Here is an 87,784-nt window from a genome sequence, read left to right as displayed (position 1 = left end):
GACACTAATTTTTACAAAAACAGCTTCATTTGAATCTATATTATCATATTTTCTACTATTTTTTACAGGTGGAATTGTTTCATTAGAGAAACTACCTAAAGTTGTAGTTAATATCTCAGAAATGCTACCATTAACCATAGGGATTAGACTTTCGCAGAATATATTAATAGGTAATAAAATAACAGCAAATGACTTGATAAATTTAATTCTTAATAGTGGTTTTTATGTACTAATAGGATTAATTGTTTTTAAGCTTTGTTATTATTACACAAAACGAGATGGTTTATCAACTGAGTATTAGTTGCTATTTTTAATATAAATTTAATTGTGTAAATCAAATAAATTAATTATAAATTTATTGAAATATTCTTAAATATGCTTCTCTAATTTGTATATTGAAATTTATTATCAATTATGTTATATTAAATAAAAATCATAGTTCTATGTTTGAAAAAAGCTAAAGAAAGCCATTGATTAATTAAATAGAAAGGTTTGGTTAAAATGTATGTAAAAGAAGTTATAATTCAACCGGAAGTGTTAGAATATATGGATAAAAAGAATATTAAAGATTTAAAAATTGAAAACGAGCCTAGATCCTTTTGCTGAGGAGCTGGCAATGTCGCTCAACCTTTCGTGGAAAAGGGAAGGCCATATAAGGAAACAGCTTTTATGTATAAACAATATAATTTTGGAGATAAAAATATTTTTGTAAATAAAAGTATTGAATGTAAATCTGGCGTTATTAGAATATATCTTAAAAATTATTTCTTCTTTAAAAACATTGAAATAGAGTACTGCCCACTTAAGTAATTTAATTTGTATTGATTTGTTGTGTTTTTTTATCGAACTTCTGGAAACTTTTACTTTACCCATGAAGGAGTGGTTTTTTTGAAAAATAAAAGTACAGAAATAGCTAAAGCTTCTATAAAATTAGCTATTTCAACTAGAGAAGAAGAAAAAATAATTATTGAAGAACTTGCTAAGAAAAATATAAAAGCAACTGCTGTCGATATAGGAGGAGACCTTATAAGCTCAATACCTAAAATAATAGAAAGGGCTCTTGTTGCATCTAAAAAAACTGGAATTATTAAAGATTGTCATGTACATGAAGGAGCTGTAGCAGGCGCTACAAAGGAAGCTATAATACAAGTAAGTTCAAAGGCACTAGGTTTTAATTTTGGAGGGAAAATAGGTATAGCAAGATATGATGAACATATAAGTGTATGTCTTTTTGTTAGTGTAGGGCTTCTCCATTTAAACGACTTAGCTATAGGACTTGGACATAGATCTATACCTGTAATCGATTAATTAAATAAATATTTACTATTGACATTTTGTTTAAAATGCATTTATAATTATCTCAACCGTGTTTTTATTTTGTAGGATTAATTTCACATGTAGGTAGCCTATGGGGCTAAGGGTAGCAAGGTAGGAAAGTAGAAAAAATACGAAGAAAAAAATCAAAAATAGGAGGATGGTAGCATGGTAGTAAAATCTATTCTTGCCAGCTTAAGAAAAACTTTAGGCTTTTTTTTAATGCTTATCTTTTCTATATCATTAGGTGCATGTTCATCTAATAATACTTCTTCTGATATTTCCAATGAACTTTTTTCTATTGGTATAAGTCAAATTATTGAGCATCCTGCCCTTGATAGTGCTAGGAATGGATTTATAGAAGCTCTTAAATCAAAGGGTTATGAAGAGGGCAAAAATTTAGAAATAGATATCCAATTTGCTCAAGGCGATATTGCTCTAACATCGACAATAGCTCAAAATTTTGTATCTCAAAATAAAGATTTAATCCTTGCTATTTCCACTCCATCAGCCCAATCAGCCCACAAGGCTACAAGTGAAATTCCTATCATTTTTACAGCTGTAACAGACCCCGTATCAGCCGGTCTAGTTAAAAATTTGAATTCCCCTGAAGGTAATATAACTGGAACTAGTGATATGACTCCAATAAAAAAAGAACTTGAGCTTGGGAAAAAAATCTTTCCTAATGCAAAAAAAGTAGGCGTGATTTTCAATACAAGTGAAATAAATTCACAGGTTCAAGTTGATATTGCAAAGGAAGTTTCCAAGGACTTGAATCTTGAAATAATTGAAATTCCAGTTACAAATACTTCTGAAATTGAACCTTCTCTTAATTCAAAAATTAAAAATATAGATTTTTTGTTTCTCCCATCGGATAATCTTGTTGCATCTAGCTTACCGATAATTGCTAAAATAGCTAGCAATAATAATATAGCAATTATTGGAGTAGATGAGCCTATGGTAAAGGCTGGAGCTTTAGCTTGCGAAGGCTTGGATTATTATAAACTGGGTTTTCAAACGGGGCTTATGGCAGTTGAAATTTTAGAAGGTAAAGAAATAAAGGATTTACCTGTTTCAACACTAAAAGAAACACAACTTATTATAAATGAAGATATAGCAAACAAACTTGGAGTAAAAATCCCCAATGAACTCCTAAAAAGGGCAAAGGTCATAAAGGAGGACAGATAGATGGGTAGCTTTTGGTTAGGCATACTTTTACAAAGTCTTATTTTTTCAATAATGGCAATGGGAGTTTATATCACATATAAGATTCTTAATTTTCCTGATCTTTCAGCCGATGGAACCTTCACTTTGGGTGCAAGCGTATCGGCAATACTTATAACAAAGGGAATTAATCCTTTTTTAAGTCTTATATTTTCTACTTTAGCAGGATTTTTAGCTGGAATATGTACTGGAATCTTGAATGTAAAGCTTAAAATAGCCAATTTATTATCTGGTATTTTAGTCATGATAGGTCTTTACTCTATAAATTTAAGAATAATGACAAAGGCTAATCTTCCTTTATTCAATTATGAAACAATATTTTCAGAAAAAAATTCTTTATTAATAGCCTTTTTGTTTACTTTCTTTGTATCAATAATTTTTACTTTGTTCTTTAAAACAAAATTAGGATATTTAATAAAGGCTACAGGAGCTAATGAAAACATGGTTATATCCCTAGGAGTAAATACAGGTTTAGTAAAGATATTAGGCCTTTCGTTGTCAAATAGTTTAATAGCCTTATCTGGAGGTATTTTAGCCCAATACCAAGGTTTTAGCGATATAAATATGGGAACGGGAATAATCATAATAGGACTAGCTTCAATAATAATAGCCGATTCCATATTTAAAAATATATCTTTCTTTAATCCTAGTTTAATTTGTATAATAGGAGCCATTTTATATAGAACAAGTATATCTTTGAGCCTTAAATTAGGCTTTAATCCAAGTGATTTAAAGCTCATAAGCTGTATAATTGTTATATTAGCCTTAGGAGTTGGAAACTCTGAGCTTAATTTTAAATTTGCCAACTTAAAACTGTTTAAAGAAAAGAAAGTAAATTATGTCTAATTAATTCTTTAAAATAGATGGGTGATATCAATGCTAGAACTAATTAATATATCAAAAACATTTAATCCAAATAATATAAATGAAAATCAAATTTTTAAAAATTTATCTTTGAAGATAGATAAAGGGGATTTCATATGTATAATAGGAAGTAATGGAGCCGGAAAATCAACTCTTTTAAATGTTATTTCTGGAAAAATTCAAATTGATGAAGGTAACATAAATCTTAATGGAAAGGATATAACAAAGGAAACTGAAGTTGTTAGATGTAAAAAAATATCAAGAATTTTTCAAGATCCTTCCATGGGAACTATTCCTTCAATGACAGTTTTTGAAAATCTATCTATGGCAATGAATAAAGGAAAAAAATTTGATTTCTCTTTTTTAGTTAATAAAAAGAACGAGCAATTTTTCAAGAATATTTTAAGAGAACTAGACTTAGAACTTGAAAATAAATTGTATACAAAAGTATGCCATTTATCTGGAGGGCAAAGGCAGTGTCTAAGTCTTATAATGGCATCTTTAACCAAACCTGATCTTTTACTTCTTGATGAACATACAGCAGCTTTAGACCCTAAAACTTCTGAAATAGTAATGAATATTACAGATAAAATTATTAAAGAAAAAAATTTAACTGCTCTTATGGTAACCCATAACATGAATTATGCTTTAAAATATGGGAATAGGCTTATAATGATGCATAGAGGTAAGATAATAATGGATGTTACAGGTGATGAGAAGAAAAATCTTACCAGAGAAAAGCTGCTTTCATTATTTAAAGAAGTAAGTGACCGCAGTTTATTTTCTTAATACATCAAGATAATTAAATTTTGTATAAAATTGTAGCACTTAAATATTTTTATTATCCCTCATTTGTTATTAAGCAAATGGGGGATAATAAATGAGCAATTTATCATCCCAGCATTATTAATCCTTACATTAAACTAGATAAATGATAGGTATTCCATAATTTACATTAAAAGGTGTATTGTTTTTAAATAATCATAACATTAAGCTTTTTCTTTTATTAAAAAAACCTTACATGATGTTTCTAGCAAAATAAAGCATTATTTTTTTTAGCTTTTCATTTAATTTTTCAAGAGTATTACAAGTATTTCAGATGCCTTTCAGTTAGTGTAAAATTACTATAGGGAATTTTTGAGAAAAAAATAAAAGAGATATACTTGCTTATGTAATAATATTAAACGATAAAACTAATATTGAAAAGAGAGCTTTTTATAGAAATCATTATGCATGAAATTGCAGAAAAAATTTAGTAGAAGTATAAAAGGAAAGAGAAAATACAGGAATAAATGTAGACTTTAATAAATTTTGAGTTTTCACACAGTTTGCTGCCTTTTTAAATCGGAAGGGAGAGATGTTTAGTGTATTTAGATGAAAAAGCAGTCATTAAAGTAAGAAAAATACGAATATTAATTATAGTAATATACAGTATCATTATATTACTTAGTAGTTTCATATATCCTTTAATTAAAGGGAATTTCAAAATCAGCATTAATTTTTTTGTCAACTTAGGTATGATGATATTTTTTTTATTTACTTTCTATAAAGGAAATAAATTTAGTGGATATATTTTGATGTATGGATTGATTTTTTCGATAGGGATATTACCTGTAAGGATGCTCCATTATTTTAATATGGATAATATTTTAGGAGGAGCATTGTATATAATAATTCCTGTTTTATGTTGTATATTGACAATAAATACAGATATTTATAATGACTTTATAAATTTTATGGAATTACAGCATAGAAAAAGGAATAAAGGTATTTATTATCTAGAGAATATAATTTTAATAATTATGATAGTTGTAGATAAAATTATTTAAAAGGGGCAACAATATATATCCTAATCCATCAGCATTATACCTATCTGCTATTCGCTGGACTGCATATAATTCATAAATTCCATCTCTTTGAAAATCTATAGGGTATAGTCCACCAAGTGGATTTACCCATCCTTCAATAGGCTTTTTAAGTTTACCTTTGTCATCATATATTTCAGACAGGTATTCTTTACCTTTATATTTAATATCTATAATATATTTTTTTGCATTATTTTCTTCAATTTCTACTTGATAATAATCTTTATATATTACTTTATAGGTATATCTCAGGTTAAATTCTTCTAAAATCTCCTAAAAAGATTGTTGGATTATATCCAGCATTTTCTTTTGGAATGATTTTATAGCAAATATTTGTTCTTCCATCTTGAATTAATAGAGTTATATTATCAACAAAGGGACTTTTCATACCATATGTTTTTTTCCTACTAGATAAACATTATCTATTATTAAATCACCATTAACGTCTCCTTGTTTAAAATCTAGTATAAATATTTTATTCATATTCATTTGATTTAAAGGATAAAATGGACATAAATACATATAATCATCTCCTTAGAGCTACTTACTAACATAATATGACTATTGCGGGATATAGTTACGCAATGGAATGAAAGCAGCTCATATGAAAAACAAATTTTAGGAATGAAAAAGCCGCAAAGAGCGACTTATAATTTTCTATAAATTATAAAAATTATGGACATTTTTATATTTTCATACGTTATATATGTGGAAGCACTAATCGAGGAAGTGATAGAGTGAATATTTATTTAGTTTACCAAAAATATAATAAAGAGTTTATTGCATATGCAAAATCTATAACTCAAAATAGCGATAGGGCTTTTGACCTTGTACAGGAGGCATATGTAAGCGCACTAGAAAGAGAAGAAATGTTTCATGATATGAATGAGCATCAGATAAAAGGATGGTTTTTTACTACAATAAAAAATAAAAATATTGATTTTATACGGAAACAGAACAAGATACTACTGTATGAAAACAGTATACTAAATAATGCATTATCTAATGAAAGTCAAGATTTTGAATCTCAAGTTGCTTTTGATAATTTAATTCAGAAACTACCTCAGAAGAATAAAGAAGTTCTGGTGCTTAGGTACAAGATGCTATTAAATAGTAGAGAAATAGGAAAGATACTCGGAGTATCACCTTCTACTGTGAGATCTCGATTAAGTGCTTCGTTAAAAATGTTAAAAAATAAAATTTAAAATTAAGGGAGGTCATAAAATGTCTATAATTGAGAATATAGGCTTACTTGACACTAGAAATATTAAAGAAGATTTAGCAAAGAATATTACTAAAATATGTAATATAGGGATACTCATTGAAAGTGATGAGTCGCGATTACTGCTTAAAAATTGTGAAAAAGTAAATATAGGCTGTGCTGTAAAAATACCAAAGGATATACAAATGGTTACTCGTTCGGGGGACTTAAAGATAGATAGAAATTATTTAGAAGGGCTTTTAAATCCAGTAGCTATTTTAGTGAACGGGATAGTTATTTTCAAAGAAGATGTTGACAGTAATCTTATAAATGAAAAAATATACTGTATGATAGTAAATGGACGAATAGTATGTCCGAAAAAATTAAGTGGAGTTATACAATCAAAATCTACAATAAATGGGCAAATTTCTAGTTACAAAGATGATTATATATTATTTAATGGTACTATTATATTAAATAATCAATTTTTATATGGGCTGAAGCCACATTCAAAATTAGCTATTGATAAAGTTATTATTATTGAAGATGTTGATATGAAGCTATTTGAAGAAAAAGTATCCAATATTCAAATATTGAACAAATTAGTGATAGCAGATGAATTTGAAAAAGAATTTGCTAAATATATTGATGAGTATTATTTATTAGATAAAACTGTAGTACCAAAGGGCTCAAAGTATATAGAACAAGATATAAACTTGGATGATAATACAATAAAAAAATATAATGATAGCATTTTATTTGTAGATGGAGAAGTGGAAATATATCTTGAGGATGATAGTAAACTCAAAAAACATATTAAATCTCTAATATGCGGCAGTATAGTTTGTAGTGAAAAAAACTATGATGCTGTTAAAAGTATTTTAGGAAATGAAAATATAGAAATAGAAATAATTGAAGGAAAACTAATTAAAAATACAGGGGAAATGGTCTTATCAGGAGTTGTAGAAAATGTTGATGAAGGAGTAACAATAAGAAATATGGGGAAGTTAGTTATTGATGAAAATATTGACCTTGATGTGCTTAATAAAAAAGTAAAATCGATTTTAAATTTTGGCCTTATCGTTGTACCAGAAAAAGCAATTAATATTGTAAGAAGTAAAATAAAAGAAAATTATGGTAATATAAAAATGTCTAGTAGTCAAAAAGATGATATAGAGAAGAAAGAAAATATTTTATATTCTAATACAGGAGAGTTGAGATTATAAGGCAAAACTCGCTACAAAGCGAGTTTTGCTTATTTAAATTTTAAATTTACTTATCAATTCATTTAAACTTTGTGCAATACTATTTAGAGTATCTGCAGATGAAGCTATTTCTTCCATAGATGCTAATTGTTCTTCTGAAACAGCAGCTATATTTTCAAAACTTGCAGCAGAATTTTTAGCTATATCAAATGTTTGTTCTGCTGAAGCAGCTATTCGTTTTGAATTTACAGACATTTGTTCAGAAGCAGTTGAGACTTCTTGGATTTGTTTTGCAACGTTTTGAATTGCTTCTAAAATCTTTATAAATGCTTTACCGGCTTCGTCTGTTATTTTCATTCCTTTTTGAACTTCATCATTTACATTTTCCATTGATTGAACAGAGTAATTAGTATTTTTTTGTATTTCTTTCATTATGTTTGAAATTTCATCTGTTGACTTTTCCGATTGCTCAGCTAATTTTCTTATTTCATCAGCTACAACAGCAAATCCTTTGCCGTGTTCTCCTGCACGTGCAGCTTCTATAGCGGCATTTAATGCAAGCAGATTTATTTGAGAAGTAATATTATTGATGACTTCTAATATCTGATTTATTTCTTGTGAATGTTGATCTAATACTTTTATTGCTGATGATGAATCATGAACGGATCTATTTATGGAATCCATTTGATTTATAACTTTTTGTATAAATTCATTTCCTTGCTCTGCTTCTTTTGATGCTTCAAGAGCAGACTGCTGTACTACAGCAGCAGATTGAGCAATTTTTTGAATATTTATTGCCATCTCTTTCATAGATTTTGAAGTTTCTTCAGCTATTGACATTTGTTTTTGAGTATTGTCTGATACTTCTTGTATAGTTAAAGCAACATGATTAGTCGCATTGACATTTTCATTTGTGATTGTTGCTAATTCTTCTGAAGAATAAGCTAATTGATTTGAAGTTTTGTTTACTTGATTAATTAGTGCTCTTATATCAGTTTGCATTATATTTACGGCTCTAGAAAGGTCACCCATTTCATCTTTCCTATTGAGATATATTTTAGGAACATCTTTTGTAAGGTCTCCTGTTGCAATAAGTTTTAAGTGTTCAATCGTCAAATTAATTGGCAGAGTAATGTTTTTACTAAATATTATTGATAATATTAATGAAAGTATAAATGATGCAATTATAATTATAAAAGTAGTTATTAAAGCATTTTTTTTCAAAGATAATAAAGATGAAACATTATAGCTTATACTTATCATGCCTATAACTTGAGTTTTTATAGGGTTCCATAGAGGATTGTATAATCTTATGTATCCATTATCGTCTATAATTTTTACAGCCTTACCTTTAGAAACTTTTTGAAAGATTGTTGGGTCTTTTAATACTTGTCCGATTTTTTCTTTTTCGGTGTTACTTGAAGTTTTAATTAATTTGTCTTTTACATAAATACTTATATCGCCAGATGTAATATCGCTAATCTCGGTTAAAAAATCATCTTCAAAACCAACTTGTAGAGTTCCAATAATTTTTCCATTATCTTTGATAGGAACAAAAGCTCGAATTGCTAATCCACTTTTTCCAAATTCAAACCCTTTTATTTCCTGTCCCTTTAGTGCTAATTTTATAGATTCATTGTTGCTCTTATCATCTCCGAACTTGGAACTGTGTGCCCTTAGAAAGACAATTCCTTTATCATCTCCAAATTCTAATATTTGTAAGTGGTGTTCTTCCTTTAATCTTTGAAAAATTGGTTTAATTATTTCTTTTAATGCATCACGATCTTTATTTTTAAAAACATCAATAATTTCAGGTTTATTTGAATAGAGTTTCGCTAAAAATAAAGCTTCTTGTGCCTTTTTTTCAAGTTTATAATTGACGATAGAGACATTATGATTTAAATTGTTTTTAATTAAATAATCTAAGTTATTTTTACTTTGATTGTATAAGATTGAAGAAGCGATAGATACGGGAATTATTGCAGTTAAGATTAGCAATAATAGAAGTTTTGTCCTCAATGTTTTGATAGATAATTTCATTAGAAATAGCCTCCTACCTTATTATTTAAGCATGATTACGGATATTCGACACTTTTCTACAAAATCCTTTTTCTAAAAAAATATTAAAAAAGTTTAACATTCCAACAAAAATATTTACATATTTAATATTTTTGCGATATTATATGTAATATAGTAATATTTTACATTTAATTCAATATATTTCTTGTTAAGGATTTAATTGCATCATGCATTTGACAATACTTATAAAAAGAAAGGAGGGATACCATGAAGAAGATTTCCGGATTACTTTTAATAACTTTATTAATATTATCGTTTTGTTCGGTAAGTTATGCTGCATCTGCTCCACCATTGTCTCAAGTAGGTATAGCTGAAATATATTCTTCTCAGGGAGGAACTGAAGAGATTTACTCATCAACAAAACTTTGTACTGATAAGGATCATGGAGGAAATCCGTTCTATATTGTTACTTATGAAATCGGATATAGTAGATATGGTTCACGAATTGCTAAATTAAATGGAGTTAGATTAAAAGAAGTTCAGTCCCAACCAATTGATTTAGATAATGATAGAATAATTGATGGCTGGTTTAGATGGTGGGATGCTAGTGGTTTTACGGGAGGAAATTTTACTTATGAAGCTACTTCAGAAAATTATCCATGGAATACAATGTCTGTTGACATACGTATAAGATAAACAATATGTCATGGCTGTTAGAAATATATATATTTCTAACAGTCTTTTACATAAATGACTATATATTAGATCTTTAATATTAATTGATGATAATTATTACAAAATATAATTTTTTAAATAGGGGGAGAAAAACATGTCAATTTCTAAAATTAATAATAATATTAATTACTATTATACAAAAAATGTTAATGATAAGTCTCTGTATAAAAGCAAGATTAGAGCTAATCGTGCCTGTGTATCAGCTAATACTAATAATATTTGGGATGAACTTAGAAAAAAATATGATATTACCAATGCTACATTTGATGAAGTTAAAAAAATAGCTAAAAAACTTTATAAAGCAGGCGAAATTTCTCTTTTAGAATTATCTATTATATGTTTAGATCCATCAAAAATTCCAGCTTTAAGAAGGGACAGATTACTTTGTGCTCCTCGTGAAGGAGGGAGACATAATTGGATAAAGGTATTTAGAGATATCGCTGATAGGTGTTTATCTAATAATCTTATAGATGCGTATAAAACAAATATTAAAATAGTCGAAATATTTGAGAAACTTAAGCGCTGATAATTAAAGTTATCCTTAAAACTTAAAAAACTATAAAGAACTTGTAAAAATATATAGAAACATTGAAAGAAATAAGGTTGAGTGTTTTAGAGGGCAGTTGAAAAAGTGATGGACTTTTGGAATACATAGATAAGAAATATATAAGTATATGTGTTTAGAATGTATGTAAAGTAAGAAAGTAGATTTTATAGTGAAAGGATGTAATAATATGAAACTAAAGTTAAAATTTTTAATCTTTTTAATTAGCATATCTATATTAATTACTGGATGTACTAAACCTTCAGAAATAGATTATCAATTAGTTTTTAAAGGATTTGTAGCATTAGAAGATGATGGGCGAGAGTTTCCACCAGCTGAAACATTAGTTTTTGAAAATGAGGAACAATGGAATGATTTCACTAGTAATTATTTAGATTCATTACAATATATTTTAGGTAAACTAGATAAATATGTAGATTTTTCAAATGGGGAAATTATTTATGCTTGTAAAATAATTATGCCTGCTAGTGGAAGATTTAATTCTTCGGCCATTTTAGAAAAAGTTACTTTAAATGATAATGTTTTAGATATAAAATGGGCAAAAGACGACATATATATAGTTAATCTCAATGAAAAAACTATATATCCATTTGTATTACTCGTAAAGATTAGAAAGAATAAAAATTTATCCAATTTAAAAAATATTTATAAAAAGGCAGCACAATGATTGTGCTACAATTAAAATATTAAGATAGTCAAAATATTTGAGAAACTTAAATAGCAAGAATAACTATAGTAAATATTGTTGTAAAGGCATGAAAGAAACAAGAGAACCATCTCTTTGAATCAAGATAAAGATAAGACCTTGAAAACCATATTGGTTAGCCAAGGTCTCAAAATGCCCTTCTATGCAGTAAAAAGTTGATTTTTCACTTCAAGTTGTTATCAAATTTTTCTATTAGTTCTTGTAACTTTCTAGCTTGTTGACCTGATTCTTCAGCAAATTTTTTAAATATACTACTAACTTCATTATTATCTACTTGTTTAGAAAACATTTCATAATCACGTACATTTTCTTGAGCATCAAGAAGTTTTTTCATAATTATATCTCTAGTATTTAAATTCATTTAAAACACCTCCTTATTGTCAATATTATTTTGTGCTTATGAAAGTAATTTTATGATTAGATTATTCAACAGCCAGTTTTTAACAATCTAAAAAAAGAGGATATTTATAAATACGACTGAAAAGAGCTATGAAGTTAGTTTTAAAATACATTAAAGTCAAAATTTACTGATAATATGTTATACTTAATTTATAGGGGATATATATTAAATCAATAGGATAAAAATTAAGAGAAAGGAGTTTAATTATGGATAATGTTTTACTTGAAAAATATGCTCGTCTTGTAGTAAAAACGGGGCTTAACATTCAAAAAGGCCAAATTCTTGTTATAACTTCTCCTATAGAATGTGATTCTTTTGCAAGAATGGTAGCAAAGGTTGCTTATCAAGAGGGAGCAAAGGATGTTGTTATAAATTGGGTAGATGAGTTGTTTTCAAAAATTAGGTATATGCATGCTCCAGAAGAAGTTTTTGAAGAGTTTCCTCAATGGAAGAAAGAGTTTTATATGTATTATATGAAGCAAGGAGCGGCTTTCCTAAGAATATCTGCATCTGATCCAGAACTTATGAAGGATGTAAATCCTGAAAGAATAGCAAAAGAACATAAGGCTAGCAGTGCTTCATTAAAAGAATATAGGGAAAGTTTGATGAGTAATAAAAATGTATGGTGTATTGTATCAGTTCCTACAAAGGCTTGGGCAAAGAAAGTTTTCCCTGAACTTTCAGAGGACGATGCGGTTGAAAAACTATGGGATGCTATTTTAAAAGCTGTGAGAGTAGATACAGAAGACCCTATTGCTTCTTGGGAAGAACACAAAAATAATCTTAAAAAGAGTTTGGAATTTTTAAATAGTAATAAGTTTAAATTTCTTCACTTTAAAAATTCTTTGGGAACAGATTTGAAAATTGAACTTCCTGAAAATCATATATGGCTTGGAGGTTCAGATTATACTCCTGAAGGAGTAGAATTCATTGCAAATATGCCTACAGAAGAGGTATTTACTTTACCGAAAAAGACAGGAGTAAATGGTACTGTAGTAAGTTCAAAGCCTTTGAACTATAATGGGAATTTAATTGAGAATTTCACACTAACATTTAAAGATGGAAAGATTATTGATTTTAAAGCTGAAAAAGGTTATGAAAGTTTAAAACAGCTTATTGAAACTGATGAAGGTTCATGCTACCTTGGTGAAGTAGCTTTAGTTCCTTATGATTCTCCTATTTCAAAATCGAACATATTGTTTTACAATACTCTTTTTGATGAAAATGCATCATGCCATCTAGCAATAGGAAAAGCGTATCCGGTATGTATAAAAAATGGTGAAAATATGAGCAAGGAAGAATTGGAAAAACTAGGAGTGAATGATTCTCTTGTGCATGAAGATTTTATGATAGGTACAGAAGATCTTGAAATAATAGGAATTACTGTAGAAGGAAAAGAGATATCTGTATTTAAAAATGGTAATTTTACATATTAAATTTTTATGAGCTAAAGGAATGGTTCCTTTAGCTCTTATTATATAATATAAATTCGTGTATAATAAATTAAAAGAATATTAGAAAATCCTTGAAAAATTATTGAATTAAAGAAAAAAATTACTTAGTATTAAAAATGAAAAACAAATCCTATTTCAATAAAAACGATAAACCTATTTAGTTATAGAAACACGTTTATAAATTTTACTTATATGAGTAGTGGTGAATTAAATCTACTTTATACTCAATTTTTAACTTATTTTTAGTAATTTTTTTATTAATTCTTTATTATCTTCAAATCCGATTATTGTTTTGCCATTTATTAAAATAGTAGGAGTCATGATTCGGTTAAATTTTTTCTTCATCTCCTCTTGAACTTGTGGGTCTTCAATACTCTTAATTTTTACTTTAATATTATGAGTGGCAAAGAAACTCTTTGCTTTTTGGCAATCAATTCATAATGAATCTGAATACATCACAACATTATTGCCAAACAACCTTTTAAATAATCCCATGTTCTCACCTCATTTAATCGTTTATAGATAAGTGTCTCCCAAAATTTACTTTCAATATATTATAAACTACCCAGTTTTAAATAAAAAAATCAAAAATTCTCAACCTACTCTTTAGAGTTTTAACTATTATCAATTGGGTATTTAATTATATGAGGATTAAAAGAAGCAAATGTTAAACAAGCAATAAAAAATATCGTTTCAGGACCTTGATACCAATAGGGGGTGATGGTACTTATGATATAAAGTGTTGAAATAAATAGTTGCTGTAAATATTTGTAATGTTTGTATTGATTGAAAATCAGAAAGATTGCTGAAACTATAATGTCGTTAAGTTCAGTTTAAATATTATTTTAGAATAATTTTAGATTAAAATTATATTTATTGGGAATAAATATAATGTTAATTATAGAACAAAATTTTCGATTTAAATAAATTAAGGTAGATTTTGCCCATATCCATTACGGAAATTATATTTAAAATTATCCACAATTCAATGTAGTTTATAACGACTCTGGCATGTAAACATGCCAGACGAAGTTTCAATAAAATCAACATTAATTTTTTAAAATATAAGATTTTATTATAATTTCCTATGGATTATAAAAAATATTAGGAGGAGGAGAAAGAATGGATTTGAAATATGAAGTAAAGACTAATAAAACCTTTGATGAAGCAATTGACAGCTTAAAAAATAGCTTGAGCAAAGTCAACTTTGGAATTTTATGGGAGTTGAATTTTAAGGATAAGTTAAAAGAAAAAGGTTTTGATTTAGCACATAATTTTAAAATTTTTGAAGTATGTAATCCCAAAAAAGCAAAGGAAGTATTTGAAAGACATTTAGAAGTTGGCTATTTTTTACCATGTAAAGTAGTTGTATATGAAAAAGAAGATTCAATATTTATTGGGATGTTAAAACCCACAATGTTGATGGACATGATAGGTAAAGCGGATTTAACAAATGTAGCCAAGGAAGTCGAAGAAGAGCTTAGAAGAGCTATTGATATGGCAGCTAATTAAAGAATATTATTAATTTGAATTAAAAAATTTCCTAGAATATTCTAGGAAATTTTTTTATAGTCCATAGGAAATTATAAACTTTATTGAATTGTTGATAATTTTAAAATATAATTTCCGTAATGGATTAGGGCAAAATCTTCCTTATAATTTATTTAAATCGAAGATTTTGTTCAAATTTAAGATAAAATTATATTTAGAGTAACAGAACAAATAAAAAGTAGTGTTTTTTGCAAATATAAATTTATTTATTTTTTCAAAGGACAATGAAAAAGGTTTTGACATCAATATTGTATGTAATATTCATTGTTAAAAGATAACTTTATTTAAAAAATATTTAAGTTTATAAATAATAATTTAATATTAAGGCTGAAATGATGAAGATAAATATAAGCTTTGCATTAGGAAATATCCAGGTAAAGCCATTTTTGAAAATCCAGTTAAGAATAAAAATGGATTAATTAAAAGTATTGAAAGTTACAAATGCTTTAAAGTATTTTCAGAACAATATGGATGTAGTATTTGTATGAAAGTTTGTCTTTTTAATCAAGTAGGCTACGAAAAATTATATGAGGCTCATATACTTAAAAAATAGAATAAGTTAATGAGAAAAATTACTCTAATGAACTAACTGTGTAAATTAAAATCTAATTGAAAAATAATAATTTATAAAATTATTTAGAAAACTAAATAACAAATACAAACTATTGGTAAAATTGCTAAGAAGATAAGAAGAATCTTAAAGACAAAAATAGTTAAGTATTATTAAAATACTTAAGGTGACAATAATATATCTATTGTCACTTTTTATAGTGTATAAGAAATTTAAATGATTACATTTGATTTCTACATAAATCAAACGATAAAGGGAGGTTTTAGTAGTATATAGTTCAAAGTACTAAATTTAGGTGTATTGATTAATTTTTCAAAGACAAAAGAGTTAAAAAGGTGATATAATATTTTCGAAAAAAGCGAGGTGGTATAATGAGTAATAAAGAAAACAATAATCGAGAAAATGGTATTGCAGGAAGTGGTTGTGAGATATTAGTTCCTTTTAATGAAAGAAAACCTCTTAGAGAAATAGAACGTAGCATTATTAAAAAATACAGAAAGCATATATGGTCAAAATTTATTAAAGCTATAAGAGAGTTTAATTTGGTTGAAGATGGAGATAAAATTGCTGTTGCAATCTCTGGTGGTAAAGATAGTATGCTTATGGCAAAGCTGTTTCAAGAATTAAAACGTCAAGGTCAAGTTAAAATTGAACTTGAATTTATTGTAATGGATCCAGGGTATCATGAAAGCATAAAAGAGTTGTTGATTGATAACTGTCAATATCTAAATATACCTATCCATATTTTTGAATCAAAAATTTTTGAAATAGTTGATAATATCGCACAGGATTATCCTTGTTATATGTGTGCTAGAATGCGACGTGGAGCATTGTATAATAAAGCTCAAGAGCTTGGATGCAATAAGCTAGCTCTTGGACATCATTTTAATGATGTTATTGAGACTACTTTATTAAATATTTTATATTCTGGATGTTTTAAAACAATGTTACCTAAGTTAAAATCAACAAACTTTAGAGGGATAGAATTAATCAGACCGATGTATTATATACGTGAAAAACATATTGAGAATTTTATTCAAAATAGTGGAATTTGGCCATTAAATTGTGCATGTATGGTTGCTGCAAAGAAGACGTCGAGTAAAAGAAATGAAATTAAAGAGCTTATAAAAGATTTAAAGAAAAATTTTGAAAACGTAGATAAGTCTATTTTCAAAGCAGCACAGAATGTAAACATGGATGCAATATTAGGGTGGCAAAAAGATGGTAAGAAATATTCGTATTTAGATTTTTATGAATAAGAATAGACATGAGAGGGGGGTCTGGAGTTTGGATTATAGAGTAGAAAAGGATTTTTTAGGAGAGTGCAGGATTGAAAATGATAGATATTATGGAATAAATACAAAAAGAGCATTAGAAAATTTTAAATTAGAATCAAAAACAGTAAATTTAAAACTAATAAGAGAAATTGCTCTTATTAAAAAGGCTGCAGCAATAGTAAATAAAAGGTTAAATAGATTACCTGAAGATAAGGCTAATGCCATAATTAAAGCAAGTGAAGAAGTCATTGAAGGTAAATTTGATGATGAGTTTAAATTAAGTGCACTTCAGGGCGGAGCGGGAACATCCACTAACATGAATGTTAATGAAGTTATTGCAAACAGGGCGATAGAGATTTTAGGAGGAAAAAAAGGAGACTACAGTATTATTCATCCACTTAATCATGTGAATATGTCTCAATCTACTAATGATGTGTATCCTACTGCCCTTAGAATTGCTGCTATTCATATGCTTAGAAAATTGAGCAATTCTCTTGCAGATTTACAAGAGGCACTTCAGATTAAAGAAAATGAATTTAGTGAAATAATTAAACTTGGTAGAACTCAGCTTATGGACGCTCTCCCTATGATGGTAGGCCAGGAATTTGGAGCTTATGCAAAAGCAATTGCCAGAGATAGATGGAGAATTTACAAGGTTGAGGAAAGACTTAGACAAATAAATTTAGGTGGGACTGCAATCGGAACGGGAATGAATGCTCCATTAAAATTTATTTTTATGATAACAGATGTTATTCAGGACCTAACAAAACTAGGACTAGCTAGGTCTGAATTCCCTATAGATATAACCCAAAATACTGATGTATTTGTAGAAGTTTCTGGATTATTAAAGGCATGTAGTGTGAATTTGCTTAAAATTTCAAATGATTTAAGACTGTTAAATTCAGGGCCAAAAGGTGGACTAGGAGAAATAGAGCTTCCTATGATGCAAGCTGGATCGAGTATTATGCCAGGGAAGGTTAATCCAGTAATACCAGAGATGGTGGCACAAGTGGCTATGAAAGTCATAGCAAACGATTATGCTATTACCATGGCTAGTTCTTCAGGACAGCTTGAACTGAATGCATTTATTCCACTTATAGCTGAAAGTCTTTTGGAATCTTTGGAACTATTAAATGATGCTGTTGTTTTATTCAGAGAAAAGTGTATCGAAGGGATAAAAGTAAATGAAAAAAGGTGTAAGGAAAACCTTGAAAGGTCTACTGTATTAGTAACGGCTCTTGTTCATCATATAGGTTATGATAAGGCAAGTGAAATAGCCAAGAAAGCACTTGAAAATGATAAGACAATAAGAGAAGTTTTAAGAGAAGAAAATATTTTGAATGAGGAGGAAATAGACAAAATTTTAAATCCTTATCAGGTAACAAAACCGGGAATACCAGGTAAATAATTTGGAGGGATGTAAATGAGTTTAAATGATACACCGCGTTCAACTAGAGTTCATATAGCTTTATTTGGTAAGAGAAATTCTGGAAAATCCAGTATTATAAATGCAATTACTAATCAGGAAATAGCAATAGTATCAGATGTTAAAGGGACTACTACAGACCCTGTTTATAAATCTATAGAAATTTTACCTATTGGCCCTTGCGTTATTATAGATACTGCTGGATTAGATGATGTTGGTGATTTAGGGGAACTTAGAATTAAAAAAACTATGGAAGTTTTAAATAAAACAGATGTAGCATTGTTTGTAATTGATTCAACTGTTGGTATAACTGATGAAGATAGAATAATAATTGATAGAATTAAGGAAAAGAAAATACCGCTAATTATAGTATTAAATAAAGCTGATATTTCCGAAGTATCAAATGAAGATATTATTAACTTAAAAAAGGAATTTAAAGTACCTGTTTTGGCAATTTCAGCATTGAAAAAACAGGGAATAAACGAATTGAAAAAGAAAATTATTAGTGTTTTACCAGAAGATGAAGACAAATTTAAGATAGTCGGGGACTTGATAGAACCAGGTGATTTTGTAGTTCTTGTTACTCCGATTGATAAGGCAGCACCAAAAGGAAGGTTGATACTTCCTCAACAGCAGACTATTAGAGATATTTTAGAAAGCGATGCAATTGCTATTGTTACAAAAGAATATGAATTAAAGGAAACTTTAGAAAATATTTCTAAAAAACCTAAACTTGTAATAACAGATTCACAAGCCTTTTTGAAGGTAGCTGCTGACACTCCAAAGGATATTTTGATGACTTCCTTTTCAATATTATTTGCTAGATTTAAAGGAGATTTAGTTGAACTAGTAAAAGGGGTTAAAGCAATTGAAAAACTTAAAGATGGAGATAAGATTTTAGTTTCAGAAGGATGTACTCACCATAGACAAGCCGATGATATTGGTAGAGTAAAGATTCCTAGATGGATAAGACAAATTACAGGAAAGAAATTAGAATTTGAATTTAGTTCTGGAAGTTCTTTCCCAGACGATGTACAAAAATATTCTTTAATTGTGCATTGTGGAGGATGTATGTTAAATAGAAGGGGAATGCTCTATAGGATAAATAGTGCAAAGTCTTTAAATATACCGATTGTAAATTATGGAGTAATGATTGCCTATGTTCATGGTATTTTAGATAGAGCATTAGAACCATTTCCTCTTGCAAAAATGGTTTGGGATGAAAAAGATTTTTAATAGAATTTTTCTAATCAAATTTATATAAAAACTGGAGATGGTTTTATGGAAAATATACTTCTTATTGAAGATGATACTACTCTCGCTATGGGTATAGAGTATTCTCTTGAAGATGAAGGTATGGAAGTTGAAGTTAAGTATAATATAAAAGATGGATATGATATTGGGAAGCGAGAGTTTTCTATATTAAGGGCAATTGGAATGGAATTAAAAAGATGTTCCATGAACAAATGTAATTGAGTAAACTTCATATTTCCAAATTATTATTTTTTATTAAGAATATTATAGTTAACTTATATAAAGTCAAATTTTGAAAGAAAAAAGTACAGATGTTATTTAGATTTTGCTTTCATTCAACGATTAGCCAATGCTTTAAGCTAAATAAATAAGCTAATAAGCTCCAATTTTGGAGCTTATTTACTCTCTTTTTATTTTTTCCTTAATAAAAGTTTTTAAATAAGATATGTGTTCTTGGGGAACAGCTTCTTTTAAAATAGCAAACTTCAGATTTTTTTTATATTGTATATGAATTCTCTTATTATCTTCAGTTAATTTGTTTATTGTAGAAAATTTAATATTCAATCTGGGTGTTATAGATGTGGTATATATTTCTATGCTATCATCATATAAATGGATATAACCTCGTTTTGGCATTGTATAATAGTGGATAGCTATATATATGAGAAGTATATTACAAATACCAAGAATTATTTCGGTTTTTCCTATCCTACCATTGTATGAAAGAAATAAATATGATGTAAAGAAGATAAAAGCTAAAATTGATATGATGGTCAATCTTCTCCATAATGGTATTTTTTTAAATGGTATTTTTTTTATAGGGTTTTTCTTGACCACAAATATCACCTTACCATTATATAGTATTAACGGTTATTTATGTTTTTAACAATTTTAATTATAAGCCTAAATTTCATATAGTTCAACTTTTATCCAATAAAAATTTTTCTATCACTGCTATATACAAATAAATGTAAAGAGAAAATAAGTGAATTTATTAACTCATTATATTTTTAAATTCTTTTAATTGCTTTATGTATTTGATAGAACGCATTAGCAATCAGTCCACAAAGTATAAGTATTGTAGTTATAATAAGAAACTTAAAAATAAATAGATTTGATTTTATAGATAATAATGAAAAAAAGAGTACATTGTGTGATGATAAAGCTATTATTAAATATATAAAGCTATTTATAATATTGCTATAATGCTTGTTTGTTAACAACTTAGATATTAATATATAAATCATAGAGGCTATAATATTTAGTCCGTGTAAAAAAATCATAGAAATAAGGTCATTATTATTAAAGTATTGTTGAACATATATTATTAAATTACTTACCATTTCAGGATTATTAAAAAATGTGGTTAGTTTATAGATGTTTTTTAAAGCTATACTAGCACTAAAATATGCAAGTATAATATATGAAGCAGTAATCTTTACCATAAATATGATAAAAAGTAATCTAATTATAGTAGTTATAAATTTATTAAAATTTATTTTGTTCTTTTGCCTTTTATATTTGATTAAAATGTAAATACTAATACTAAATAACAGTATTATAAAACCTATTTTAATTAAACTCATTTAAGCTTCTCCTTCTATATTAATAATATTTAGTTTAATAATTTACAAAGAACATTAAATTATTGATTTTACAAAATATTAGTATTTATGTATATTATATAATGTTTTTCATAAAATAACAATTTGAGAAATAAGTAATATAAGTAATAGATTAGTTAATCATTTACTTGGTCTTGTAAAGTGATGTAATATTTATATAAATTTCTTATATCATATAAATTACTTTGACATATTTTATAAAAAATATTATAATAAGTTAAAAATTAAATATAGAAAAGACTATGAAGAGAAGAGTAGATATGGAACGTAGTTTAAGCGAGTCGGTGATGGTGGGAGACCGATACGAAGTCCATATCGAAGAACATCTCGGAGTCTCTAACCGAAATCATTAAGAGAGTAGGCTTAGACGGAACCAAACCGTTATTATTTGGACAGTATAGAGTATTTTCTGTACTGGTAGAGTTGGCTGCTTATGCAGCAAATAGGGTGGCACCGCGAAAGTAACCTTTCGTCCCTTGTTTTGGGATGAAAGGTTTTTTATATAAAATGTAAAATTGAAAATGTAATTGGGTTGAAATTATCAAGTAGACTTAAGAAATTTTATTTTTGTATTTTGTATTAAGGAAATAGCTTTTTTAAAATTTTCAATTTTTAATTTTACATTTAATAATAAAAAGGGAGGTATGAAGATGAAGAGTGTATTAGTAAAAGAAATTTATAGAAACACAGAAAAGTATATAGATAAGAATGTAGTTGTTTCGGGATGGGTAAGAACTATTAGAAGTTCAAAATCTTTTGGATTTATTGAGCTGAATGACGGGAGCTTTTTCAAAAATATTCAAATTGTGTTTGAGGATAATTTAGATAATTTTAAAGAGATTTCAAAATTACCTATTAGTACTGCAATTAAAGTAGAAGGTTTGCTTGTAGCAACTCCTAATAATAAACAGCCATTTGAGATAAAGGCAACAAGTATAACTATCGAAGCTGAATCAGATAAGGATTATCCACTACAAAAGAAAAGACATACTTTCGAATTTTTAAGAACTATTGCTCATTTAAGACCAAGAAGCAATACTTTTTCAGCAGTATTTAGAGTTCGTTCATTAGTAGCTTATGCGATACACAAGTTCTTTCAAGAGAGAGGTTTTGTTTATGTGCATACTCCAATAATTACAGGTAGTGACTGTGAAGGTGCAGGACAAATGTTTAGAGTTACAACATTAGATTTTGATAATTTACCATTAGATGAAAATGGTAAAATTGATTTTAAGAAAGATTTCTTTGGTAGAGAAACAAATTTAACAGTAAGCGGACAGTTGAATGTGGAAGCATATGCTTTGGCATTTAGGAATGTTTATACATTTGGACCTACTTTTAGAGCGGAAAATTCTAATACTGCAAGACATGCTGCAGAATTCTGGATGATAGAGCCTGAAATAGCTTTTGCAGACCTTAAGGATGATATGGAATTGGCTGAAGAAATGTTAAAATATATTATAAGTTTTGTTTTAGAAAATGCACCAGAAGAAATGGAGTTCTTTAACAAGTTCATAGATAAAGGATTATTAGATAGATTGAATAATATTGTAAATTCAAATTTTGAAAGAATAACTTATACTGAAGCTATAGATATACTAAAAAAATCAAATAAGAATTTCCAATATCCTGTAGAATGGGGTAATGACTTACAAACTGAACATGAAAGATATATTACAGAGGAAGTATTTAATAAGCCTGTTTTTGTAACAGATTATCCAAAAGATATAAAGGCTTTCTATATGAGATTGAATGATGATGAAAAGACAGTTGCGGCTATGGATTTATTAGTGCCTGGAGTAGGAGAAATAATAGGTGGAAGTCAAAGAGAAGAAAGATTCGATGTTTTAGTAAAGAGAATGGAAGAAATGGGACTTAAACAGGAAGATTATTGGTGGTATTTAGAATTAAGAAAATATGGTGGAGTTAAACATGCTGGTTATGGATTAGGATTTGAGAGAGCTATAATGTATTTAACAGGTATGACTAACATTAGAGATGTTATTCCATATCCAAGAACTCCAAGATCAGCAGAATTTTAAATAGGATACAGTAAAGCCCCTACTTATATAAAGTAGGGGTAATTTTTTAAATTTATCTTATATAATTGACTATTAAATTTTATTGTTTTATAATTTATAATTAGTTCAAACTTTGGAAAACTAGATTTAACTATATAAATTTAATCATTATATAGAGAAGAATTTAGTAGAAGAGGGGAATTAAGTTGATAAAAACTAATGAAAACAAGTTGAAACTATACGGTTTTAATAATTTAACAAAATCATTAAGCTTTAATATCTATGATATATGCTATACTAAAACTGAAGAAGATAGAAAAAAGTACATTGAATACATTGATGAACAGTATAATTCTGAAAGATTAACCAAAATATTAACAACTGTTACAGAAATTATAGGGGCTAATGTATTAAATATTGCGAAACAGGACTATGATCCACAAGGTGCAAGTGTTACACTATTGATTTCTGAGGAAGAAGTACCATTATATGTACTAGATCCATCTTGCAATAGAGGAATATTAACTCCTATAAGAGAAAATATAGTAGGACATTTGGATAAGAGTCATATAACAGTTCATACTTATCCAGAAACGCATCCAGAAAATAATATAAGTACATTTAGAGTTGATATTGATGTTTCTACTTGTGGCAAAATTTCTCCTTTAAAAGCTTTGAATTATTTAATCGATAGTTTTGATTCTGATATTATAACTATAGATTACAGAGTCAGAGGATTTACTAGAGATGTAAATGGAAAAAAACATTTTATTGACCATGATATTAACTCAATTCAAAACTTTATAGCAAAAGAAACAATAGCTAGATATAATCTGATAGATATGAATATTTATCAATCTAATATATTCCATACTAAAATGAAAATAAAAGATTTGAAATTGGAAAACTATTTATTTGAAATAAGCGAAGAAGATTTAACACAAAAAGAAAGAGAAGAAATTATTCAAAAGTTGGATAAGGAAATGACAGAAATATTTTATGGAATAAACGTTCCTAGTGTTTAAAAATAAAAACTCAGTCAGTTGGCTGAGTTTCTATTTTTATGATTATATTTGATGTACCTAGCACTAAAATAAATTACTTTATCGATAAACTTTATATAATATTATTATATTAAGAATAATATATATAAAAAGGAGATGAAAGTATGGATAAAAATGTATCCTTTGTTATTGAGAAAAGGGTTGAAAGAACTATTGAAAATTTAGAAAAAAACAATATGCATGGTTATTTTGTGCAAAATGAAAAGGAAGCAATTGAGAAAATTAAAGAGTTAATAAAAGAAGGAGATACGGTAGCTGTTGGAGGTTCGATGACTTTATTTGAAGTAGGAGTTATAGATTTTTTAAGAAATGGAAAGTATAATTTTCTTGATAGATACAAAGAGGGATTGACTAGCGAAGATATTAAAGAATTATATAGAAAAAGTTTTTCAGCAGATGTATATTTTACTAGTAGTAATGCAATAACAGAAGAAGGGGAGCTTTATAATGTAGATGGTAGAGGAAATAGAGTAGCGGCAATGATATATGGACCAGATAAAGTGATAGTAGTTGTTGGAGTAAATAAAATAGTAAAAAATATAGATGAAGCGATAGAAAGGAATAGACAATTGGCAGCACCTGCTAATGCTAAAAGATTAAATAGAAAAACTCCTTGTGCTGAAGTTGGATATTGTATGGATTGTATGAGTCCTGATAGAATTTGTAATCAGTATGTAGTTATAAAAAAGCAGATGCAAAAAGGTAGAATTCACGTTATAATAGTAAATAAAAATTTAGGATATTAGTTGTTAATTAATATTAATTTAATTATTTAGAATAAAATCAATAGAAAGTTTAAGGAATTTATGGTATATTTATATACATGTATTAATTTCTCTTGAAAAATACAATAGGAGAAAGGTCTGATAAAATGGATAAGAAAAATACATCATCAAATTTTATAAGAAATATTATTATTAAAGATTTGGAGTCAGGTAAGTATAAAGAAATAGTTACTCGATTCCCTCCAGAACCTAATGGGTATCTACATATTGGTCATGCAAAGTCAATCTGCTTAAATTTCGATTTAGCCGATGAATTTAATGGTAAGACTTATCTTCGCTTTGATGATACTAATCCATTGAAAGAAGATATTGAATATATTGAGTCTATTAAAGAAGATGTTAGATGGTTAGGATATGAGTGGGATGGATTGTATTTTGCATCAGATTATTTTGAAGAAATGTATAGACGTGCAGTATTATTAATAAAAAAAGGTAAGGCTTATGTTTGTGATTTATCACCAGAAGAAATAAAAAAATATCGTGGAACATTAACAGAGCCTGGAAAAGAAAGTCCTTACAGAAACAGATCTGTAGAAGAAAATTTGGATTTGTTTGAACGTATGAGAAAAGGTGAATTTAAAGAAGGAGAAAAAGTTTTAAGAGCAAAAATTGACATGGCTTCACCAAATTTAAATATGAGAGATCCTGTTTTATATCGTATAGCACATGTTAAACATCATAATACAGGTGATAAATGGTGTATATATCCTATGTATGATTTTGCACATCCTATTGAAGATGCAATAGAAGGAGTTACACATTCAATTTGTACTTTAGAATTTGAAGATCATAGGCCGTTATATGAGTGGGTTATTAGAGAATGTGAAATGGAAAATCAGCCTAAACAGATTGAATTTGCAAGACTTAATTTAACTAATACAGTTATGAGTAAGAGAAAGTTAAAGCAGCTAGTTGATCAAGGATATGTTGATGGCTGGGACGATCCACGTATGCCAACTATTTCAGGGTTAAGAAGAAGAGGATATACACCAGAAGCAATACGTAATTTTGTAAGAGCAGTTGGTGTAGCTAAAAGTAATAGTGTAGTAGATTATAGAATGTTAGAGCATTTTATAAGGGAAGACTTAAAATTAAAGGCACCAAGAACTATGGCTGTATTAAGACCGTTAAAGGTGGTAATTACAAATTATCCAGAAGGTCAGGTTGAAATGCTAGAGGCAGACAATAATCCTGAAAATCCAGAAATGGGTAAAAGACTTATACCATTTTCTAGAGAAATATATATTGAACAAGAAGATTTTATGGAAAATCCACCTAAAAAATATTTTAGATTATTCCCAGGAAATGAAGTTAGATTAAAACATGCTTATTTTATTAAATGTAATGAAGTTATAAAAGATGAGAATGGAAATGTAATTGAATTGCGTTGTACTTATGACCCTGAAACAAAAAGTGGAACAGGATTTACAGGTAGAAAAGTTAAAGGTACAATTCATTGGGTAGATGCTAAACATGCTATACCAGCTGAATTTAGATTATATGACTATTTAATTTTAGATGATGATCAAGATGAAGAAAAATCATTCCTCGACAAAGTAAATCCAAATTCATTAGAGATTTTACAAGGATTTGTTGAGCCAAACATGAAAGATGCTAAGCCTTATGATAAGTTCCAATTCTTTAGACATGGATATTTTAGTGTAGATCCTAAATATACTACAAAAGACAAATTAGTATTTAATAGAATTGTATCCTTAAAAAGTTCTTTTAAATTAAAATAGATAAAAGATGATTTTAAAAGGCTGTTGCTTAAAGCAACTTATTGCTTTAAGCAACAGCCAAGACTTTAGGTACTATTTATCTTATTAAAGATAGAGGTGTAGCCATGTTTAAAAAAATCAAAAAAAGTGATAATTTTCTGAAATTAGTCCCTAAAAAAAATAATACATTAGAATGGGTAGTTAATGATGAAGGATTAGTTCAAGTTATCATACCAAGGAATGGAATGTTAGACAGGATAGTAAGAGTGTTTTTTAAAACGCCAGAGGTAATGAGAATAGATTTAGATCCGATTGGAAGTTGTGTATGGAAGTCAATAGATGGGCAAAGAAATATACAAGATATAGCTAAGATATTAAAAGAAGAATTTGGAGACAAAGTAGAACCTCTCTATGAAAGATTAGGGACTTATATGAATATTTTAAGAAATAATAAATTTATTACGTTAGAGAAAAGGTAAGTGATTGGTATGATAAGTTTTATTTTAAAGGTATTATTATTTACTATAACGTTTACATTTTTGTATGCGTGGGGATATGTTAAACAGCAAAGGAAAACTGAGGAACTATTAAATGTTTTGTATAAGAAAGCTGAAACTAAAATATTAAAGGAACTTAAAAAACAAGAATCTTTAACTAAAACTGATATTGAAAAGCTTATTAGAGGTACAAAAGCGTCCTTATTTTGGAGTAGAAATAAAGTACAAGTTGTTGATGCTAAATTAGTAACTAAGAATTTGATAACAAAAATGATAAATGAAGGGCTTATTGTAGAAATACCTAACAGTAGGCCTAAAAAATACAAATTAAAGTAAAGGGGATGCTTATAATGGTAAATGTTTTGTCAGGACTTAAGCCTGAAGCTGTATTTAAGTTTTTTGAGGAATTAACTAGAATTCCTAGAGGTTCAGGGAATGAAAAACAAGTTAGTGATTATCTAGTGAAATTTGCAAAAGATAATGGACTAGAAGTTATACAAGAAGAATGTTTAAATGTAATTATTAAGAAACCAGGAACAGAAGGATACGAAAATGCACCAACAGTTATACTTCAAGGGCATATGGATATGGTTTGTGTAAAAGATGAAGATTTAGACTTTGATTTTACAAAAGACCCAATTCCATTGGTAGTAGATGGAGACATGATAAGAACAAAAGGAACGACTCTTGGAGCAGATAATGGTATTGCAGTAGCTATGATAATGGCCATTTTAGCATCAAAAGATTTGCCACATCCACCTCTTGTTGCGTTGATTACAGTTTCAGAAGAAACTGGAATGGATGGAGTATTAAATTTAAATCCTGAAAACGTTTCTGGAGATATTTTGATAAATATTGATTCTGAAGAAGAAGGTACTATACTTGCATCATGTGCAGGTGGAGTGGATAACATTATTCATCTGCCTATCGAATGGAATAAAGCTGATACTAATAAAATAGGGTATAAAATATCTATCAAAGGTTTAATAGGCGGACATTCAGGTATAGAAATTAATAAAAATAGAGCGAACGCAATAAAATTATTAGGAAGATTATTAGAAAACCTTGATAAAGAAATAAATATTGATATAGCAAACGTTAGTGGTGGAGAGAAATTAAATGCAATTGCAAAAATGTCGAAAGCGGTTGTAATGATTAATAAAGAAGATGAAGGGAAATTTAAGCGTATAGTTGATGAATATCAAAAAATATTCTCAAACGAATATAAAACGTCTGATCCTGATATTAATATTAAATTAGAAAAGGTTGATGGAATACAAAAAGTATTTAGCTCAAAAACTAAAAAAGGATTGATAAGTATTTTGAGATTAATACCTAATGGAGTTCAAACAATGAGTGCTGATATAGAAGGTTTAGTTGAAAGTTCTAACAATATTGGAGTTCTTACAACTAGAGAAGAAGAAATTGAATTCGATAGCGCAGTAAGAAGCTCAGTTAAAAGTTTGAAAAAGGAAATTAATGATAGAATTCAAAATATATGTGATTTGGTTGGTGCGAAAATGGAATTAGTAGCTGACTATCCTGAGTGGGAGTTTAAAGCAGAATCTCCTATTAGAGATTTAATGGCTAAAGTTTATAGAGATATGTTTGGAAAAGAAGTAAAAGTAGATGCTATACATGCTGGGTTAGAATGTGGATTCTTAAAAGAAAAAATTGGGGATATAGATATGGTTTCTATTGGACCAAATATCTATGATGTTCATACTCCAAATGAGCATATAAGTATTTCTTCAACAAAGAGAGTATTTGAATTTTTATGTGAGGTGTTAAAGAGAATAAAATAAGAGACAAAAGCATTTTTTGACTTTATACTTCGGGTATGAAACCCGAAGTTTTTTTATAATCCATAGGAAATTATAAACTATATTAATTTGTGGATAATTTTGAATATAATTTCCGTCATCTGTTTTGACAAAATATACCTAAAAATTATTAAAAAAATTTTTTAAATGTATAAATATTCTTTTTTTAAAATTATATCAAGAAATGAAATTGGATTGGAACTACTTTGAAATAGATAAATAGTTATTATGCGACAATATATTTATTGAATATTAATAATTTGATATAATATTTATACATTTCCGAATATTAAAATGAAAAAATATAAATATATAGAAAAAGACTCGATTTGACAAAAAATTCTTAAAAACATATACTTAAAGTGTAAATAGTAACCACTGATGTGGTTGAGAAATAAACGGGGGGTTATGCAATGGCAAAGGAAAACGTTTTATATGTATATTCGGAAATTGGTAGATTGAAGAAAGTTTTACTACACAGACCGGGGAAAGAAATAGAAAATTTAACTCCTGATTTAATGGACAGATTATTGTTTGATGATATTCCGTATTTAGAAATTGCTAGACAAGAGCATGATATTTTTGCTCAAACACTTAGAGATAACGGAGTTGAAGTAGTTTACCTTGAAGACTTAGTTGCTGAGTCGCTTACAGATAATGATATTAAAGAAAAATTTATAGATGAATTTGTCAAAGAAGCAAATATTAAGAGTAAAAAGAAGAGAGAGCTTGTAAAAGAATATTTGTTAAGTTTTTCTACTAATAGAGAAATGGTAGATAAAATGATGGAAGGAATTAGAAAAGAAGAAATTAAAGATTATAAAAAGATTTCTCTAGTAGATATGATAGAATCTGATTATCCTTTTATAGTTGACCCAATGCCAAACTTATATTTTACTAGAGATCCATTTGCTACAATCGGTTCGGGAATATCATTAAATCATATGCGAACAGTAACAAGAAATAGAGAAACGTTGTTCTCAAAATATATTTTCAAATATCATCCAATGTTCAAAGATATTGAAATACCTTTTTGGTATGATAGAGATGAAGATACTTCTATAGAAGGTGGAGATCAACTCATCCTTAGTGATAAGGTGCTTGCCATAGGTGTATCCGAAAGAACAGAAGCTGCTTCAGTTGAAAAATTAGCAAGAAGGATTTTTAACAACGGGGAAAAATTTGAAGTAATATTAGCGTTTGATATACCGAAGAAAAGAGCTTTTATGCATTTAGATACTGTGTTTACTATGATTGATTATGATAAGTTTACAATACATCCTGAAATAGAAGGGCCACTTACTGTATATTCATTAAGAAAAGGAGAAAAAGATCACAATTTAATAATTGAAAAAGAAACAATGGAGTTGAGTGATATATTAAAGAAATACTTAAATCTAGATAAAGTTACATTAATCCGATGCGGAAATGGGAATAAAATAGACGCGGGTAGAGAACAGTGGAATGATGGTTCTAATACTTTAGCCATTGCACCAGGGGAAGTAGTAGTTTATTCAAGAAATCATGTTACAAATAAATTACTAGAAGAACATGGTATAAAACTTCATGTCATTCCATCTTCAGAACTTTCTCGCGGACGTGGGGGCCCAAGATGTATGTCAATGCCATTAATTAGAGAAGATATTAGTTGGTAGTTAATAGTTAATACTTTTAATTAAAGTTTGATTATTTAGTTAAAATATTTTTAGAAAAAATATTTTGAAATATAAAATACAAATAAATTAAAGGAGGAGTTATAATGCCAGTTAATTTGAAAGGAAGACATTTATTAACATTAAAGGATTTTACTCCACAAGAAATTAAATATTTATTAGATTTAGCTATGGACTTAAAAAGAAAAAAGAGAGCAGGTATCAAAGGTAATTTACTTGAAGGTAAAAACATAGTTTTATTATTTGAAAAAACTTCAACAAGAACAAGATGTGCATTTGAAGTTGCAGCATATGATGAAGGAGCAAACGTTACATTCTTATCAAACAGCCAGATGGGTAAAAAAGAATCTATAGAAGATACAGCTAAAGTTTTAGGAAGATACTATGATGGTATAGAATTCAGAGGATTTAAGCAAGAAACTGTAGAGGAAATAGCTAAACATGCAGGAGTACCTGTATGGAATGGGCTTACTGATTTATATCATCCAACTCAAATTCTTGCAGATTTTATGACTATTATGGAGCATGTAAATAAACCACTTAATAAAGTTAAGCTTGTATTTGTTGGAGATGCAAGAAACAATATGGGTAACTCATTAATGATAGGAGCTGCTAAGATGGGAATGCATTTTGTAGCAGTTGCTCCAAAAGAATTATTCCCATCAGAAGAATTAGTAAATGAAATGAGAGAAGTAGCTAAGGAAACAGGAGCAATTATTGAGCTAACTGAAAACATAGATGAAGGAGTTAAAGGTGCAGATGTAATCTATACAGATGTTTGGGTGTCAATGGGTGAAGAGGATAAATTTGAAGAGAGAATTAACTTATTAAAACCATATCAAGTGAATATGGAAATGATTAATAAAACAGGAAATCCAGATGTAATTTTCATGCATTGTCTACCTTCATTCCACGACACAAATACAACTATCGGTAAAGACATATATGAAAAATTTGGGTTAAAAGAAATGGAAGTAACAGATGAAGTTTTCAGAAGTAAACATTCAGTAGTATTTGATGAAGCAGAAAATAGAATGCATACAATTAAAGCAGTAATGGTTGCAACTATTGGAAATCTTTAAAAATAACAGGGGCTTGTCCCCTGTTAAACCAAAACTATAAGGAGGAGTAAATATGAAAAGAAGAATTGTTGTTGCTTTAGGTGGAAATGCTCTTGGTAAAACACCAAAAGAACAATTGGAATTAGTTAAGAATACAGCTAAACCTATAGTTGATTTAATAGAAAGTGGAAACGAAGTTATTATTGCTCATGGAAATGGACCACAAGTTGGTATGATAAATTTAGCTATGGAAATCGCTTCCAAGGTAGAAGGTAGTACTACTCCAGAAATGCCATTCCCAGAATGTGGAGCTATGAGTCAAGGCTATATAGGATATCATCTTCAAAATGCGATAAGAGAGGAGCTTTTAAATAGAGGATTAAATATTCCAGTAGCTACAGTTATAACACAAGTTATTGTAGACAAGGACGACCCTGCATTTGATAATCCTACAAAACCAATAGGTGCATTCTATACTGAAGAAGAGGCTAAGAAATTAGCAGAAGAAAAGGGATATATAATGAAAGAAGATGCAGGTAGAGGATTTAGAAGGGTAGTACCATCTCCAATTCCAGTAGATGTTGCTGAAAAAGAAGTGGTTAAAACTCTAGTTGATAATGGGCATGTTGTAATAACTGTTGGAGGCGGTGGAATACCAGTTGTAAAAGAAGGAAATAGTTTAATCGGTGTTCCAGCAGTTATAGATAAAGACTTTGCAAGTGAAAAAATAGCAGAAATATTAGATGCTGATTATTTAATAATTCTTACAGCAGTAGAAAAGGTTGCAATAAACTTTGGTAAAGAAAATGAGGAATGGCTTGATAAATTAACAGTTAAGCAGGCTGAAAAATATATTGAAGAAGGGCACTTTGCACCGGGTTCAATGTTACCAAAAGTACAAGCGGCAATAAAGTTTGCTAAATCTAAAGAAGGTAGAAAGGCTCTAATTACTTCTCTAGAAAAGGCTAAAGAAGGAATAGAAGGAAAGACTGGTACATTAATAGTTAATGGGTAATATAGAAGGGATTATGATTAAATGGATAAAGAAAAAATAATAGAGAAATTGATGGAAATTGGCATAAACAAATATGAAGCCAAAGCCTATATAGCACTTTTAAATAAACCTGATATAACGGCTTATGAATTAAGTAAACTATCTGGCGTTCCACAGGCTAAGATCTATGAAACTATGTCTAAACTTTTAGATAAAAATCTTGTAAATATCATTAGTGATAATCCTATCAAATATGTAGCTGTAGATTTAGAAGGTTTTTTAGATGCATATAAAAAGAGAGTTAATAGTACGGTAAAATATTTAAAAGATAGTTTAAAAAGAATGGATTCGACAAACAGAATTTCATATATGCTACATTTAGAGGGAATAGAAAATATAAGAAATAAGATTAAGAAAGTTCTAGCTAGAACAAATAAATTCTTATATTTGGAAATATGGAATATAGATTATGAATATTTTAAAGACGAATTAAAACTTTTAGAGCAAAAAGGTATAGAGATAGTAACTGTACTTTATGGTACTGTTAGTGAAGAGATAGGCGAAATTTACTATCATGAAATGGAAGAAATGGAATCTTACGCTTTTAAACATGGTAGATGGTTTACATTAGTATCGGATGGTGAAGAATCTCTATTTGCCATGTTTAATGAAGATAAATCGCAAGCCATATGGACAGAAAACAAAGCTTTTATGCTGATGGCAGAATCATTTATAGTTCATGATATTTACCTTGCAGAAATATATAAAGAATATAGAGAAGAATTGGATAAAAAGTTTGGACCTAATTTAAAGAAGATAAGACAAAAAATGCACATATAATTTTGAATTTTGATTATTTTATTTATTTTTTCTTTTTTCAAAATATTTGGCAAAAGAATGACAAAAACAAAATTCTTATTAAAACAAAAATTAATTAATTATAATATTAATGTTGATGTATAATAAAATTATCAATATGCACAAGAGAAATTTAAGAATGAGGAGGGGTACCAATGAGAAAATTTAAAATGCCAACAGCATATACCATTTTATTTGCAATTATAATAGCTGTAGCAATATTAACATGGATTGTACCAGCAGGACAATATGATTATGTTGATCCTAATGCTGCAAAGAAAGAGCCGATTCCTGGTACTTATCATATTGTTGATAGAAATCCACAGGGATTTAAAGAAGTAGTAATGGCTCCTATTAAAGGATTTTATGATGCAGTTGATGTAGCTTTATTTGTTATAGTAATAGGAGGATTTTTGGGAGTTGTTATGAAAACAGGTGCTATAGATGCAGGAATAGCTAAAATAACAAGAGACTTAAAAGGTAAGGAAAAATGGATGATTCCAATTCTAATGATACTTTTTGGTTTAGGTGGAACAAGTTATGGTATGGCAGAGGAAACTATAGCCTTCTATCCATTACTACTCCCTGTATTTATAGCAGCAGGATACGATTCTGTAACAGCTATATCAGTTATAATGTTGGGAGCAGGTGTAGGAGTACTTGGTTCTACTGTAAACCCATTTGCAACAGGAATAGCATCAGGATTTGCAGGAATTTCGTTAGGTGAGGGCATTGGATTAAGATTATTAATATTAGTAGCAGGTGAGTTGGTAACAATTTTATTTGTTATGAGATATGCAGAAAAAGTAAAAAAAGATCCGACAAAATCTATTGTATATGATATGTGGGAAGATAATAAAAAGTATTTTTTATCAAAGAGTTCGGAAAACGAATTCCCAGAATTAACTGGCAAGAGAAAGTTTATATTAGGTTTATTTGCTTTAACTTTTATAATCATGGTATTTGGAGTTATTCCTTTTGAAGATATGGGAATTACGGCTATTCCGACTTTGGGATGGTGGTTTGGTGAATTAACTGCACTATTTTTAGTATCCGCAATTATTATCGGATTAGTTGCTGGTATGGGTGAAAAAGAACTTGTATCTGCATTCGTAGAAGGTGCACGTGATTTATTAAGTGTTGCATTAATAATTGGGGTATCTCGTGGTATTACTGTTATAATGAATGCAGGAAATATTACAGATACTGTGCTTAATCTAGGAGAAAAGACTTTATCACAAACAGGTTCTGTATCATTTGCTATTTTAACATATCTATTCTATATACCATTGTCTTTCTTAATTCCATCAACATCAGGTTTAGCAACATTATCAATGCCTATTATGGCACCATTGGGAGATTTTGCTGGAGTTGCAAGACATATAGTAATAACTGCTTACCAATCTGCATCCGGTATTGTTAACTTAATTACTCCTACTAGTGCTGTTGTTATGGGTGGTTTAGCTATAGGTAGATTATCTTACGACAAGTGGTTAAAATTCACATGGAAGCTTTTGGTAATATTAATGATAATAATTATTGCTGCATTAAGTCTAGGAGTAGTAATGAGTTAATTTATATTGGAGCAATATGCCTTCTGGATAAAATAGTCCAGAAGGTATTTTTTTTACCTAATACAATCACAAACAACAAAATAATCAATATCAAACTAATTTATCCAGTAGTGAAAATTGCAGAAAAATGTCGGTAAAAAATGACATCAATGGTATTGAAGACCTTATTATACTTTGTTATAATGATAACATAGATTTATTTAATAGATGGGTGTTACTATTTTTTTAAGAGTGCGAAGAATAGTGAAAATAATTCTAAGTAAAAGAAGTGAATTTTCTTAAACCTCTCATATGTAAGCATATGAGAGGTTTTCAATAGGAGGATTATTATGTTAAAGAACAATTTAAAGGTATTATTATATCATTGTGTAATAATAATAATAAGTTTTTGTTTATGTTTTCCATTTCTTACTATGTTAAAAGATGCTAAAGAAATATATGTTCCAATATTACATGGTTTATGGGTATTATTCTTTGCATTTCTATATATTTTGGCTGGTTTAAAGCTAGATATAGAAAACCCTCCTAAATATGATTTTTTATCTGTATCTATTTTGGTTATTATAAATGCAGCATTAATACTGACTATGTATATAGTTTCAGCGGGTAAAATGCTTTTAGAAGATGAAATTTATGGTATTTATCGGGCTCCTATTGGCATTTTTAACTTTCCATTCCAATTATCGATTTTACAGCTATATTTACCGTATTTAATCGAAAATCTAATAATTAGATTTTTAATAATAATGTGGCTACCGTCTTTATTTATGTTTATTGGAATTAAGCTAAAAAGAAGGCATAGTTTGGTTTAATTTTTGTAATATAGAGAAATTTCTCATATGTAAGTGTATGAGAGGTTTTTGACAGGGGGATTATTATGTTAAAGAACAATTTAAAGGCATTGTTATATCATTTTATAATAATAATAATAAATTTTTGTTTAACAATACCTCTTCTCATCATAGCAAAGCATATTAAAGAAGTATATTTTTTAATATTATTCGGTTTATTGGGATTATTCTCTGTATTTTTATATATTTTTGCAGGTTCAAAGTTAAATATAGAAAATCATCCTAAATATGATTTTTTATCTGTATCTATTCTAGTTATTATAAATGTAGTATTAATGCTGACTATATATGTAGTTTCAGATGGTAAGGTACTTTTGAAAGATGAAAGATATGATTTTTATTGGGGGCCTATTGGCTTTTTTAATTATCCATTCCAATTTTCGCTTTTACAGGTATATTTGCCGTATTTGATTAAAAATCTATTAACTAGATTTTTAATAATGATGTGGCTTCCATCTTTATTTATGTTTATCGGAATCAAATTAAAAAGGAGACGTAGTTCGGTTTAATTTATAAAAAAGTAAATTATTTGTGTATTTAATAGGGAGATGTTAAGATTGAGAAGAATAGTGAAAATAGTTTTATTAGTAATAATTATAATATTTTTAATAAAACTTTCTAATAGACCTTTAGTCATATACTTTGATTATTATGATCCGAGTTCACTATTCGATGGAGAATTAGTAAAAGAAGTATATTCTCCTAATAAACAATATATTGCTAAAGCATATATAATCGAAGGGAAAAAGGAATTGACTATTAAAGTAGAGCTAGTGAACACTAAGACGAAAAAGATTAAAGTAATATATTGGAGTTGGGATGAAGGAAGCGATCCTATTATTAAGTGGTTAGATGATGAATATATTTTAATAAATGGAAGGAAGATGAATGTAAAAACCAATGTTTTTTATAAAAAAGTCGATCCAGACGATAAATATAAAGAAACCTCTCATATGTAAGCATATGAGGGGTTTTTTGATATAATATCAATTAAGAATTGATAAAATTAATATTGAATAGGGGAGATTAGAATGAAAAAAAGATGCGGTTGGGTAAATGATGATCCAATATATATAAAATATCATGATGAAGAATGGGGGATACCTATCCATGACGATAGAAAACTATTTGAATTCCTAGTATTAGAAATGTTTCAAGCAGGTCTTAGTTGGATTACAATACTCAAAAAAAGAGAAAATTTTAGAAAAGCATTTGATAATTTTGATCCTGTGAAAATATCAAAATATGAAGAAAATAAGATTGAAAAGCTAATGGAGAATAAGGGTATTATTAGGAATAGAAAGAAGATTGAAGCAGTGATTAATAATGCTAAAGCTTTTTTAAAAATTCAGCAGGAATTTGGAAGTTTTGATAAATATTTATGGCAGTTTGTTGACAATAAGCCGATAGTAAATTCATGGGCAGATGACTCTTTAATACCTTCTAAAACAAAGTTATCTGAAAAGATAAGCAAGGATATGAAGAAAAGAGGTTTTATTTTTTTTGGACCTACAATTTGTTATGCTTATATGCAAGCAGTAGGAATGGTAAATGACCATACTAAAGATTGTTTTAGATATAAAGAAATAATTGAGAGATATTAGTTTGTTGACAAAGTAAATTATTTATGAAAATAACACTCATGCGAAAAAATTTAGAAAAAACTTAAGGCTCAAATTTTTAGAAAATCCTAACGCGTTGGGTGAGTCGTCCTGACTCTGAAAGCTAGCTTAATTTAATTATTTTAATTTTAAATATGATTTTCGTAATGGATTTCAACAAAATTTACATTGTAATTAATTTAGAGAATTTTGTTTAAAATTTTCACCTAGTTTTTTTACTAAATTCTTTCAAGCATTCGCTTTTATTTTCATAGATATTTTAAAAAATAAGTTTGTCAACGATCTGATATTAGTTTGTTATATAATTGTATTATAAGTTGTAGGAAATTATTATTTAATAGGAGTGTCTATATGAAGAGGATAGATGAAAGAGATACAATGTTCGCGAGGATGAACTATAAAAAAGGTACGCCTCAGTATGAAGATTATTATAAAAGAAATAAAGACAAAAAGGAAATAGATGATGATATTAGGAATAGACCTCAAATATGTGGAGAAGGTACAGCTACTTATAGTCCAGTAAATTCGCCAATTGCAGTAGCAAACTTCAGATTTCTGGGAGATATAATGAATTATGTGGAAGGAGAAATTAATCCCGTTAAAGTTGAAGTTAATGCTGAGAATATGACAAAAAGGATAAAGGGATTAGCTAAGTATTATGGAGCTAAGCTAGTTGGAATAGCAAAAATGAAAGAATATCATTATTATAGTCATAGAGGTAGACAAGATGATGTATATGGTCAAGAAGTAGAAGCTAAACATCCTTATGGAATAGTTTTTGCAGTTGAAATGGATAAAAATATGATTAATAGAGCACCTCAAGTATCTGAAGTGATAGAAACATCAAAAGCGTATGTAGATGCAGCTATAATAGGAATGCTTTTATCTTATTATATTAGGGAATTAGGTTACGATGCAAGAAACCATATGGATGGTAACTATTTAGTCGTAGCTCCACTTGTAGCAAGAGATGCAGGAATTGGCGACATAGGAAGAAAGGGAATAATAATAACGAGAGAGTACGGTTCAAGGGTTAGATTAGGGGTAGTTACTACAGATATGCCATTAGTACCCGATAAGAGAATAGATTTTGGCTTAGAGGAATTTTGTAAGATATGTAAAAGATGTGTAAGAACATGTCCGGGCAGAGCAATTCCTTCAGGTGATCCAGTAGAGATAGATGGAGTAAAGAGGTGGCAGATAAAACAGGAAGATTGTTATAGGATGTGGAGAAGTCTAGGTACTGATTGTGGAATATGTATAAGTAGTTGTCCGTTTAGTCAAGGTATAGACCTAGAATTAATAGATAAAATAAAAGATTCAAAGGAAATAATCGATAAGGTATTAAAAGAACATGATGAAAAATATGGTATAAGACCATATATAAAAGACCCACCAGAGTGGCTTTAATTTGAATAAAATTTTGGATTTAAATAAATTATAAAAATGATTTTGTTCTAATTTTTTATGGATTATAAAAAGTTTAAAAATTTTGTTTTTTTTTAATATTCATTGACAAGTTGCAATTAGTTTAATAAAATGTGATTGGAAATAGAATACGGAGCTCTATGGTGCTTATGATAGATGTCATAAGCTTAAAAGGGAAGTTCGGTGGAAGTCCGACGCGGTCCCGCCACTGTGACGAGGAACACAGTTACACAAATGCCACTGTTTCTTTTAATAGAAATGGGAAGGCAGTAACTGTGTAATGATCCGGAGCCAGGAGACCTGCCATAGGGAACAATACCGTTTTTACCCACGAGGATGGGGAGGTATTATGAGTAGTATAGGCCGATTTATGCTATTTTAGAGGCGGTTATTTATTGCCATAATACACCTTATTCCCAAGTGGGAATAGGGTGTTTTTTCGTTCGAAAGGGGAGATAAAATGGATTTAGATGTTACAAAGTTTATAACTAATCCTTTTGTGTTGATGTTCGCTTCGGTTTTTTTGGGGCAATTATTAGGTAAAGTTAATTTTGGCAGATTTAAACTCGGCAGTTCTGGAGGATTGTTTACTGGACTTATACTAGGATGGTTTATATATAAGAATTATGCACTGCCGTATAAAGGTTTAGAACAGATGCCAGCATATGCTAAAACAATATTAAAACAAGGAGTGATTTCAAGAGATTTTTTCTTATTTACTCTTATATTGTTTGTAGCGGCTGTGGGACTTTTGGCTTCAAAAGATTTGGACAAAGTGTTGAAGAAATATGGGGTTAAGTTTATAATTTTAGGAATTATTATTACATTTACAGGGGCATTTGTTACTTATATTATGACTTTGATAAGTAAAGGACAAAATTTATTTGCCATTTCTGGGGTGTATACAGGGGCTTTAACAAGTTCTCCAGGTTTGGCTGCTGCACTTGAATCTGTTTCTATTTATGGTAAGGAAGCAGAAAGTATGGTTGGATTTGGCTATGCGATTGGCTATATACCAGGTGTTCTTATTGTTATTTTAGCTATGCAGTTTATGCCATTAATTTTTGGAATAGATATTAATAAAGAAAAAGAGGAATTTTTTAAAGAAATGTATTCATCTAAAGAAGAGAGTATTAAAGACAGAGAAGTACAATTTGATTTGATAGCGTTTGTTTTTGTATGTTTATTTGGTGTATTTATTGGGAATTTAAAAATATATTTGGGACCTACAATAAATTATTTTAGTTTAGGTACAACAGGTGGAGTTTTAATATCGTCCCTATTGCTTGGCTATATAGGTAAAATAGGCTTTTTAAATTTCAGAATGAATAGCAAGGTATTGAGTGTAATACGTGAATTGGCACTTTCTTTTTTCTTAACTATAGTGGGATTAAGATATGGATATTCTGCTTTAACATCGCTTACAGGTTCAGGGCTATATTTAGCCTTAATAGCATTAATTTGCGGTTTTTCTTCGATATTTGCTGGCTTTATTATAGGAAGATATGCATTCAAAATAAATTGGATTGTTTTGTCGGGGGCACTTTGTGGAGGTATGACGAGTACTCCGGGGTTAGGGGCTGCTATAGATGCTACAAATTGTGATGATGTAGCTGCTGGCTATGGAGCAACTTATCCATTTGCACTTTTAGGTATGATTATCTTTACTATTATATTGTATAAACTTCCAATTTAATTTTAATGAATTAGTAAGGAGGGGTGGGTATGCTTGATGATAGAATCAGAAATAAAGAATTATTAAGCAGGATAATGTCTGCAAAAGAGGCTGCTATGTTAATTAAAGATGGAATGAATATTGGTACGAGTGGTTTTACTCCATCTGGTTACCCTAAAGCAGTTCCATTAGCATTGGCTAAAAGAGTTAAAGAAACAGGTGAAAAAATAAGAATAGGTTTACTAACAGGAGCATCTGTAGGGGACGAATTAGATGGTGAGCTTTCTAGGGCTGGAATTATCGCAAAGAGATTGCCATATCAGACTAATGAAAGTATACGAGATTATACTAATAGCGGTGGTTGTGAATTTTTAGATATGCATTTGAGTCATGTACCCCAATATGCGAAATATGGATTTCTAGGGAAAATAGACATTGCAATAATCGAAGCTGTTGCAATAACAGAAGAAGGGCATATAATACCTTCTACATCTATCGGTTGTTCACCTACATTTGTGCAAATGGCTGAAAAAGTGATTGTTGAGATTAATACAAGTCAACCTCTTGATTTAGAAGGTATGGCTGATATATATATTCCCAATGATCCACCTAACAGAAAACCGATACCTATTGAAAGGGTAGATCAAAGAATTGGAACTCCATATATTCCATGTGGTTTAGATAAAATAGCAGCGATTGTAATAACAGATATTATAGATAATGTTAGACCTTTAGCCCCGATTGATGATATTTCAGAGAAGATATCAGGATATCTTATAGACTTTTTAGAACATGAAGTGAAAGTAGGCAGACTTCCACAAAATTTATTACCTTTGCAATCAGGTGTTGGAAGTGTAGCAAATGCAGTTTTAGCTGGGCTTTTGAAATCAAATTTTGAAAATTTAGTCTGTTATACAGAAGTAATTCAAGATTCAATGCTTGACCTTCTTGATTCAGGAAAGGTATTATTTGCTTCAGGTACTTCTATAACTCCTTCTAAAGAAGGGCTTGTAAGATTTAAAGAAAGGATTAAATCATATAAAGATAAAATAATTCTAAGACCTCAGGAAATAAGCAATAATCCAGAAGTAATAAGGAGATTGGGTGTAATAGCGATGAATACTGCCATAGAGGCTGATATTTATGGGAATATTAATTCTACAAACATATTTGGTTCAAGAATGATGAATGGTATAGGTGGTTCTGGTGATTTTACTAGAAATGCATATATTTCTATTTTTACAACTCCATCTACTGCTAAAAATGGAGCTATATCTTCAATAGTTCCTATGGTTTCACATCATGACCATACAGAGCATGATGTGATGGTAATAATTACAGAGCAAGGAGTAGCAGATTTAAGAGGCTTAAGTCCAAAGGAGCGTGCTAAAGTTATAATAGAAAATTGTGCACATCCTGATTTTAAACCAATGCTTAAAGATTATTTTAAAAGAGCACAATCTGGCAAATATAAACATATTCCACATATACTAAGTGAAGCATTATCATGGCATGATAGATTTTTGAAAACAGGTACAATGAAAATATAATAACTTTGGAGTTGAGGTGATGTTATGAGAAATATATTAAAGGATTATATCATAATAAGTATAGGAATTATTATTGTAGCTTTTGCATTAAGTTTTTTTCTTGTGCCAGCAGACTTGGCGGTTGGTGGAATTACAGGACTTGCAATGGTAATTAAGAGTATATTTCCTTCAGTATCTATTGGAGCTTTAATGTTTATTATGAATTTAATATTATTTGTTGTAGCATTTTTGCTAATAGGTAGTCAATTTGGAGCAAAAACGATATATGCTAGTTTTGGACTTTCAGGAGCCATGTGGGTTTTTGAAAAATATTTCACTATAAATGGACCAGTAACAGATGATATATTATTAAACTTGTTTTATGGTATTCTTATCCAGGGAATAGGTATGGCGATAATATTTTATCAAAATGCTTCAACTGGTGGTACTGATATTATAGCTAAAATATTAAACAAATTTTTCTCGATAGATATAGGTAAATCACTATTAATGGCTGATTTTGTAGTTACACTGTTAGCTGTACTTACTTTTGGAACTAAACTAGGATTATATGCTTTATTAGGAGTAATAATGAATGGATTTGTTATAGATAATGTAATAGAAGGGCTTAATGTTAAAATGAATGTTACAGTAATAAGCTCAGTTCCTGAAAAGATAAAGAGGTTTATAACAGAAGAGCTTGGAAGAGGAGCTACAATTTATTATGCAGAGGGTGCATATACGAATAAAACTAGACCTGTTATAATGGCTGTTATGAATAAAAAAGAATTTATCAGATTAAAAAGCTATATAAAGAAAATTGATAATAAAGCATTTGTTACAGTATCTACAGTACATGAAGTATTAGGTGAAGGGTTTAATATGTTTGAATAAGGGAAACCTCCTCTTAAAATAACAAATTAAGAGGAGGTTTTATAATATTAGTTAGCAACTTTAAAGAGTATTAAAATGCTGGTATAACTCCTCCATTATACTCTTTTTCAATAAACTTCTTAACTTCTTCTGATTGAAGAGCTTTAATTAGTGCTTTTAATTTTGGATTGTTTTCTTCTCCTTTTCTAACAGCTACAATATTTGCGTAAGGAGAATCACCATCTTCAAGTAAAATAGCATCTTTTGTAGGTATAAGACCTGCCTCTAAGGCGTAATTTCCATTAATTACAGCACCGTCAACATCTTTAAGCACTCTTGGCAGTTGAGCTGCTTCTAAGGATTTAAACACAAATCTTTTTGGATTTTCAATTATATCTTTTTCTGTAGCTTCAAGACCTGCATTTTCTTTAAGTTTTATAAGCCCATTTTTTTCAAGAAGTATAAGAGCTCTGCCGCAGTTTGTAGGATCGTTTGGGATAGCAATAACTGCACCCTCTTTTAATTCTTCTACTGATTTTACTTTTTCTGAATATAGTCCAAGTGGCTCAACATGTACTGCTCCTATAGATACAATATCTATATTGTTCTTTTTAGCAAAGCTATTCATATATGGTACATGTTGAAAGAAGTTTGCGTCAATTTCTTTTTCTGCTAAGGCTAAGTTTGGTTTTACATAGTCTGTAAATTCAATAATTTGTAAATCTATACCTTGTTCTTTAAGTTTATTTTTTACTACTTTAAGTATTTGTGCATGAGGTACTGGAGTAGCCCCGACTTTTAGTACGTTTTTATCTTCTTTTGAAGATTGACAACCACTAAGAATAACACCACCTAATATAGAAACAATTAGTAATAGAATTAAAGATTTTTTCATATTTATTCCTCCTTATCTTTTTTTATTAATACTCAATGCAATTTTATTGCCTATTGCTTGTACTCCCTGTACAAGTAGAATAATTATTATTACAGAAGCAATCATTACATCGGTTTCAAAACGGTAAAGTCCATAACGTATCGCTAAATCTCCTAAACCACCTCCTCCAATGGCACCAGCCATAGCTGAATAGCCAATTAAATTTATAATTGTTAAAGTGATACCAAGCACTAATGAAGGTAAAGCCTCGGGAATGAGTACTTTAAAAATAATCTGTGGGATTGTAGCTCCCATTGCTAAAGCTGTTTCTATAATTCCACTATCTACTTCCTTTAAGGAACTCTCGATTATCCTTGCTACAAAAGGAGCAGCCGCAATTGCTAAGGGTACAATGCTTGCTGTAGTTCCGATAGAAGTTCCTACAAGGAGACGTGATAGAGGGAAAACTAGAATCATTAATATAATAAAAGGAAAAGAACGACTTACATTTATCACAGTTCCCAGTATTGAGTTAAGTATAGGTTTTTCCCAAATACCGTTTTTTTCTGTAACTACCAGTAAAATACCTAGAGGAAAACCAAGGATTAGAGCAAATATTGTTGAAGCTGCTACCATGTATATTGTTTCCCATAGAGAAGGCAAAAGTAATTCTATCAAATTATCCATTCCATACTACCTCCAATCCTATTTTCTCTTTTTTAAGCCATTTAATTGCATTTTCTATTTCTTCATTTTTTCCATGGAGTTGTATAAGCAGAGTTCCTGTATTTGTTGTTTGTAATTCATTTATATTACCTGATAAAATGTTTATATCTATTGAAAAATGTCTAATTAATTGAGATATAATAGGCTTTTTTACAATTTCTCCTAAAAATTTTAATCGAATAACCTTGGAACCAGAAACCTTAGGAAAACAAATTTCTTCTTTATTATGTTGAATGTGTGAAATAAAAGCTTTAGCAATCTTTGTTTTAGGATTTGTAAATACTGTTTCAACTGTATCTAATTCGATTATTTCTCCATTTTCAATAATTGCAACTCTATCGCAAATATCACGAATTACCTCCATTTGATGTGTAATGAGAACAATTGTCAAACCAAATTTACTTTGAATTTCTTTAAGAAGTTTCAAAATAGATTTCGTAGTCTTAGGGTCAAGTGCAGAAGTTGCTTCATCACACAGTAAAATATCTGGTTGATTAGCAAGAGCACGAGCTATGGCAACTCTTTGTTTTTGTCCTCCGCTTAATTGGGAAGGATAGGCATTTTTTTTATCTGAGAGTTCTACTAAAGATAGCAGATTTTCTACTCTTTCTTTAATCTGTTTCTTGCTGTAGCCTGAAATTTCAAGAGGAAAAGCTACATTTTCAAAAACTGTCCTTGAATTAAGGAGATTAAAATGTTGAAAAATCATTCCAATACTTTTTCTTATTTCTCTGAGTTCATGTTTATTTAAAAGTGTTATATCTTTTTTATTAATAAAAATATTTCCACTTGTGGGTTTCTCAAGGAGATTTATACAGCGAATAAGAGTAGACTTTCCAGCTCCACTTAGACCTATGATTCCAAATATTTCACCTTTTTTGATTTCTAAATTGATATTTTTTAAAGCATGTACTTTTTCATTTTTATTTTCATATATTTTGTTGAGATTTTGAATTACAATCAATTACTTCACTCCTTTAACAAGTTAGTGTGCTAAATCATAATGATTATAATAATACCCCTTCTGTGAAGAGGGAGGATATTAAAAAAGCCTCTTTCAGATGAAAGAGGCATAAAAAACTTATTTCTCTCTCTCATCTCTCGGTATATCTTATACCGCAGGAATTGGCACCTTGTGTTTAAAACACAGGTTGCCGGGTTTCATAGGGCCAGTCCCTCCACCTCTCTAGATAAGAGCGTGTTATTCATTTTTGTCACTATAGTTTAAAATTCTAAATCATTTTATAGAGTTTGTCAATACTTTTTTATGAGTAAACAGTTTTATTAAAATAGCGCTATGAAACAAAGTTGTTTAAATAGCTTTGTTTCAGCTATTTAATTAAGTTGTTATCTATGCTATACTGGAACTAGTGTTCTACATAACTTAATAGAATCAGTCGGAGGTACAAAAGATGAAGGGTAAGACACATGTTATGCTAGGAGTTGCAGCAGGAATTACTGCTATTTCAGACTATTCTTTGGAAAATGGTATTATTTTTATTTGTTCAACAGTTTTGGGGTCTTTATTACCAGATATAGACCATCCAAAAAGCAAATTAAATCAGAAACTACTTTTTAAGAAAAATAGAATATTTAAAATTATATTCTACATGACTTTGAGTTTTGGATGTATCTATTTTGGCATAAATTTAAATAGCAGGCTCTTAAAAATTTTATCTATAACTTTAGCTTTTACAGGATTATCCCATCACAGAGGATTTACTCATAGCTTATTAGGTCTTTTATTATTTTCAATGGTTGTTAAAATTTTAGCAATAAGATATAATTTATTTGGAGTATATAAAGGTTTTATTATAGGTTATATTAGCCATTTGATTGCTGATTTTTTTACTAAAGGCGGTATAGAACTGTTTTACCCATGTAGTATTAAAATTTCATCTCCTTTTACCATAAAAAGTGGTGGTAGTGAAGAAGAATTGGTATTAAAGGGCTTATATTTTTACTTAATTTATGTTTTGCTTAAATTTATAGGGGTTTAGAAAGAAGGAATGATTATGGGTGTTGTTACTAAAATAGTCGAACAAAAAGATAATAAAGAAAAAGTTAATATATATATTGATCATGAATTTTTTATTGGAGTCCATAAAGAAGTCATTTATAAATTTAGAATTGAAGAAGGAGTTCAAATAGATAAAGAAAAGTTAGAACTCTTAATATTTGATGAAAATCTTAAAAGAGCTAAGAATAAAGCTTTTAGTATATTATCGCGAACAATGCAAAGTGAGATGTTACTTAGAGATAAGTTGTCTAAAGAAGGTTATCAAGATGAGATTATAGATAATGTAATAGAAATTCTAAAAGATTATAAAATGATTGATGATGAAGAATATGCAAAAAATTATGTTAGAAATAAAATAAATAGTAATAAATATGGCAAAAAACGTATCATATTCGAATTAACAAAGAGAAAAATAAGTGAAGATATAATAAACAAAGTTATTTCAGAAATAGAAGATGAAAAAATTTATGAAAATGCAGTTTATTTAGCTAAGAAAAAATTAAGAAGTATAAAGGATAAAGAGAAGGATAAAATATATCAGAAGTTATCTCAACATTTAGCTTATAAAGGATACGATTATGAAGTTATAAGAAAAGTTGTAAATACTGTCATGAAAGACTTAAATAGTTAAAATTAAGAAATTTTATTGTTGGTTGTAAGTGGGAGTGATTATATGTGTGGAAGATATTATCTTTTTACAGATATTGGGGAAATATCAAAAAGATTTAATATTAATTATTGTGATATTTTAATTAAACCAATGGCTGAGATATTTCCTTCAAATGAAGTTCCTATAATCATAAATAATGAAAAAGGCAAAATGATAAAGCTAATGAAATGGGGATTTAATTTGCCATATTTGAAAAAATTGATTATAAATGCAAGAAGTGAGACTATAGATACTAAAAAATTATTTAAATATTCTTTTTACAACAAGCGATGTTTGATACCAGCTAGTGGCTTTTTTGAATGGAAGAAGGAAAATGGCAAAAACATAAAATATAAAATATATTTGAAAGATGAAAGTTTATTTTCGATGGCAGGAATATATAGTTTTTTTCGAGATAAAAATGGTGAATATGTAAATTGCTTTACTATATTAACTACAAATGCTAATAAAAAAATAAGCAGCATTCATAATAGAATGCCAGTTATTTTGGACAGAGAAAGTGAACAAATATGGCTTAATAATAGTATTAAAGATGAAAGTCTTAAAGAACTTTTAAAGCCGATAGATGATGTGAAAGTTGAGATATCAAGAGTATAAAAATTGAATAAGGTATATTATATCTTTACTTAAGGCTGATGGTATAATAATATTATTTATGTGTAAATATTTTAATAAAAAGGGGTTTTGAGTATGAAAAGGACATCTTATATTATTATTTTTACAATAATTACAATGTTAATTATAACAGGATGTAGCTTGGTAACTGATAAGAATATGAGTCATAAAGATGGTACTTATAAAGCGTCTGATGATTATGATAAATATGGTTGGAAAGCAGAAATTTCAATCACTTATGAAAATGGTAAAATAGTTGATGTTGTATTTAATGAAGTCAATAAAGAGGGACGAAATAAAAATGAAGACAAAGAATATGCTGAAAAAATGAAAGAAGCATCAGGGATAACTCCAGAAGATGTTAAGATTAAATTGGAGAAGGAGCTTATTAGTAAACAAGATATTGATGAAGTAGATGTAGTTACTGGTGCAACGTATACTAGTGAAAGGTTTAAAAAATTAGCTAAAAAGGCTATGAATAATAGAAAATAAAGGCTTTAGAGTTCGACTCTAAAGCCTTATAATATATTTAGGGTTAAAATTAAAATATGAATTGGAGGATTGAAATGGGAAAAATCAGGAGAGTAATTTATTTATTTTTAATTGCTGTAATGATTTTTAATTTGGTAGGATGTTCAAAAGAAGTGAGAAATAAACCATTAACAAAAACTGAATTTCTATTAGGAACTATAGTAACATTGAATATATATCAAAATGTCGATTCAAAAATTTTTGATAAGGCATTTGAAAGAATTAAAGATATAGAAAATAAAATGAGTAGAAATATCAAAAATAGTGATATATATAAAGTTAATATTAACTCAGGAAATGGCTATATCAAAGTTTCCGAAGATGTATTTGATGTAATTAAAAAAGGAATATTTTATTCTAATTTATCTAATGGGAAATTTGATATTACTATAGGTCCTTTAGTTGAATTATGGGGAATAGGCACAGATAGGGCTAGAGTACCGAGTGAAGAAGAAATAAACAATGCAATAAAATTAATTGATTATAAAAAGATACAATTAGATGAAAAAGAGATAAAAGTAAAACTTATGGAAAAAGGCATGAAAATAGACCTTGGAGGGATTGCTAAAGGCTATGCTGCTGATGAAGTAGTTGATATTTTAAAAAATGAAAATGTAAAGCATGCTATTATAAACTTAGGAGGAAATATTTTTGCTTTAGGCAGTAAACCTGATGGTTCTCCTTGGAATATAGGAGTTCAGAATCCTTTTACTAAAAGAGGAGAATATATTGGAATAGTTAAGGTTGTAGATAAAACTGTTGTTACATCAGGTATATATGAAAGATATTTTGAGCAGAATGGAAAAAGATATCATCATATATTAGATCCTTATACAGGGTATCCAGTAGAAAATTCATTAGTGAGTGTTTCAATAATAGCAGATAAATCAATTGATGCAGATGCACTTTCAACAATTGCTTTTTCTTTGGGGCTTTCTGAAGGGAAAAGGCTAATAGAAAATTTAGATGGAGTAGAAGCTATATTTATTACCAAAGATAAACGTATTTTTATTACAGATGGACTTAATAGCACTTTCAAATTAACTAATCCGGAATTTCATATGCAAAAATGAAAATGCGGTTATTTTTGATATGCTCCCCTTAGAGTATACAGATAAAAAATAAAAAATGAGTGTGTTATCTTTCATGGGTTATCTCAAAGGGAAAAGTAGTTTAATGATATTTGATAGACATGTAAATTTAAAATTAAATATGGGAATAAAGGATACTATGTAAATACAGTAGGAAGAAATGAAGAAGTAATAGAGAAATAAGATAAGTTACATATATATTTCTAGAATACGCTTGAGGATATAAACTTAAATTTAGAAGCAAGAGGAGATGTTATTTGTGATTTTAAATTATGTATATTTAATTATAAGTTGTATTTATGGTTTATTATCAATAGTTGCAGGTATTCTACAACTGAAAAATAGAGATTTAAATATGAAGTTAAACTGCATTTTAGGGGTTATACCAGGTGGATTATTAGTTATTATGTCTAATTTAAATATGTTTATAGTAACTAGATATTTATTTTATATTTTAATAATAGGATTAGTAATTCTCCATATTTCTGCAATTATAAATGGTTTATTAATGTATGGGAAGTTAAACTTAAAACATCATTTTATTAGACTTATAGTTTCTATTTTAATACTACTGTTTTTTATTTTATCTAACAATTTTATCTAGGATATATAAAAATAAGTGAAGTTCATATTACATAGCAATAGCAAATGGTAATGATTATGATTTAGTGAAAACTTGCTTGGTATTTTTATAAAAAATCAAAATTTTGTGCGAAGTTAGGTGCAGTAGGTATAGAATTATTTAATTTTGAAAAAGAAATAGTTGAACTTAGATACTTAGGAAAATTAATGGATAAAAAACAATTAACATTTAATTATGATGTTTTTGATATTAAGGCATATGGCATTAATGATTTAAATTCTAAAATTAAGATATGTAAAATAAACTTATAAAGATTAGCGAAACTAAAATAGAAATTCAAAAAGTGGATTAATATTAGGGGTGGTATATATAAGGATGTAGATGTATTGATTTCAAGCTTAAATAATGTTTGTGTAAAATAATTGGTATGAAATTGTATAAATGAGAGGAATGGGTGGAGTGCGGAATATCAAAATTAAGTATCCTATTTTGGATTTTTCAGTATCATTTATGATTTTTATAATTATATATTCTGTGATTAGTGTTTTATTTAATAAATTATGTTTAAATTTTGAGGCTAAAAAAATTTTAATAATTAAAAGAATAGTTCAAGGATTTCTTTATTTGGCATTTATAATTTTTTTACATTATAAAAATTCTGTTAAATATGATTACTTTGGGCCAATGAATATAAAAACGCTGTTTATAGCATTGTTAATTATGTTTTTTTTATATTTTTTATACGAAAATACAATTCAGATAATTATTGATAAATATTTTTCATATAAAGTAAGTAATTCAGCAAATTCAATAGAAGAAATATTTTCTAATCCTATAGCAGCTTTTTTTCAAGTTTGTATAACAGCCCCAATTGTTGAGGAGGTACTCATTCGAGGATATTTTTTTAAAACTTTAAATGGAAGCTACACAATACTTCAAACAATAATAATAACTAGCATTTTTTTTGGAATATTCCATTTTGATTTTGTGAATACTATTTTTTACTTAATAATTGGTATATTTTTAGGAATAGTGTTTGTTCAAACAAAATCAATTATTTATTGCATAATATTACACTTTAGCTTAAACTTCTATTCATTTATTAGTTACTATATAAATAGGCAGCATTTATAGAATTTTAATATGTGCTTCAATCATAAAAAAGCTTGCATAAAAAAGGTCTGCGAAAATCAAAGATAAACATGTATAGAGAATATTATGTTGATATAGTAATAATTTATTAAAAAACTAAATGCGGCTATTTTAGCCGCATTTATGCTATACTATTTACTAATTGCATATCTAAATTTTCAAATCTTGATAACCATTTAACTCTCTCTTCTTTCAACTTATTTACTAATGATTTGTATTCTAAATCCGTGTAATATCTTTTTGGATTATACTTATCCATATCTAAATCATTTACTGATTTTGGTACTAGATAGCCCCAATCCTTATCAATTTCCCATTCTATTGTATCTCTTGCAATTTCACGCATAATAGTTGTTGAAACTTCTATAGTGATTTTTTCTCCTTCAAAGTTATTGCTTTTACCAACTCTTCCTGTATTTAAAATATAGCATTCCATATCAGGATTTTGTTTTAGTATTCGATATAGCCTGTGCCCTTCTTCTGCTTCAGGTCCTATAATAAAAGGATTAGTACCAACACATCTTTTCGATTGTCCTGCTTTAGTAGGATCTCCTGCAGAAGTTTCAATAGATTCTCCTAGCATAAAGAATGTAGCTGCTTGAGAAGCGGTTAATTTAGCAACTGGTGGTATAATATCATTTCTCCTAGTTATAAATATAAGTTTATGAGCTTTTTCAAGGTCGATACTATCATCTGTATTATCGATTTCTTCTCTAAGCACTATGCCTCTTCCGTTTGAAGTCAATTCTGTATTTAAAAAGTCAACTTTACCATTTTCATAAACTTTAACGTTTTCAAAAATGGCATTTGGACTTGTTGCAGCTTTATATAAAACTCTTTGACTTTCGCTTAATCCTTCAGTTTTAATAAAGAAGCCATTTTCACTTCCAGCACAATATCCGTTTATATCCATAAATATTACATCATCTTGTCTAATAATAGCCTTTTCTTCTCCTTTCAGATTGTGATCATGGATTGTTAATGTTGTTTTTCCAGTACCACTTAATCCAAACATAATAAAACCTACATCTTTTAATATTCCATCTTTATCTTTTACTCTTAACACTTTACTACCGGCATGAAGTCCTAAACCGCCCATTTTCTTAACTTTATACATAGCCATTCTTAAGAAAGATTTTTTAGCTTCACCAAAATAATCAGTTCCTAATATATAAGTTACTCCTTCTTCTGGATATATTAATATAATCCTTTCAGGCCATTCAGGAACATAGACGCTTACAATATCAGGATGATTAATATTATCGGGAGTGAATAAAGAATTATTCCACATATATGCAATCCTGCTATATTCTTTAGTTATATAAAGTCTACAGTTAAATGAGAATTTACTATGCATTCCCATCTTTTTATCTAATCTAATTAATTCCTTATTCATTAAATAATTATTCACTTCATTAACAATTCTATTTGCTTCTTTTTTAGAAATTCCCTGCTGATCTACACCTAAAGGTATATCGTCTACAACAAAAGTATTTTTAGCACTTCTACTTCTTACATTAGTTATGAAACAAAGGCTATTAAATTCTGTAACTATTCCTTTATCTTTGCTTAAAATCTCTAATTCTTTTTTAGTTGGGTTTATTAACATGTTATTGAAAGCGTTATCGCTGAATAAATGTAGCATAATAACAGTCCTCCTATGAAAATATAGAATTAATATAGTTTAACACATAAATAGTATAACACATTAGGTTGAATTATGCATCATTAAATTATAAATTTATTGAAATATATTATATTAATAGATAAAATTACATAACAAAGTTATTAAATAAATGTAATATTTGAATATATTTTTATTAGCAGTTTAGATTGTATTAGATATTTTAGTATGATAAAATTATTTTTGGATAGTATCCTTAGTGGAACTATACCATTTAATCTGATTAACAATAAAATATAAATATTTGAAAACTGCTCTGAGCCTATGTGGACGGAGACAGGAGAAGAAAATTTTGAGAAAGAATACGTAACTATACCCTTCTTGTGTCTTTTTGCCCACAAGAGGGGTTTTTTGTTAGAGGAGGGGGTCAAATGAAAATAGGTTTTATAGGGGCGGGGAAGGTAGGATGTGCTTTTGGGAAATATCTAAAAGATAATGGTTTCGATGTTGTAGGATATTATAGTAGAAAGTTTGAATCTGCACAAAAAGGAGCTAAAGAGGTTGAAGGCATTGCTTTTGAAAGCTTGCAGGAACTATTAGATTTAACACAATTGATATTTATAACAACTCCTGATGATGCAATTAAAAAAGTAGCTGATGAAATATCCGAATATTACGATATAAAAAAAGGCCAGATTTTCGTCCACATGAGCGGAGCTTTATCTTCAAAAGAGCTTATTTCTTTGAAACAGAAAGGAGCTTATATATACAGTTTGCACCCATTACAATCATTTGCAGATATAAAATCTGCTTTAATAAGTCTTAAACATACTGTGTTTACTGTAGAAGGGGATAAAGAAAAAATAAATATACTAAAGGATATGTTAGAAAAATGCGGCAATAGATTCTTTACAATAACAGAAGAATTAAAAGGTCTTTATCATGCTTCAGCATGTGTAGTATCAAATTATTTAGTTACTTTAATCGATTATGGTTTAAAGTTTTATGAGATTATGGGAGTAGATAAAGAATTAGCAATAGAAGCTGTATATCCATTGATTAAGGGAACTATTGAGAATATAAGAAAACTTGGGACTAAAAGAGCATTGACTGGTCCTATAAAAAGAGGAGATGTAGGAACAATAGTTAAACATATTGAGAGTCTAGAAAATTTCGCTCCAGAATTACTAAACTTATACAAAATTTTAGGCTATGAAACTGTTAAATTGACTGAAGGAGATTATAAAAATAAATCTATTTTAGAGTTAAAAAAAATATTAAAAGAGGTGTAAAATATGAAGGAGAAATTTACAACTGCTAGTTTTTTGAAGGCTAAAGCTGAGGGAAGAAAAATTACTATGCTTACTGCTTATGATTATTCAACTGCAAAACTTTTAGATGAAGCAGGAGTAGATAGTATACTTGTAGGAGATTCTTTAGGAATGGTAATGTTAGGATATGAAAATACTATTAAGGTAACTATTGAAGATATTATACATCATACTAAAGCTGTATCTAGAGGAGTAAATAGAGCATTGATAATAGCGGATATGCCTTTTTTATCTTATCATGTCAGCGTAGAAGATACTATTAGAAATGCTGGCAGACTGATAAAAGAAGGTGGAGCTCATGCTGTTAAGTTAGAAGGTGGGGAAAATATAATCGACAAGGTTAAAGCGTTAGTTGATGCACAAATACCAGTATGTGGTCATTTAGGGCTGACACCTCAATCGGTAAATGTATTAGGGGGATTTAAGGTTCAAGGAAAAAGTATTGAAAATGCTAAGAAAATTATAGAAGATGCAATTTTATTAGAGAAAGCGGGAGTTTTTGCTATAGTTTTAGAGGCAGTACCAGAGCCGCTTGCTAAGATAATAACAGAAAAAATTTCTGTACCAACTATTGGAATAGGTGCTGGAAGATATTGTGATGGTCAGGTTTTAGTATTGCAAGATATGTTAGGCATGTTTAGTGATTTTACTCCTAAATTTGTAAAAAAATTTCGAGATTTGGGTAAAGAAATAAAAGAAGGCATCAGAGAATATATAAAAGAAGTTCATGAGGGTACATTCCCAGAAGAGAAGCATACTTTTAAAATGAGTCAAGAAGTTATTGACAAACTTAAAGGCTAAATTGAAAGGAGAATTATAATGAATATAATAAAGAGTATTGAGGAAATGAAAAATATAATTTCAGATGAAAAAGCTAAAGGAAAATCAATAGGTTTTGTTCCGACTATGGGTTATTTACATGATGGGCATCTTTCATTAATGAAAAGGGCAAGAAAAGAGAATGATGTAGTAGTAGTAAGTATATTTGTTAATCCTAAACAGTTTGGACAAGGAGAAGATTATGAAGTTTATCCAAGAGACATTGAAAGAGATAGTAAACTAGCAGAGAGTGTGGGGGTAGATTATATATTCGCACCAGAAGTCGAGGAAATGTATCCAGAAGGTTATAATACTTATGTTGAAGTATTAGGTGTTACAGATAAGTTATGTGGAGCTTCAAGACCAGGACACTTTAGAGGAGTTACAACAGTTGTTATGAAATTATTTAATATTGTAACTCCTGATAGAGCATATTTTGGGCAAAAAGATGCCCAACAAGTATATGTTATAAAACAAATGGTTAGAGATTTGAATATGGATGTAAATATAATATCATGTCCGATAGTTAGAGAACATGACGGATTAGCAATGAGTTCAAGAAACACGTATTTATCAGAAGAAGAGAGGAGACAGGCTTTAGTTTTATCAAAAAGTTTGTTTTGGGCAAAGGATATGATAAATAAAGGTGAGAGAGATGCAAAAACTTTAATTGAAGGTATAAAATCTATGATAAATGAAATGCCATTAGCAGATATTGATTATGTTGAGATAATAGATTATGATACGTTTAGAGAGGTAGACAAACTTAAAGGCAACATCCTGATTGCATTAGCAGTAAGAATTGGGAAAACGAGATTAATAGATAATATATTAGTGGAGGTAGAATAGTAATGATGATTAATTTATTTAAAAGTAAAATACACAGAGCAACTGTAACAGAAGCTAATTTAAACTATGTAGGAAGTATTACGATAGACGAAGCTTTGATGGAAGCTGCTGGTATTATTGAGAATGAGCGCGTACAGGTTGTTAACATTAATAATGGAGCAAGACTTGAGACATATGTGATAAAAGGAGAAAGAAACAGTGGAGTAATATGTTTAAATGGAGCAGCAGCTAGATTAGTACAGCCAGGAGATAAGGTAATAATTATGGCATATTGTTGGGTAGACAAAGATGAAGCAGAAAAGTTAAAACCAAAAGTAGTTTTTGTTGATGAAAATAATAAAATAATAGATGTTACTAACAAAGAGGAACATGGAGATATAAGATAAATTTATCTAGGTAAAGGGGGAGTTGGGGCCATGTTAAAATTAATTAGAGATGGTGAAGTATATGCACCAGAATATCTAGGGAAGAAAGATATTTTAATAACAGGAGAAAAAATAGGTTATATTTTAGATAATATTAATATTCCTAATGATTTTGTAGAGATAGAAGTAATAGATGCAAAAAATAAAATAGTTGTGCCAGGATTTATTGATTGTCATGTTCATATAATAGGTGGAGGAGGAGAAGGAAGTTTCAAAACGAGGACTCCAGAAATTCAACTTTCAGATATAACTACAGGAGGAGTAACGACAGTTATTGGATGTTTGGGTACAGATGGAACTACTAGAAATATGGCAAATCTTCTAGCTAAAGCTAGAGGACTTGAAGAAGAAGGTATATCGACTTATGTGTATACAGGATCTTATCAAGTTCCTGTAAGAACGGTTACAGGTAATATACAAGATGATATTATACTAATAGATAAAATAATTGGTGTAGGAGAGATTGCTTTATCAGACCACCGCTCGTCACAACCTACAATAGACGAAATTGCTAAAATTGCAGCGGCTTCAAGGGTAGGTGGTATATTATCAGGAAAAGCTGGTATTGTAAATATCCATATGGGAGATGGACCTAGACAAGTTCAATTTTTAGAAGAAATAGCTGAAAGAACTGAAATACCGATAAAGCAGTTTTTACCAACACATATGAATAGAAATTTAAAATTATTCAGGAAGGCTATTGAATATGCCAAAAAAGGTGGGAATGTGGATTTTACGACAAGTAGTGTGGAGAAATTTCTAGAAGAAGGAGAAGTTAAATGTAGTAGAGCATTAAAAATAATGCTTGAAGAAGGAGTGCCAATAGAAAATATAACTTTCTCATCTGATGGGCAGGGGAGTTTGCCAGAATTCGATGAAAATGGTGAATGTATAGGCCTTCAAGTGGGTAAAGTTACATCTTTATTTAAAGAAGTTAGAGATGCAATATTAGATGAAGGAATAAGGATAGAAGATGCAATTAAAGTAATTACTTCAAATCCTGCAAATATACTAAAACTGAATAAAAAAGGTTATCTAAAGGAAAATTATGATGCAGATATTGTGCTTCTTGATAAAGAAAGGCTAGAAATAGATACTGTCATAGCTATGGGTAAAGTAATGGTAGAAAATAAAGTCGTAAAAGTAAAAGGTACATTTGAAAAATAAAATGATTGTTTAGAATAAATATGATTGGGAATAAATAATAACGGAAGCAGAAAAAAATAAAAGGGAGGATATTTATATGGAAAGATTAGTAGGAAAACCTGCTCCGTTATTCAAGATGAAAACAGCGTTAGGAAATGGTGAGGGGTTTGGAGAAGTAAGCCTTGAAGATTATAAAGGAAAATGGTTAGTTATGTTTTTTTATCCTTTAGATTTTACATTTGTTTGCCCAACAGAGATAACAGGTTATAGTGATAGATATGAAGAATTTAAAGCAGAAGGAGCTGAAATATTAGCTGTAAGTACAGATAGTGAACATTCACATAAAGCATGGATAAATGGAGATTTAGGAAAGATTAATTTTCCATTAGCTTCTGACTTTACTAAAAAGGTTTCGAAAGATTATGGAGTTTTAGTAGAGGAAGAAGGTGTTGCATTAAGAGGCTTATTTATAATAGATCCAGAAGGTATTGTAAGGTATTCAGTTATACATGATTTAAATGTAGGTAGGAGTGTAGATGAAACGTTACGTGTATTAAAAGCTCTAAAAACTGGCGGACTTTGTCCTGTTAACTGGAAACCTGGAGATGAATTATTATAAACTCTAGTAGGATGTACGAAAACCTCGCATTTTGCGAGGTTTTAAACTATATATAGCTTGAGGAGAATATGATAATATGATTTTAAAATACTGAAATAATGAGGGGACAGGGGAATTATTTTTTGCATTCTTATATGCATTAATCAATATAAATTAAAGATTATAGGTGATGCAACATGGATATGAATTATATTCAAAAGAAAATAAGCAATAGAAAAGGTAAACCCCTAGGAATAGAAAAAGATTTTAGTGTTTTATTACCTCTAATAAAGATTAAGGATGAATTACATATATTATATGAGGTGAGGTCAAAAAATTTAGATACACAGCCTGGTGAAATCTCATTTCCTGGTGGAATGGTAGAAAATGGTGAAACCTATAAAGATGCTGCTGTAAGAGAAACCATTGAAGAGTTAAATATAGGTAAAGAGAATATTACTATAATTGGCGAGTTAGATTATATAATGACACCGTTTAATATATCTATATATCCATTTGTTGGATTATTGAAAGACTTAAAAACAGATAGTATAGATTTTAATTATGATGAAGTTGAAGAAATTTTTACAGTTCCTTTAAGTTTCTTTATAGAAAATGAACCATTTGAATATTATATGTACATAGAGCCACAAGTAGATGATGATTTTCCATATCATTTGATACAAAATGGAAAAGATTATAACTGGAGAAAAGGCAAATATCCTGTTTATTTTTATAAATATGAAGACTATATAATATGGGGTATTACAGCAAGGATAACAAAAAATTTCATAGATTTAATAAAGTCTAAAATATAATAAATCGAGGGTTTTGCCCTCGATTTATTATTCAGATATCCTTGGATTAAATCTATCCATTGCTTGATGTTTTTCTTTTAGTTTTTTAAGTTCTAAAAATAAAAATGTTCCAGTTAAAATTGAAGATGTAAAATCTGAGATTGGTCCAGCCATCCAAACACCTTTTAGTTTAAAGAATTTTGGAAGTATTATTAATGCCGGTATTAAAACTAAAACCTGTCTAGATAAGCTTAAGAACATAGCTTGCTTTGGTTTACCTACAGCTTGGAAGTAATTTGAACTAACTATTTGGAACCCAATAATAGGAAGCATTGATAAAAATATTTTCATTCCTTGTGCCCCAACTTTAATAAGTTCTTTGTTCTTGTTATCAAATAGAGATATGAGTTGTTCTGGGAATATTCTTGTGACGATAAAACCTATGACTACTATAGTAGTTGCTGCTATTATAGCAAGTTTTAAAGCCTTTATTACCCTATCGAATTTTTTAGCACCATAATTATATCCTATTATAGGTTGAACACCTTGATTTATTCCAAAAATAGGCATTAATATTAACATCACAATACTGTTTATTATACCCATTGCAGAAATTGATATATCTCCACCATAGTAGGATAACTGATTAATGAGGAGAGCAGATACGCCACTTGAGGCTACTTGCATAGAAAATGGGGCAGAACCGATTGCCAATATTTTACCTACTATTGGAGTTTGTAGTTTTATATTAGCTATATGGATTTTAAGATGACTTTTATTACTAAAGAAGTATGAAAGAACCCAAATTGTAGATATTATTTGCGATAATACTGTGGCGATTGCTGCCCCACTAACACCTAGTTTAAAGCCAAATATAAAAATTGGGTCTAAAATTATATTTGATATAGCACCTATAATCATAGTCATCATAGCAGTCTTGGGATTACCTTCTGCACGAATAAAATTATTCATACCGAAACCAACAGTTTGAAAAATAGTTCCCAGTAGAATAATAGTGAGATACTGTTCTGCATATGGTAGAGTTTTATTGCTTGCTCCAAATAATTTCAATAGAGGATTTAAAAAAGTAAGACCTAATATAGATACTATGATGGATATTAAAATTAATAAAACCATTCCATTTGCTAGGATTATTTCTGCTTCATCTTTTTTCTGTTCGCCTAATCTTATTGAGATTAATGATGTAGCACCTATACCAACTAACATACCAAATGCCATTATTATAATCATAATTGGAAAACATATTGTTAGACCTGCTATTCCAAGCGAACCAACACTTCTACCTATATATACTCTATCTACAATGTTATATAGTGCACTAACCATCATACCAACTATGGCCGGTATCGAAAATTTTAAAAGCAATTTTCCTATTTTTTCTTCTCCTAATAATTTTGAACGCTCCATTGTACCACCTCAAATCTTTTTTAATATATCAACGATTTCTTTTATATTTTTAAGAAACAAGTCGATTTCTTCGTCATTAAGTTTGCTAAATTGGCTTATAACTGCTTTTTCAATTTCTTTTTTCTTATTTTCTAAATAAGACTTACCTTCATCGGTTAGATATAACCAGGTTTTTCTTCTATCTTCTTCATCAACTTTTCTAGCTACAAGATTAAGTTTTTCTAGAGAATCTACAAGGGTTGTTAGGCTACCTTTCCTCATATCTAAAAATTTACCCAAATCAGTTGGTGTTATCCTACCATGCTTACCTATAATCATTATTGCTTTATTTTGGTTCTTCTTACAATTGTATTTATCGGTTCCGTGTCTAAATGATGTTCCAAATTTTCTATGAAAAAGAGAAACGAATTCAAAGAGATTATTATATATTTCTTTAGCTTTTTCGTCATTCATAAATATCATCCTCTCAAAAATAGTTAGAATTCTTACTATTAGAATTCTAACTATTTTTTATTCATATGTCAATGTTTTTTTTGATAAAAAAAACCCCCTAACATTGGGGGTTTTATACTAACTTAACCATATGATATACTTTTTTTCCTTTTCTGATAATCAACTTATTATCTTTAAAATCACTTTCATTTATTACAAGGTTAGGGTCGGTAACCCTTTCATTTTCTACATATATACCACCTTGTTTAATTAATCTTCTACCTTCTCCTCTTGAAGAAGTAAGACCAGTTTCAATTAATAAGTTTAAAATATCTATACCTTCAGTAATTTTATCTTTACTGATTTCAGTTGTAGGCATGTTTTTTAAATCACCTTTTCCTCCAAAAAGTGCCTTTGCTGCTTTTTCAGCTTTTTTAGCCTCTTCTTCACCATGAACTAATTTAGTAACTTCATATGCAAGAACTTCTTTTGCTTTATTTATTTCTGCTCCTTCAAGAGAGCCTAATCTTCTTACTTCATCCATTGGTAAGAAAGTTAATAGAGCAAGACATTTTTCTACATCTCTATCATCTACATTTCTCCAATATTGATAGAAGTCATAAGGCGAAGTTTTGTTAGGGTCTAGCCATACTGCTCCAGATTCTGTTTTACCCATTTTCTTACCTTCGCTAGTTGTTAGAAGTTTAAATGTCAAACCGTATACAGAAGCACCTTCAACTCTTCTTACTAAGTCGATACCACCTAATATATTAGACCATTGATCACTACCACCAAGTTGTAATTTACAGTTATATTTTCTATAAAGCTCTAAAAAGTCGTAAGATTGCATTAACATATAGTTGAATTCTAAGAATGAAAGACCTCTTTCCAATCTAGTTTTGAAACATTCAGCTGTGAGCATTCTGTTTACAGAAAAATGTCTTCCGATTTCTCTTAAGAAATCTATATAATTTAAATTTGTTAACCAATCAGCGTTATTTAAAAGTAGTGCTTTGCCTTCGCTAAAATCGATAAATTTTGAAAACTGCTTTTTAAAAGATTCTGCATTCTTATTAATTTGTTCTCTTGTAAGCATTTTTCTCATTTCAGTTTTACCTGTTGGGTCACCTACTAAAGCAGTACCACCACCGATTAAAGCAATCGGCCTGTGCCCAGCTCTTTGCATGTGCATCATAACCATTACTTGAATAAAGTGACCTACATGAAGGCTATCCGCTGTCGGGTCAAATCCAATATAAAAGGTTACAGATTCTTTTCCTAAAAGCTGTCTTATTTCATCTTCATGAGTAGCTTGCTCAATAAAACCTCTTTCTTTTAAAATATCATAAACGTTTGTCATTAAAATCCCTCCTTTTTTCTGATTTTTATAAACTAAAAAAGGCCTTCTATCCGTATAAGGACGGAGGAAGACCCGTGGTACCACCTTACTTCGCATCAAAGATGCCTCTTAGCTACTATAACGTGTAGCTTACGCAATGCTTTCACATTGAAACTCCAGAGTGTAATTCGTCTCTTTATGTACTGCAGACTTTTCACCAACCAGTCTGCTCTCTGAATTGTAACCATAAAGAGCTACTATCTCCTTCATAGTTAGAATCGTTATAAACTTATTAAAATTGTGGATAAAATATAGTTTCCGTAATGTGTTTCAAAAAAGACTTTTTTATATACTAATATATATGTACTAAATTTGTCAAGTGTATACCTCTATTAATATTAATGAAAATAGAACCTTTATAGTAGGGATAAAACTAAATTATTGGTTAATAGCTATTAGCCTTTTTAATTATATGCCTTATTAATTTGTGGATAGTTCGCAATATAATTTTTGTAATGGATATAGGCAAAATTTTTCTTAATTTATTTAAATCGAATATTTTGTTCTATCTAGGCGTTCAAATGCTGACAAACACATATTTATAAAAATAATAGCTTCTAACAATATATTGCGCTAAAGAATTTAATATCATACAATAAAATTATAAAGTTTCAAAAAAACCATGTCTATATAAACCTAAATAAAGGTTTAATGGAGGTGGTTTATTTGAAACACGGATTTCAATATATAGATTTTAGACAAGCCATGAAAGGAAATAATTTGCCACGTAAATATTATCCTTTAAACAATAAAGATAACGTTGAAAGAATAATTAAATTATTCCCTAGACCATGGATTGTTTTTCTAGGTTCAGGAGATTATCACTATTTGAGTTACTTTTTGATTAAAAACCTTTCAAACAAGCCATATCTTATTTTATTTGATAATCATTTCGATATGAATTACGCTCCAGATGGAATGCTTTCTTGTGGGTCATGGGTACGTGAAGCTTTAATAGATGACTTAATAAAAGGAGTTTTAGTTATAGGAGCATCTTCTATGTCAAAGCCTACAAATTTTTGGCATCCCGGAATAATTCATATTACAAATCCTAACGATATAATTAACTTAAATAAGTACAAAAATTTGTTCAAATATGATTTATATATTAGTATTGATAAGGATGTATTAGATCCGTCTGTATTAAGAACTGACTGGGATCAAGGTAAAATGAAAGAGGATACTTTACTAAGGTGGTTATCGGAGATTAGTTCAAAAGGAAAAGTAGTAGGAGTAGACTTGTGTGGGGATTTTAAACAAGATCCTATATTAGAGCTAATAGACATAAAGAATAAAAAAGCCCATGAGAGAATTAATAGAGAAATAATTAGATTATTCACAGAAAACTATTCAAAAACTGCATAAATATTGGGAGACTTTATGTCCCCCAACTGTTATTCTTCCACTTTTATTTCTTTACTATTTTCCCATAAACCATGTAGATTGCAGTAACTCAATGCATAAATAGTACCAGATTTATTTAATCTGACATGAGTTGTTACAACAGGTTCATTTAGAACATTGTTTTCACCATGAGCAGTAAAATTAAAAGTTCCTAATTCAACAGGGAATTTACTGTCTTCAGGTAAATAGAAAACTTTAATCCAAGAAATATGATGTTCTAATGTATTTGGATGTTTTATTTCTTCTCCAACTAAAACTTTTATTTCGATTTCTTCATTTGATTTAACCTTTTCAGGAATTTGAATTACAGGAACATGTTTTTCGTTTTTCCAATCTCCACTTTGTAATAATTGCCCTAATGATTTCATATTTGAACCCTCCTTGATTAATCAGTCTAATATTTTTATACCCAAATATTTAAAAATAACTCATTTAAAATAAGAATATCTGATAAAATATTGTTATAAGACAAAATTATAGAATAATGTAATAGGAGAGATATTATGCCTAAAATAGAATTAATAGCTACGACAACATTCGGACTTGAATCAGTCGTTAAAAGAGAAGTCCAAAATTTAGGTTATACAGATATAAAGGTTGAGAATGGTAAAGTTATGTTTACAGCAGATGAATCTGCTATACCTAAGGCTAATATTTGGCTTAGGTCAGCTGACAGAGTCTTATTAAAAATGGGAGAGTTTAAAGCCTTAACTTTTGAAGAATTGTTTGAAAAGACTAAAGCATTGCCTTGGGAAGAATGGATAACAGAAGATGGCGAATTTACTGTAACAGGTAAATCAGTAAAGTCTAAATTGTTCAGTGTGTCTGACTGCCAAGCAATAGTAAAAAAAGCGGTAGTAGAAAAATTGAAAACTAAATATAAAACTGAATGGTTTAAAGAAACTGGGCCGAAATTTACTATTCAAGTTTCACTTTTAAAAGATATAGCTACATTGACAATAGATACGAGTGGAGATGGTTTACATAAGAGAGGTTATAGAGTAAATCAAGTTGAAGCACCTCTTAAAGAGACTTTAGCTGCAGCTTTAATACAGTTAAGTTATTGGAATCAAGATAGAATTTTACTAGACCCATTTTGTGGCTCAGGTACTATACCGATTGAAGCAGCTATGATTGGTAAGAATATAGCACCAGGTCTGCAAAGGAGTTTCGCTTCTGAACAATGGCCTAGAATAGGCAAAAAATTGTGGAAGGATGCAAGAGTAGAGGCATTAAAATCGATTAGACAAGATGTGAAACTAAATATTTTAGCTTCAGATATTAACAAGGAAGCTATTGAGATAGCTAAGGAAAATGCTTTTGAAGCTGGTGTTGATGATTGTATAAAGTTTAGTGTTATGAATGCTACAGAAATTAATATTAAGGATAAATATGGAGTTATTATCTGTAATCCTCCATATGGCGAAAGGCTTGGAGAAGAAAATGAAGTTAATAAATTATATAAAAGATTGGGTAAAACTTTTTCAAAACTTGATACATGGTCTATATATGTGCTAACTTCTAATGAAAAATTTGAAAAATTGTTTGGCAGGAAAGCTGATAAAAAAAGAAAATTATATAATGGAAGAATTAAAGTTGATTATTATCAATTCTACGGACCAAAGCCACCGAAAAATCAATAGAAATTTTTATATAACTAGGGGGTATTAGTTAAATATATAGTGGGGTGATTACATGGATATAACTAAAGATGTGTGTAGAAAATGTAAAGGGAGGTATTGTACTACTAAAGTATCTATTTTCTCTATACTTCAAGAGGAACAGCTAAAGGAAATAACTGATGTTATTATAAGAAAAAAATATAAAAAAGGTGAAATAATTTTCTTAGAAGGGGATGTATCAGATAAACTGTATTTGATTACAAAAGGTAAAATTAAAATATTTAGATATACAAAAGAAGGAAAAGAACAGATATTATATATAATGTCTGAAGGTGATTTTATAGGCGATTTAAGTTTACTTAAAAAGGAAAGATTTAAATTTAATGCGGAAGCTTTAGAAGATACAAATCTTTGTATTTTAACTAAAGAAGATTTTGATAGAATATTAAAAAAGAATCCAGCAATAGCATTGAAAATTATGGAAGTTTTATATGATAGGATTGTGTCATTAGAAAATTCAGTTCAAAGATTAGGTACAAAAGATGCTGAATCCAGGCTTGCTGGCTTATTAATTAGTTTAATAAAAGATTTTGGGAAACCTACAGATAAAGGTATAGAGTTAGATATTCCTCTTAGCAGAGAAGACATGGCTAATTATATAGGGGTTACTAGAGAAACGATAAGTAGGAAATTGAGTAGTCTTCAAGAAGAAGGGATTATAGAGATTGTAGGCAGTAAGAAGATTATAATTAAAAATTTAGAGAGATTAGAATATTTATCATAAACTCCACTTTTTAGTGGGGTTTTTTGATTTATATCACATACATGTAGTTTATCATTTTATATAATTAAAATACAAAATAGAAAGAAAGGAGTTTTAAATATGGCGATTAGAAAAATAGTTCAAATAGATGAAGAAAAATGCAATGGTTGTGGATTGTGTGTACCAGGATGTGCAGAAGGAGCAATTAAAATTATTAATGGAAAAGCTAAGTTAGTAGCTGATAATTTATGTGATGGATTAGGTAATTGTATAGGATATTGTCCGCAGGGGGCTATAAAAATAATTGAAAGAGAAGCAGATGATTTTGACGAAGAAGCAGTAGAAAAACATCTTTCAAATATTAAAAAAGCAGAAAAGACTCATGTTCATCATGGTGGTGGATGCCCAGGAAGTAGAGCAATGACAATCAATAGAAAAGAAGAAGTTGATGATAAGGTGGCTGTAACATCTCAAGATATTGAGATTAAGATAAAACCTCAATTAAGTCAATGGCCTGTGCAGTTAATGCTTGTTCCTGAAAGAGCTTCATATTGGGATGGTAAAGAGCTTTTAGTTACAGCTGACTGTGTACCATTTGCATATCCAAATTATCATCTGGATTTACTCAAAGGTAGATCTATAGCTGTTGGATGTCCAAAACTTGATGATGTTGGGTATTATATAGAAAAGCTGACTAACATAATAAAATACAATGATATAAAAGGTATTTTAGTTGCATACATGGAAGTACCATGTTGTAGAGGAATGGTTATGGCTGTTGATGAAGCGGTAAGAAGGTCAGGAAAAAATATAGAAGTGAAAAAGATAGAGATAAGTATAGATGGAAGAAAAAAATAAATAAAGAAGGAAAGAAAGGTCCTTTATAAGGGCCTTTCTTTTATAATTCATATGGAATTATATACCTTTTATATAGATAATTTTGAATATAATTTCCGTAATGGATATGGGCAAAATCTTTTTTAATTTATTTAAATTAGAGATTTTGTTATGACTTTTTTTTGCCATTTTCCAGTCATATAAATTCCGAGACCTACTAAACAAATAATTGCATTACTTAAAACCATAGCAAACCATACTGAATTAGTACCTAAATTTGTGAACTTTTTAAATAAAACTATAAGAGGAATTCTAAGTCCCCAAAGCCTGCCCATCATTAATATCATAGCCGAGATAGTATGTCCTGAGCCTTGGAAAGTACCTATAAAAATTTGGAAGAATCCCATGAAAGGAAGGGAGGCGGAAATTAATTTTAAGTAATAGGTACCTTGACTTAAAACTTCAGGATCATTAGTAAAAAAATCAATTATTTTTTCAGAGAATATGAACAATATTGAGCCGCCAATAACTAAAAATATTGTTGTCAATATTGTACTAGTTTTTACAGCGCTTTTAGCTCTATCTATATTATTTGCTCCTAGATTTTGACCGATAATAGTAGCTAAAGCACTTCCTATCCCCATAGCAGGCATTAGGATAAGGGAATTGATTCTATTGCCTATTCCAAAAGCAGCCATAGTTGAGTCTCCAAAAGATATAATAAAGACATTTAAAATAGCAAAACCAAAGGCTGCAGTTGATTGGCCTATTGAAGATGGCAGACCGATTTTAATCAGTTTTTTAAGTACTGTTTTATTAATGTGTAAGTGTCTTATGCTTAGATGAATACCATCGGTTTTTGTAAATAATGCATATACAGCATAAAATGCAAAAATACCTCTTGCTATAACTGTTGCTATTGCAGCACCTTTAATACCCATATTGAATACAAAAATAAAAATTGGGTCTAAAGCCATATTTAAAACTACGGATGCAGTAGAATATTTCATTGGTGTAATGGTATCTCCTTGCCCTTGTTTTATGGAATTAAAAGCGAAGAATATAAACATAGTTGGCATACCAAGAAAAATTACTCTAAGAAAATCTGTTGCATTTATTAGTAACTGTCCTTCTCCTCCCATAGCCTTTACAATACTATGAGATAAAAGAGAACCTATAATGCCTAAAACTAAAGAAAAGGCAAATGAAAATGATATTATTTGCCCTGCTACATCAGTAGCATTATCAAGATTATTAGAACCTGTATATTGAGAAATAAGGGTTGTACCTGCAATAGATACACCTATACCTAGAGACATCAAAAGAAAGATTATTGGCCAAACAAGAGTCATTGCTGCAACTTCTGTAGAACCTAGTTTACTTACCCAAAATGTGTCAGTTAAATTGTATATAGTTTGCACAAAGTTGTTGAACATGATTGGTAATGATAAAGTTAATATTACTTCAGGCATACTGCCATTTAAGATAAGTTCTCGTTTTTTGTTATAATCCATACTATTCCTCCAATCAAATCACTAAAATATTATATCATTATTTCGAGTATCAAAATATTTTTATATGAATATTATATCACCAATTATTTCGTGTATCAAAATAATTTCATATGCAATTATTGGTGTTTTTTTCAAAAATATAATATAATATTATTAGATTGCTTATAAGGAGGGATTAATATGATAGTTTCCCATGTAAAAAATGTTGAGGGTATAAAAATAGAAAATCCTCAGGTAAAAGATGCGACAATGAAAGTGCTAATTTCACCTAAAGAGGGTTGGGAAGGACATGTAATGCGTGTGTTTGAACTTGGAAAAGGAGGATATACCCCAAGACATTCACATGATTGGCCGCATATTAATTACATAATAAGAGGAAAGGGAATGTTACATTTAGATGGGAAGGATTACGAACTTGAGCCGGGTTCATTTGCATATGTACCAGCTGGTAAAATTCATCAATTTAAAAATATTGGCGAAGAAGAATTTGCTTTTATTTGTATAGTACCTGAAAAAGGACATCAATAAAGGATGGGGCAACCATCCTTTTTTTCTTTCCTATATTTATCTTCTGTTTTCAGTTAATTATGTATATAAATACTGTTTTATTGTTATATTAAGAAAATAAGACAAATTAAAGATTATTTAAACAGCTTTTAGGAGGATAAATATGGGAAAGACTGTTTTGCTTATCGGTTTTTATAATGAGAAGGCTTTAGGAGTAAGATACCTTGCTAATTATTTAAAAAAACATGGCTATATACCACATATACTTTTTTTCAAAAAATTTAATAGTATAAAACCAAGTAAAGCAAGTAGTAAAGAATTAGATTTATTAGAGGAACTTATAAAGAAGATAAAACCTTCTTATATAGGACTTAGTGTTATGTCATCTCTTTATCTTGAAACTATATTTTTAGTAAATGATAGGATAAGAGAAAAATTTAACATACCTATTATTTGGGGTGGAGTTTATCCAACTTTATTTCCTGAAAGAGCTCTTAAACATAGTGATTTTGTAATAATAGGCGAAGGAGAAGAGGCGTTTGTTGAATTATTAAATAAACTTAGAAAAGGTATAGACTTATCTGACATAAAAAATTTAGCTTTCATAAATAAAAATGGAGAAATAATTATTAATGATGTAAGGCCATTGATACAAGATTTAGATATTATTGGATACCCTGAAATAGGTGGTGAAAATAAATATCTTATTTCAAATGACATGTTAAAAGAAGGAGACCCACAGCTTAAGTCAATAGGATATGAACTAACAGCTTCGAGAGGATGCCCTTTTGCTTGTTCTTATTGTAGTTCTATTAATATAAAAAGACTTTATTTAAATAAAGGTAGATTTGTTAGATTTAGAAGTGTAGATAGCGTTATGAAAGAGCTAAATGAAGCAAAGAAAAAAATAAAAAAATTAAAATTTATACACTTTTGGGATGAGATATTTCCTGATAAGGAAGAATGGATAGAAGAGTTTAAAGAAAGATATAAAAAGGAGATTGGTTTGCCGTTTAAAATATGGGGACATCCATTAAGGATTAAGAAAAGCGTTATAGAAAATTTAGTTGAAGCAGGGTTATATCAAATTGTTGTTGGAATACAAAGTGGTTCTTTGAGAGTTAGAAAAGAGATTTTTCATAGAACAGAAACTCAAAATCAGATTATTGAATCAAGCAAGATATTATCAGAGTGTAGAGTACCTAGAGTAATATATGATTTTATGCTTAAACATCCATTTGAAACAGTAGAAGATTTGAAAGAAACTTATAAATTGTGTTTAGAGCTTGAACCACCATTTGAATTGCAGCTCCATGGGTTGAACTTTTTACCAGGAACGGATATAGTACAAATGGCTATAAAAAGAGGGTTACTTACAGAAGCCGAGCTTGAAAAAATAATGTATAGCTCTATTCAAGAACAATATGATATGTACTGGGGCCCTGCTGCTTCAAATAGAGCAACAGAAAATGATGTATGGATTTCTCTTATATATCTGACTCAATTTCCATCTTTAAGACCATTTATTAAAGCGTTATCTAGTGAGATAGAAAAGGGGAATAAAGAAAAAGTAGTTATATTATTACAAAAGGTTATGAAAAAGATATCTAGATTTAAAAATTTTATTTCAAAAGTTAAATTGGTTTTAAATTATAAAAAGTAAGATAATCAACGATTAAAAATACCTGTGATAGTTGATTTGATTTTAGATTTAGATAATATATTTTTATCACAATTTTCGATAGTATCTATATTAGGTGCAACTATATATAATATAATAGTCATTTTATAATTATCAAAATATTTTGCATAAATTCTTCCTTTTAAATTTACTAATGGAAAATCTTCTCCAGAATAATTAGCAGGTGGTTTCCCGTATTGTATATATCCTAAATGTTTTTCCTTATATTTGTGATTTGGCCCATTAGTGGTTACTATTGAGTCGATTTTAACCCAATCTTTTATGCCTAAATATTCTATATCATATTCTATTTTATCAATTTTACTTTTAAAATAAATTTTATGTTCAGGGCATCCTAAAGATGGCAAAACCAATCTAGTTTGATCATATCTTGGGATAGATTCTAATTCTTCTATTTTAATTTTTCCGTCAATATTAAAGCCATAAGAGTCATCTGGATTTTCGTTGTTATATATAACATATCCTCCATAAAAACTACTGAAATAAGGAGAATTTTGGTCATAATAACTGGAGAATCCTTCTTTAAATTTAAAATGTCCAAAGTTATAAAAAATAGTTAAAGACAACTTTTTGCCAGTATATTTTGAAAATCCTTCATTATCATTAAAAGTCAGTACAAAGGGGTACCAGTCTTTTTCTTTTGTGATAATACCACTAGGAATATAAAATTTAATATTCCTTTTATAAGTTATACTATTTAATCTATTATAATAGCTGTATGGATACATAATAATGTAGCTTTTTAAAGTATAATAGATATTTGTTTTTAGAAAAAATAAAATACATAATATCAATGTAAATAAAAATAGTTTTTTTCTCATATTCTCTCCTTGAAGACATGATTTTTTCAATTTATAGTATATCCGAAAATTGATTTTAAAACATACTTTCTAAATGCAAATAGGAATTACTTGCATTTAGATTGTTTTAGTGATATATTTTTTTCTAGAAATATTTTGATGCTTTAATATTTTTAAATTCTAAAAGGAGGGGGCATTTTGGCTAAGAAAATTATAAGTTTAATGCTAATATTTATGTTTATTTTTACTGTTGGGTGTGCAAGTAAAGAAGTAAAAACTGAGAAACAGAATGTAAAAGATAAACTAAAAGTATATGCAAGTATTTATCCTATGTATGATTTTGCAAAAAATATAGGAAAGGATAAAATAGAGTTACATTTGATGATTCCTCCAGGAGCTGAGCCGCATGATTGGGAGCCAACTGCAAAACTTATGGCTGAATTGGAGAATGCAGATGTATTTATATACAATGGAGTTATGATGGAGCCGTGGGCCGATAAACTTTTAGATACTATAGATAATAAAAAGCTTATTGTCGTGAAGGCTTCTGAAAATGTGGAACTTTTAAAAGTTCAAGATTATGTTATTCACGAACGTGAAGAAAAAAATCATTATCGTGGAGAATATGATCCGCATGTATGGTTAGATCCTATTAGAGCTATGAAGCAGGCTGAAAATATAAAGAATGCATTTATAAAAGCAGATTATAAAAATAAAGATTTCTATGAAAAGAATTTTAAAGAGTTTGCTGAAAAGTTAAAAGCATTAGATGAAAAATATAAATATAAGTTAAGCAAGGTTAAGAACAGAGAAATTGTAGTATCACATGCAGCTTTTGGATATATGGCAAATAGATATGGACTAATACAAATTCCAATTAGAGGACTTAATCCAGAAGAAGAACCTAGTGTTGCTAAACTGTCTGAGATTGCCGATATTATGAAAGATAAAAAAATAAAGTATATATATTTTGAAACTTTAACAAATCCTAAATTAGCTGAAGTTTTAGCTCGAGAAGTTGGTGCAAAAACTGCTGTGTTAAACCCAATCGGAGGGTTAACAAAAGAGGAAATGGATTCAGGTAAGGATTATTTGAAGACGATGGAAGAAAATCTTGAAACATTAGTAAGAACTTTGGGTGAATAATTATGGAGACTATAATTAGTATTAAGAACTTATTTTTTGGTTATAGAGATAAAATGATATTAGAGGATATAAATTTAGATATTTATGAAGGAGATTATATAGGTATAGTAGGTCCAAATGGCTCTGGCAAAAGTACGTTAATAAAGCTTATGCTAAATATTTTAAAGCCTGTAAAAGGTGAAATCAAATTATTTGGACAAGACATAAAAAGGTTCAATAAGTGGGATAAAATAGGCTATGTCGCTCAAAAATCAAATTCGTTCAATAAGAAATTTCCTGCTACTGTAGAGGAAGTTGTTGCAATGAACCTGTATCCTAAAATTGGGCTTTTTAAGTCAATTAAGCGAAATCATTTAGAACTAGTTCATAATGCTCTTAAAATCGTTAATATGGAAAAGTATAAAAACAAATTGATTGGAGATTTATCTGGGGGTCAGCAGCAAAGAGTCTTTATTGCTAGAGCTTTGGTTAACTTTCCTAAAGTAATCTTTTTAGACGAGCCTACTGTTGGCATAGATATAAAATCACAAGAAGAATTTTACAAATTGCTAGATAAACTAAACAGAGAGATGAAAATTACAATAGTTATGGTTACTCATGATGTTGGCGTTATTAGTAATAGAGTAAAAAAAGTTGCATGTATGGGAAATGGAAAGTTAATTGTACATGATAAAAATTCTAAGTTGTCATTTCAAGAAACTATAGAAAAATTATATGGTAACAGTGTTAAAATTCTATTTCATAAGCACTAGGTTTGAAAATGAGAGAAGGAGTATGAGTATGGTAGATTTATTGCAATATAGTTTCATGCAGAGAGCCTTAATTGCCGGGATTATTATAGGGATATTATGTCCTCTCATTGGAATTTTTGTTGTATTAAGAAGGATGTCTTTAATTGGAGATAGTTTATCACATGTAGCTTTATCGGGGGTAGCGGCAGGATTATTAGCAGGAGTTTATCCGTTAAGTACAGCTTTATTGTTTTCTGTATCGGCAGCTCTGGCTATAGAGAAGCTGAGAAAAAGTTATGAGGATTTTGCAGAATTGGCGATAGCGATTATATTGTCTTCAGGAATAAGTATTGCAGTTGTTTTAATTAGCTTCGCAAAATCGCTTAATGTAGACTTGATGAGTTATCTATTTGGCAGTATTATAACTGTTAGTAAAACAGATGTATATATGATAATAGGATTAGGATTAGTTATAGTTATATTTGTAAAACTATTTTATAAAGAACTTTTCTTTATAACCTTTGATGAAGAAGCAGCAAAAATTGCTGGAGTTCCAGTGAAAATAATTAATTTCCTTTTTATTGTTTTAGTTGCTATGACAATAACAGTTTCAATGAGAATAGTTGGAATATTGTTAGTATCTTCTATGATGGTTATGCCAGTAGCAACAAGTCTTCAAATAGCTAGAAGTTTTAAACAGGCTACTTTTTTTTCTATAATGTTTGCAGAAATATCAGTTGTGTTTGGGATTTTTATTTCATATTATCTTGAAATAGCTCCAGGCGGGACTATTGTGTTGTTTTCTGTATTAATGCTAATTTTAACTATTATATTGAAAAATTTAATTCTAAAAATAAAGCTAAAGAAAACTTTAAGTAAATAATTGAAATAGGGTAGTTTATTAACTACCCTTATTTTTTTTACATTTATCACAGTATCCATATAGTTCAAATTTATGATCTGTTAGAGTAAAATTTTTCTTATTTACCTCTGATAAAATCTTATCTAATGGACAAAAATCTATAAATTCTGTCTTGCCACATTTTTTGCAAATGATGTGATGATGGTGTGAATCATTTTGTACTAGCTCGAATATAGATGTATTATTTTTTATATTAGTTCTATGGATTATATTGAGATTAGTAAGAATTTCTAAGTTACGATAAATTGTAGAAAAATTAGTTTGAGGACATTTTTCCTTAGATTTTAAGAAAATTTCTTCTGCTGTTAAAAAATTATCTTTATTTTCGAATAAAACTTCTATAATTGCTCTTCTCTGATTAGTTAGCTTTAAACCTTTTTCTTTTAATTTTCTTTCTATTGATTCTATTGTAATCATATGATTCAACTCCCATAGATTATCCTGTTAAGAATATTTTATAATAATTTAGGCCAAATTGTAACCCTAAGAGATAGAAACTTGTGTTCTTATGGTATAATAGAATAAATATGACATTTTTTTAGCAATTAAATGTGTAAAATTATTACATAAGGAGTGGGGCTTATGTTGAAAGAAGGTTTAAAGCAAGATGAAAAAATAGAAATCTACCAAAGATTGTCTTATGATATATTAGATGGGATGATTGATTGGGTTAGAGTTATTGATGTAAACGGAATAATAATATATGCTAATAAGCCTATGAAAGAAGCATTAGGAGAAGAAATTGTCGGTAGCAGATGTTATACAGCATTAAAAAAATCTTGTCATTGTAGGAAGTGTATTACGCAGACAACAATAAGGACTGGTGAAATATTAGAGAAGGAAGAAATTATAGATGATAGAATTTTTGCTGTAAAAAGTTCTCCTGTTCGAGATAATCAAGGTAATATTTATGCAGCGGTTGAAGTTTTTAGAGATGTTACAAAAGAAAGAAAACTTGAGTATGAGCTCATTGAAAAAAATGAAAAAATGCGTAGTGAATTAACGTTTGCACGTAAATTACAAGAGAAAATATTACCTAAGAAAGGCAGATATGGGAATTTATTTATAGACTACATATACAATCCTTCAGAAATGTTAAGTGGTGATATGTTTGATATATTCAATATTGATGATAATAATATTGGTGTATATATTAGTGATGTTGTTGGACATGGAGTATCTGCTTCTATGATAACTATGTTTGTTAAACAAAGTATGAGGGATATAAAAGACTATATGTTAAGTCCGCGAGAAACACTAATAAAGCTTCATAAGGGATTTCTTGAACTTGGGTTGGATGATGATAAATACTTTACTATATTTTATGGGGTTATAAATACAAAAGAGAATACTTTTACTTTTGTAAATGGTGGGCATAATTGTAGTCCTATTTTAATAAGAGACAATAAAGTAAAATTATTAGAGGCAAAAGGATATCCGATAACATATCTTTTTGATAAAGTGGATTATGATGAACACAAAATAAAACTTATTAAAGAAGATAAATTAATATTTTATACAGATGGAATTGTTGAAGCTATAAATGAAAAAGGTGAACAATTTGGAATAGATAGATTGTTAAATATGATGAAGTATGAAGGCGATCAGTTGATGGGATATATAGAAGATGAGATAGATGATTTTAGGCAAAGTGTTAAGCAAGATGATTTTGCTGTTTTAATGATGAGGGTTTTGGAATAATATGAATATATTTTTACACACTTTTTCCACAATTATAATATTTTTATTCCAAAGTCTCCTCTTATAATAAAAGTGTAAAGAGAAAAAATTAAGGGAGGAGAGATGAATATGAAAAAACTTTTAACTTTCTTATTAGTAGGCGTGATGCTTTTTACAGTTGCAGGAGGAGTTTTTGCAGAAGGTCCAAATGGTTCTGCGAAAGATTTTTCAGAAAAACCATTTAAATTAAATGAAAGACCACTTAAGATTAGAGAAAGAGAGAATCTAAGATTTGAAGCGATGAAAGAATTTAAGGATGAATTACACAAGATAAATGAACTTAGAATAGAAAGACTTAGTTTAAGAATGCAAATAATAGAAAAACATGATACTATATTAGACTTATATATTGAAGCTAGAGAAAATGGAAATATCGAGGCTTTAAAAGAGGCTAGAGAAGTGAGAAAACAAATTAGAGAAATAGACAAGGAGATTAAGGAGTTATTAAAACAAATAAGAATTGAAAGAAAAGCATTTAGAGAAGATGTGAAAAATAAGGACTTCGATTCAGCAAGAGAACATATTAATAAAGTTATAGAATTAAAGACAAATGTAAATGATAAGATTTCTAAAAAAATTGGATTATTAGATGAAATAATTGATATTCTTTCATAAAGAGATAGGTTTATCCTATCTCTTTTGTTGTATGTTATAATCTATTTGAGGAGGTGGATTATGCGGCATATTTTTGTTGTTGATGATGAAAAAAATATTAGAGATCTTATAAAGAAATATCTTCAGAAAGAAGGTTATAAAGTTACTTTATTTGAGGATGGAGCAAATCTTTTAAAAGAGATTGATAGATTAAAGCCTGATTTAATAGTGCTAGATATTATGATGCCAGGTATTGATGGATTAGAATTGTGTAAAGAGATTAGAAAAAATAACGATATTCCTATAATATTTGTTTCGGCAAAAGATGAAGAAGTCGATAGAATAATAGGTTTAGAACTTGGAGGAGATGATTACTTATCTAAGCCATTTAGTCCTAGAGAGTTAGTTGTAAGGATTAAAAATATTTTAAGGAGAATAGAAAAAGCTAAAAATGCTAATGCTACTATAATTGAAATTAAAGATATTAGAATATATACAGACAGAAGATTTGTTGAAGTAAATGGTAAAGAGCTTAAACTTACTACAAAAGAATATGATTTATTTGAATATCTTGCAAAAAATAAAAATAGACCTTTTACTAGAGACGAGCTTATTGATAAAATATGGGGGTACAATTATATACCAGATACGAGAATGATAGACGATTTGGTTAAAAGAATTAGAAAAAAACTCAAAGAGGTAAATTCAAAGTTAGAGATAACAACTATTTGGGGTTATGGATATAGAATGGATGGTTAATATGAAAAAAATAGGAAATAAAATTATATTATCATATTTTTTGATATTACTTATAGCTTTTTTAGTTACTAGTATAACTTTTAATTATTTATCTAAAAAATATTTGATAAGAGAAACTCGAGCACAGTTAAGAGATGAGGGACAAAAAATTGCAGAAATATTAAGGAATGTAAATCTTCAAGAAGGTAATTTAAAGGATATTATTTTAAGTAGAAGACAATTAAGGCTTGCTGGTAGGTTTATAGATTCTGAAGTATTAGTAATTAATAGAGAAGGTAAAATAGTATATAGGGATTTTAAAAACTTAAATCAAAATGTATTATATAAATTATTAAAGTTTAAACAATCGACTTTAAATGGTTATATAGTTGAGAGGGTTGTAATAAAAGATAAAAATCAACGTATTAATGGTTATGTTTTTTTATTTACTAGAATAAAGAATATACATGCATTAAATAGATTAATAAGACAAACTCAAAGTTTAAGTTTTATTATAGCTTCGATAATAGCACTATTTATTGGTATGATTTTTCAAAAAAATATTTCAAAACCTATTAAGATGCTAAAGGATAAAATGACAAATTTTTCGATTAACAACTTTCATGAATATCCAGATATTAACACAGGAGATGAAATAGAGGAATTAGATAAAAGTTTCAAAGAAATGGCAGAAAGAATAAAAAGATATAGTAAGCAGCAGAAAAGATTTTTACAAAATACTTCACACGAACTTAAAACTCCATTAATGTCGATTCAAGGATATGCAGAAGCTATAAAAGATGGAGTTGTAGAAGGTAAAGAATTAGAAGAAAGTCTCGATATAATTATAGAAGAGAGCCAGAGGCTTAAAAAAACAGTTGATGAAATAATATATTTAGCTAAGATTGAAAATGTAGAAGAAAACTTTAATTTCGAAGAAGCTGATTTATCAAAAGTTATATTTAAATCAATAAAAACTATTAAATCTTTGGCAGATGAGAAAAATATAAATATAGATGTGCAAATAGAAAAAGATTGTATTGTTAAAATAGATTCAGAAAAAATACTAAGGGCATTAGTTAACATTTTAGGAAATTGCGTAAGATATGCTGAAAGCAAAATAAGTATTAATGCAAGTTGTAAAGGTAAAAAAATAGAAATAATTATTAAAGATGATGGAAAAGGATTTAAAGATGGAGAGGAAAATAGAGTATTTGAAAGATTCTATAAAGGAGAAAAAGGAAGCACAGGTATTGGATTAGCTATTACAAAAGCAATAATAGAAGGACATAATGGAAGTATTTATGCGTATAATGGAGTGCCAAAAGGAGCTGTTTTTAGGATAGAACTGCCTAAAGTTGATTGTAGTAAATATTAATGCTATACTTTTGTATAGATGTAAAGACAGATGCAAATATAATAGAAGGGGTAATATATATGGATAAACAAAGGATTATTGATGAGATCATAAAACTTAAGAGAGAGAAGGATGCTATCATATTAGCTCATAATTATCAGATACCAGAGATACAGGAAATTGCAGATGTTGTCGGAGATTCTTTAGCATTAAGTAAAGCTGCAAGTAATGTTGATAATAAAATAATTGTCTTCTGTGGAGTACATTTTATGGCTGAAAGTGCAAAAATACTTTCTCCAGATAAAAAAGTACTATTGCCAGCAAAAGATGCTGGGTGTCCTATGGCAGATATGGTAACAGCAGAAAAGTTAAGAGAATATAAAGAAAAAAATCCAGATACTTATGTTGTTTGTTATGTAAATTCTTCTGCAGCTGTTAAAGCTGAAAGTGACATATGTTGTACTTCATCAAACGCTTTAAAAGTTGTAAGCAGCATAGAAGCAGAAAAAATATTATTTGTGCCTGATAGAAATTTGGGCAATTATATAAAGAGTAAAGTTAAAGATAAACAAATTGATTTATGGCCTGGATTTTGCATAACTCATCATAGAGTTAAAGAAATTGAAGTAGTAAAAGCTAAAGAGGCGCATCCTGACGCTTTAGTTTTAGTTCATCCAGAATGTAACGAAGATGTTGTTAAAATGGCAGATTTTGTTGGAAGTACTTCACAGATTATTGATTTTGCTACAAAGTCCAGTAGTAAGAAATTTATTATAGGAACAGAAATGGGAATATTACATCAACTTAGAAAAAATAATCCTGATAAGAAATTCTATCTTCTATCACCTGGGCTTATATGTTCTAACATGAAAAAGACAGGATTAAATGATGTATTGAATGCACTTAAGTATGAAAAGTTCGAAATTACTGTTCCCGAAGATATAAGAGTAAAGGCGCTCACATCCTTACAAAGGATGATGGATATAAAATAAGTAGAGGTGAAACTTTGTGGGGTTTAAAAATACTGCTGATGTTATTATAATAGGCTCGGGTTTAGCTGGGGTTTATACTGCTCTTAATCTGGATAGCAGATTAAATGTTAAGATATTGTCAAAAGGAGAGATATTTGATAATAATTCTTCACTTGCTCAGGGAGGTATTGCAGCAAGTTTAGAAACAGATGATTTAGAAGAGCATATTAGAGATACTTTAAAGGCAGGTTCAAATGTAAATAATACAGATAAATTAAAGATAATGGTATATGAAGCTAAAGAGAATATAGATAAACTTTTAGAATTTGGAGTTCCCTTTGACAGAGATAGCTATGGAAGGTTAAAAACTACATTAGAAGGTGGACATAGTAGAGCTAGGATACTTCATGCAGGTGGAGATGCAACAGGAAAAGAAATAATGAAAGCTCTGTATAAAGAAGTAGTTAATAGAGATAATATAGAAATTTTAGAAAATACAATGGCTGTTGAGCTAATTAAAAAAGATGATAGGTGTATAGGTGTAAAGATTATTAAAGATAATAAATTAATTAGTGTTTTTTCTAAGGCTGTAGTTATAGCAACAGGTGGGATTGGAGCTTTATACAAAAATAGTACTAATTCCCCTTTAGCTACAGGGGATGGAATAGCAATGGCATATAGAGCAGGTTGTATGCTTGATAATATGGAATTTATCCAGTTCCATCCTACAGCACTTTATTCGGAAGGTGAAGGTAAAAAATTTTTGATATCAGAGGCTGTAAGAGGTGAAGGAGCGTATTTAAGAAATAAGTTTGGAGAAAGATTTATGCTTAAGATCCATCCTAATGGAGAATTAGCCCCTAGAGATATTGTTGCGCAGAGTATATACAAAGAACTAATTAAAACAGATAGTGAATTTGTATATTTAGATATAACACATAAAGATAGAGATTTTCTTATTAAAAGATTCCCTACAATTTTCAACAAATGTTTAGAATATGGGTTAGATATGTCAAAAGACTTAATACCAGTTGTTCCTGTAGAACACTATTTTATTGGAGGTATAAAAGTTAATGATGATGGAATGACTAATGTAGAGAATTTGTACGCTTGTGGAGAGTGTACTAATACGGGTGTACATGGAGCAAACAGATTAGCTAGCAACTCTTTACTTGAATGTGTTGTGTTTGGTAGACGAATAGCCAATTCTATTAATAATAATATAGAGAATATTTCATTAACGATTTTAGATAGAGATGATATTCAAATAGAAGAAGCAGACGAGTCTTCTTTCAAGCCTATTAGAGATAAAATAAAATATACAATGGACAAACATGTAGGAATAGTACGTACAGCATCAGGGTTATTAAAAGCTAGAGAAATAATAGATGATATATATGAAATGTTGAAAAATAAATATAGATATAATAAAGAATATATTGAAGTCTTAAATATGGCTATTGTATCAAAGAGTATTATAGAAAGCTGCATTAAAAGGGAAAAGAGTTTAGGATGTCATTATAGAATAAATTAATAATGATGAGGTGTTAAAATGCTAGTGCTTCAAATAGAAGATATAATTAAAAATGCTTTGTTAGAAGATATGAATAATGGGGATATTACAACTGACAATTTAATAGGACAAGATGATATTTCAGAAGCTGAAATAATTGCTAAAGAAGATGGAATATTAGCTGGAATAGAAATAGCTGAGATTACTTTTAAACTGCTCGACAAAGATATACAATTTCATAGGTTAAAGGAAGACGGACAGTTTTTAAGGAAAGGTGATGTTATAGCTAAGATAAAAGGTAAAACTAGAGCTATTTTATCTGGTGAGAGAACAGCTTTGAATTTTCTTCAGAGATTATCAGGAATTGCAACTAAGACTAGAAAGTTTGTAGATAAGGTAGAGAAATATAATGTTAGGGTAGCTGATACAAGAAAGACTACACCAGGTATTAGAGTTTTAGAAAAATATGCTGTAAGATTAGGTGGAGGAGCAAACCACAGATATAATCTATCAGATGCTGTTATGATAAAAGATAATCATATAAGAGCTGTTGGGAGTATAGAAAGTGCAATTAAATTAATAAGAGAAAAAGTTTCACATACTGTTAAGATAGAGGTTGAAGTTGAAACTATTGAAGAGTTCAAACAAGCTCTAAAGGCAGGAGCCGATATTATAATGCTTGATAATATGAGTATTGAGGATATGAAAGAAGCTGTGAGTATAAATAATAAAAAAGCTATATTAGAAGCATCTGGTAATGTTAATATAGATAATATTGAGGAAGTTGCTAAAACGGGGGTAGATGTAATCTCTGTTGGAGCATTAACTCATTCGGTTAAAGCACTAGATATCAGCTTGAATATTAAATAAGAAGATTAATAGGGGGATTTTAAATCCCTCTATTTTTTTAATAAATATATTTGATTTGAATGTTATATAATAGTAAAATATAACTATTGGGTATAAATTATCAGGGAGGGGAAGTAAATGAATACTATTACATTAGATTATTCTAATGCGCTTATAAAAGAACATGAATTAGAATATATGAAAGCTCAAATTTCTTTTGCTCATAAAATGCTTCATGAAAAGAGTGGCCCAGGTAATGATTTTTTAGGTTGGGTAGATTATCCTATTAATTATGATAAAGATGAGTTTGAAAGAATAAAATTAGCTGCTGAAAGAATAAAAGAAAATTCAGATGTTTTTATAGTAGTAGGTATTGGTGGTTCTTATTTAGGAGCAAGAGCTGCAATAGAAGCTCTAGGTCATACATTTTATAATATACTTCCTAAAGATAAAAGAAAAACACCTGAAATTTATTTTGTAGGAAATAATATTAGTGGTACATATTTAAGGCATTTATTAGACGTTATACAAGATAAAGATATAAGTATAAATGTAATATCAAAATCTGGAACTACAACAGAGCCAGCTATAGCATTTAGAATATTAAAAGAATATATGGAGAAAAAATATGGCAAAGAAGAAGCGAGAAAGAGGATATTTGCTACAACAGATAAAGTTAAGGGAGCATTAAGAAAGTTAGCTGAAGAAGAGGGCTATGAAACTTTTGTAATACCTGATGATGTTGGAGGAAGATTTTCAATATTTACACCAGTAGGATTACTTCCAATAGCCGTTGCAGGTATAGATATAGATAAGATTATTGAAGGTGCTAAAGCAGGTAGAGAAGAGTATATGGCAGAAGATTTAGAAAAAAATCCTTGCTATCAATATGCTGCTTTAAGAAATATACTTTATAGAAAAGGTAAAAATATAGAGATATTAGTTAGCTATGAGCCTTATCTTCACTATTTGGCAGAGTGGTGGAAACAGTTATATGGAGAAAGTGAAGGTAAAGATGGCAAGGGAATATTCCCAGCTTCAGTTGAATTCTCAACAGATTTACACTCTCTAGGACAATATATACAAGATGGTAGAAGGGATTTATTTGAAACAATTGTAAATATTATAAATCCTAAAGAAGACATAGAGATACCAGAAAATGAGAAAGATTTAGATGGACTTAATTATCTTAAAGGAAAGACTTTAGATTTTGTAAACAAAAGAGCTTTTGAAGGCACATTACTTGCACATACTGATGGAAATGTACCTAATATCGTAATAAATGTGCCTGAAATGAATGAATATTACTTTGGAAAGCTTATTTATTTCTTTGAAAAAGCATGTGGAATAAGTGGATATATATTAGGTGTTAATCCTTTTGATCAGCCAGGGGTTGAAGCATATAAGAAAAATATGTTTGCATTATTAGGTAAGCCTGGTTTTGAAGATTTAAGAGAAGAATTAATTGAAAAAATGAAAAAATAAAATTGTTTTAGACATATATTTATTTTAGTGAGGGGATAGTTTGATTGAAGTAGATATACCGTCATATAAACAATTAAAAATAAAGTATGTTATATTTGATTACAATGGTACTTTAGCTGTAGATGGTATTATAAGGTCTGAAATCAAAGAAAAGCTTAAGAGGTTGAGTGAAAAAGTAGAAGTTTATGTATTAACAGCTGATACGTATGGCAATGTAAAAGAAAATCTTAAAGATGTAAATGTTAGTCTAAAAATAATTTCTCAAGAAAATGGGCAAATTGATAAACTTAACTTTGTTAGGAAATTAGGAGCTGAATATTGTATAGCTATAGGTAATGGAAATAACGATATGCTTATGCTTAAGGAAGCTCAAATAGGGATATGTATAATAGGAGATGAAGGTTGTTTTGCAGAAACAATCAAAAATAGTGATATTATAATAAAAAATATAGATGATTGTTTAGAATTATTATTAAATCCCAATAGATTAAAAGCTACTTTGAGAGGATAGTGAATATAAATAGCGGAGGTTTTTACCTCCGCTAAAATATTTTTATTCAATAATTGTCATAACTTCCTCTAAAGGTTTTCTTGGTGGGCTTTTTAGTTCAGATTCTTCTGGTACTCCAAGTGGAGTCATTGCTGCAAGAAAATAACCTTCTTTTTTAAAACCTATATAGTCAGTTATTTCTTTACTTGCATAGTTAGGTCCAGTCATCCAGCAAGTACCATATCCCATATTAGATGCAGCTAAGAGAATATTTTCCATTGCAGCTGCGATATTCTGTATACCTGGATTTGGCAGTATAACAGCATCTAACTCTTCTTTTGATGCTCCTTTTTCTTTTAGCAGTTCAAGTCCAGTTGAAGGATATGGACCAGCATATACTAATATTACTACCGGTGCATTTCTAAAAACTGTATGATATTTAAGATATTTAGTAAAGGACTTTTTAGTATCCTCATCTTTTGCATAATTTGCAAGTTCCGCATTTTTTCTCTCGACGATTCTAGCCATCTCCTCTATCTTTTCTTTATTTTTCACAACGACAAAATGCCAGTTTTGAAGATTCTTACCTGATGGAGCATATGTGCCTGCTTTTATTATTTCTTTTATATCTTCTATAGGTACATCTATGTCTTTAAATTTTCTAACACTATGTCTTTTGTAGATAAAATCTAAATTTTTCATTTGTTATACTCCTTTCATTATTTAATGTGTGTTATTCAAAAATAGATAAGCAAGCAACAACGTCGCTTTTATTTAATATTACACAAAAAAAGATAATAATTCAATAAAATAACAAAGATAATAGATAAAACAAGACTATACTTTATAAAAGAAATGAAAAATAGAAAATTAATGAAAAAAATAATATTTTAAAAATATTTTAAAAATTTTGATAATATATATTTTATATATAAATTAATTTTAATAAATATCTAAGGGGGTGGATTTTAAATCTAAGTATTTGATTTTATTAAAAAAAGTATAAGGAGGGAATATTGTGCAAGACAGAGAAAGATGGAGTACAAGGACAGCCTTTATTTTTGCAGCTATAGGTTCAGCTGCAGGGTTGGGGAATGCATGGCGTTTTCCTTATATGGCAGCTCAAAATGGAGGAGGAGCTTTCTTAATACCTTATTTCATAGCTTTAATAACAGCAGGAATTCCTTTGATAATAACAGAGTTTGCTATAGGTCATAAGTTTCAAGCTGGTGCACCTACTGCTATTAGTAAGATTAAAAAAAGTTGGGAAAGTTTAGGTTGGTTAGCTATTACAGCAAGTTTTGTAATTATTACTTATTATAGTGTAATTATGGCTTGGGTAACTGATTATTTATGGTATTCTTTAACAACAGCATGGGCAAATGCACCAAAAGACTTTTTTTTCAGCAAAGTTTTACAAATTTCAAGTGGTCCTGGTGAATTAGGAGGATTTAGCATACCGGTAATAATAGGATTAGTATTAGCTTGGGGAGCAATTTATTGGTGTATTAGAAATGGTGTACGGTCAGTAGGTAAAGTTGTTAAATGGACTGTACCATTGCCTGTTATAATGCTTGGTATATTAGTAATAAGAGCTTTAACATTACCAGGAGCTATTGATGGTATTAATTTCTATTTAGATCCTGATTTCTCAAAATTATTAGAGCCTAAAGTTTGGGCATCTGCTTATGGTCAAGTTTTCTTTACATTAAGCTTGGCAACTGGTGTAATGATAGCTTACGCAAGTTACTTACCTAAAAAATCAGATATTACAAACAATGCCTTTATTACTGTATTTGCAAATTGCGGTATTAGTTTCTTAGCAGGTTTTGCAGTTTTTGGAACAATGGGTTATATGGCTTTCACTAAAGGAGCTTTAGTTAGTGAAGTTGCAGGAAATGGTGGAGTTGGATTAGCTTTTTGGACTTATCCGGAAGCAATAAGCTTATTGCCATTTGGTTCAGTAATATTCTCATTAGTGTTTTTTATAATGCTATTTACTTTAGGAATAGATTCAGCATTTTCACTTATTGAAAGTGTTGTTGCTGGTTTAGTTGACAAATGGGGATGGAACAAGAAAAAAGTTGTACGTTTAACATGTCTTATGGGATTTATTATAAGTCTCATTTATGCTACAAAAGGAGGATTATATTGGTTAGATATTGTAGATAAATATATTAATAATTTTGGTATAGTAGCAATAGGGTTATTTGAAGTAATTGCAATAGGTTGGTTATATAAATCATCAAAATTGAGAAGTTATTTTAATCCTATATCTGAGGTTAAGCTAGGTAAATGGTATGATGTAATGATTACTGTTATAACTCCAATAGTTCTTGGTGGAATATTAATTTGGAATATAGTACAAGAAATAATTGATGCTGTTAATGGAAAATTTTATGGAGGATATCCACTCTGGTCTATTATAGTAGGCGGTTGGTTAATGTTAGCAGTTGTTATTATAGTATCTATAGTATTAGGTAAAACTAAGAGTCAATATAATTCGGATGTAAAAATAATGCAAGAAGAGTAGTAGCAGAAAAATAATATTTAACCTTTTGAGGGGGTCGGTAAAGATGACCATTGGAGCATGGATTATGCTTATAATAGGGATATTATTTTTGTATGGAGGACTTTTCTGGTCTGTGTCAATTGCAAAGAAAAATAAAAATTAATAAATTATTTATGAAAATTAAGTTATAATACTGAAGTGTTGGCTAACAGTTGTCGACTATCAACTGTTAGCCTTTTTAATGTAGTTAGTTTAACGAGTTTATAAATATTTTATCATTCGCTATATTAAAAAAATGTAATATATGAAGGAATGTTTATATATCTAAAGAATATATTATATAATGTTTATAATATTTAGAAAATTTGAGGCTTATTAAAAAGGAGGAACGTACTATGATGGGATTTACTATAATTAATACTACTATTATGCTTATTTTTTTTGGTATTTGGATATATTGTTTTGTTTTGTTTATTAGACTAGCTCATAGAGGTATTAAGGCACTTGATATTTATATTAAAAAGAATGAAGATATACATTAATCTTATTATCTTTTTTCCATAAATTCATCGAAATATAATACCTCAATTATATTTGACCAATTTAATACGGAACCTACAAAGTCTCTTATATCTAAGCCTGGCATTTCATATAGATTTTCATCACCAACAGTTCCAGTGGCATCTTCAATAAATGTAACTTTATAGCCTCTATCAAAACCAGCTATTGCAGTGAACATACAACAATACTCAGTTATTTTTTTATTTCATCTGTAAAATCTTTTTGTTTTATTAAACCATATTGTGTATCAATAACTAATAGTGCTTTCATATTTGTATACCTCCAATCAAATTAGTTGATTCGACTTTATTAATTTTTTATATTATATTTTCATCTTAATCACTTCCTTTTATATTACTTATAACATTTATGTAATATCTAGATATTCGATACAAAATAAAAAAAATCCTTTAAAAACACCTTCTTCTATAGAAGGAGTTTTCTAAAAAATATAAATAACAAGGGGGAGTTTTAATTGGCAGATCAAAGAATTGTAAAACTTGCAAAACTTTTAGTTAATTATTCATTAAGAATTAAAAAAGGAGACTATTTATTGATTACAGGGTATGATATAGCCTATCCATTGATAAAAGAAGTGTATAGAGAGGCTA

The 87,784-nt window shown here is 28.9% G+C and carries 94 protein-coding genes, 2 pseudogenes, 2 riboswitches and 2 other annotated features (1 of these 100 running past the window's edge); of the genes and pseudogenes, 75 read left to right on the top strand and 21 right to left on the bottom strand.

Annotated features, from left to right (window positions below):
* The 7 genes and pseudogenes from AB4Y15_RS07435 to AB4Y15_RS07405 form a co-directional block, all read left to right on the top strand.
* Positions 1-301, top strand: a 301-nt coding sequence (locus tag AB4Y15_RS07435; RefSeq protein WP_427339442.1) for a hypothetical protein, incomplete at its 5' end; no start/stop codon positions are given.
* Positions 302-624: 323 nt separating this feature from the next.
* Positions 625-810 (top strand): annotated as a pseudogene (locus AB4Y15_RS07430) (hypothetical protein); the annotation flags it as partial.
* Between the two features lie 78 nt (positions 811-888).
* Positions 889-1,308, top strand: a complete 420-nt coding sequence (locus AB4Y15_RS07425; RefSeq protein ID WP_427339440.1) for a HutP family protein — start codon at positions 889-891, stop codon at positions 1,306-1,308.
* Positions 1,309-1,482: 174 nt separating this feature from the next.
* Complete coding sequence (locus AB4Y15_RS07420) at positions 1,483-2,502, top strand: ABC transporter substrate-binding protein (protein ID WP_427339439.1); 1,020 nt, start codon at positions 1,483-1,485, stop codon at positions 2,500-2,502.
* Complete coding sequence (locus AB4Y15_RS07415; protein WP_427339437.1) at positions 2,503-3,384, top strand: ABC transporter permease; 882 nt, start codon at positions 2,503-2,505, stop codon at positions 3,382-3,384.
* A gap of 30 nt (positions 3,385-3,414) precedes the next feature.
* Positions 3,415-4,191, top strand: coding sequence for an ABC transporter ATP-binding protein (locus AB4Y15_RS07410; protein WP_427339436.1), 777 nt, complete (start codon positions 3,415-3,417; stop codon positions 4,189-4,191).
* Positions 4,192-4,766: 575 nt separating this feature from the next.
* On the top strand, positions 4,767-5,231 hold the full coding sequence (locus AB4Y15_RS07405) for a hypothetical protein (protein WP_427339434.1): 465 nt from the start codon (positions 4,767-4,769) through the stop codon (positions 5,229-5,231).
* On the opposite strand, the gene AB4Y15_RS14130 is transcribed toward AB4Y15_RS07405, so the two are convergent.
* The 3 genes from AB4Y15_RS14130 to AB4Y15_RS07395 are packed head-to-tail and all read right to left on the bottom strand — an operon-like array spanning position 5,196 to position 5,789.
* On the bottom strand, positions 5,196-5,519 hold the full coding sequence (locus tag AB4Y15_RS14130; protein ID WP_489672022.1) for a hypothetical protein: 324 nt from the start codon (positions 5,517-5,519) through the stop codon (positions 5,196-5,198). The two genes, AB4Y15_RS07405 and AB4Y15_RS14130, sit on opposite strands and share 36 nt — an antisense overlap.
* A gap of 1 nt (position 5,520) precedes the next feature.
* Complete coding sequence (locus AB4Y15_RS07400; RefSeq protein ID WP_427339433.1) at positions 5,521-5,655, bottom strand: hypothetical protein; 135 nt, start codon at positions 5,653-5,655, stop codon at positions 5,521-5,523.
* Positions 5,652-5,789: a hypothetical protein gene (locus tag AB4Y15_RS07395; protein WP_427339431.1), complete on the bottom strand. Its 138-nt coding sequence runs from the start codon at positions 5,787-5,789 to the stop codon at positions 5,652-5,654. Before AB4Y15_RS07395 ends, AB4Y15_RS07400 begins: the two co-directional genes overlap by 4 nt.
* A 215-nt stretch (positions 5,790-6,004) precedes the next feature.
* Here AB4Y15_RS07395 and AB4Y15_RS07390 point away from each other — a divergent pair, with 215 nt between their 5' ends.
* Positions 6,005-6,472, top strand: a complete 468-nt coding sequence (locus AB4Y15_RS07390) for an RNA polymerase sigma factor (RefSeq protein WP_427339430.1) — start codon at positions 6,005-6,007, stop codon at positions 6,470-6,472.
* Between the two features lie 19 nt (positions 6,473-6,491).
* A complete protein-coding gene (locus tag AB4Y15_RS07385) occupies positions 6,492-7,694 on the top strand; it encodes a hypothetical protein (RefSeq protein ID WP_427339428.1) in 1,203 nt (400 codons plus the stop codon).
* A gap of 33 nt (positions 7,695-7,727) precedes the next feature.
* Here the strand turns inward: AB4Y15_RS07385 and AB4Y15_RS07380 are convergent, their stop codons facing one another.
* Positions 7,728-9,713: a methyl-accepting chemotaxis protein gene (locus AB4Y15_RS07380; protein ID WP_427339426.1), complete on the bottom strand. Its 1,986-nt coding sequence runs from the start codon at positions 9,711-9,713 to the stop codon at positions 7,728-7,730.
* Positions 9,714-9,959: 246 nt separating this feature from the next.
* On the opposite strand from AB4Y15_RS07380, the gene AB4Y15_RS07375 reads away from it, so the two are divergent.
* From AB4Y15_RS07375 to AB4Y15_RS07365, 3 genes are all read left to right on the top strand, one after another.
* Entirely contained in the window at positions 9,960-10,388 is a 429-nt protein-coding gene (locus AB4Y15_RS07375; RefSeq protein WP_427339424.1) for a DUF4879 domain-containing protein, read from the top strand.
* Positions 10,389-10,521: 133 nt separating this feature from the next.
* Entirely contained in the window at positions 10,522-10,953 is a 432-nt protein-coding gene (locus AB4Y15_RS07370; protein ID WP_427339423.1) for a hypothetical protein, read from the top strand.
* A 208-nt stretch (positions 10,954-11,161) separates the two neighbouring features.
* Positions 11,162-11,659: a hypothetical protein gene (locus AB4Y15_RS07365; RefSeq protein WP_427339422.1), complete on the top strand. Its 498-nt coding sequence runs from the start codon at positions 11,162-11,164 to the stop codon at positions 11,657-11,659.
* Positions 11,660-11,861: 202 nt separating this feature from the next.
* Here AB4Y15_RS07365 and AB4Y15_RS07360 read toward each other — a convergent pair whose 3' ends face one another.
* Entirely contained in the window at positions 11,862-12,059 is a 198-nt protein-coding gene (locus AB4Y15_RS07360; protein WP_427339421.1) for a hypothetical protein, read from the bottom strand.
* Positions 12,060-12,304: 245 nt separating this feature from the next.
* On the opposite strand from AB4Y15_RS07360, the gene AB4Y15_RS07355 reads away from it, so the two are divergent.
* Positions 12,305-13,534, top strand: a complete 1,230-nt coding sequence (locus AB4Y15_RS07355) for an aminopeptidase (protein WP_427339419.1) — start codon at positions 12,305-12,307, stop codon at positions 13,532-13,534.
* A gap of 249 nt (positions 13,535-13,783) precedes the next feature.
* Here AB4Y15_RS07355 and AB4Y15_RS07350 read toward each other — a convergent pair whose 3' ends face one another.
* A complete protein-coding gene (locus AB4Y15_RS07350) occupies positions 13,784-13,987 on the bottom strand; it encodes a glutaredoxin family protein (RefSeq protein ID WP_427339447.1) in 204 nt (67 codons plus the stop codon).
* Between the two features lie 687 nt (positions 13,988-14,674).
* Between AB4Y15_RS07350 and AB4Y15_RS07345 the strand changes: the two genes are divergently transcribed.
* The 5 genes from AB4Y15_RS07345 (at position 14,675) to AB4Y15_RS07325 (ending at position 19,853) form a co-directional block, all read left to right on the top strand.
* Positions 14,675-15,064, top strand: a complete 390-nt coding sequence (locus tag AB4Y15_RS07345) for a DUF302 domain-containing protein (RefSeq protein ID WP_427339418.1) — start codon at positions 14,675-14,677, stop codon at positions 15,062-15,064.
* A 981-nt stretch (positions 15,065-16,045) separates the two neighbouring features.
* Positions 16,046-16,933: a tRNA 2-thiocytidine biosynthesis TtcA family protein gene (locus AB4Y15_RS07340; protein WP_427339417.1), complete on the top strand. Its 888-nt coding sequence runs from the start codon at positions 16,046-16,048 to the stop codon at positions 16,931-16,933.
* Between the two features lie 28 nt (positions 16,934-16,961).
* Complete coding sequence (locus AB4Y15_RS07335) at positions 16,962-18,359, top strand: aspartate ammonia-lyase (protein WP_427339416.1); 1,398 nt, start codon at positions 16,962-16,964, stop codon at positions 18,357-18,359.
* A gap of 15 nt (positions 18,360-18,374) precedes the next feature.
* Positions 18,375-19,613, top strand: a complete 1,239-nt coding sequence (hydF, locus tag AB4Y15_RS07330) for a [FeFe] hydrogenase H-cluster maturation GTPase HydF (RefSeq protein WP_427339415.1) — start codon at positions 18,375-18,377, stop codon at positions 19,611-19,613.
* Positions 19,614-19,658: 45 nt separating this feature from the next.
* Positions 19,659-19,853, top strand: a complete 195-nt coding sequence (locus tag AB4Y15_RS07325) for a response regulator transcription factor (RefSeq protein ID WP_427339414.1) — start codon at positions 19,659-19,661, stop codon at positions 19,851-19,853.
* Between the two features lie 177 nt (positions 19,854-20,030).
* Here AB4Y15_RS07325 and AB4Y15_RS07320 read toward each other — a convergent pair whose 3' ends face one another.
* Positions 20,031-20,468 (bottom strand): hypothetical protein, encoded by a 438-nt coding sequence (locus AB4Y15_RS07320; RefSeq protein WP_427339413.1) that lies wholly within the window; start codon positions 20,466-20,468, stop codon positions 20,031-20,033.
* A 173-nt stretch (positions 20,469-20,641) separates the two neighbouring features.
* Positions 20,642-21,217 (bottom strand): hypothetical protein, encoded by a 576-nt coding sequence (locus tag AB4Y15_RS07315; RefSeq protein WP_427339412.1) that lies wholly within the window; start codon positions 21,215-21,217, stop codon positions 20,642-20,644.
* A gap of 272 nt (positions 21,218-21,489) precedes the next feature.
* Positions 21,490-21,736, top strand: a binding site (T-box leader).
* Between the two features lie 170 nt (positions 21,737-21,906).
* Between AB4Y15_RS07315 and asnS the strand changes: the two genes are divergently transcribed.
* The 20 genes from asnS to AB4Y15_RS07215 all read left to right on the top strand — a co-directional run bounded on the left by asnS (position 21,907) and on the right by AB4Y15_RS07215 (position 43,326).
* A complete protein-coding gene (asnS, locus tag AB4Y15_RS07310; RefSeq protein WP_427339411.1) occupies positions 21,907-23,298 on the top strand; it encodes an asparagine--tRNA ligase in 1,392 nt (463 codons plus the stop codon).
* Positions 23,299-23,483: 185 nt separating this feature from the next.
* A complete protein-coding gene (gene speD / locus AB4Y15_RS07305) occupies positions 23,484-24,302 on the top strand; it encodes an adenosylmethionine decarboxylase (RefSeq protein WP_427339410.1) in 819 nt (272 codons plus the stop codon).
* 143 nt (positions 24,303-24,445) lie between these two features.
* Entirely contained in the window at positions 24,446-25,087 is a 642-nt protein-coding gene (locus AB4Y15_RS07300; RefSeq protein ID WP_427339408.1) for a lactate utilization protein, read from the top strand.
* A gap of 125 nt (positions 25,088-25,212) precedes the next feature.
* Positions 25,213-26,868, top strand: coding sequence for a glutamine--tRNA ligase/YqeY domain fusion protein (locus AB4Y15_RS07295; protein ID WP_427339407.1), 1,656 nt, complete (start codon positions 25,213-25,215; stop codon positions 26,866-26,868).
* Positions 26,869-26,972: 104 nt separating this feature from the next.
* Positions 26,973-27,326 carry a PqqD family protein gene (locus AB4Y15_RS07290; protein ID WP_427339406.1) on the top strand — a complete coding sequence of 118 codons (354 nt, stop codon included), beginning with the start codon at positions 26,973-26,975 and terminating at the stop codon, positions 27,324-27,326.
* Between the two features lie 9 nt (positions 27,327-27,335).
* The gene (locus tag AB4Y15_RS07285) at positions 27,336-27,680 is read left to right on the top strand and encodes a hypothetical protein (protein ID WP_427339405.1); all 345 of its coding nucleotides are present in this window, start codon (positions 27,336-27,338) and stop codon (positions 27,678-27,680) included.
* A 14-nt stretch (positions 27,681-27,694) separates the two neighbouring features.
* Entirely contained in the window at positions 27,695-29,149 is a 1,455-nt protein-coding gene (locus tag AB4Y15_RS07280; protein ID WP_427339404.1) for an aminoacyl-histidine dipeptidase, read from the top strand.
* A 431-nt stretch (positions 29,150-29,580) separates the two neighbouring features.
* On the top strand, positions 29,581-30,822 hold the full coding sequence (arcA, locus tag AB4Y15_RS07275) for an arginine deiminase (RefSeq protein ID WP_427339403.1): 1,242 nt from the start codon (positions 29,581-29,583) through the stop codon (positions 30,820-30,822).
* Between the two features lie 104 nt (positions 30,823-30,926).
* Positions 30,927-31,922 (top strand): ornithine carbamoyltransferase, encoded by a 996-nt coding sequence (gene argF / locus AB4Y15_RS07270; protein ID WP_427339402.1) that lies wholly within the window; start codon positions 30,927-30,929, stop codon positions 31,920-31,922.
* 52 nt (positions 31,923-31,974) lie between these two features.
* Positions 31,975-32,916, top strand: a complete 942-nt coding sequence (gene arcC, locus AB4Y15_RS07265; RefSeq protein ID WP_427339401.1) for a carbamate kinase — start codon at positions 31,975-31,977, stop codon at positions 32,914-32,916.
* 21 nt (positions 32,917-32,937) lie between these two features.
* Positions 32,938-33,735, top strand: a complete 798-nt coding sequence (locus tag AB4Y15_RS07260; protein ID WP_427339399.1) for a TrmB family transcriptional regulator — start codon at positions 32,938-32,940, stop codon at positions 33,733-33,735.
* A 173-nt stretch (positions 33,736-33,908) separates the two neighbouring features.
* Positions 33,909-35,327, top strand: a complete 1,419-nt coding sequence (locus tag AB4Y15_RS07255; RefSeq protein ID WP_427339398.1) for a YfcC family protein — start codon at positions 33,909-33,911, stop codon at positions 35,325-35,327.
* Positions 35,328-35,656: 329 nt separating this feature from the next.
* The gene (locus tag AB4Y15_RS07250; protein ID WP_427339397.1) at positions 35,657-36,139 is read left to right on the top strand and encodes a hypothetical protein; all 483 of its coding nucleotides are present in this window, start codon (positions 35,657-35,659) and stop codon (positions 36,137-36,139) included.
* Between the two features lie 65 nt (positions 36,140-36,204).
* Positions 36,205-36,687, top strand: coding sequence for a hypothetical protein (locus tag AB4Y15_RS07245; protein WP_427339396.1), 483 nt, complete (start codon positions 36,205-36,207; stop codon positions 36,685-36,687).
* A gap of 48 nt (positions 36,688-36,735) precedes the next feature.
* A complete protein-coding gene (locus AB4Y15_RS07240; RefSeq protein WP_427339395.1) occupies positions 36,736-37,137 on the top strand; it encodes a DUF5412 family protein in 402 nt (133 codons plus the stop codon).
* Between the two features lie 72 nt (positions 37,138-37,209).
* Positions 37,210-37,782 carry a DNA-3-methyladenine glycosylase I gene (locus AB4Y15_RS07235; protein ID WP_427339394.1) on the top strand — a complete coding sequence of 191 codons (573 nt, stop codon included), beginning with the start codon at positions 37,210-37,212 and terminating at the stop codon, positions 37,780-37,782.
* 369 nt (positions 37,783-38,151) lie between these two features.
* Entirely contained in the window at positions 38,152-39,210 is a 1,059-nt protein-coding gene (locus tag AB4Y15_RS07230) for a 4Fe-4S dicluster domain-containing protein (protein WP_427339393.1), read from the top strand.
* Positions 39,211-39,352: 142 nt separating this feature from the next.
* A riboswitch (cobalamin riboswitch) is annotated at positions 39,353-39,550 on the top strand.
* A 138-nt stretch (positions 39,551-39,688) separates the two neighbouring features.
* Positions 39,689-40,924 (top strand): aspartate-alanine antiporter-like transporter, encoded by a 1,236-nt coding sequence (locus tag AB4Y15_RS07225; protein WP_427339392.1) that lies wholly within the window; start codon positions 39,689-39,691, stop codon positions 40,922-40,924.
* A gap of 29 nt (positions 40,925-40,953) precedes the next feature.
* Entirely contained in the window at positions 40,954-42,453 is a 1,500-nt protein-coding gene (gene scpC, locus AB4Y15_RS07220) for a succinyl-CoA:acetate CoA-transferase ScpC (protein WP_427339391.1), read from the top strand.
* 24 nt (positions 42,454-42,477) lie between these two features.
* Entirely contained in the window at positions 42,478-43,326 is an 849-nt protein-coding gene (locus AB4Y15_RS07215) for a YitT family protein (RefSeq protein WP_427339390.1), read from the top strand.
* A 70-nt stretch (positions 43,327-43,396) separates the two neighbouring features.
* Here AB4Y15_RS07215 and AB4Y15_RS07210 read toward each other — a convergent pair whose 3' ends face one another.
* The 3 genes from AB4Y15_RS07210 to AB4Y15_RS07200 are packed head-to-tail and all read right to left on the bottom strand — an operon-like array spanning position 43,397 to position 45,869.
* On the bottom strand, positions 43,397-44,200 hold the full coding sequence (locus AB4Y15_RS07210; RefSeq protein WP_427339389.1) for a MetQ/NlpA family ABC transporter substrate-binding protein: 804 nt from the start codon (positions 44,198-44,200) through the stop codon (positions 43,397-43,399).
* Positions 44,201-44,212: 12 nt separating this feature from the next.
* Positions 44,213-44,866 (bottom strand): methionine ABC transporter permease, encoded by a 654-nt coding sequence (locus AB4Y15_RS07205; protein ID WP_427339388.1) that lies wholly within the window; start codon positions 44,864-44,866, stop codon positions 44,213-44,215.
* A complete protein-coding gene (locus AB4Y15_RS07200) occupies positions 44,859-45,869 on the bottom strand; it encodes a methionine ABC transporter ATP-binding protein (protein WP_427339387.1) in 1,011 nt (336 codons plus the stop codon). The genes AB4Y15_RS07205 and AB4Y15_RS07200 overlap by 8 nt, the downstream gene beginning before the upstream one ends.
* A gap of 127 nt (positions 45,870-45,996) precedes the next feature.
* Positions 45,997-46,102: riboswitch (SAM riboswitch) on the bottom strand.
* A gap of 215 nt (positions 46,103-46,317) precedes the next feature.
* Between AB4Y15_RS07200 and AB4Y15_RS07195 the strand changes: the two genes are divergently transcribed.
* The 8 genes and pseudogenes from AB4Y15_RS07195 (at position 46,318) to AB4Y15_RS07160 (ending at position 51,549) form a co-directional block, all read left to right on the top strand.
* Positions 46,318-46,905 carry a metal-dependent hydrolase gene (locus tag AB4Y15_RS07195; protein WP_427339385.1) on the top strand — a complete coding sequence of 196 codons (588 nt, stop codon included), beginning with the start codon at positions 46,318-46,320 and terminating at the stop codon, positions 46,903-46,905.
* A gap of 15 nt (positions 46,906-46,920) precedes the next feature.
* Positions 46,921-47,556, top strand: coding sequence for a regulatory protein RecX (locus AB4Y15_RS07190; RefSeq protein ID WP_427339384.1), 636 nt, complete (start codon positions 46,921-46,923; stop codon positions 47,554-47,556).
* Positions 47,557-47,598: 42 nt separating this feature from the next.
* Positions 47,599-48,192, top strand: a complete 594-nt coding sequence (locus tag AB4Y15_RS07185) for an SOS response-associated peptidase (protein ID WP_427339383.1) — start codon at positions 47,599-47,601, stop codon at positions 48,190-48,192.
* 93 nt (positions 48,193-48,285) lie between these two features.
* On the top strand, positions 48,286-48,702 hold the full coding sequence (locus AB4Y15_RS07180; RefSeq protein WP_427339382.1) for an FMN-binding protein: 417 nt from the start codon (positions 48,286-48,288) through the stop codon (positions 48,700-48,702).
* Positions 48,703-48,776: 74 nt separating this feature from the next.
* Positions 48,777-49,814 (top strand): FAD:protein FMN transferase, encoded by a 1,038-nt coding sequence (locus AB4Y15_RS07175; protein WP_427339381.1) that lies wholly within the window; start codon positions 48,777-48,779, stop codon positions 49,812-49,814.
* A gap of 52 nt (positions 49,815-49,866) precedes the next feature.
* Positions 49,867-50,012 (top strand): annotated as a pseudogene (locus tag AB4Y15_RS07170) (transposase); the annotation flags it as partial.
* Positions 50,013-50,091: 79 nt separating this feature from the next.
* Positions 50,092-50,436, top strand: a complete 345-nt coding sequence (locus AB4Y15_RS07165) for a hypothetical protein (protein WP_427339379.1) — start codon at positions 50,092-50,094, stop codon at positions 50,434-50,436.
* A 420-nt stretch (positions 50,437-50,856) separates the two neighbouring features.
* A complete protein-coding gene (locus AB4Y15_RS07160; protein WP_427339378.1) occupies positions 50,857-51,549 on the top strand; it encodes a CPBP family intramembrane glutamic endopeptidase in 693 nt (230 codons plus the stop codon).
* A 139-nt stretch (positions 51,550-51,688) separates the two neighbouring features.
* Here AB4Y15_RS07160 and AB4Y15_RS07155 read toward each other — a convergent pair whose 3' ends face one another.
* Positions 51,689-53,212 carry a phosphoenolpyruvate carboxykinase (ATP) gene (locus AB4Y15_RS07155; protein ID WP_427339377.1) on the bottom strand — a complete coding sequence of 508 codons (1,524 nt, stop codon included), beginning with the start codon at positions 53,210-53,212 and terminating at the stop codon, positions 51,689-51,691.
* 410 nt (positions 53,213-53,622) lie between these two features.
* Here AB4Y15_RS07155 and AB4Y15_RS07150 point away from each other — a divergent pair, with 410 nt between their 5' ends.
* The 7 genes from AB4Y15_RS07150 (at position 53,623) to AB4Y15_RS07120 (ending at position 59,177) form a co-directional block, all read left to right on the top strand.
* Complete coding sequence (locus AB4Y15_RS07150; protein ID WP_427339376.1) at positions 53,623-54,483, top strand: Rossmann-like and DUF2520 domain-containing protein; 861 nt, start codon at positions 53,623-53,625, stop codon at positions 54,481-54,483.
* Positions 54,484-54,486: 3 nt separating this feature from the next.
* Entirely contained in the window at positions 54,487-55,323 is an 837-nt protein-coding gene (gene panB / locus AB4Y15_RS07145; protein ID WP_427339375.1) for a 3-methyl-2-oxobutanoate hydroxymethyltransferase, read from the top strand.
* Positions 55,324-55,341: 18 nt separating this feature from the next.
* A complete protein-coding gene (panC, locus tag AB4Y15_RS07140) occupies positions 55,342-56,190 on the top strand; it encodes a pantoate--beta-alanine ligase (RefSeq protein ID WP_427339374.1) in 849 nt (282 codons plus the stop codon).
* A gap of 2 nt (positions 56,191-56,192) precedes the next feature.
* The gene (gene panD / locus AB4Y15_RS07135; protein ID WP_073194676.1) at positions 56,193-56,576 is read left to right on the top strand and encodes an aspartate 1-decarboxylase; all 384 of its coding nucleotides are present in this window, start codon (positions 56,193-56,195) and stop codon (positions 56,574-56,576) included.
* A gap of 30 nt (positions 56,577-56,606) precedes the next feature.
* Positions 56,607-57,782 (top strand): beta-aspartyl-peptidase, encoded by a 1,176-nt coding sequence (iadA, locus tag AB4Y15_RS07130; protein ID WP_427339372.1) that lies wholly within the window; start codon positions 56,607-56,609, stop codon positions 57,780-57,782.
* A gap of 76 nt (positions 57,783-57,858) precedes the next feature.
* Positions 57,859-58,380 carry a peroxiredoxin gene (locus AB4Y15_RS07125; protein WP_427339370.1) on the top strand — a complete coding sequence of 174 codons (522 nt, stop codon included), beginning with the start codon at positions 57,859-57,861 and terminating at the stop codon, positions 58,378-58,380.
* A gap of 176 nt (positions 58,381-58,556) precedes the next feature.
* Positions 58,557-59,177, top strand: a complete 621-nt coding sequence (locus tag AB4Y15_RS07120) for an NUDIX hydrolase (protein WP_427339369.1) — start codon at positions 58,557-58,559, stop codon at positions 59,175-59,177.
* Between the two features lie 27 nt (positions 59,178-59,204).
* Here AB4Y15_RS07120 and AB4Y15_RS07115 read toward each other — a convergent pair whose 3' ends face one another.
* From AB4Y15_RS07115 to tyrS, 3 genes are all read right to left on the bottom strand, one after another.
* Entirely contained in the window at positions 59,205-60,584 is a 1,380-nt protein-coding gene (locus AB4Y15_RS07115) for an MATE family efflux transporter (protein ID WP_427339368.1), read from the bottom strand.
* Between the two features lie 9 nt (positions 60,585-60,593).
* Complete coding sequence (locus tag AB4Y15_RS07110) at positions 60,594-61,037, bottom strand: MarR family winged helix-turn-helix transcriptional regulator (protein WP_427339367.1); 444 nt, start codon at positions 61,035-61,037, stop codon at positions 60,594-60,596.
* Between the two features lie 112 nt (positions 61,038-61,149).
* The gene (gene tyrS, locus AB4Y15_RS07105) at positions 61,150-62,376 is read right to left on the bottom strand and encodes a tyrosine--tRNA ligase (protein WP_427339366.1); all 1,227 of its coding nucleotides are present in this window, start codon (positions 62,374-62,376) and stop codon (positions 61,150-61,152) included.
* A 53-nt stretch (positions 62,377-62,429) separates the two neighbouring features.
* Positions 62,430-62,634, bottom strand: a binding site (T-box leader).
* 447 nt (positions 62,635-63,081) lie between these two features.
* On the opposite strand from tyrS, the gene AB4Y15_RS07100 reads away from it, so the two are divergent.
* Complete coding sequence (locus AB4Y15_RS07100; RefSeq protein WP_427339365.1) at positions 63,082-63,780, top strand: arginase family protein; 699 nt, start codon at positions 63,082-63,084, stop codon at positions 63,778-63,780.
* Positions 63,781-63,809: 29 nt separating this feature from the next.
* Here the strand turns inward: AB4Y15_RS07100 and AB4Y15_RS07095 are convergent, their stop codons facing one another.
* Positions 63,810-64,187, bottom strand: coding sequence for a class II SORL domain-containing protein (locus tag AB4Y15_RS07095; protein WP_427339364.1), 378 nt, complete (start codon positions 64,185-64,187; stop codon positions 63,810-63,812).
* 135 nt (positions 64,188-64,322) lie between these two features.
* Here AB4Y15_RS07095 and AB4Y15_RS07090 point away from each other — a divergent pair, with 135 nt between their 5' ends.
* The 3 genes from AB4Y15_RS07090 (at position 64,323) to AB4Y15_RS07080 (ending at position 67,062) form a co-directional block, all read left to right on the top strand.
* The gene (locus AB4Y15_RS07090; protein ID WP_427339362.1) at positions 64,323-65,462 is read left to right on the top strand and encodes a THUMP domain-containing class I SAM-dependent RNA methyltransferase; all 1,140 of its coding nucleotides are present in this window, start codon (positions 64,323-64,325) and stop codon (positions 65,460-65,462) included.
* A gap of 52 nt (positions 65,463-65,514) precedes the next feature.
* Positions 65,515-66,225 (top strand): Crp/Fnr family transcriptional regulator, encoded by a 711-nt coding sequence (locus tag AB4Y15_RS07085; protein ID WP_427339361.1) that lies wholly within the window; start codon positions 65,515-65,517, stop codon positions 66,223-66,225.
* 99 nt (positions 66,226-66,324) lie between these two features.
* On the top strand, positions 66,325-67,062 hold the full coding sequence (locus tag AB4Y15_RS07080; protein ID WP_427339360.1) for an ATP-binding protein: 738 nt from the start codon (positions 66,325-66,327) through the stop codon (positions 67,060-67,062).
* A 131-nt stretch (positions 67,063-67,193) separates the two neighbouring features.
* Here AB4Y15_RS07080 and AB4Y15_RS07075 read toward each other — a convergent pair whose 3' ends face one another.
* Positions 67,194-68,555, bottom strand: coding sequence for an MATE family efflux transporter (locus tag AB4Y15_RS07075; protein ID WP_427339359.1), 1,362 nt, complete (start codon positions 68,553-68,555; stop codon positions 67,194-67,196).
* A 180-nt stretch (positions 68,556-68,735) separates the two neighbouring features.
* Between AB4Y15_RS07075 and AB4Y15_RS07070 the strand changes: the two genes are divergently transcribed.
* Both AB4Y15_RS07070 and AB4Y15_RS07065 read left to right on the top strand, forming a co-directional pair.
* On the top strand, positions 68,736-69,083 hold the full coding sequence (locus AB4Y15_RS07070) for a cupin domain-containing protein (protein WP_427339358.1): 348 nt from the start codon (positions 68,736-68,738) through the stop codon (positions 69,081-69,083).
* Positions 69,084-69,225: 142 nt separating this feature from the next.
* Complete coding sequence (locus tag AB4Y15_RS07065) at positions 69,226-70,725, top strand: B12-binding domain-containing radical SAM protein (RefSeq protein ID WP_427339357.1); 1,500 nt, start codon at positions 69,226-69,228, stop codon at positions 70,723-70,725.
* Positions 70,726-70,730: 5 nt separating this feature from the next.
* Here the strand turns inward: AB4Y15_RS07065 and AB4Y15_RS07060 are convergent, their stop codons facing one another.
* Positions 70,731-71,585, bottom strand: coding sequence for a hypothetical protein (locus tag AB4Y15_RS07060; RefSeq protein ID WP_427339356.1), 855 nt, complete (start codon positions 71,583-71,585; stop codon positions 70,731-70,733).
* A 177-nt stretch (positions 71,586-71,762) separates the two neighbouring features.
* Between AB4Y15_RS07060 and AB4Y15_RS07055 the strand changes: the two genes are divergently transcribed.
* Genes AB4Y15_RS07055 through AB4Y15_RS07045 form a run of 3 tightly spaced genes read left to right on the top strand, consistent with a single transcriptional unit; the run spans position 71,763 to position 74,324 of the window.
* Positions 71,763-72,710, top strand: a complete 948-nt coding sequence (locus AB4Y15_RS07055) for a metal ABC transporter substrate-binding protein (protein ID WP_427339355.1) — start codon at positions 71,763-71,765, stop codon at positions 72,708-72,710.
* A gap of 2 nt (positions 72,711-72,712) precedes the next feature.
* On the top strand, positions 72,713-73,462 hold the full coding sequence (locus AB4Y15_RS07050) for a metal ABC transporter ATP-binding protein (RefSeq protein WP_427339354.1): 750 nt from the start codon (positions 72,713-72,715) through the stop codon (positions 73,460-73,462).
* Positions 73,463-73,490: 28 nt separating this feature from the next.
* Positions 73,491-74,324 (top strand): metal ABC transporter permease, encoded by an 834-nt coding sequence (locus AB4Y15_RS07045; RefSeq protein WP_427339353.1) that lies wholly within the window; start codon positions 73,491-73,493, stop codon positions 74,322-74,324.
* Positions 74,325-74,342: 18 nt separating this feature from the next.
* Here AB4Y15_RS07045 and AB4Y15_RS07040 read toward each other — a convergent pair whose 3' ends face one another.
* Complete coding sequence (locus tag AB4Y15_RS07040) at positions 74,343-74,780, bottom strand: Fur family transcriptional regulator (RefSeq protein WP_427339352.1); 438 nt, start codon at positions 74,778-74,780, stop codon at positions 74,343-74,345.
* Between the two features lie 165 nt (positions 74,781-74,945).
* Between AB4Y15_RS07040 and AB4Y15_RS07035 the strand changes: the two genes are divergently transcribed.
* From AB4Y15_RS07035 to AB4Y15_RS06995, 9 genes are all read left to right on the top strand, one after another.
* Positions 74,946-76,064 carry a PP2C family protein-serine/threonine phosphatase gene (locus tag AB4Y15_RS07035; protein WP_427339351.1) on the top strand — a complete coding sequence of 373 codons (1,119 nt, stop codon included), beginning with the start codon at positions 74,946-74,948 and terminating at the stop codon, positions 76,062-76,064.
* Positions 76,065-76,172: 108 nt separating this feature from the next.
* Positions 76,173-76,718, top strand: a complete 546-nt coding sequence (locus tag AB4Y15_RS07030; RefSeq protein WP_427339350.1) for a hypothetical protein — start codon at positions 76,173-76,175, stop codon at positions 76,716-76,718.
* 60 nt (positions 76,719-76,778) lie between these two features.
* Positions 76,779-77,456, top strand: a complete 678-nt coding sequence (locus AB4Y15_RS07025; protein ID WP_427339349.1) for a response regulator transcription factor — start codon at positions 76,779-76,781, stop codon at positions 77,454-77,456.
* Position 77,457: 1 nt separating this feature from the next.
* On the top strand, positions 77,458-78,813 hold the full coding sequence (locus AB4Y15_RS07020; RefSeq protein WP_427339348.1) for a sensor histidine kinase: 1,356 nt from the start codon (positions 77,458-77,460) through the stop codon (positions 78,811-78,813).
* 59 nt (positions 78,814-78,872) lie between these two features.
* Positions 78,873-79,784 (top strand): quinolinate synthase NadA, encoded by a 912-nt coding sequence (nadA, locus tag AB4Y15_RS07015; protein ID WP_427339347.1) that lies wholly within the window; start codon positions 78,873-78,875, stop codon positions 79,782-79,784.
* 16 nt (positions 79,785-79,800) lie between these two features.
* Positions 79,801-81,297 (top strand): L-aspartate oxidase, encoded by a 1,497-nt coding sequence (gene nadB / locus AB4Y15_RS07010; protein ID WP_427339345.1) that lies wholly within the window; start codon positions 79,801-79,803, stop codon positions 81,295-81,297.
* A gap of 18 nt (positions 81,298-81,315) precedes the next feature.
* The gene (nadC, locus tag AB4Y15_RS07005) at positions 81,316-82,146 is read left to right on the top strand and encodes a carboxylating nicotinate-nucleotide diphosphorylase (RefSeq protein ID WP_427339344.1); all 831 of its coding nucleotides are present in this window, start codon (positions 81,316-81,318) and stop codon (positions 82,144-82,146) included.
* 117 nt (positions 82,147-82,263) lie between these two features.
* A complete protein-coding gene (locus tag AB4Y15_RS07000; protein WP_427339343.1) occupies positions 82,264-83,610 on the top strand; it encodes a glucose-6-phosphate isomerase in 1,347 nt (448 codons plus the stop codon).
* A 40-nt stretch (positions 83,611-83,650) separates the two neighbouring features.
* A complete protein-coding gene (locus AB4Y15_RS06995) occupies positions 83,651-84,121 on the top strand; it encodes an HAD family hydrolase (RefSeq protein ID WP_427339342.1) in 471 nt (156 codons plus the stop codon).
* Between the two features lie 42 nt (positions 84,122-84,163).
* On the opposite strand, the gene AB4Y15_RS06990 is transcribed toward AB4Y15_RS06995, so the two are convergent.
* A complete protein-coding gene (locus AB4Y15_RS06990; RefSeq protein WP_427339341.1) occupies positions 84,164-84,802 on the bottom strand; it encodes a nitroreductase family protein in 639 nt (212 codons plus the stop codon).
* A gap of 316 nt (positions 84,803-85,118) precedes the next feature.
* On the opposite strand from AB4Y15_RS06990, the gene AB4Y15_RS06985 reads away from it, so the two are divergent.
* The 3 genes from AB4Y15_RS06985 (at position 85,119) to AB4Y15_RS06975 (ending at position 87,154) form a co-directional block, all read left to right on the top strand.
* Positions 85,119-86,633 (top strand): sodium-dependent transporter, encoded by a 1,515-nt coding sequence (locus AB4Y15_RS06985; protein WP_427339340.1) that lies wholly within the window; start codon positions 85,119-85,121, stop codon positions 86,631-86,633.
* A gap of 43 nt (positions 86,634-86,676) precedes the next feature.
* Positions 86,677-86,775 carry a MetS family NSS transporter small subunit gene (locus AB4Y15_RS06980; protein ID WP_427339338.1) on the top strand — a complete coding sequence of 33 codons (99 nt, stop codon included), beginning with the start codon at positions 86,677-86,679 and terminating at the stop codon, positions 86,773-86,775.
* Between the two features lie 232 nt (positions 86,776-87,007).
* Positions 87,008-87,154: a hypothetical protein gene (locus AB4Y15_RS06975; RefSeq protein ID WP_427339337.1), complete on the top strand. Its 147-nt coding sequence runs from the start codon at positions 87,008-87,010 to the stop codon at positions 87,152-87,154.
* 5 nt (positions 87,155-87,159) lie between these two features.
* Here AB4Y15_RS06975 and AB4Y15_RS06970 read toward each other — a convergent pair whose 3' ends face one another.
* Positions 87,160-87,369 carry an isochorismatase family protein gene (locus AB4Y15_RS06970; protein ID WP_427339446.1) on the bottom strand — a complete coding sequence of 70 codons (210 nt, stop codon included), beginning with the start codon at positions 87,367-87,369 and terminating at the stop codon, positions 87,160-87,162.
* A gap of 279 nt (positions 87,370-87,648) precedes the next feature.
* On the opposite strand from AB4Y15_RS06970, the gene AB4Y15_RS06965 reads away from it, so the two are divergent.
* Positions 87,649-87,784 carry the 5' portion of an aminopeptidase gene (locus tag AB4Y15_RS06965; RefSeq protein ID WP_427339335.1) on the top strand. The gene runs 968 nt beyond the window's last position, so 136 of the gene's 1,104 nt are visible here — the first part of the coding sequence; its start codon is at positions 87,649-87,651; the stop codon falls past the right edge of the window.

This window comes from Caloranaerobacter longqiensis, from assembly GCF_050286925.1.
In the GTDB taxonomy this organism is placed as follows: Bacteria; Bacillota; Clostridia; order Tissierellales; family Thermohalobacteraceae; genus Caloranaerobacter.
This window is presented reverse-complemented; position numbering and strand designations above follow the sequence as displayed.

What these genes read in the sequence shown, in the direction of transcription:
- AB4Y15_RS07360 (WP_427339421.1), bottom strand. Translation starts at nt 12,059, where the DNA reads ATGAATTTAAATACTAGAGATATAATTATGAAAAAACTTCTTGATGCT.
- AB4Y15_RS07210 (WP_427339389.1), bottom strand. Translation starts at nt 44,200, where the DNA reads ATGAAAAAATCTTTAATTCTATTACTAATTGTTTCTATATTAGGTGGT.
- AB4Y15_RS07235 (WP_427339394.1), top strand. Translation starts at nt 37,210, where the DNA reads ATGAAAAAAAGATGCGGTTGGGTAAATGATGATCCAATATATATAAAA.
- AB4Y15_RS07380 (WP_427339426.1), bottom strand. Translation starts at nt 9,713, where the DNA reads ATGAAATTATCTATCAAAACATTGAGGACAAAACTTCTATTATTGCTA.
- AB4Y15_RS07395 (WP_427339431.1), bottom strand. Translation starts at nt 5,789, where the DNA reads ATGTATTTATGTCCATTTTATCCTTTAAATCAAATGAATATGAATAAA.
- AB4Y15_RS07150 (WP_427339376.1), top strand. Translation starts at nt 53,623, where the DNA reads ATGAAAATAGGTTTTATAGGGGCGGGGAAGGTAGGATGTGCTTTTGGG.
- nadA (WP_427339347.1), top strand. Translation starts at nt 78,873, where the DNA reads ATGGATAAACAAAGGATTATTGATGAGATCATAAAACTTAAGAGAGAG.
- hydF (WP_427339415.1), top strand. Translation starts at nt 18,375, where the DNA reads ATGAGTTTAAATGATACACCGCGTTCAACTAGAGTTCATATAGCTTTA.
- arcA (WP_427339403.1), top strand. Translation starts at nt 29,581, where the DNA reads ATGGCAAAGGAAAACGTTTTATATGTATATTCGGAAATTGGTAGATTG.
- AB4Y15_RS07085 (WP_427339361.1), top strand. Translation starts at nt 65,515, where the DNA reads ATGGATATAACTAAAGATGTGTGTAGAAAATGTAAAGGGAGGTATTGT.
- AB4Y15_RS07245 (WP_427339396.1), top strand. Translation starts at nt 36,205, where the DNA reads ATGTTAAAGAACAATTTAAAGGCATTGTTATATCATTTTATAATAATA.
- AB4Y15_RS07415 (WP_427339437.1), top strand. Translation starts at nt 2,503, where the DNA reads ATGGGTAGCTTTTGGTTAGGCATACTTTTACAAAGTCTTATTTTTTCA.
- AB4Y15_RS07125 (WP_427339370.1), top strand. Translation starts at nt 57,859, where the DNA reads ATGGAAAGATTAGTAGGAAAACCTGCTCCGTTATTCAAGATGAAAACA.
- AB4Y15_RS07115 (WP_427339368.1), bottom strand. Translation starts at nt 60,584, where the DNA reads ATGGAGCGTTCAAAATTATTAGGAGAAGAAAAAATAGGAAAATTGCTT.
- AB4Y15_RS07375 (WP_427339424.1), top strand. Translation starts at nt 9,960, where the DNA reads ATGAAGAAGATTTCCGGATTACTTTTAATAACTTTATTAATATTATCG.
- AB4Y15_RS07205 (WP_427339388.1), bottom strand. Translation starts at nt 44,866, where the DNA reads ATGGATAATTTGATAGAATTACTTTTGCCTTCTCTATGGGAAACAATA.
- AB4Y15_RS07225 (WP_427339392.1), top strand. Translation starts at nt 39,689, where the DNA reads ATGGATTTAGATGTTACAAAGTTTATAACTAATCCTTTTGTGTTGATG.
- AB4Y15_RS06990 (WP_427339341.1), bottom strand. Translation starts at nt 84,802, where the DNA reads ATGAAAAATTTAGATTTTATCTACAAAAGACATAGTGTTAGAAAATTT.
- AB4Y15_RS07120 (WP_427339369.1), top strand. Translation starts at nt 58,557, where the DNA reads ATGGATATGAATTATATTCAAAAGAAAATAAGCAATAGAAAAGGTAAA.
- AB4Y15_RS07290 (WP_427339406.1), top strand. Translation starts at nt 26,973, where the DNA reads ATGTTTAAAAAAATCAAAAAAAGTGATAATTTTCTGAAATTAGTCCCT.
- AB4Y15_RS07030 (WP_427339350.1), top strand. Translation starts at nt 76,173, where the DNA reads ATGAAAAAACTTTTAACTTTCTTATTAGTAGGCGTGATGCTTTTTACA.
- AB4Y15_RS07180 (WP_427339382.1), top strand. Translation starts at nt 48,286, where the DNA reads ATGAAAAGGACATCTTATATTATTATTTTTACAATAATTACAATGTTA.
- AB4Y15_RS07025 (WP_427339349.1), top strand. Translation starts at nt 76,779, where the DNA reads ATGCGGCATATTTTTGTTGTTGATGATGAAAAAAATATTAGAGATCTT.
- AB4Y15_RS07280 (WP_427339404.1), top strand. Translation starts at nt 27,695, where the DNA reads ATGGTAAATGTTTTGTCAGGACTTAAGCCTGAAGCTGTATTTAAGTTT.
- AB4Y15_RS07250 (WP_427339397.1), top strand. Translation starts at nt 35,657, where the DNA reads ATGTTAAAGAACAATTTAAAGGTATTATTATATCATTGTGTAATAATA.
- AB4Y15_RS07035 (WP_427339351.1), top strand. Translation starts at nt 74,946, where the DNA reads ATGTTGAAAGAAGGTTTAAAGCAAGATGAAAAAATAGAAATCTACCAA.
- scpC (WP_427339391.1), top strand. Translation starts at nt 40,954, where the DNA reads ATGCTTGATGATAGAATCAGAAATAAAGAATTATTAAGCAGGATAATG.
- AB4Y15_RS07060 (WP_427339356.1), bottom strand. Translation starts at nt 71,585, where the DNA reads ATGAGAAAAAAACTATTTTTATTTACATTGATATTATGTATTTTATTT.
- AB4Y15_RS07260 (WP_427339399.1), top strand. Translation starts at nt 32,938, where the DNA reads ATGGATAAAGAAAAAATAATAGAGAAATTGATGGAAATTGGCATAAAC.
- argF (WP_427339402.1), top strand. Translation starts at nt 30,927, where the DNA reads ATGCCAGTTAATTTGAAAGGAAGACATTTATTAACATTAAAGGATTTT.
- AB4Y15_RS07315 (WP_427339412.1), bottom strand. Translation starts at nt 21,217, where the DNA reads ATGAGTTTAATTAAAATAGGTTTTATAATACTGTTATTTAGTATTAGT.
- AB4Y15_RS07295 (WP_427339407.1), top strand. Translation starts at nt 25,213, where the DNA reads ATGGATAAGAAAAATACATCATCAAATTTTATAAGAAATATTATTATT.
- AB4Y15_RS07020 (WP_427339348.1), top strand. Translation starts at nt 77,458, where the DNA reads ATGAAAAAAATAGGAAATAAAATTATATTATCATATTTTTTGATATTA.
- iadA (WP_427339372.1), top strand. Translation starts at nt 56,607, where the DNA reads ATGTTAAAATTAATTAGAGATGGTGAAGTATATGCACCAGAATATCTA.
- AB4Y15_RS07195 (WP_427339385.1), top strand. Translation starts at nt 46,318, where the DNA reads ATGAAGGGTAAGACACATGTTATGCTAGGAGTTGCAGCAGGAATTACT.
- AB4Y15_RS07155 (WP_427339377.1), bottom strand. Translation starts at nt 53,212, where the DNA reads ATGCTACATTTATTCAGCGATAACGCTTTCAATAACATGTTAATAAAC.
- AB4Y15_RS07190 (WP_427339384.1), top strand. Translation starts at nt 46,921, where the DNA reads ATGGGTGTTGTTACTAAAATAGTCGAACAAAAAGATAATAAAGAAAAA.
- AB4Y15_RS07050 (WP_427339354.1), top strand. Translation starts at nt 72,713, where the DNA reads ATGGAGACTATAATTAGTATTAAGAACTTATTTTTTGGTTATAGAGAT.
- AB4Y15_RS07300 (WP_427339408.1), top strand. Translation starts at nt 24,446, where the DNA reads ATGGATAAAAATGTATCCTTTGTTATTGAGAAAAGGGTTGAAAGAACT.
- AB4Y15_RS07230 (WP_427339393.1), top strand. Translation starts at nt 38,152, where the DNA reads ATGAAGAGGATAGATGAAAGAGATACAATGTTCGCGAGGATGAACTAT.
- AB4Y15_RS07065 (WP_427339357.1), top strand. Translation starts at nt 69,226, where the DNA reads ATGGGAAAGACTGTTTTGCTTATCGGTTTTTATAATGAGAAGGCTTTA.
- AB4Y15_RS07325 (WP_427339414.1), top strand. Translation starts at nt 19,659, where the DNA reads ATGGAAAATATACTTCTTATTGAAGATGATACTACTCTCGCTATGGGT.
- AB4Y15_RS07420 (WP_427339439.1), top strand. Translation starts at nt 1,483, where the DNA reads ATGGTAGTAAAATCTATTCTTGCCAGCTTAAGAAAAACTTTAGGCTTT.
- AB4Y15_RS06975 (WP_427339337.1), top strand. Translation starts at nt 87,008, where the DNA reads ATGATGGGATTTACTATAATTAATACTACTATTATGCTTATTTTTTTT.
- AB4Y15_RS07345 (WP_427339418.1), top strand. Translation starts at nt 14,675, where the DNA reads ATGGATTTGAAATATGAAGTAAAGACTAATAAAACCTTTGATGAAGCA.
- AB4Y15_RS07410 (WP_427339436.1), top strand. Translation starts at nt 3,415, where the DNA reads ATGCTAGAACTAATTAATATATCAAAAACATTTAATCCAAATAATATA.
- AB4Y15_RS06980 (WP_427339338.1), top strand. Translation starts at nt 86,677, where the DNA reads ATGACCATTGGAGCATGGATTATGCTTATAATAGGGATATTATTTTTG.
- arcC (WP_427339401.1), top strand. Translation starts at nt 31,975, where the DNA reads ATGAAAAGAAGAATTGTTGTTGCTTTAGGTGGAAATGCTCTTGGTAAA.
- AB4Y15_RS07385 (WP_427339428.1), top strand. Translation starts at nt 6,492, where the DNA reads ATGTCTATAATTGAGAATATAGGCTTACTTGACACTAGAAATATTAAA.
- AB4Y15_RS07075 (WP_427339359.1), bottom strand. Translation starts at nt 68,555, where the DNA reads ATGGATTATAACAAAAAACGAGAACTTATCTTAAATGGCAGTATGCCT.
- panB (WP_427339375.1), top strand. Translation starts at nt 54,487, where the DNA reads ATGAAGGAGAAATTTACAACTGCTAGTTTTTTGAAGGCTAAAGCTGAG.
- AB4Y15_RS07285 (WP_427339405.1), top strand. Translation starts at nt 27,336, where the DNA reads ATGATAAGTTTTATTTTAAAGGTATTATTATTTACTATAACGTTTACA.
- AB4Y15_RS07040 (WP_427339352.1), bottom strand. Translation starts at nt 74,780, where the DNA reads ATGATTACAATAGAATCAATAGAAAGAAAATTAAAAGAAAAAGGTTTA.
- AB4Y15_RS07365 (WP_427339422.1), top strand. Translation starts at nt 11,162, where the DNA reads ATGAAACTAAAGTTAAAATTTTTAATCTTTTTAATTAGCATATCTATA.
- AB4Y15_RS07160 (WP_427339378.1), top strand. Translation starts at nt 50,857, where the DNA reads ATGAGAGGAATGGGTGGAGTGCGGAATATCAAAATTAAGTATCCTATT.
- AB4Y15_RS07175 (WP_427339381.1), top strand. Translation starts at nt 48,777, where the DNA reads ATGGGAAAAATCAGGAGAGTAATTTATTTATTTTTAATTGCTGTAATG.
- AB4Y15_RS07185 (WP_427339383.1), top strand. Translation starts at nt 47,599, where the DNA reads ATGTGTGGAAGATATTATCTTTTTACAGATATTGGGGAAATATCAAAA.
- AB4Y15_RS07090 (WP_427339362.1), top strand. Translation starts at nt 64,323, where the DNA reads ATGCCTAAAATAGAATTAATAGCTACGACAACATTCGGACTTGAATCA.
- AB4Y15_RS07255 (WP_427339398.1), top strand. Translation starts at nt 33,909, where the DNA reads ATGAGAAAATTTAAAATGCCAACAGCATATACCATTTTATTTGCAATT.
- panD (WP_073194676.1), top strand. Translation starts at nt 56,193, where the DNA reads ATGATGATTAATTTATTTAAAAGTAAAATACACAGAGCAACTGTAACA.
- AB4Y15_RS07095 (WP_427339364.1), bottom strand. Translation starts at nt 64,187, where the DNA reads ATGAAATCATTAGGGCAATTATTACAAAGTGGAGATTGGAAAAACGAA.
- AB4Y15_RS07370 (WP_427339423.1), top strand. Translation starts at nt 10,522, where the DNA reads ATGTCAATTTCTAAAATTAATAATAATATTAATTACTATTATACAAAA.
- AB4Y15_RS07355 (WP_427339419.1), top strand. Translation starts at nt 12,305, where the DNA reads ATGGATAATGTTTTACTTGAAAAATATGCTCGTCTTGTAGTAAAAACG.
- panC (WP_427339374.1), top strand. Translation starts at nt 55,342, where the DNA reads ATGAATATAATAAAGAGTATTGAGGAAATGAAAAATATAATTTCAGAT.
- nadC (WP_427339344.1), top strand. Translation starts at nt 81,316, where the DNA reads ATGCTAGTGCTTCAAATAGAAGATATAATTAAAAATGCTTTGTTAGAA.
- AB4Y15_RS07110 (WP_427339367.1), bottom strand. Translation starts at nt 61,037, where the DNA reads ATGAATGACGAAAAAGCTAAAGAAATATATAATAATCTCTTTGAATTC.
- AB4Y15_RS07400 (WP_427339433.1), bottom strand. Translation starts at nt 5,655, where the DNA reads ATGAAAAGTCCCTTTGTTGATAATATAACTCTATTAATTCAAGATGGA.
- AB4Y15_RS07000 (WP_427339343.1), top strand. Translation starts at nt 82,264, where the DNA reads ATGAATACTATTACATTAGATTATTCTAATGCGCTTATAAAAGAACAT.
- AB4Y15_RS07045 (WP_427339353.1), top strand. Translation starts at nt 73,491, where the DNA reads ATGGTAGATTTATTGCAATATAGTTTCATGCAGAGAGCCTTAATTGCC.
- AB4Y15_RS07080 (WP_427339360.1), top strand. Translation starts at nt 66,325, where the DNA reads ATGGCGATTAGAAAAATAGTTCAAATAGATGAAGAAAAATGCAATGGT.
- tyrS (WP_427339366.1), bottom strand. Translation starts at nt 62,376, where the DNA reads ATGACAAACGTTTATGATATTTTAAAAGAAAGAGGTTTTATTGAGCAA.
- AB4Y15_RS07215 (WP_427339390.1), top strand. Translation starts at nt 42,478, where the DNA reads ATGAGAAATATATTAAAGGATTATATCATAATAAGTATAGGAATTATT.
- asnS (WP_427339411.1), top strand. Translation starts at nt 21,907, where the DNA reads ATGAAGAGTGTATTAGTAAAAGAAATTTATAGAAACACAGAAAAGTAT.
- AB4Y15_RS07070 (WP_427339358.1), top strand. Translation starts at nt 68,736, where the DNA reads ATGATAGTTTCCCATGTAAAAAATGTTGAGGGTATAAAAATAGAAAAT.
- AB4Y15_RS07340 (WP_427339417.1), top strand. Translation starts at nt 16,046, where the DNA reads ATGAGTAATAAAGAAAACAATAATCGAGAAAATGGTATTGCAGGAAGT.